Annotated in this window: 85 protein-coding genes, 5 pseudogenes, 1 riboswitch and 2 other annotated features (2 of these 93 only partly in view); of the genes and pseudogenes, 23 read left to right on the forward strand and 67 right to left on the reverse strand. The window is 34.0% G+C overall.

Annotated elements, in window-relative coordinates; translation table 11 throughout:
• Positions 1–499 carry the 5' portion of a CPBP family intramembrane glutamic endopeptidase gene (locus tag MHH71_RS03510; protein WP_006094887.1) on the reverse strand. The gene continues 398 nt to the left of window position 1, outside the view, so 499 of the gene's 897 nt are visible here — the first part of the coding sequence; the start codon lies at positions 497–499; the stop codon falls past the left edge of the window.
• Between the two features lie 503 nt (positions 500–1002).
• Here MHH71_RS03510 and cspD point away from each other — a divergent pair.
• Together cspD and MHH71_RS03520 are read left to right on the forward strand one after the other, a co-directional pair.
• Entirely contained in the window at positions 1003–1206 is a 204-nt protein-coding gene (gene cspD / locus MHH71_RS03515) for a cold-shock protein CspD (RefSeq protein ID WP_003203959.1), read from the forward strand.
• A gap of 87 nt (positions 1207–1293) precedes the next feature.
• Positions 1294–1479 carry a cold-shock protein gene (locus MHH71_RS03520; RefSeq protein WP_000286203.1) on the forward strand — a complete coding sequence of 62 codons (186 nt, stop codon included), beginning with the start codon at positions 1294–1296 and terminating at the stop codon, positions 1477–1479.
• An 84-nt stretch (positions 1480–1563) separates the two neighbouring features.
• Here MHH71_RS03520 and MHH71_RS03525 read toward each other — a convergent pair whose 3' ends face one another.
• Complete coding sequence (locus MHH71_RS03525) at positions 1564–2118, reverse strand: GNAT family N-acetyltransferase (RefSeq protein ID WP_006094891.1); 555 nt, start codon at positions 2116–2118, stop codon at positions 1564–1566.
• A 516-nt stretch (positions 2119–2634) separates the two neighbouring features.
• Here MHH71_RS03525 and MHH71_RS03530 point away from each other — a divergent pair.
• Complete coding sequence (locus MHH71_RS03530; RefSeq protein ID WP_006094892.1) at positions 2635–3195, forward strand: hypothetical protein; 561 nt, start codon at positions 2635–2637, stop codon at positions 3193–3195.
• Between the two features lie 85 nt (positions 3196–3280).
• Here the strand turns inward: MHH71_RS03530 and MHH71_RS03535 are convergent, their stop codons facing one another.
• From MHH71_RS03535 to MHH71_RS03545, 3 genes are all read right to left on the reverse strand, one after another.
• Positions 3281–4681: a protoporphyrinogen oxidase gene (locus MHH71_RS03535; protein WP_078211993.1), complete on the reverse strand. Its 1401-nt coding sequence runs from the start codon at positions 4679–4681 to the stop codon at positions 3281–3283.
• Between the two features lie 739 nt (positions 4682–5420).
• Positions 5421–5570: an aspartyl-phosphate phosphatase Spo0E family protein gene (locus MHH71_RS03540; RefSeq protein WP_003203953.1), complete on the reverse strand. Its 150-nt coding sequence runs from the start codon at positions 5568–5570 to the stop codon at positions 5421–5423.
• A gap of 169 nt (positions 5571–5739) precedes the next feature.
• Complete coding sequence (locus MHH71_RS03545) at positions 5740–6249, reverse strand: GNAT family N-acetyltransferase (protein WP_003204482.1); 510 nt, start codon at positions 6247–6249, stop codon at positions 5740–5742.
• 222 nt (positions 6250–6471) lie between these two features.
• Here MHH71_RS03545 and MHH71_RS03550 point away from each other — a divergent pair, with 222 nt between their 5' ends.
• Positions 6472–7047 (forward strand): histidine phosphatase family protein, encoded by a 576-nt coding sequence (locus MHH71_RS03550; protein ID WP_006097532.1) that lies wholly within the window; start codon positions 6472–6474, stop codon positions 7045–7047.
• 535 nt (positions 7048–7582) lie between these two features.
• Positions 7583–8962, forward strand: a complete 1380-nt coding sequence (locus MHH71_RS03555) for an aldehyde dehydrogenase (protein WP_006097531.1) — start codon at positions 7583–7585, stop codon at positions 8960–8962.
• Between the two features lie 218 nt (positions 8963–9180).
• Here MHH71_RS03555 and MHH71_RS03560 read toward each other — a convergent pair whose 3' ends face one another.
• From MHH71_RS03560 to MHH71_RS03575, 4 genes are all read right to left on the reverse strand, one after another.
• Positions 9181–9717, reverse strand: coding sequence for a histidine phosphatase family protein (locus MHH71_RS03560; protein WP_006097530.1), 537 nt, complete (start codon positions 9715–9717; stop codon positions 9181–9183).
• A gap of 295 nt (positions 9718–10012) precedes the next feature.
• Positions 10013–10855 (reverse strand): alpha/beta fold hydrolase, encoded by an 843-nt coding sequence (locus MHH71_RS03565; protein ID WP_018767014.1) that lies wholly within the window; start codon positions 10853–10855, stop codon positions 10013–10015.
• A 183-nt stretch (positions 10856–11038) separates the two neighbouring features.
• On the reverse strand, positions 11039–11200 hold the full coding sequence (locus MHH71_RS03570) for a hypothetical protein (RefSeq protein WP_003204467.1): 162 nt from the start codon (positions 11198–11200) through the stop codon (positions 11039–11041).
• Between the two features lie 118 nt (positions 11201–11318).
• The gene (locus MHH71_RS03575; protein WP_050774453.1) at positions 11319–12551 is read right to left on the reverse strand and encodes an MFS transporter; all 1233 of its coding nucleotides are present in this window, start codon (positions 12549–12551) and stop codon (positions 11319–11321) included.
• Positions 12552–13522: 971 nt separating this feature from the next.
• Between MHH71_RS03575 and MHH71_RS03580 the strand changes: the two genes are divergently transcribed.
• Both MHH71_RS03580 and MHH71_RS03585 read left to right on the forward strand, forming a co-directional pair.
• Complete coding sequence (locus tag MHH71_RS03580) at positions 13523–14260, forward strand: ZIP family metal transporter (RefSeq protein WP_018767013.1); 738 nt, start codon at positions 13523–13525, stop codon at positions 14258–14260.
• Between the two features lie 83 nt (positions 14261–14343).
• A complete protein-coding gene (locus MHH71_RS03585) occupies positions 14344–16044 on the forward strand; it encodes a pyruvate oxidase (RefSeq protein ID WP_006097527.1) in 1701 nt (566 codons plus the stop codon).
• A gap of 46 nt (positions 16045–16090) precedes the next feature.
• On the opposite strand, the pseudogene MHH71_RS03590 reads toward MHH71_RS03585, so the two are convergent.
• Positions 16091–16790: pseudogene (locus MHH71_RS03590) on the reverse strand (ABC transporter permease subunit); the annotation flags it as partial.
• A 381-nt stretch (positions 16791–17171) separates the two neighbouring features.
• Complete coding sequence (locus MHH71_RS03595; protein WP_006097524.1) at positions 17172–17855, reverse strand: DUF5105 domain-containing protein; 684 nt, start codon at positions 17853–17855, stop codon at positions 17172–17174.
• A 666-nt stretch (positions 17856–18521) separates the two neighbouring features.
• Here MHH71_RS03595 and MHH71_RS03600 point away from each other — a divergent pair.
• Positions 18522–18689, forward strand: a complete 168-nt coding sequence (locus MHH71_RS03600; protein ID WP_033799514.1) for a transposase — start codon at positions 18522–18524, stop codon at positions 18687–18689.
• A 483-nt stretch (positions 18690–19172) separates the two neighbouring features.
• On the opposite strand, the gene MHH71_RS03605 is transcribed toward MHH71_RS03600, so the two are convergent.
• The 5 genes from MHH71_RS03605 to MHH71_RS03625 form a co-directional block, all read right to left on the reverse strand.
• Complete coding sequence (locus MHH71_RS03605) at positions 19173–19805, reverse strand: sterol desaturase family protein (RefSeq protein ID WP_003204448.1); 633 nt, start codon at positions 19803–19805, stop codon at positions 19173–19175.
• 21 nt (positions 19806–19826) lie between these two features.
• Positions 19827–20510, reverse strand: a complete 684-nt coding sequence (locus MHH71_RS03610) for a GntR family transcriptional regulator (protein ID WP_006097522.1) — start codon at positions 20508–20510, stop codon at positions 19827–19829.
• Between the two features lie 734 nt (positions 20511–21244).
• Positions 21245–21511 carry a hypothetical protein gene (locus tag MHH71_RS03615; RefSeq protein WP_018780437.1) on the reverse strand — a complete coding sequence of 89 codons (267 nt, stop codon included), beginning with the start codon at positions 21509–21511 and terminating at the stop codon, positions 21245–21247.
• Positions 21512–21703: 192 nt separating this feature from the next.
• On the reverse strand, positions 21704–22018 hold the full coding sequence (locus MHH71_RS03620) for a DUF3895 domain-containing protein (protein ID WP_006097521.1): 315 nt from the start codon (positions 22016–22018) through the stop codon (positions 21704–21706).
• 401 nt (positions 22019–22419) lie between these two features.
• The gene (locus tag MHH71_RS03625; RefSeq protein WP_033799513.1) at positions 22420–24219 is read right to left on the reverse strand and encodes a DUF4365 domain-containing protein; all 1800 of its coding nucleotides are present in this window, start codon (positions 24217–24219) and stop codon (positions 22420–22422) included.
• 94 nt (positions 24220–24313) lie between these two features.
• On the opposite strand from MHH71_RS03625, the pseudogene MHH71_RS03630 reads away from it, so the two are divergent.
• The 3 genes and pseudogenes from MHH71_RS03630 to MHH71_RS03640 form a co-directional block, all read left to right on the forward strand.
• Positions 24314–24724 (forward strand): annotated as a pseudogene (locus MHH71_RS03630) (TGS domain-containing protein); the annotation flags it as partial.
• Between the two features lie 665 nt (positions 24725–25389).
• Positions 25390–26196 (forward strand): hypothetical protein, encoded by an 807-nt coding sequence (locus tag MHH71_RS03635; RefSeq protein WP_006097518.1) that lies wholly within the window; start codon positions 25390–25392, stop codon positions 26194–26196.
• Entirely contained in the window at positions 26183–26767 is a 585-nt protein-coding gene (locus MHH71_RS03640) for a hypothetical protein (protein WP_033799512.1), read from the forward strand. The genes MHH71_RS03635 and MHH71_RS03640 overlap by 14 nt, the downstream gene beginning before the upstream one ends.
• 546 nt (positions 26768–27313) lie before the next feature.
• Here MHH71_RS03640 and MHH71_RS03645 read toward each other — a convergent pair.
• Entirely contained in the window at positions 27314–27508 is a 195-nt protein-coding gene (locus MHH71_RS03645) for a hypothetical protein (RefSeq protein ID WP_078212172.1), read from the reverse strand.
• A 295-nt stretch (positions 27509–27803) separates the two neighbouring features.
• Here MHH71_RS03645 and MHH71_RS03650 point away from each other — a divergent pair, with 295 nt between their 5' ends.
• The gene (locus MHH71_RS03650; protein ID WP_033799511.1) at positions 27804–27995 is read left to right on the forward strand and encodes a hypothetical protein; all 192 of its coding nucleotides are present in this window, start codon (positions 27804–27806) and stop codon (positions 27993–27995) included.
• A gap of 770 nt (positions 27996–28765) precedes the next feature.
• On the opposite strand, the gene MHH71_RS03655 is transcribed toward MHH71_RS03650, so the two are convergent.
• The 3 genes and pseudogenes from MHH71_RS03655 to MHH71_RS03665 all read right to left on the reverse strand — a co-directional run.
• Entirely contained in the window at positions 28766–29017 is a 252-nt protein-coding gene (locus MHH71_RS03655; RefSeq protein WP_018780430.1) for a hypothetical protein, read from the reverse strand.
• 609 nt (positions 29018–29626) lie between these two features.
• Entirely contained in the window at positions 29627–30082 is a 456-nt protein-coding gene (locus MHH71_RS03660) for a hypothetical protein (protein WP_033799308.1), read from the reverse strand.
• 149 nt (positions 30083–30231) lie between these two features.
• Positions 30232–30735, reverse strand: a pseudogene (locus MHH71_RS03665) (Holliday junction resolvase RecU); the annotation flags it as partial.
• A 129-nt stretch (positions 30736–30864) separates the two neighbouring features.
• On the opposite strand from MHH71_RS03665, the gene MHH71_RS03670 reads away from it, so the two are divergent.
• The gene (locus MHH71_RS03670; protein WP_078212241.1) at positions 30865–31161 is read left to right on the forward strand and encodes a hypothetical protein; all 297 of its coding nucleotides are present in this window, start codon (positions 30865–30867) and stop codon (positions 31159–31161) included.
• Between the two features lie 306 nt (positions 31162–31467).
• Here the strand turns inward: MHH71_RS03670 and MHH71_RS03675 are convergent, their stop codons facing one another.
• The 5 genes and pseudogenes from MHH71_RS03675 to MHH71_RS03695 form a co-directional block, all read right to left on the reverse strand.
• Positions 31468–31662, reverse strand: coding sequence for a hypothetical protein (locus tag MHH71_RS03675; RefSeq protein WP_018780426.1), 195 nt, complete (start codon positions 31660–31662; stop codon positions 31468–31470).
• 417 nt (positions 31663–32079) lie between these two features.
• Positions 32080–32316 carry a hypothetical protein gene (locus MHH71_RS03680; protein WP_006096857.1) on the reverse strand — a complete coding sequence of 79 codons (237 nt, stop codon included), beginning with the start codon at positions 32314–32316 and terminating at the stop codon, positions 32080–32082.
• A gap of 207 nt (positions 32317–32523) precedes the next feature.
• Positions 32524–32808: pseudogene (locus MHH71_RS03685) on the reverse strand (IS4 family transposase); the annotation flags it as partial.
• Between the two features lie 1289 nt (positions 32809–34097).
• Positions 34098–34583: a WYL domain-containing protein gene (locus MHH71_RS03690; RefSeq protein ID WP_244268585.1), complete on the reverse strand. Its 486-nt coding sequence runs from the start codon at positions 34581–34583 to the stop codon at positions 34098–34100.
• A gap of 198 nt (positions 34584–34781) precedes the next feature.
• Positions 34782–34916, reverse strand: a complete 135-nt coding sequence (locus MHH71_RS03695; RefSeq protein ID WP_006096861.1) for a hypothetical protein — start codon at positions 34914–34916, stop codon at positions 34782–34784.
• Positions 34917–35367: 451 nt separating this feature from the next.
• Between MHH71_RS03695 and MHH71_RS03700 the strand changes: the two genes are divergently transcribed.
• Positions 35368–35640 carry a hypothetical protein gene (locus MHH71_RS03700; protein ID WP_018765174.1) on the forward strand — a complete coding sequence of 91 codons (273 nt, stop codon included), beginning with the start codon at positions 35368–35370 and terminating at the stop codon, positions 35638–35640.
• Between the two features lie 347 nt (positions 35641–35987).
• On the opposite strand, the gene MHH71_RS03705 is transcribed toward MHH71_RS03700, so the two are convergent.
• The 3 genes from MHH71_RS03705 to MHH71_RS03715 all read right to left on the reverse strand — a co-directional run bounded on the left by MHH71_RS03705 (position 35988) and on the right by MHH71_RS03715 (position 38443).
• Positions 35988–36485 carry a DinB family protein gene (locus tag MHH71_RS03705; RefSeq protein ID WP_006096862.1) on the reverse strand — a complete coding sequence of 166 codons (498 nt, stop codon included), beginning with the start codon at positions 36483–36485 and terminating at the stop codon, positions 35988–35990.
• A gap of 465 nt (positions 36486–36950) precedes the next feature.
• On the reverse strand, positions 36951–37142 hold the full coding sequence (locus MHH71_RS03710; RefSeq protein WP_244268554.1) for a hypothetical protein: 192 nt from the start codon (positions 37140–37142) through the stop codon (positions 36951–36953).
• A 539-nt stretch (positions 37143–37681) separates the two neighbouring features.
• On the reverse strand, positions 37682–38443 hold the full coding sequence (locus tag MHH71_RS03715; protein ID WP_006096864.1) for an SDR family NAD(P)-dependent oxidoreductase: 762 nt from the start codon (positions 38441–38443) through the stop codon (positions 37682–37684).
• Positions 38444–38556: 113 nt separating this feature from the next.
• On the opposite strand from MHH71_RS03715, the gene MHH71_RS03720 reads away from it, so the two are divergent.
• A complete protein-coding gene (locus MHH71_RS03720; protein ID WP_006096865.1) occupies positions 38557–38919 on the forward strand; it encodes a MerR family transcriptional regulator in 363 nt (120 codons plus the stop codon).
• Positions 38920–39075: 156 nt separating this feature from the next.
• Here the strand turns inward: MHH71_RS03720 and MHH71_RS30525 are convergent.
• The 7 genes and pseudogenes from MHH71_RS30525 to MHH71_RS03750 all read right to left on the reverse strand — a co-directional run.
• A pseudogene (locus MHH71_RS30525) lies at positions 39076–39150 on the reverse strand (IS6 family transposase); the annotation flags it as partial.
• Positions 39151–39423: 273 nt separating this feature from the next.
• Entirely contained in the window at positions 39424–41304 is a 1881-nt protein-coding gene (locus MHH71_RS03725; RefSeq protein WP_006096866.1) for an ABC transporter permease, read from the reverse strand.
• A gap of 11 nt (positions 41305–41315) precedes the next feature.
• Positions 41316–42083 carry an ABC transporter ATP-binding protein gene (locus MHH71_RS03730; protein WP_033797012.1) on the reverse strand — a complete coding sequence of 256 codons (768 nt, stop codon included), beginning with the start codon at positions 42081–42083 and terminating at the stop codon, positions 41316–41318.
• A gap of 548 nt (positions 42084–42631) precedes the next feature.
• The gene (gene thrS / locus MHH71_RS03735) at positions 42632–44557 is read right to left on the reverse strand and encodes a threonine--tRNA ligase (protein WP_006096868.1); all 1926 of its coding nucleotides are present in this window, start codon (positions 44555–44557) and stop codon (positions 42632–42634) included.
• A 46-nt stretch (positions 44558–44603) separates the two neighbouring features.
• Positions 44604–44831 (reverse strand) — a binding site (T-box leader).
• 36 nt (positions 44832–44867) lie between these two features.
• Positions 44868–45094 (reverse strand) — a binding site (T-box leader).
• 133 nt (positions 45095–45227) lie between these two features.
• Positions 45228–45935, reverse strand: a complete 708-nt coding sequence (gene rluF, locus MHH71_RS03740) for a 23S rRNA pseudouridine(2604) synthase RluF (RefSeq protein ID WP_003197651.1) — start codon at positions 45933–45935, stop codon at positions 45228–45230.
• A 282-nt stretch (positions 45936–46217) separates the two neighbouring features.
• The gene (locus MHH71_RS03745) at positions 46218–46838 is read right to left on the reverse strand and encodes a DUF4937 domain-containing protein (protein WP_006096869.1); all 621 of its coding nucleotides are present in this window, start codon (positions 46836–46838) and stop codon (positions 46218–46220) included.
• Between the two features lie 123 nt (positions 46839–46961).
• Positions 46962–47765 (reverse strand): hypothetical protein, encoded by an 804-nt coding sequence (locus MHH71_RS03750; RefSeq protein WP_018780401.1) that lies wholly within the window; start codon positions 47763–47765, stop codon positions 46962–46964.
• A 142-nt stretch (positions 47766–47907) separates the two neighbouring features.
• On the opposite strand from MHH71_RS03750, the gene MHH71_RS03755 reads away from it, so the two are divergent.
• Positions 47908–48069, forward strand: a complete 162-nt coding sequence (locus MHH71_RS03755; RefSeq protein WP_006096871.1) for a hypothetical protein — start codon at positions 47908–47910, stop codon at positions 48067–48069.
• Positions 48070–48132: 63 nt separating this feature from the next.
• Here the strand turns inward: MHH71_RS03755 and MHH71_RS03760 are convergent, their stop codons facing one another.
• Positions 48133–48441, reverse strand: coding sequence for a hypothetical protein (locus MHH71_RS03760; protein WP_033799310.1), 309 nt, complete (start codon positions 48439–48441; stop codon positions 48133–48135).
• A gap of 195 nt (positions 48442–48636) precedes the next feature.
• On the opposite strand from MHH71_RS03760, the gene MHH71_RS03765 reads away from it, so the two are divergent.
• Together MHH71_RS03765 and MHH71_RS03770 are read left to right on the forward strand one after the other, a co-directional pair.
• On the forward strand, positions 48637–49221 hold the full coding sequence (locus tag MHH71_RS03765; protein WP_006096873.1) for a hypothetical protein: 585 nt from the start codon (positions 48637–48639) through the stop codon (positions 49219–49221).
• 270 nt (positions 49222–49491) lie between these two features.
• A riboswitch (glycine riboswitch) is annotated at positions 49492–49614 on the forward strand.
• 106 nt (positions 49615–49720) lie between these two features.
• Positions 49721–51088: an alanine/glycine:cation symporter family protein gene (locus MHH71_RS03770; RefSeq protein ID WP_006096874.1), complete on the forward strand. Its 1368-nt coding sequence runs from the start codon at positions 49721–49723 to the stop codon at positions 51086–51088.
• Positions 51089–51151: 63 nt separating this feature from the next.
• On the opposite strand, the gene MHH71_RS03775 is transcribed toward MHH71_RS03770, so the two are convergent.
• Genes MHH71_RS03775 through MHH71_RS03785 form a run of 3 tightly spaced genes read right to left on the reverse strand, consistent with a single transcriptional unit; the run spans position 51152 to position 53473 of the window.
• Positions 51152–52099, reverse strand: a complete 948-nt coding sequence (locus MHH71_RS03775) for an MBL fold metallo-hydrolase (RefSeq protein ID WP_006096875.1) — start codon at positions 52097–52099, stop codon at positions 51152–51154.
• Positions 52100–52156: 57 nt separating this feature from the next.
• Positions 52157–52669, reverse strand: a complete 513-nt coding sequence (locus MHH71_RS03780; protein ID WP_006096876.1) for a DinB family protein — start codon at positions 52667–52669, stop codon at positions 52157–52159.
• Between the two features lie 39 nt (positions 52670–52708).
• Positions 52709–53473 carry a DUF3891 family protein gene (locus MHH71_RS03785; protein WP_006096877.1) on the reverse strand — a complete coding sequence of 255 codons (765 nt, stop codon included), beginning with the start codon at positions 53471–53473 and terminating at the stop codon, positions 52709–52711.
• A gap of 238 nt (positions 53474–53711) precedes the next feature.
• On the opposite strand from MHH71_RS03785, the gene MHH71_RS03790 reads away from it, so the two are divergent.
• Positions 53712–53984 (forward strand): HU family DNA-binding protein, encoded by a 273-nt coding sequence (locus tag MHH71_RS03790; RefSeq protein ID WP_033799311.1) that lies wholly within the window; start codon positions 53712–53714, stop codon positions 53982–53984.
• 464 nt (positions 53985–54448) lie between these two features.
• On the opposite strand, the gene blsG is transcribed toward MHH71_RS03790, so the two are convergent.
• The 12 genes from blsG to MHH71_RS03850 all read right to left on the reverse strand — a co-directional run bounded on the left by blsG (position 54449) and on the right by MHH71_RS03850 (position 84605).
• Positions 54449–55552: an arginine 2,3-aminomutase gene (gene blsG / locus MHH71_RS03795; RefSeq protein WP_006096879.1), complete on the reverse strand. Its 1104-nt coding sequence runs from the start codon at positions 55550–55552 to the stop codon at positions 54449–54451.
• A 126-nt stretch (positions 55553–55678) separates the two neighbouring features.
• Entirely contained in the window at positions 55679–56713 is a 1035-nt protein-coding gene (gene ltaE, locus MHH71_RS03800; protein WP_006096880.1) for a low-specificity L-threonine aldolase, read from the reverse strand.
• Between the two features lie 16 nt (positions 56714–56729).
• Positions 56730–57665: a GHMP family kinase ATP-binding protein gene (locus tag MHH71_RS03805; protein WP_006096881.1), complete on the reverse strand. Its 936-nt coding sequence runs from the start codon at positions 57663–57665 to the stop codon at positions 56730–56732.
• Between the two features lie 28 nt (positions 57666–57693).
• Entirely contained in the window at positions 57694–58965 is a 1272-nt protein-coding gene (locus tag MHH71_RS03810; RefSeq protein WP_006096882.1) for an MFS transporter, read from the reverse strand.
• 21 nt (positions 58966–58986) lie between these two features.
• Positions 58987–66177 carry an amino acid adenylation domain-containing protein gene (locus MHH71_RS03815; RefSeq protein ID WP_050774421.1) on the reverse strand — a complete coding sequence of 2397 codons (7191 nt, stop codon included), beginning with the start codon at positions 66175–66177 and terminating at the stop codon, positions 58987–58989.
• Positions 66178–66236: 59 nt separating this feature from the next.
• Positions 66237–72755 carry a non-ribosomal peptide synthetase gene (locus tag MHH71_RS03820; protein ID WP_006096884.1) on the reverse strand — a complete coding sequence of 2173 codons (6519 nt, stop codon included), beginning with the start codon at positions 72753–72755 and terminating at the stop codon, positions 66237–66239.
• A 22-nt stretch (positions 72756–72777) separates the two neighbouring features.
• A complete protein-coding gene (locus tag MHH71_RS03825) occupies positions 72778–77871 on the reverse strand; it encodes a non-ribosomal peptide synthetase (RefSeq protein ID WP_139358595.1) in 5094 nt (1697 codons plus the stop codon).
• Between the two features lie 55 nt (positions 77872–77926).
• Positions 77927–79168, reverse strand: a complete 1242-nt coding sequence (locus MHH71_RS03830; RefSeq protein WP_033799312.1) for an ATP-grasp domain-containing protein — start codon at positions 79166–79168, stop codon at positions 77927–77929.
• Positions 79140–80183: a cysteine synthase family protein gene (locus tag MHH71_RS03835; protein WP_006096887.1), complete on the reverse strand. Its 1044-nt coding sequence runs from the start codon at positions 80181–80183 to the stop codon at positions 79140–79142. The genes MHH71_RS03830 and MHH71_RS03835 overlap by 29 nt, the downstream gene beginning before the upstream one ends.
• A gap of 321 nt (positions 80184–80504) precedes the next feature.
• Positions 80505–81962, reverse strand: a complete 1458-nt coding sequence (locus tag MHH71_RS03840) for an argininosuccinate lyase (protein ID WP_139358596.1) — start codon at positions 81960–81962, stop codon at positions 80505–80507.
• Positions 81963–83143: 1181 nt separating this feature from the next.
• On the reverse strand, positions 83144–83692 hold the full coding sequence (locus MHH71_RS03845; protein WP_006096890.1) for a hypothetical protein: 549 nt from the start codon (positions 83690–83692) through the stop codon (positions 83144–83146).
• Positions 83693–83840: 148 nt separating this feature from the next.
• Positions 83841–84605 carry a 4'-phosphopantetheinyl transferase family protein gene (locus MHH71_RS03850; protein WP_006096891.1) on the reverse strand — a complete coding sequence of 255 codons (765 nt, stop codon included), beginning with the start codon at positions 84603–84605 and terminating at the stop codon, positions 83841–83843.
• Positions 84606–84969: 364 nt separating this feature from the next.
• On the opposite strand from MHH71_RS03850, the gene MHH71_RS03855 reads away from it, so the two are divergent.
• A complete protein-coding gene (locus MHH71_RS03855) occupies positions 84970–86199 on the forward strand; it encodes an IS110 family transposase (RefSeq protein ID WP_098019289.1) in 1230 nt (409 codons plus the stop codon).
• A gap of 303 nt (positions 86200–86502) precedes the next feature.
• Here the strand turns inward: MHH71_RS03855 and MHH71_RS03860 are convergent, their stop codons facing one another.
• The 11 genes from MHH71_RS03860 to MHH71_RS03910 form a co-directional block, all read right to left on the reverse strand.
• The gene (locus tag MHH71_RS03860; protein ID WP_006094821.1) at positions 86503–87957 is read right to left on the reverse strand and encodes an MDR family MFS transporter; all 1455 of its coding nucleotides are present in this window, start codon (positions 87955–87957) and stop codon (positions 86503–86505) included.
• Between the two features lie 2 nt (positions 87958–87959).
• A complete protein-coding gene (locus MHH71_RS03865) occupies positions 87960–88181 on the reverse strand; it encodes an MbtH family protein (protein WP_016114820.1) in 222 nt (73 codons plus the stop codon).
• A complete protein-coding gene (locus tag MHH71_RS03870) occupies positions 88178–95332 on the reverse strand; it encodes an amino acid adenylation domain-containing protein (RefSeq protein WP_006094822.1) in 7155 nt (2384 codons plus the stop codon). Before MHH71_RS03870 ends, MHH71_RS03865 begins: the two co-directional genes overlap by 4 nt.
• Positions 95333–95346: 14 nt before the next feature.
• Complete coding sequence (locus MHH71_RS03875) at positions 95347–96267, reverse strand: isochorismatase (protein ID WP_006094823.1); 921 nt, start codon at positions 96265–96267, stop codon at positions 95347–95349.
• 46 nt (positions 96268–96313) lie between these two features.
• Complete coding sequence (locus MHH71_RS03880; RefSeq protein WP_033798864.1) at positions 96314–97930, reverse strand: (2,3-dihydroxybenzoyl)adenylate synthase; 1617 nt, start codon at positions 97928–97930, stop codon at positions 96314–96316.
• An 18-nt stretch (positions 97931–97948) separates the two neighbouring features.
• A complete protein-coding gene (gene dhbC / locus MHH71_RS03885; RefSeq protein WP_006094825.1) occupies positions 97949–99166 on the reverse strand; it encodes an isochorismate synthase DhbC in 1218 nt (405 codons plus the stop codon).
• Between the two features lie 25 nt (positions 99167–99191).
• The gene (locus MHH71_RS03890; RefSeq protein ID WP_006094826.1) at positions 99192–99977 is read right to left on the reverse strand and encodes a 2,3-dihydro-2,3-dihydroxybenzoate dehydrogenase; all 786 of its coding nucleotides are present in this window, start codon (positions 99975–99977) and stop codon (positions 99192–99194) included.
• A 742-nt stretch (positions 99978–100719) separates the two neighbouring features.
• On the reverse strand, positions 100720–103809 hold the full coding sequence (locus MHH71_RS03895) for an AAA family ATPase (RefSeq protein WP_033798865.1): 3090 nt from the start codon (positions 103807–103809) through the stop codon (positions 100720–100722).
• Positions 103806–104963, reverse strand: a complete 1158-nt coding sequence (locus tag MHH71_RS03900; protein WP_006094828.1) for an exonuclease SbcCD subunit D — start codon at positions 104961–104963, stop codon at positions 103806–103808. The genes MHH71_RS03895 and MHH71_RS03900 overlap by 4 nt, the downstream gene beginning before the upstream one ends.
• A gap of 21 nt (positions 104964–104984) precedes the next feature.
• Entirely contained in the window at positions 104985–105224 is a 240-nt protein-coding gene (locus tag MHH71_RS03905) for a DUF2584 family protein (protein WP_016114814.1), read from the reverse strand.
• A 481-nt stretch (positions 105225–105705) separates the two neighbouring features.
• The gene (locus MHH71_RS03910) at positions 105706–105963 is read right to left on the reverse strand and encodes a hypothetical protein (RefSeq protein WP_003197605.1); all 258 of its coding nucleotides are present in this window, start codon (positions 105961–105963) and stop codon (positions 105706–105708) included.
• A 458-nt stretch (positions 105964–106421) separates the two neighbouring features.
• On the opposite strand from MHH71_RS03910, the gene MHH71_RS03915 reads away from it, so the two are divergent.
• Positions 106422–107474: an enoyl-CoA hydratase/isomerase family protein gene (locus MHH71_RS03915; RefSeq protein ID WP_006094830.1), complete on the forward strand. Its 1053-nt coding sequence runs from the start codon at positions 106422–106424 to the stop codon at positions 107472–107474.
• 83 nt (positions 107475–107557) lie between these two features.
• Here the strand turns inward: MHH71_RS03915 and MHH71_RS03920 are convergent, their stop codons facing one another.
• Positions 107558–108103, reverse strand: a complete 546-nt coding sequence (locus tag MHH71_RS03920; protein WP_003197601.1) for a helix-turn-helix domain-containing protein — start codon at positions 108101–108103, stop codon at positions 107558–107560.
• Positions 108104–108234: 131 nt separating this feature from the next.
• Between MHH71_RS03920 and MHH71_RS03925 the strand changes: the two genes are divergently transcribed.
• Entirely contained in the window at positions 108235–108867 is a 633-nt protein-coding gene (locus MHH71_RS03925) for a LysE family translocator (RefSeq protein ID WP_033799652.1), read from the forward strand.
• 111 nt (positions 108868–108978) lie between these two features.
• Positions 108979–110141 (forward strand): IS3 family transposase gene (locus MHH71_RS03930; RefSeq protein WP_098125495.1). Its coding sequence is split into 2 segments (ribosomal slippage): positions 108979–109246 and positions 109246–110141, totalling 1164 coding nucleotides; the frame shifts between segments, so codons are not numbered across the junction.
• A 96-nt stretch (positions 110142–110237) separates the two neighbouring features.
• Here MHH71_RS03930 and MHH71_RS03935 read toward each other — a convergent pair.
• The 4 genes from MHH71_RS03935 to MHH71_RS03950 form a co-directional block, all read right to left on the reverse strand.
• A complete protein-coding gene (locus tag MHH71_RS03935; RefSeq protein WP_006094820.1) occupies positions 110238–111698 on the reverse strand; it encodes a CoA-acylating methylmalonate-semialdehyde dehydrogenase in 1461 nt (486 codons plus the stop codon).
• A 75-nt stretch (positions 111699–111773) separates the two neighbouring features.
• A complete protein-coding gene (locus tag MHH71_RS03940) occupies positions 111774–112664 on the reverse strand; it encodes an NAD(P)-dependent oxidoreductase (protein WP_006094819.1) in 891 nt (296 codons plus the stop codon).
• Positions 112665–112680: 16 nt separating this feature from the next.
• Positions 112681–114396, reverse strand: coding sequence for an acyl-CoA dehydrogenase family protein (locus MHH71_RS03945; protein WP_006094818.1), 1716 nt, complete (start codon positions 114394–114396; stop codon positions 112681–112683).
• A gap of 140 nt (positions 114397–114536) precedes the next feature.
• On the reverse strand, positions 114537–115343 hold the end of the coding sequence (locus MHH71_RS03950; protein ID WP_006094817.1) for a sigma-54-dependent Fis family transcriptional regulator. Its footprint extends 954 nt past the window's final position; 807 of the gene's 1761 nt are visible here — the last part of the coding sequence; the start codon falls outside the window, past its right edge; it ends in the stop codon at positions 114537–114539.

Here is a 115343-nt window from a genome sequence, read left to right on the forward strand (position 1 = left end):
TAACTGAAATAACTGGAAATAACCAACCACGTACAACAATTTCTTCTGTGGCACCTTGTACTAAAAATGCTATTAAAGAACCTACCATTCCCAATATGACTGTACTTGAAATCTGTTGTATATGTAAGGTAACAGAACCACTTAAAACTAAAATTAAAACGGGTATTGTTATAAATGTAAGCCCAATGAATGCTCCGCGTAAGTATTTTTTTAAAGCTTTATCTTTCCAAAAACCAATTGATGAAAATGGACGTTTTTCCACAAAACGAACCCATAAAAATACAAATAAAATTGCTCCGCCAAATGTTAATAACATCCTTAAGTTATCATAAATCCCTTTCATCAATGTCGTTTCTGCTTTTGGTAAAAACAACATAAATAGCATGAATAACTCACCAAGTGTTAAAAATACAATCGATAATATTACTGCTAAAATTGGGTGTACTTTTTTTCGACCTTCCTTTGCTGCTTCAATTGTTTTAAATCGACTATTATTCAAAACTACTCCTCCCTTCCCTTCTATAACTTACAAATACTTCCTATTTTACACTAAATTTATTATTTTTTATACTTTTATATCCCCATTTAAAATTCATATCCATAAATTTAAAAATACAACAAGGAATGCCACTCGTAATCATTTGGAGTATTTTCACATATTTTCGAACCAGGAATAATACATAAAAGTGAATATTTTTAATCTTGTTAATAAAAAACTTAGATACATGAAATACAATCAAATCCCTATACCAATAGCATTATTGAAGCACTCGCTCTTAAAAATATCCTGTTTCCTTCCAACACTTGCTATTTCTCACCATTTGTTGTAAGATAGGTCTTAAGGTCAAATTTATAAAAGCTTAACTTTACATATTATCAAGCATCTATTAAGAATAATAAGTATTCCTAATGGTTTTTTGATAATATGTGAATTTTTATTTTCGTTGAAATAAGACGGATCATATTGTAATTTATTTTTCTTATTTTTAGGAGGCATTTACCATGACATTAACAGGTAAAGTAAAATGGTTTAACAGCGAAAAAGGTTTCGGTTTCATCGAAGTTGAAGACGGTAGCGATGTATTCGTTCACTTCTCAGCTATCACTGGCGAAGGTTTCAAATCTCTTGACGAAGGTCAAGAAGTTAGCTTCGAAGTTGAAGAAGGCAACCGCGGACCTCAAGCTAAAAACGTTGTAAAGCTATAATTTAAACAATAAAAAGGTTGTTACCATCGCACGGTTAACAACCTTTTTAATATATAATTAAAATTTTTACATAAAAGGAGTGGTCACATGTATCGCAATCGAAAGAACGATGTAGCAGAAGTACCACCAGAACAAACCCCTGTTTGGGAATGTGAATCAGAGGATTGTTTAGGATGGATGAGAAAGAACTTTTCATTTGAAGAAGAGCCAAAATGCCCTTTATGTAAAAGTAGCATGAAAAGCGGAGAACGTTTATTACCTAAATTAGGTTAATTTCTTCATTCCCCTCTTATCTTTTGATAAGAGGGGTTCGTTATTTTTCATTACTATCTAATTATAAAAGAAAAACCATGCGTACTATATCTCATGGTTCTTTTCTATATCTGTTCGTATAATAGAATATATATATACATCTCGTTGTTGATCTCCTTGATGAATATACCCTCTTAATAGTCCTTCTTTCTGAAATCCTATTTTGGACAACATCTTACAAGATGCTACATTTTCAGGATATGTAATTGCACCGATTCTGAATATCCCTAGCTCCTGAAAACTATAGGTAATGATTTTTTGCACAGCTTCCGTTGCATAGCCTTTTCTCCAGTAAGAAGGATGTAAATCATAACCAATCTCAGAACGTTTACTCCAAAGTTGTAAATTATTTAATCCAATCGTACCAATTAAAATACCTGTTTCCTTCAATACAATTCCCCATCGAATTGCACGTTTTTCAAAAAAATTTTTTGAAAAAGATTCAATCATACGCGAAGCCTGACCAAATTCTGTAAAGGAATTCATTCCATAATAGCGCGTTACTTCTTCAAGCGAAAAAATTTCATATATTTTTTGACAATAAGATTGATCAATTTCAACTAAACGTAACCGTTCTGTTTCTAAAACAGGAAATGCCATTGAAATCCTCCTAATGTTTTTCTTTTTACTGATTTATTATATCAGAAAAATCTTCTCCAATCGGAAGTTTCATCATAAATAAAAGCCTGTTTTCTAAATAGATGAAACAGGCTTCCCCCATGGTTTTCTTAATTTATTCGGTTTATACACAATATTTAATTCGTTTTAAATCTAACCGAATTAATACTCTAAATTATTATCTTTCAAGTATTTCTAACACTTACCGGAAAAGAAATTCAAAACCAAAATCTGATGTTTACTGATTTAATAGTAACTGCAATCATTATGATTACCATAATCGGATTCCTACTATTATTCGGAACACGGAAAATGGAATTAACAAATAAAAATAAGGATTAATGTTTCTTTAAAAATGAACTATATATATTTGTTTCTCGAAAGCTTCCCCATATCCAATATCAATTGGATATTTATGTTAAAATATTAGTGAACTATACATCACGTTATTATTCAACGCAGAGATAAGAGTTGTATTAACGGAGGTGACCGAAAATCATGTATATTTTTATAGGCATTGCCCTCTTGTTCATTTCACTTGTTTTTTTATTCGCACAGCGATTCGCACCAAACTCGGCGATGATGACAAGTTTCAAAGGAAACAGCTTGAAAAAATTTATAATTGGGCTTGTAATCGCCTCGGTATTATCACTTTCATATGGATTTTATCACGCAGCCACTTATCAACCTTCCTTGCTAGACATTAAACTAAACAATACACAATATATCGTTTCAGGTGATATTGGTGAATTTGGTTATTTCTCAGAACAAATAATCAAAAAAGAAAAAGAAACCGAACTTTATTTCGCTTCTTGGAAAACACTGAGTTTAGAAAAACCTCAAATTATCATAAACTACCCTTCTGGTAAAACAGAAACTTGGAAACCGAATATTTCCCTAATAAAAAATACATCCACAAAAGAAATAAAAGAAAAATATAACATAAAAGAGGTTTATCAACTCTCCCCTTATTCATTTAAAGAAGCTGGTAACGTCACATTAACAATTACAGAAAATAAAACGAAACGTGCAGAAACCCTAATCAAAATTAAAGAATAAACGATAGATACAATTTTTAGTAAAAAACAGACGAAATCCCACTCTTATACTAGAGAGGGATTTCGTCAAAAATATAAAGGTTACGTTATTCAAAGTGATTATTCAATACTTCAATAATCTTCTCTGCCGTTTTCTTTCCATTTCCTATACAAGCCCCAATGCCTACACCATAGTATGAAGCCCCCGCTAGATACATATTTGGAAAAACATCTAATAATTTCTCATTTAAAGATTGAACTGCATGGTTATGTTCTAAATGATAATTTGGCATTAAATCTTTCCAGTCCGTAACTTCAACAATTTGCGGTTCTCCCTGAATTCTAAGGCTTTTCTCAATATCAGATAAGGCAACTTGAATCAATTCTTCCTTACTTTTATGTTTCATTTTTTCATAAGCAGGATTCGAACTTTTATAAAACAATCTCACCAATAAATTTTGTTTATCTGATGTATGCTTCCATTTCCTGCTTGTCCACGTGCATGCATCACAAAGTAAATCACTATTTTCTGAAACAATGAAACCAGTTCCATCTACCGGTAATTGTTCATCAGCTATTTCAAACCCTAAATAAATGCTAATTAACGAAGAATTTTTTAGTTTATTGAAATCATCATCTAATTCATTAGAACTTAATAATGTTTGTGCAACATCATGTGGAGTAGCTATAACAACGTAATCCGCTTTTATTGTCTCTTGATTTGAAAAAGAAACTTCATATCCATCATCAACTCTATTTACCTTCGTCGTTGTTACTCCTTTTCGTATATCTGTCTCAGCTAATTCCTCTTCTAAACGATTAATAATCGTAGAAAGTCCATTTTTAAATGATAAAAACTTCTTATTCCCAGCAGCCTGAAATTGTTTTTTATTTACTTCAAAACCTTTTATAATACTGCCGTATGTATTTTTGTAATCAAGTAAATATGGTAGTGTAGAAGCCATTGTAAGCTCATTCAATTTACCAGAATACACTCCTGAAAGAACGGGGGAAATCTGTTTTTCAACCAACTCTTTTCCTAAAAAACTTTCTAAAAATACAGCGAGTGATGTATCTTTCGTAAAATCTTTATTCTTTGTAATAAAGTCTTTCAGCGCAATGATTTTCCCTTTCGTTGAAACTAACGTACTACTAAATAACGACTCTACACTCATCGGTATACCAAATACTGTGTCAGCAGGAATCGGATGTAACGTATCATTTGAGTAAATATAAGAAATACCTGTTTCGTTATATACCATTTCATCTTCTAATTGCAGTTCTTTTACAAATGGCATAACATTTTCATTTCGTGCAACGATTGAATCGGCTCCTGTTTCCAGGATGAAATCTTTTTCTTTCACACTGTGAATTTTCCCGCCCAAATATTCATTCTGTTCTACAAGGATTAATTCCAAATCTATATCGTAATCCTTTTTTAATCTTTCTAAATGATACATAGTAGAAAGTCCTGTAATACCGCCACCTATGACAACAACTGTTTTCATACCTGCTACGCTCCTAACCGATACTATAAATAAATTCCTTTATTATTATACCCAAAAATGAGCTTTCTCGACTAGCAACTTTCAAAGTTCTTGAAAAGGTATACAATGTATGTGAATACATTTCAGATTGATCATTATACACTAAATGATTAAGCCAAAGGAAACATAGCAATATGAATCTCCGAATTTAGTTATTTAAAAGATATAGCAGCTGAAGACTCATCCTCCGAACTCCCTCCAGCAATACATAATGCAGGCACTTAAAGATTAGAAACATCACTAGTTTCACAAAAAGGATAACGATTCGTTTCATTCCATAATTGAATGAAAGTTCTCCCAGCACTATTCTCATGAATTTCATTCATATACGAAACTACTTCTTCATTTTCAAACATTTTTTATGATGCACAGCTTCTTGTTATAAGGTTTCTTCTCAATTCTATGGTTGAACTGAAAAAAACATCAACAAAAGTTAATAATTTCATTTTACTTGGTGGTCTTTTCATAAACAAAAATATCGCTAATCTATTTACTTTCTTTCATTAAATTATTTAAATAAAACATACTTCATATTACAGTAGTGTTTATAACATGATGAGATTCTAAAATGAGGTTCGTAACGCTTAATGATGTTAGAAGATATATTTAAATAAGGAAATAATTATACTTTTTAATATTTACAGCTAATAAACTAACCAACTATCACTTAATCATTATTTCTGTATAAAGTGACCGCTCTTTATTTTAATAACATAAAATAATTTATTAACTTGTCTAATTCCTGGCTCATTTCAAGTACTTTTTGGTGTTGAAATCCATAATTTGAAACAAGTGCAAAAAGTTCTTCTTTTTTCACTTCAATGATATGTTCTAATTTTCTCAGCTCCATGTTTTATTTACTCGCTCCAATTTGAAAATATATGTACTCTAGTATAGACTACTTACATAATAAGTAAAAGTGTTATGTTTATGTAAATCTTACATCTTTAAGAAAAAGCTACTCCCCATTACAAGAAAAAGAATGCTTTACAAAAAAAGCATTCTTTTTCTTGTAATTTTTAATTATGTACAATTAAACCATTGGGCCGAAGACGACTCATCATAATTTCATCAATGAACTTACCATGAGCTTTTAGATTCCCCCTTTTTATACCTTCTTCCCTAAATCCAAATTTTTCATATAGTACTTTTGCACCAGGGTTTATTTCCAAAACACCAAGTTCTACTCTCTCTAGCATTAACCAATTATCTGTAAGATCCAGCATTTTCGTCATCAAACCTTTCCCAATGCCTTTATTATGATATTCACTATCTACACCGATAAATAAATCTCCCGAATGTGACCTTCGTCCTTGCCCTTGCGTTAAACCAATAAACCCAACGACTTTTCCATCATACTCAGCAACAAATTCAAATTGATTCGGCGCTAGATTTCGAATCCTATTTTCCATCGCATCCACTCGCATACTAGGCAAGAAAACCATATATGGTAAAACATCATTTTGTATGCATATACGATGAATTGCTCTAGCATCTTGTATTTCTACTGCACGAATCGTAACCTCCATCACTTTACCTCCTTTTCAACTAATACATTAAAGGTTCTTTATTTCTATACAAGAATCCTACTTGCATTTATCTTTAAATCTCCTAATTCATCTGTTTGCATAACAATATTCTTAAAACTTTTGTATAGAAAATATAAAATTTCCTTTTTTTATTTCCTGAATTGTCATATAATAACGGAATGATTTTTATTTTTCTAAAAACTATAGTTTGGAGGTTTTCATATGACTACACTCGGTATTATCCGGCATGGCAGCACACATTGGAATAAAGAAGGTAGAGCACAAGGAAATTCAAATATTCCACTTGATCAAGCTGGATTATCTGAAGCTTATAAACTTGCAGAACGTTTAGCTACAGAGAAGTGGGATGTAATCTACTCTAGCGATTTATTAAGAGCGAAACAAACTGCTGAGGCAATAGAAAAAAACATTGAAAATATACAAATCCATTTAGAGCCTAGACTTCGCGAAGTAAGCGGTGGACAAATTGAAGGAACAACCGAAGACGAACGAATTTCGAAGTGGGGAGATAATTGGAGAGAGCTTGATTTAGGAATCGAAAGTGCTGATAGCGTTAAAGCAAGAGCTATACCTTTTATTGAAGAAATTACATATAAATATCCTAACAAAAACATCTTAATCGTTAGTCATGGCTCATTCATTAAGCAGCTTCTCAAAGAATTAGTACCTCATTTGAGCATGATAGAATCTCCTAAAAATACATCAATAACTAAAATTATAAAAATAGAGAACGGATGGGATCCAGAATTATATAATTGCACGGTACATTTAGATTAAATGTTTAAAATTCTAACAAAAAAGAAGCTCTTAGTAGCAAGTCTTCTTTTTTGTTTTATAGTTTCCTACAAATATGAGATATTCGCTATTATATAGTGCTTAAATCTTTTCCCATAATAACATAAGGAACATCATCTTTCTGTATTAGTACGATATTCACCACAAATCCCCTCCTAATAAAAAAATCATAGCAGTTACTGTGTTTATAAAAAAATTAAAGAATATTGAAATAAAATATTCTATCTATAATTTCTTTCTTATTATTAATACAAAAACGTTCACGTGTAGCTTTAAAGTAAAGTTTGATTAAATTAACGGTTTTAACCTTGATATAAAAGCAAATATGAAGAGCATGTTTTGAAATACTATGTAATATTTATCGAATTTACCCAATTCTAAGATAACCACCCTTAGTTTAACAGTAGCTTTTTTCAGCAAACGGATGCATTAGTGAATAGAATATATGGAGCAAATACTCTCTATAATTGATATACATAGTATTTAAATATTTTCTTTCTATTGGAGGGATTTCCTAATGGTTGATAATATTCAACAACTTATTCAAGAGCATAGACAATTTTCCCATAATGATTATACAAAAAGTCTTCAATTCCGCCTTAAACAGTTAGAAAAATTAAAAATTTCTATTCAACAATATGAAAATCAAGTGCTGAGCGCATTATATCAAGATTTACACAAAAGCGAGTTTGAAGCTTATGCTGCAGAAATTGGTTTCACATTAAACAGTATCAACTTTATAATGAAATACCTAAAACAGTGGATGAAACCACAAAAAGTAAAAACACCTATTCACTTTTTACCTTCCAAAAGCTACATAATAAAAGAGCCATATGGTACAGTGCTAATTATTGGACCTTTTAATTATCCATTCCAATCATTAATTGAACCTCTTATTGGGGCAATTGCGGCAGGAAACTGTGTAGTTCTCAAACCTTCAGAAAATGCACCAAATGTTTCAACTGTAATTAACAAAATAATAAGTGAAACGTTTGATAAGCAATATATTCGTGTAATTGAAGGAGACAGAGAAACAACTTCTTTATTAATTCATGCACCATTTGACTATATCTTTTTTACTGGTAGCGTTCAAGTTGGAAAAATTGTCATGGAAGCCGCGGCAAAAAATCTTGTACCAGTAACATTAGAACTTGGTGGAAAAGGACCAGCTATTGTCGATGAAACAGCTAACCTCGATATAGCAGCCAAACGTATTATCTGGGGAAAATTCATAAACGCTGGGCAATCCTGTATTGCACCCGATTATGTTATTGCACACAAATCTGTTAAGGTAAAACTAATTTCGAAGATGAAAGAAATAATCACCCGCTTTTATGGATCGGATGTATCAAAAAGCAATGATTATGGTCGAATTGTCAATGAGAGACAATTTGATAGACTTATTTCTATATTAGAAAAAGACCAAAATCATATAATATTTGGTGGAAATTCATCTAGAAGTCATTTATATATTGAACCAACACTTCTTGAAGTAAAATCATGGGATGATGCAGCTATGAAAGAAGAAATTTTCGGACCAATTTTACCAATTATGGAGTACAACGATTTAGATGGGGTCATTCACATGGTTAACAACCATCCTAAACCGTTAGCCTTGTATGTGTTTACTGAAAATAAAAATGTTGAAAAACAGGTATTAGGACGAATTTCTTTTGGAGGAGGATGCGTCAATGATACAATGTCACATATGGCTAATCTCCACTTACCCTTTGGTGGAGTAGGAAATGCAGGGTTCGGTTCCTATCATGGCAAACATAGTTTTGATACTTTTACACATCGTAAAAGCATTTTAAAGAAAAGCTCAAGGATAGATTTAGGGTTTGTATTTCCACCGTATAGGAACAAAATTAAAATTTTGCGAAAGATTTTTAAGTAATAAGAAAGAAACTGTTTGCTGAACATAGGGTATGGCAATCAAAAGTAAAATAGGGGGTTAACTATTACCATTATTATTTATAAAATCTGCCCCCGCATTCTCAATACTAAAAAGGCATCCACTGGGAATCAGCAGATGCCTTTTTGCGTTTTAGTTTATTCAATTAACATTAACGTTAACATTAAACCCAAAAATACAATATTTCATAACCCTTTATATCACGAGTTACGATTAAATTTACATACTTTATATTCTCCATTATTGGATGAAAACTTTAAAATATTTCTGTCTTCTGGAATCCCCTCAAAATAAGCACCGATACAGCCAGTTGTACACCTGTGTCCAGATAACAAAATATTTAACTCTCTTTTTCTATATTTCACTTCAAGATCATGCATAAAGTTAAAAATTCTTTGCACATAGCTGTTACTATCCTCAACTCCATTATAAGCTCTAGAATCAGGAGCACCTCCAGCCATTTTTACTTCGTCTTTTCTTAATCCGTCTGCCTCTCCTAAATCAAAAACATCAAGTCTTTTATCGGTTATTGCTTTTATACCCGTTACGATTTCTGCTTTTTCAACTGCTCTTTCTTGCGGAGAAGAAAATACATAATCAAATTTTATATGTTTAAGCTTATCTCTTAAACATTCTGCTTGTTCTATACCATACTCATTTAATGGTAATCCTAATCTCCCTTGCAGTCTTCCTTCTTTGTTCAAATCTGTTTGCCCATGTCTAATTACATAAATCATGGCTATCCCCTCCCTGTTATTTTTATCCCCTTTAATTCAATAATTGCTTTTGATTACTATTCTAAATTCCTATGATACAGAATCAAATATATCTATCACTTTTTATTGATTTAATATTTATAATTTTAACATTTTCATTCACTAAATTAAGAGTTCTATTCTCATTTTCAATATGTAAAAAAGATATAACAAGTAATAATATCCTTATTGAATTCACACACCTAAAAAATCGATTCCCTGAACTTGAAAGGAATCGATTTTTCCTTTGACTTATTCAACTAAAACATCTATTTGTTTAATAAGAATGAGACCAGCACTTTCTTATTTCTTCCACTACAACCTCTGGTTTATCCCAATGTAGCATATGAGTAGTATTAGGAATTAATTTTACTGTTCCTCCTGTTTTCTGTTTAAATATGTTTGCTGTCTTACTTCTATATGCATCCCAGCTATTGGGTAATGTAGCCCTTAATAATAGGATGTTGGACGGCAAATTTTCATAAATATCTATTGTTTCATGTTTATGCATAGCTTTAATGATATGACCGACTGTTACACCTCTTGCATGCCAATACACTTTATTGTCATTTTCTAAACCCAGGCCTTTTACGGCCAGTTCTAACAAGGCAGACCATCTTGTATATGCTGCTTTTTCACTTTTGAAGAAAGATTTCCAATCATTAAATACATATTCTTCAAAATCTTTTTCATAGTAAGCTATTTCTTCTTCTACAGTTTCTTCTTTAAGTCTTTTTGTTTGATATCCTCCATCTATGAGAATACTACCTTTTACTCTTTCGGGGTATTCCATCAAATAAAACAAAGACACCAAACTTCCCCAAGAATGTGATAAGAAATAAAATTGTTCAATTTCAAGATGATTCAATAGGTCGTTTAACCATGTTGCCAAACGAGGCATTTCATATTCTTCAGCACTTTCAAACGGAGAAGTTTTACCGTGTCCAGGCACATCAATTGAAATCAATCTATACTCCGCTTTGAGCTGCTCAGCAATTTCTATAAAACTAAGACTCGTGCTTCCTAATCCATGTAAACAAAAAATTACGGGATTATTTTTACTCTCCCATTCTGTAATATGTACATCTATGTTCCCATTATTGATAAAATAGCGTTTCAAAATATTCCCCCAAAAAATTTCAATACAACTACTACTCATTTCGAATACATTTTTCATCTATGCGTCTTGACTATCATATACTTTTTTAGTAACAGGTTATTATTTTATCCCATATTAACAGGCAGTAGGACTCTCACCTCAAGATTGATAAAGAAACGAGGAAGAATTGGAGAATTGTACATTTTAATATAAAGATGTAGTATCTTTGATTTCTATGTCAAGTTTTCCATTTGCATCAACAAATTTTATCGTTATTACAGCATTTCCAGAATAACCTCTTTCAAAATATCCAATAACATATTCTGTATATAAATTCCCTTTGGTATCTTTACATTGAAGCTTCATTGCACTCTCACCAAAATTCTCAGTTGGATTTACGTTAGATTTATACTCTAGGTATCTTAATATCCGATTGAATATGCCCTTGACAACATTCTAATGGATTTTCATCTGAATCAAATACTCATAGTTTACGTATAGGACTCGTAAGTGCAATTATGACTTCAATGAACTTTGTAGCTGATGCTAGTATAAATATTGCAACTGGGTTAAAGTCAGAAATCACTCCACCCGCTAATGCTCCTAACGGCATAGCCAGACGGGTAAGCACTCTTGAGAATCCTAAAACTCTTCCTTGCATATCGGTAGGTACAGTTTCCTGTCGGACCGATGCTACAATGGTATTCCAAGCTATATTACAAATCATAGCAATACCAAATGCAATACCTGGTGCAAGCCAATATTTACTCCATATGGCATAGGTCAATCCAATCGCACCTATACCTAAAAGAACAGGAATAAGAATTCCACGTCTGAAACGTTGTTCGAGCGGAACAACAATGATACTTCCTAAAAGGCCACCTACTCCGATCAACGTATAATTAAGACCACTTTGTTCAGCAGATAAGTGTAATGTTGAAAGCAAGTAATACATAAGTGCTCCCAGTATGGCACTAGCGCCAAAGTTACCTACCATTGCTTGAAAAGATAAAGCAAGGTTAAGACGATCATTTAATAGCCATTTAAATCCCTCTTTCATATCGTTCCCTAGGTTCCCCAATAGATTTCCCGCTTTATCCATGGGTTTTCTTTTTTCGATTTTTGGTAATAGCAAGACTACAATTAAAGTAGCTACAAAAGAGAGGACATTTATCCAGAGAGCGTTAAGTCCTCCTATTACAGCAATTATAATGCCCGCTAATGCGGGTCCTGTTAAACTAGCAATTTGATTAACCATTTGGTATGCCGAATTGGCTCTTGTTAACGACTGACCTGCGATATGTGGAATTACTGTAACAGTAGCTACATCAAACAACATGGATAGTATTGCTAAAATAAAAGAAACAACGTATAGATGCCAGATTTGGAGAAGACCTAGCATATGAAGAATGGGAATGAATGCTACCAAAGCAATACATCCTAGATCAGCGGTCCACATTAATTTTCGTCGGTCACAACGATCTACCACTACTCCTACTATTGGACCAAATAAAACAATGGGTAGCACACCAATAGCAAAAAGAGAACTCATTATTACTGCTGAACCAGTCAACTCATAGGCAATCCAAGGAAGGGCAAACGTATAAAGGGAATCACCAACCCTGGAAATCAGTAAGCCAAAAACAAAAATCACGTATATACTAGGCAACTGTGTAATTGTTGAAAGCACATTTCCACTTGTTTCTTTGGATTGCAGCGGTGAATTAAGATTTGTCTCCTTTTTAATTGTCAAAACTATATCCCCCTTTAACAGGTGAATTTTGGTATGTATTTATGGGTAGTAAGCATCCTACTGATTATTAGCCTGACCAATCGGGCTTTTACAGGCAGTTGATCCCCCACCCAACTTCTTTGCTTTTGTTGAATTTTGAGGTAGGGGTCTGCCCACAAATAGCGGGATAAATGTTCTTCAAAAAGCTGATTAAGTGCTTGATAATTATAAAATTCTACAAAATATCCAAAAATCCTTACATTACTTAATACTTGCTCCTATCATTATAAGAATTACTTTTTTAAATAATGAACGTTTTATGTTTTATATAAGAGAAGTGTATACATCATGGATTGAATGAAAAGACAACATTAATGTGATTGAAGAACTGTCTTCAACTTCTTATAGAAAAAAGCAATCAACATATTATGTAAGTTTAATATATTTGCCCTTTTTAGTTTATTTTAATTCTGATCTCGATACATAATCCCTCGTCTGTAATATTAAAAGTAGATTCTTTTTAAACTTCTTCAAATCAAAAGTATTTTTGCTTTTTAACAAGCAAATAATAATTTATTTTTCACCTTATTCCCCCTTTTTTTCATATAAACCATGTATTCGAATAAATATCTCACAAGTTTGAAAGTCTATCATTTTGAAATTTTTTATACAAATTCTACTTACAGATATCAATCATTACATTTCATTAGAAAACTCTACAAGTTCAAGTTGATTCAATAGCTATCAATATATTCTGATTGGATTGTATATGAACAGACTCGCTTTTCTCTAAAACAAATACAATCTCCCGTTGTTTCAGACTAACGATTTTTTCACCATATTATTCGGATACTTCGAATCTCAATAATCTAGAATTACTTCCAAATAATTTGGACTAATCTCCCCTTTCACACAGTAAGCTGAAAATGAAGGCCATAAAAATGGAGTGTGATTCTATGGAACGATTATGGATTCCGATGATCGTTACGTTTTTTTCGTTTGGTGGATTACTATTAGGTGGCGCTGTCGGACTTGCCACACGTCAACTGATAGAAGAGAAAATGCATCGTTTATATGCGCTATGCGGCGGTATCTTACTCGGTCTATTATCACTAGAAATCATTCCAGAAACTTTTTCAAGCTATGAAATCATGGGTCCTATGCTCGGAATTGCCATTGGTTTATTAATTATGAGTTTACTAGATAATTATTGCCATCACCCTATCATACATAAAAAAGACCAGCAAGCATGGCAAACTTTTTTATTTCTCTCCTTCGCTATTTTTATTCACAATATGCCGAGCGGCTTTGCATTAGGCGCTGCTTTTACAAACCATAATGAAACTGCCATTCCCTTCTTATTTGCGATTGTTATACACCATATTCCAGAAGGATTAGCTTTAATCATTCCATTTTTATTTACACAGCATAAATATCTCTCATTTCTATTAACAATTCTGTTATTATCAATTATCCTCGGCACTGGCACAATCTTTGGGATGATGATGAACGGGAAAGCGATTCATTTACAAGGGATGATAATGGGAAGTGCAATCGGTTCTTTAGGATATGTCACAATACATGAAATGCTTTGGAAAGCGAAGAAACACCTCGCTTTACTTCCCTTCTTATCCTGGTCTATGAGCGGTTTTTTACTCATAACAGCCTTTACATTCTTCGCAGGACACCATTAGAACTGCACTTTTATTTATTATTTGTATATTTTACCTTTTTTTTCGAAACATAGTAGTATCACAGTATGTAAGGAGGATCTTTCATGTTTCGAAAAACAGCAGGTGAAGCGCTTGTTGATTTGCTTATCGAATGGGGCGTTGATCACATTTACGGTATGCCCGGTGATTCGATCAATTCTATTATTGAGCCACTTCGAAAAAAACAAGACCAAATTAAATTCATTCAAGTTCGCCATGAAGAAGCCGGTGCATTAGCGGCTGCATCTTATGCAAAATTAACAGGAAAATTAGGCGTTTGTATGGCTATCGCTGGGCCTGGTGCGATCCACTTACTAAATGGATTATATGATGCAAAACTAGATCAAGCACCCGTTCTCGCAATTACAGGTCAAGTTGAATCAGATTTACTCGGAACAGGATTTTTCCAAGAGGTAAACTTAGAAAGAATGTTTGATGATGTCGCTGTTTATAATCAACGAATTATGTCAGCAGAACAACTCCCTGCGGTTGTAAACCAAGCGATTCGTATGGCATATACAAAGAAAGGTGTATCTGTTCTTACCATACCAGATGATGTTCCGAAGTTTGAAGTAGAAGCTGGCGCACGTATAACAAGTTCTTCTTTTACATTACCCGAACTCTTTCCGCAAGAAGAGGATCTAAAGTTAGCAAAGCTAGCATTAAATAACGCAAAAAAACCTGTTATTTTAGCTGGAAAAGGAGCAAAACATGCGAAGGAATCTTTACTTGCATTCGCAGAACATATTGGCGCACCAATTGTTTTAACACTTCCAGCTAAAGGAATTATTCCTGATGAACATCCCCTTTGTATAGGCGGATTAGGGTTAATTGGAACAAAACCATCTTACGAAGCAATGAAGCATGCAGATACATTAATCATGATTGGTACTTCTTACCCTTTCACTGGTTTTTTACCCGAAAAAGCAAAAACGCTTCATATTGATACGGATCCTGCACAAATTGGGAAGCGTTATGCGACAGATATCGGATTAGCTGGTGATGCAGATAAAACATTGAAATGGTTTTTAGAAAATGTGGAGAAGCATGAGGATCATTCATTCCTAGAATATCATCAAGAACTGATGAAGAAATGGGAAGAAAAATTGCATAATCAAGAAGAGGACTCTTCTACTCCAATTAAACCACAAAGAGTTATGCATGCCTTGCAACATGTCGCTCATGATGATGCCATTTTATCAGTAGATGTTGGGAATGTAACAGTATGGGCTGCTCGTCATTTTCGGATGACGAATCAACAATTTATCATCTCTAGTTGGCTCGCTACACTCGGATGTGGTCTACCTGGAGCAATTGCTGGTCAAATCGCTTATCCAGATAAACAAGTCTTTGCAATTTGTGGTGATGGTGGATTTGGAATGACAATGAATGATTTTGTCACTGCAGTAAAATATAAATTACCAATTGTGATTGTTGTACTCAACAACCATAAGATTGCAATGATTAAATTCGAACAAGAAGTAATGGGAAATATTGAGTTTGGTACAGATTTAACAAACCCTAATTTTGCAAAATATGCTGAAGCATGCGGTGGAGTTGGCTACCGTGTAGAACACTTAGATGAACTTCTCCCTGCTTTTGAAAATGCAGTAAAACAAGATAAGCCATGTATTATTGATGTAGTAGTAGATGTAAATGAAGCACCAATGCCTGCAAAAATTACATTTGGGCAAGCTGCCGGATATACGAAACATATGCTAAAAGAGTTATTTGAAGAAGGAAAAATTGATTTACCACCTTTGTAAAATCGAAAAAAGATAGATGAAAACAGATTGTTCTCATCTATCTTTTTTATTTAGATACTTCTTGATGGAAGGAAAAATCTTCTCTTTCACTTTTCGCCTGTTTCTCAACTTTCTCTTCTTTCTCTCCTACTTTCCTTCTCCTCAGATTTCCTATTCCAATCGCCCTTTGTAGACTATTACTTATAAGATCCCCTTCCAAAATTGTCAGGATATGAAAAAAATCAGTACCAGAACGATCCAAGTATGTGTGGTCAAATGACGGAAATTTTGTCCAATCGGTCCTGTCCACTCCTTCGTCACACTATCTGTATCACCGCTATATGATATAGTTCCTCCAAAAAACCAATGGAGTAAACCAATATGTAAAAGTAGCAATAACATGCTAACAAATTGCTGCGCAACCAGTAAGAAAAAAGATGGCAAAAGATGTGGCCAAACATGTCGACATAATTGATGCCATTTACTTCCTCCAAGAACCATTGCTGCCATCATAAACTCTTCTCTTTTTACAGGACCTCTTGTGCCGTATACAGCATGACAGTCGGTACAGCCAAGCATGTGAGAATACTAATTTGAAACAGAACTCGCATTGTAAACGGAGCAGGGACTGTTCCACTTTGAAAGACTAAAACTTCCTTTAACATAAAATAAGAAATCATGATCATCGGAACAATACTAAATGGATCAAAAGATGAAGAAATAACCGGAAAAGAACGTTTACTATATATACCAAGAAGGAAACCTATTTTGAGTTTCCCCTCATCAAACCTTACATCCCATATTAAGGGATATAACTTACCAACATGTTATATCGTGAATTTCAAATACTGTTCTCTGGACATAGTTTTATTTAGCGAAAGCTGTCTGTGCTGTTGAATAAGGATTAGATAATGATCAAACTTTTTTTCAAAATGGATTCTTTTTATTATCGTACAATACGGGTTTGTGAGGTGTTTTTAATCAAACTTTTTTTCAAACCTACAATAGTTCCCACAATATGTTGTTTCTGCATAACTTCGCTCCAAGAAAAATTCTTACCTTTCACAATACAGAAAATTCGAAAATCGTTTGAGTAAACCTGTATATCGAATTAATAGTATCTTTTTTATAAAGAGTTTAATAATATATTATGGTTTATATAAAATCCTTGGAAGTTTCGTTATATCCTCTCCATTTATATGCCACTTATCGTCACCTTTATTATACATATCAACCCTTACCGATTCTTCCGTAGAAGATATATCTGCTTCAAGTAATATTGAAGATGAATAATCATGTAGTTGCTTTATTAATTTTGGGTTAGATATTGATGGGTTTTCACTTAATATTCTTTTTTGCTCATCTTCAACTTTTGTTCTCAAACTTGATATCAATATTGGCTTTGATTTTATTTCCACTCCTGCAGTTTTACCTTCTCCGTCTATATATACAACATTCGTTTCAAATTTCACTTTTTGCCGTATTGCTTCTTTAAAATTTTTGAAATAGTTATCTACTGATTCTTCTGTAATACTAGATACGCCTTCATAATTATATAGGATTGCTTTTCTAACCTTTTCCGCCATCGCTTCATTAAATTGTTTTCCATCTTCACCTGTTAATTTACTCATTTTGTCTATGTCTTTATCATAGAAGCCCGCATTCATGTAAGCTGTTAGAGCTTCAGCTGGTCTATTTGCATTATCACTCTTTTTAGATACACTTCCTTGCTTTACTTTCGATGAATCTACATATGTATTACAAGCACTTAGCCCACCTATCGTAAGTGATACTATCAAACTCATACCTACTAACTTTTTGGAATATAGCATATTCTATCCCTATCCTTTTCTGTATAAATTATGAATTACAGTAATATCATACCATTATATTTCGGTGCTCTATAGCATATTTTATTTATATACAATTATTAAAATGTAAAAACCACTAAACATCACACCCTATTTTATTTCAAGGTGCGCCGTTATCTATAGCACTGGGATAAAGTTTAATTAAAATGACCCTACTAAATCCCTATGCAATACACAAAAAGAAACCATCTTGATTAATCTATTTTCAAAATGATTTCTTTTTGATTCTCACTAAATAAGGATTTGCAAAACATTTTTGATCAAACTTTATTTAAACCAACACTAACTTCTCCAAATAACTAACTGTAGAGAAAGAAAATTTTCATTTTGGGGGTACTTCAAAATCTTAGCTTGATAGTGATGGGGTCCCGCCAATCAAATGATATAAAACCCACGCTAAGACATTTTTTTAATTAACTGTACTATGATTATACGAGGATAGTTAGTTCAATATAAGAGCTAATATCCTCTTTTTAATACATATTAGAATTATAAACTATATTTAAAAATTCTAGTTTAATATGTTTACTATATGATCTTATGTTTTAAGGTGGAGGATGTTATGAAAGTACAGGAAGTGTTACTTGATGGTAGTAAGAAAAGGTATTACTTTTTGATGAAGGAGGAATGCCTTTAGTTCCGGTGATGAAGTATTTGAAGTATTTAGATGCAGCAGAAAAAAGCAGCAATACACTAAAAACATACTGTTATGCCCTAAAGCAGTTTTTTGATTATTTTTGGGAAGTAACAAAAGATTATAAAGGTTTGTTGAACAAGTTATACATGGATGACTGAAGAGAAACAACAGCGTTTATTAGAATGGTGGGAAGCGACTGAGCAAGGGACAGTAGTGGTGAAGCGCTTAGTTTCGTATATTACGGAACTCAGGTTGCACCCTGAATCAAGCCGTGCTGACGGGATGATTTTGTTTTATCGGGCCGCATCGGAGATTTCCTATGGTTATGCAGGGATGAGGGGCTGTATTCGTCATGCTTTCACGCCTGAATATTCCGAGTTTCTCCGCAATAACATTGTCAGGTGCCATAGCTTTACGCGGAAATTTTCTGTTGATACAAAGATTCTTCTGGAACGAGTCGCTAAAGAAATCACTGGGGCAAACGCGATGCATTTTTCGGTAAGAAAAACTTTCAAACGAGTCTTATGCAATCTATTACCATACTTACTACTCAATAGGAAAAAATGCCTGTCACTCCCTGAGAAATGTCGAAGCTGCAAAATTCATTCGACATTTCCAGGATGATGACAATGGATTATTTTTTATAATTCTATTTTCTGGTCACCACGTTTTTCTAGATTTTTAGCAGTTTTACTTTGGGCAACATCCTTTTGGTCTTTAAAGGTGCCCATGAGAAAATCATAGGCTGGGTTCGTAACACCATACCAGTAATTTTCATTTTTGAAGTGATGCCATAAATGAACCTTTTTCATCCAGCGCCCCCATGGTGATATTGGTTGAAGGGGGCGATGCGCGATATAATGCTTCCACTCATAAAATAATAAAAAGAGCATAATACCTGCAATAAATGCGTTTGTCATGAAAAAGCTGGATGAAAGAAAATAAAAAATTGCTCCTGCAATTGCAATGTTGGGTACACTATACCATAAGGGTAAAAATAATAAATGTAATTCATTCGGATTTGTATGGTGGTCATAATGTAGGCGCTTAAGCATTTTTAATAAAAATGCATTCTTTGGTGGCTTTAGATGAAAAATAAACCTGTGAGTAGCGTACTCAGCTACGGAATACATAATCATTCCCAAAATAAAAGCACCCCAAATTCCGATAGAGATTAAATGTAGAATCATAAATCCAAAGCTAATGAGGAAAAAACAGCTCATGATCAATATATCAGGGTAGGAAAAATATTCTTTAAAATATTTTAGTTTCATTTATTACGCCTCCAGCTTTCTTTATTTTTTTCTATCTTTCCAGAGAGCCAAGCTTTTCTCCATTGTTGTCTTACACAATCTTTCCGCTTCAATTGCATCTCCCTTTAATGCAGCTTTTAATAAGTCGTGGTAATAGTTGAAGGACAACCCACGATGATCTTTTACAGAAAAATATCTTTTCCCCATATCTACATAAATGGAATCGAAGCTATTTAAAATGAGTAGAAAGATCGGATTGGCCGCAAGCCCAGCACACCTTTTTTGCAAATCCCAATCAAATGCTGCATAGCTTTCTGCACTATCTTCAAGCTGCTCAAGATTGGCAAGGAGAGCAACCACTTTAGGTTGATTAAACGTAACAGCATCACGAATATAAGTCGGAGTCAACGAACTTCTAAATTCTAATAAGTACATAATAAATTCATCTGTAATGGTATGATGATTCTCAACAATATTAATAAGTGTCGTTAGATTCCCATTGCTCCAATAATCATTAATACGCGCTGGCATTCCTTTTCTCCCTGTTATCCATCCACTCCTTCCTAAACGTTGAAGCGCCTCCCGAATAGTTGGGCGACCAACACCAAATTCTTTCGCAAGCTCTCTTTCCGGCGGTAAAGTACTTCCTACAGAATAAACACCAGCCAATATGGATCTAATTAATTCATTCTCAATTTTATCTGAGGAGCGTTCCTTTTCTTTCAAACCATCGTCCCCTTTATTTTATGGTAATACATGTTAAAGACATTGGTAATACCAAAAATTATATAATGAATTTGAATTTTCTGTCAATAAAAAAGGAGCGAATTTTTATAAATAGAATTATCGAACAAGCCCGTAAACTACTTAGTAGGATGGAAAATGATTGCTTAAATGCGTTGTTAGGATATTTATAAAAGAGAAAAAAACTCATTTAGATATACAACGGAGAACCGTATCATAAAGTAAATGAGGTTTTTATTCAACCTTATGAAAATTATTAGTTTTAGCAACTACATAATTTATAAGAATGAATGTTAGAATATCTGTTCAAAATAGATGATCAACCTTTTATATTTTAAAGTATGTGAAGAATTGTACTTAAAGTAACGGGTGCTATAGTGAAAGAAGAATTAATTGAATTTAAAGATTGAGACCATGTTTTATTTATTCCATTAAAGGGCGCGATTGTGGAACAAGAATTACAAGGGTGATACATATTATACATGACTAATATGTATAATATGTATCACCCTTTATTTTTTATGACTTTTTACGTTTTAGGTATTGATAATTTCAAAACGGTTGAACTTTATTTCAAATCAACAAATACACGATATTTTCAATAAAATTTAAAGATCTAGGACTATCCTTAAAATTAATTTTAAATTCGAAATGCAGATACGCATAATCAAGCTGCTTCTATGACTGAAAATTCCCTCTCTAACTTTTTTAACTTTTCATGTTAAACCCATGCCTTTTTTTATAAATTTAACTACCATTAAAATTTGTAAGATAGGTAAAATTAAAGCTAGATATATAATTAATTCCAACTTATCTATTAGCATGAATATAACATTAGGAATTATTAAAATGAGGCTGACAAGTGTCATTATCCAAGATTCTCGTTTTATAGCGACAATAAAAGTTATTAAAGAAATTAATAGTAACACCCAGAAAATAAAACCTACATACCAAAACATAAATATTTCATATTGATATCCCATTCTATTCTCCTGTCTATTTATTTTGAAAGCAAAAGGAGTCTTAGACTGCGTAAAGCATAATATAGAAAGAGTAAATTCGTAGAGTAAGTGGGTATAATTCTGTCATAAAAAATGACAGAATTATACCCACTTAAATAAAAAAACACGTTATTTTAAGCGTATTTAATCTGGGTATTATACGCTTTTGAAGCATTAAGAAACTTCTTCTTTCATTTTATATAATCTATCTCTTTTCTCATCATTTTTTATAAAAGTAAGCTTTCCTTCAATAACAAAACCTTCAAGAATTAAGCATACTTGTCCGTAAGCTTTAGGCTTATCGGTTGTGAATCTTTCATTAGGTATTTTTCCTGATAGTATTAATTTTTCACATAGCTGCATTGCACTTATTTCTTCAGAATTGAGTAATTCCAAGATATCTTTCTGCAGTGAAGATAAAGGTACTTCTATCTCGGTCGCCTCCACTACATTCTCATCAAATAAATCTTCAAATGAAATTTGATTCATCTCATCTATTCCTTTCTAACAATGACTTTGCAAAGTATAAATTGTTCGCTTATTCTATTAATACTTGCAAAGCTTAATTTCCATACTATTAAGCTTCTAGTAGCATGTTTTGATTATACCAAATATACGTTCTGGTATCTATTGAAGAGTTCATTATAAAAGGATGGACAGCGCTGGCAGAAGTTTTCCATTACCATATTTCTTTATTATTGTAGAAAGACAAGGATATGGATACTTTTTTAGAAAGAGATTTCTTACGTTATATATAATTTGAACTCATTAAAATAACATAAAAAATAGGATACATGAACAATTTCTAGATCAGAAATGTTTATGTATCCTATTTCAATTACTCTATTTCACACCTGCTACACATTGTGAGATGTAGTATAGTATAGATACTATACAGGTACTGTAGCACTCATATCATTAAAGAGTTTGTAAATTGGTAACTCCTTATAACGCTCCTGATCCGCCGTTTCAAATTGTTCGAATAATAATTTCGCTTCACGTGCACTTCCCAACAATACGTTGGCACAAAACTGCATTTCTAGATTTTCTGTATTTCTTTGTTTAAATTTAAATAGTTTCCTCATTTCTGCTTCTGTAATAACCCTTTCTCTTCGTAATTTGATTTGAAGTTGATTAATGAAAACAATAGCATCTGTTAAGTGCTCCCCTGAATATTTGCTATACAAATGTTCTGCTAAATGGAGCCATTCCGCATCTTCTGTAAGATCGAATACAGTCATGCACATCAAACAAAAATGATTTGTACAGTTTGCTAGTTCTGGGGTTTCATATGGATTAATGCGGTTAAACGACTCTTTAATTACTTTTTTCTTTACATTCACCCCATATGCCATTCCTGACGAATTTAATAATACATAGGGAGTATAGCATAATTGAACATCTTCATTGATAATATGAGTTCGCCCGTTTAACAACTCTTCTGAAAAAGCATTTATTAATTTTGGCGTTGATGATGGATTGTAGAATAAAATTATTTTGTTTGAGCCAATATTAAATACTACAAACTTAGCTTCATGCAGTTCATCTATTTTATAATTACTCATATCATCCTCAAGTATCATCTTATTAAACGCCTCGATTTGATCAACAAATCTACCAATATCTGTATCTTCATCTCCAAATACAGTTTCTTCATTTATCTCTAATTGTTGAAAGACTTCCTTCAAAGTTAGGAACGTAGTATGCAGTTTCACAATGGCTCCATAAATTTCTTCACGTTTACTCATAGCCCCAATATCAAACGTTAACTTTAACTCTTCGAATGAGATGATTTTTCCAGAAAAAATATGTAAAAGCAACGGTAATACTTTAAGCTGACTAGCCAAAGAGTGCAGCTTTATAATTTTGAAATTGAACTTTGTACTTCCTTTTTCATATGAAAATTCCAAAGAATTTTCAATTAACAGGACGACTTTCTTTTCCTCTTCCGCTATATTTACTTGTAATTCATATAAACATCCATCTATCGTCACCGTTTCCTGTATTTCAAGTAAAACCGCCTCTATTCGACCTTGATTAAGTGGAACGGATAATTCACCATGAACACCATACATAGTAAAATCATGCTCGAATATATTTCTTGTAGATGTTTTTGTAGGGTTATAAGTTAAGCTCGTTAATTCAAATGTATGATAATCCTCACGACTAAAGGGACTTTTTTCAATAAGAATGATTGGTTGTTTCTTTGATTCAGCCAAGAACTTGGTACATACACTAGTTAAATCCGTTTCACTAAGAGCTCTCAGTTCAATGCGTCTTTGTTTTTGTTCTTTTTCTTCCCCATATTTTTTAAGAACTTCGTTGATTTCAGTAGGTAGTAGTTGTTTGTAGAAAATCTCTGAGTCTCCATTTCTTTTTATTTCGACCACAAAAAACACTACACCCTGACTATTATAGTAATTTCGGTAATGATCCAAACCAATTGAAAACGTTCGAATTCCCCTCGTAAATTCTTTTACTTCCGTTCCTTTTACTTGCACTGGCACTTTGCCAAGCAATGAACCTACAGATTCTGAATCATCTTTAAAAACCTCAATATCACAATCAAATGATATTCCTTTATCTCCTACTGGAATATTCGATCTGAGAAAGGCATCTGGTTTATTCGCAAACGCAGTAATTGCTTCGACAGCTATCCTTTCTAATTTTGCACTAGACAACTTTGCCATTTCCATACCTCTGTTATTTGTTTATTTATATAATTATATCAAGTGTAATCTCCATAATCTAATTCAGCATACATAAAATTCCGAATAATTGCCCACAAAAAGTATAACTGATAAGGACATGCAAGATATTATTTATAAGTTGATGGACCAGTTTATTATAACTAATAATTTAGTCACTCAAGACGCTCTCGAATTTTATGATTTAGTATCATTTGAATTATTTCAAGACACCATCGTTGTATTTACACCTAAATTAGACCCTATTCATCTGCCACAAGGCGCTACTGTAATTGACTTTGCTTTTGCACTAAATCATGAGACGGCTAAGCATATGTCAGGTGCTAAAATTAATGGGGTAACAAAATCAATAACAACAAATGTTTCACATCTAGATATTGTAGAACTTTTGGTTACTGATAATAAAAGTAATGTGAGGAATGATTGGTTAAATTTCGCTAATAGCTCTAAAGCTCAACTTGAAATTTATAAAGAGTTAAAAAGATAAACTTCTGATAGCGGAATATATGTTAGCAAAAGGTGTTTTCACATATGGAAAACACCTTTATTATTCTACAACTATTTTTTAACAGTCTACCATTTTTTCCTATAGTCTAAAATAAATTTTTAAGGATATATATTAGTGAATAACTCACCCGTTTGTCTAGATAGCTGATTATTTTATTTAATCTATAATCGCTTGTTTAGTTAATTATTCTTATTTTCTTAGGTCCTCGATGCTACGCATCTGCGGATACGCCTCCCGCTATGGGCTTCTTCCTCTTCCAAAACCAATCAACCCTTTATACATAATTTTTCTGTTTTATACTCTTTCGCGTATAGTATGTAGTCTTTTATTTTCAACTAATTTATTATTAAAAGATTATAGAAACATCGTAACTTTATTTTAAATCCAGGTCTTTAAGTATGTTTAGAGAAAATACAAAAACACGATCGATGGTTCGCTGTAAAATGTTGATTGATACACATGTTAAAACGTTGATATAATAAGGTTTATCACCTGTATGTAGATAGGGGCTTTATCTGAACTATACGGAGGACTTAACTACTTTAAGTTGATGGTGAGAGGACAACTCCAGGGTAAGGTTGATGCAAGTAAACAGCCTTAATTTTCATTTATAACAACACATTACTCCTAAAAGGAGGGTTTTCATGTTACAGGCAGAGATTAATGCAAAGTTCTCTAGTACCAGTGAGGATTTACTTACCTCCTCGGTAATCGGCTCTTTACAGTTTCTATCCTCCCCTGCTTTTCTTGTAGCTGTTTTACAAAAAGCTATGAACACAGAGGGACAGCATCCTCAGCTTAATGAGGAGTTTCAGGATGCTCGATTCTATTTCTGGCCGCGGCTTCCGCTAAGTGAACCAGATGTCATTGTGTTATTAAAGACAGCTGCCGAAACCCTGTATGTCGTCTGTATAGAAGCTAAGTATTTCTCTAAGAAATCCAGCGAAGAAGATAAGACTGTAGCCATTGAGGAAAGAACTGTACAACAACGTGACCAATTGGCTAGAGAATATGAAGACATACATACACAAGAGTTTTACAGGACGTTTTCTATTAACCCTTCTGAAATAGCTGGAACCATCTTACTCTACCTAACTAATGATACAGCCCTGCCAGTTGAAGAGTTAAACCAAAGTTCCTCCAGCATTCAAATATCTAATGCTGGCCAAAAACATCATTTATACTGGTTGCCGTGGAAAGAATTTTATAGCGCAATCCATCAGAATTCTTCCACTATGATCAACAAAGATAGAAGGATACTGGACATTTTAAGACAATATCTAGAAAAGAAGGAGCTTGTTTGTTTTACACAGCCTACTCCTCTTCAATCGGTAACATTTAGCACCTGGGCATATGTTACCCACTCTAACAACGCCCTTGATTGGAGTTCCTTACAAACACATGAACCACTAGACTGGAAATATGGAGGAGATGCACATGAATGCAAATGAGATTTTAAAGATGTCTATTCAGAATGTAAGAGAGATGTATTCTAATAGTATATTAATACTACGGGATGTTGACACACAACTATCAGAGCTTAATTTGATGCCTTTGTTTGGAAACACTCTTGGCTCCGAAACCAGCAAAAGTATAACCCAAACGACGGAACAGTTTAACACGTTCTTTCCCCAGTTCATGTGCAGAGTGTATGTTAGGGTTGCAGAGCAACACCTTAAAGTTGTGTTTGTAAACGTACAGTTTTACCATACTAATTATCCGACTTTAGGACCTACTGTAAACGTAGGTGTATTCACTCTACCCGAACCTTACACATCTATAGAGTTAAAGAAAAAGCTTTACTATTGGTGGTTAAAGTACGCAATTTTTGAGACTAACACATCTGAACAAATAGATGTGACTGGAAACCACATAGAAACACAGCCATGGATAGAGAATGGAGATACTACAGTATGTCACTTCTGGTCCTATGAATTGGTGCACTTTCAACATCATGGTGACATTCAAAGCAAGGTTGTACAGAGTATCCTGCAATACTTTTCAACACCTAGGGACAATTAGGTTGGTTCGTATAATCATTTTGTCGGCCATGCCCCATCGCCACCAAGGTAAGATAAAATCATATTTCAAAAACGAAAAAAGTTTACCTTTAAAATTAAGTTTAATCAAAAACGTTCGTTCTTTTACAAATCAAATTACTTTGTCCCTGGTTACAGCAACGCTGGTACTGGGCCAAATAGTAAGTGTATCTATATATAATTCTACAAGAAACCCCTTCACCTTTAAACTGAAGGGGTTTCACTGGTATAATAAAGGTTATGTAAACTAGATTTCTGGGAAATATGCCGTCATATCAACGTTTGTTCCACTTTCGAGAAAGTTACCCTTCCGTACCCTTTATACATTGCTGATTTTACACTATTTTCAGCACCCAAACACCGTTATTTCCTACATAAACCTCACCTTGTTAACTATCTCTATTTTCGTTTGTTTTGTTATGCCTTAAATCGAATTGCAACTAGATTCTTCATATTTAATGAGTATTAATTCAGAAAACCCATAAACAAAAAAAGAGTGCTGTGAAGAAGCGCACTCATTCAAAGGACTTTACCAATCACGACGATTATCACGATCACAGTCATGATGATGGTTACGTCTGCGACGACATTCATCACAATCGCAATCACGGTCACGTCTACAACGACAGTCATCAAAATCTCTATGTCTGCGTCTGCAAAACATTAAATCATCCCAAAATCTATTACAATCACGGAAATGTCTGAAATTACCATTGCATCCCATAAATATGATTACCTTCTCTTAATAATAGAATTCATCATATTCTATTATTAAAAGTTAAAAACGGCTTGTTTACTAGTCTATATTCTGCATTTTAGAGTAATAATATTCGTATTTAATCTTCAAATTGTAAATCTAGTTCACCCTTAACAACAAATAAGACGCTGTACCGATCACGGCAGCGCCTAAGATAGTTATTGTTATATACATCTCATTACCTCTTTTAAATCCCCCCACATTCTAGCAGGATTTATATCACCAAAAGTCGAAGTATGTATTTTTGAAGGAGGTGAAATACATGTCTAAAGTAAAAACTCTAGAAATCCAATTTACTAATTGCAAAACTTGGTTTCCATCTCCTATCTTCTTCGGTGACATGAATTCACTTGATACTAGTATGCTAGCAGGTAATACAGTAAATTGTCCTTCATGCGGAAAATTTGTAGGTTGTAACAAAGAAAACATGCGCGTCAGATCAGAAGATGGTTGATTTAGCGGAAATGAAACAAAATAAACAAAAGTGGTGTAACTCATCTACAGTTGCACCTCTTTTATATACTTCTAAATGTATTGTGTTTAATAAGCATTCTGTTATCGGGTTTATTATTTATTTCCATTTCTCCGCTAACGTCCATATTCAACATAACAGAATCTTTACCTGCCAATACTTTAATCAACCAATGTTTCAGTTTCCACAATATTATCCATCCATTCAAATGTCCATTTGTCCAAAATAAAAAGAGCACCCGTTTCCGCGAGCGCCCTTTAAAGGATTATGAGAATCCCCATTAACGAAAGTTAATGTTACTAAAGTTAATGAGGTACAAGCAGTATATGCTTGTACTATTCGAATAGTGCATAAAAAGAGAGCATCCACATCAGTAGATGCCCAAATGTGTAGGAGTTTTCAATGAGTATTGAATAGGACCTGAGAGAGGTTGTCCCACACTATAATATATGCTTGTCCATCTCAAAAGGTGCAAATAAAAGAGCTCTATCCCTATTTATAGAGCTCTTTATGCGAGTAATGGTGTATTTATGTTGACCTAATATTGTATGCCAAGAACTTCCTTATGTGCAAACGAAAGAGAGCACTACCCCAGTAAGTGCTCTCTCGTGAAATATATGGAGTAACATGTTGAGGTCCGTTCTTTATCATTTTATGATTATCAATTCGTGTTATACCTAAATCATTCTTCAATTACGTTTATTGTGTAATTTCTATATAACAAAGAAAAAAGCAACCGTTTATGGATGCTTTTAAATCTTTTCTATAACATAAACCATTGTCTTTCTTGATGGTGCATGATAAGAGTAACCTTCATTTCTATGAACGTATATTTCATATTTACCCATCACTTGAAATCTTTCTGTTTCAGATTCACCGAATTTTGATACAGAATCGCATAAAATAGTTAATTCTTTTCTATTATTGCATAACAAATTAGAAATTTGTTTTTCGGTATATATTCCTCCAATCGCTAATTCTTTCAACATTTCTACATATTGCATAATTTCTCCACCTTTCCCATTCTATTTATTCAACAAAAACCATAATTATCCTTTTATTCAAATAAATAAGAACCTATCACCGAAGTGACAGCTTTCCAAAGGGATGGGAGAAACATTCACGAAAGGAGAATTTCGAAAATGAATCAATTCAAGGTCAAGATTACTCTCAATCTTCTCCAAGTCACCGCATCAATACTATATCTTGTCAGTGACTTGGAGAAGAACGAAAGTCTTCTCGTTTATAGTCCGTAAACTTCGAGAGGTATGGGTCCTCTCTTATAAAGGTCCTTTAACCTATATCAAGACGTATCATTTCTTCCGACGCCTTGCGTGAACCAACACATTTAGGCGGAGGGGATAACCACTGTATTGGCTCAAACAAAGAGCGGAAGCTCTCTGCTTATCAAAAATTCGTGAGTAATCGATAAAAGTGTAATGCCGTTCAAATCGACGAAGATTTTGTTCTTGTACTACAGTTTTTGAAATGTGCGATTCATTCAATCATGCGAACCACCCCATTCCATTTTCAAATGTAGAAAACATGAAACGGCATGACGCAAGACGGTGGTCGTGTGTACCTCTCACTACTAATAGTATATCAGTGATTAATCAAGAGCAGTGTTGCACGTTTGTAGCATGATTGTAGCACTTCTTCATGTTACTACTTACTCGTCTAATGTGTTGGTAGCTATATCCTGTCTCACTAGCAATCTCTTTCAATGTTAACCCTAATACATCACGCATATATACAATTTGTTGCTCTAACCCCTTCTTCTTATTCATAACAAAACGCAATTCTCCCATCACCGACTGTTTATCCGCAATACGCTGTTGTAAGTACTGTGACTTCTCCATAATGCGATCATGACGACCTTCAATCTCATCTAATGCTAAAGGCACTTGTCCCCCAGTAACACGTTCCGCACTATAATCCGTCACTCCATTAAACTTAGGAGCATTCATTTCCATGTTTTTCAACAGATATTTATGCTCAATCTTCAAATCTTTCAATTGAATCTTCATCATTTCGATTTCTTCGCCTAAGTCTTGGTAAATGCCTGTCATGTTAAATCCCCCTATTTCAATTTTAGTTTTTACAATCACATAAGGTATGTGAAATTTTAATACTTATCTTCTGAATAAGGGAACGATAACTACAATACAGCCCCCACCACACTGTTAGTCATGGTTCCGTTATCCATTTAAACCGCTAATTCATCAACATATCGTAAGTAATCAACTGGCGCTCTTTCCGTCTGATCCACTAAGTATCCATAAATATCGAAATCTGCTCTTGGTATAGACTTCTTCCCATTTGGCTGATGCGACATCTTTACATAAGATTGAATTACTGAAGATGATACAAGGAATACTGTCTGATCCTTACTGAATTCTATAAGGAAGAAACACACCGCTCCCATCTTCTCCGCTTTCTCCAAATAATCTAATTGGTGCTGTGCGATGTTACTTAAATCAAATCTTGTAAGACTTTGTGTTGATTTCGCTTCAAATGCAACAGCTTGTCCTTTATAAACACCGTCATAATCCACTGTACTTTTAGATTCATAGAATCCGTTTAACACCCGTCCACCTTTACTTTTTAACACCTTCACAGGAGTCGGACGCTTGTTTATAAGCGCTACTCCCTCACGTTGGTACATTTCATTCAATAGATTGATAAGCATCTCAAATGCCATTCCTCGGTTTCCTAAGCCCATTGTTATTCCTCACTTTCTTCTAAAAGGATTATTTTGTTAAAAACTTTATTCAAATTCATATCTAGTATCTTTTTCTTATATTTTCCATTAAAATTAAATGAAAATTACTTTGCCAACGAAGGAGAAAACATGAAACATAACATCAATCTATGGTCCTTTATTTGTTCATTAATTTGCATCGGTTTATTCCGCTTGTATTTTGAAGTTTCGCCTGAAATGTTTAAATCTTTTATGAATTTAATACATGTCCACCCTTTATTTTTTTTACTAGTTTTTACAATAGGAACCTTTTTTGCTGGCATTATAGGATTCTCTAAGATGAATAATTGGATAACAATGCTTAGAAGCATAGTAACAGTTCTACTAACATTTTTATTATCTGTGTTTTTAACGCTTACTTTGGTTGTTGGATATGCATTAAGTTAAAAAGCATTCCTTAAGTATCTCCCCCTGAATAAATCTCAAAATCCCGTCCATACTGTAAGTAGGCTGATAAACAGCTATAATCCAAATCTGTAGTTCCCTAATCTCTTTCTCCCTTTCCCCTAAGGGCTGAGCAGTTAGCTTTTGCTAGCTGCTTTGTTATACAATTGGTTACATTTACCTGATGCTTCTAACGTAATATTACGTTAGAATAAAAAAGAACAAATAAAGTGAGCTGTTATACCTTCTCCCTAGCACTGTATGTACAGAGCTAGGGTTTTTGTTTTAAAACAAAATGAAATTTTTATACTAATCTTCCTCAAGTTCCGTAACAGTTAAGTAATTCCTAGGATTCTTTCTTTCTGACAATCTTCTTTGATATGCTGGTGTCTTATAGAAGTGAATCGTCTTAGGAAGCACGCCCATATGTTGAGCGCATTCCTTTATGGTACCGATACATATGAGCGATTCACCTTTATAAACGGCATATTCCTTTCGGTTCACTTTTCAACTCCCCTTTTTCACATTTCCGTAACATTTGTATATTAATATATTATAAAATATATGATGTTATTTCTAATGTCGATTCATCTGATTAATTAATCATGATGTATAATATTTATCCAAAACCCTAACTCCCCCGTTAGGGTTTTGGCATTTAAATAACTATTTTGTTCAAATTTTAGATAGATGTTAATATTCTTAATAAAGGGGGTCTACTGATGAAAAATTTATGGATAAAGATTCCTTTAATTATTTTCATAGCAATTTTCCTTTTAATAATTTTATATTTTGTTGGTATGTCACTTTTTGGGAATCAGCCATAAATTAAGTACAGCAGTTAGCTTTTGCTAGCTGTTCTTTTTCTGTAAAATAACGCTTTGGTTTAATTCCCCCATCCTAATCTCTCGCTTTTTTGTATCATTTTGTTATATTTTTACATTTTTTTTGCAAGTGAAATAACCTCATGCCCTTCACATAGTCTTCCTTCGAATCTCTTAGCAACATAATTTCCTTTGGTCCCACTTCATGACCTAGCGAATCCACTTTCCTCGCATGAACCTCGCTATACATCGTCACACGCGTTACAGCGATATGCTGCCCAGTTTGTTTATGTGTCCAGAAACCTCTTAATCTGGCTTTCTCTTTAACTGTCATGGCTGTTCCCCCTTAGCTGATCTGTTTCTTCTTATATTTACGTGCTGGTTTCGTTGCCGCTTCGTAAGGGGGCATCCCATGCCCATCAACTTAAGAACGGAAACAAAATGAACTTTCGTTCAAATAAACTACAACACTCTTAAAACACTTTTTATTCATTAAAAATGAGCATGCTAAATAAACCTAGATAGGTATCATTTTTAAAGATTATGCAGCTTTCTTTTGTTTTCTAAGTTCACTATACTCATAGACAACACCCATAATATTAAAGACTGTTTTCTTCTCATATCGATGAGATTTCCGCCCATTTTTCTGTAGTAGGTGGAATAGACGGATTAGAATCTTTGTTATTTCTTGGGTGTCTTTCTGTATAGCTTGATACAAGAGATATAGATAATCTTGGTTCATTCCTATCGCTTTATATTCGCTTAATTCTCTTTTCTTCTTTTGCAAAAGAAGTTGGCGCATTTTAAACATAGTAGAGGAGCACATTTTAGTTTTAAAAAATGTATTAGACTCCAACTATATGCTATAACAACTTTTCATCTCCTAAAGATTGTTACTCTACACAAAAATAGTTGTAGACTATAAATTGTTACACTGGCTTCCACCTATAAAAAATAAAATAAAGTATTAGACTAAATAGCTAATATGTGATTTTCAAACGAGAAATAAGACCGTTCTAAGAACAGAAATTATATGAATAATTGATTTTAAATTCACAATAAATACACACCTATTTTGTGAAATATAACCATAATTAGAAAAGGGGGTCTTACTGGCTAAATACAAATCATATATTGTTATAGGTTGTGTTAGCATAGGGATCTTTGTTACAGGTATCATTGGATGGAATGGAACAACTGAGGCTGTACAAGAGAATAAAAATGTATCATCTTTTGAAGTTAGAGAACATGAACAAGGTATACATTGGATTTATGATTTGTATGGTATCGAAAACCAGATAGGTTTTATTAAGAAACCTATAGTTGTAAATAAAGGTGAAACATATGATTGATTTCTATGGGGAACTGAGAAACAAATAGCTAATGAACCACTTAAAATTACCGCTATTCATCCAAATACAAAACAAGAAATTCAAATTGCAGACATAAAGCATATGGGCCACTATGATCAATCTATCCACTCTTTCTATGAAAAAACTAACTTATCCATACTACCACTAAGTCATTCTGTTAAAAAAAACAATATAAAGCTTATTTCACATCAAGCAATAAGTATGAAATTTCCTGAGAGCGGTAAATGGAATTTGTATGTTGTAATTGGGGATAAGAAACTTCCTCCTATTTCTATTGAAGTAACAAACCAAGAAGAAAAATTACCCCCTTTGAAATAGATATTTAATCGTATATACACCACCTTCAACTTCAAAATGAAGGTGGTGTATATTGAACTCTATTTCAGTCTACAACTATTTTTTAATGTAGTGTAGTGCTTTAAGAAAAAACGACAAATCCTTTCCCCCCTACTTTCTAGGCCAAGAGTAGGGGGTTATGGCGTTTTAATAGACTTTAGAAGATAACTACAATTCATTGCTAACAAGAACATCATCCATTGTAGACTTGAAATACAGTTTGATTATTTTTAATCTATATTATGCCACAATCTTACCCTTTAGTTGAATAAATGAACAATCACCTAATGTAGCAATCATTTCTATTAGTATAAAATTAAATGCAAATTAAGCTACAAGTTATTATATTTCGTTATGACTGATTTAGCCCTTTCAATAAGCTTATTTTTTATAGAATAAGGTTCTATTATTTCCGCCTCATGTCCAATACTCCAAAGTAGGTCAACATAAAACCACTCTTCTGAAGGGGTAATATTTTTGTTATTTTTGCGGTTCCATCTGAATTGTATTCCATATTATCTCTTAACCATGACATGCTCTCAGCTTTTCTTTTTCCCTCTTTGTTTAAATTCACTTCGAGCTTTATGGGATTAGATTCATACTCAGAATACAACCATTCTTTAACGTTCAAATGGATATTTCTGGAATGATAGTTAGAATTGATAATCGTTTTTTTTATTCGATCTACTCTGAAAAGCCTTATGTCTCTTCTCATTCTACAGTAAGAGGGACAGTACCAGTATCCGTTATATACGTATAGGCCCATAGGTTCTATTTCCCTGTATATTTCATCTTCTGTTTCATATAAGATACTTACAGTTTTCTCTTCTACAGATGCATCATAAAGGTTTCTTAGCGTCCTTTCATCTACATTAATATTTGGTTGCCACATCAAGACTTTGTCTCTAGTATTCTCAATTACATCGGAAGTTTCCTGAGGAATCATATTGAATAGTTTATTTAAAATTACTTCATACGAAGAAGAAAAAGGTGTGGAGCCAACATACTCATCAAAATTAAAAATTGTTATTTACTGATAACCTGTATGACATCCGCATCCTGTCAGCCTAATAAACTCCCGTAAGTTTACTTAATCTACATTTCTTTTTGTAAATTTTAATACAGATTCTCTTGAACGTTCGATTTCATTTTTATTTTCATTATAGAACTTTGACACATACACATCTGTAGTAATTACGTCACTTACATAAATTTCATTTTCCATATCTAGTTCCTCCGAATCATTTATTTCTCTTACTTTATGTTTATATATGCAAAATGAAAAACGTAAATCAAACGAAGAAATTTTTAAAATTCATTTTTCCTAGGATTGGTTCCAGAAAAGTTATCTTTCTATTTTAAATAAGAAACATAACAAATTTGGAACATTAGATAAGTATATACGTAAGCATCAAACTGTCCCCACTTGCTGTAACTAGAAGACAATTATGTTGGATACTTGATATGGGTACCTTTTAACCAAAAACAAGGATATCAAGAAGTTCTTGCCCAAACAATCATATAACAGTGAAATTTTTGTCTAATAGTGAAGGTTTTTGGTTAGATATTACGAATATATATAATCATGAATACGACTATGAAAACTAACAATAGAAAGTTATTTACCACCCACTAAAGTATGAATAGTCATTATGGTCGAAAGGAATGGAATAGCTATGTTCGATAAAGGTAAGAATCAAACTAACGATATAATTTTTTCATATGATGTTAAGAAAGACGATAAGGTGCTTATTTATTGGTATGATAAGCTTATAAAAGTACTTTCAGGTGAAAATGCAAAGAAATTTTTATATAAAATCGAAGGTGCAGATGATGCAGAATCCCAGCTCATTATGGCTAAGCTTACCAGAAACCTTAAGCGTGGAAAGGACGAAAACACAAATACTATTGTAATAAGAGGAACTCATTATACTAGAAATAGGAATTAAGACTAATCGTAAATAGATTTTAAATAAAATTACAAAAGATGTTCAATCTCCTCATTAATTGAATATTAAAATGTGGGACGATTTGACGCTTACTTAAAATATCGCATTTGTGTTTCTCCTTACTCTTTTTTTCTAGAGTGTAGTCTCATTTAGAAAACTTTGCAACAGAACCCCTAAAAGAATATAGATCGAGAGCAAAAAACCACCTGTTTTAACAGGCGGTGTCTCTTCACATAATAGTGTTCAACTCTTCTTACAACTTTCCATCCCCCTCAAAATCCACTTAATATCCGCAATATAACTATATTGAATCAATTCAAAGGAAAGGGTTCCACTCATAACCTTGTTTAGACCGGATATCCGCCTGTTGGCGGTGGCCAAGCACTAAATAATCTGCGAATCAGCACAATTTCTCCTAAATGGTAGGAATTGTGAGATGCAATATTGCGTAGCACACCGCCCGGGGTTTCACCAGGCCATTTCTCCAATAGTTTGTCCAATTGAACAGTTTGGGCAATCGTGCATGCCTGTTCAATCCCTTGAAGAAAATAATGAATAATTTGTTTCCACTCTTCCTCACTGCCAGGACATTCTTCTTCAGGCCAGCTCTCTTTCACATGGGCAGGCAATGCAGGCTTCTCCCCCTGAGCGGATAATAAGAGAAAATCTTGCCAGTATGTCATATGTTTCACTAATTGATAAATAGAATAAGGCAGTTCCTCTCTGCGTTTTCCCGCAAGCGCCAAGTCTATATCCGACAAAGCATTCTTGATAGGAAGATGTCCTCGTTCTCCTCTTAACGATTTTACTAATGCCTCGCTAAACGCTTTATTTGATTGCTCCATAATAACCGACTCCCATCCTGTTTTATTTTCTAATTTGCTGATTTTATGGTTCCGTCTCTTTTATATGCACTAAATATATTATAGAAGATTTACGACCATTAAGAGAAAACAAAATAAGAAAAAAATAACAAGAATCACTGACTTCTTAACGTACAGGAAATCGGTGATTTTTATTTAAATAGTACCTTAACGTACAATTTTCTTTTTTTGTTCGTATCAAGCCTGTAGCCTTTTTCTTTTATCTATCATAAAAGAAAAAAGCTATATTTTAAATTATTCTACTGTTTGAAATGGCTTTGTCTGAATTGCTTTCATCATTTTCATACGAGTAAATCGCTCATCTAAATTATTTTCAAGTATCCCATTCATGATGTGTTTCCGCAATCATTGGCTTATTCACAGCAGACATACCTTCCCATTCAAAATCTACAGAAGCATTTATCGTGTTATTTACATTTTCTGTAACTAGAAATTTTCCGGATAATGTCCGCTTTGTTTTACTTGGTTAGAAATGGTTGCTAACCATTCATTAAACCCTTTTAATGTATTAACTTTAGAAGTCGTACTTAAATTTAACTCAATTTGATCTGTTAATAGTTCTTTGAATTTGTCACTGTTCACAGATGCTGTTTTCATTAAATATAACCAGTAATGCATAAATGATTTTGCTCTATTTTCTGCATAGGCAGATTTAAATTGTGGATTTTCTACAGTACCTGTTGGTTCTAAATGCACTTTTGTAAAAAGAGGTAATTCGTTATCTAGAAGTTTCGGAATTGTCGAATAATGAATCAGCTTTATCTACTATTATCTGGACGTATATTTTGATAAAGAATATTAGCTTCTAATGAAAGTACCTCATCGTTCAACTGATTGATGTGTTTTCAACATGATGCGCATTTTTCCATCCTTCAAACATTTTTAATCTGTCTACTAAACCAATTTTACCTTTCGAAGTTCCAGCTTGATAAAATTTCAATTTCATCCTCTAAAATGTCTAACTGATTTTCTAGACGAGCTTTGTTAAGCGAAACTTCATATACTTGATACCAACGATAATATTGTGTTAAAACTAAATGATTATTTTTAATATATCTATCGTAAATGCAAAAGATTTACTAGAATTACCGCCACATTTTAACGAAAATATACGCTAAGGAACTATCGGCTTTTTGTTATGTTTGGATTTTAAAAGACTAGTTTCTTGTCCGCGTCACATACGGATAAATCGGATCTCTTAATTCGAAGTCATACGTTTCTCCATTCACAATTCCTACCACCTTCTCACTGTCATATAAATCCAGTAAGAAACCGGCCATTTGTTCAGCTGTATGGAACTTTGGAACAATACCATCATATTCAAAATTATCAACATCATAGGAGCGTTTTGCAAATTCGGTCTCTGTTGCAGCAGGAGCCAAGACTTTTGCTTGCATGGCTGCCCCTTTTCCTTTCAATTCTTGTGCAAGCCCTTCTGTAAAGGCACTTACATAGAACTTTGTCGCGCAGTAGGTCACAGCATCGGCAACAATCAGATATCCTCCTCCTGAAGAAATATTGATGATTTGCGTTTCTTTAACATCTGCATAGTCACGCACATAAAGAGAGGACAACAAGGTTAAGGCTTCAATATTCAAATGAAGCATCGTCTCAATCTTATTTAAATTTTGTTCCCCAACGGAAGCAAAGTTTCCAAATCCAGCATTGTTGATCCAGGTCTCGATCTGATAGTCCTGAAGACTTTCGTAGAATGCATAAACATTTGTGGTAACAGATAAATCAACAGTTCGAATGACAACATCCAGGTCTGCGTTAACGTCAGCCACTTTTGATTTTAGCTTTTCCAATTCCTCCGTTCTGCGAGCTGCTATGATTAAGTTTTTTCCGCGAGCCGCAAAAGCAAGAGCCGTTTCATACCCAATTCCTGAACTGGCACCCGTAATAACTGTATATTTCATATAAATCCCTCCTGAATTTTATCCAATTGATTTTATTGTGAACGAACTATGAGTTGATTATAATGATTAGAGTTAACTCTAAGTCAAGAAAAAAATTAATCTGGAGGTTTCTTATGCACACCATTGGTGAAGTGGCTAAAATTTTAGGGATAAGTACACATACATTGCGGTATTACGAAAAGGAAAAAATTATAACTCCGGTTCGTGATGCCAGCGGAGACAGGCGATATAACGATTCACATATTAAATGGCTACAATTTGTTATCAAGTTAAAAGAAACACAAATGCCTATCGCGAAAATAAAGAAGTATGCTTCATTAGTTTTAGAAGGAGAACATACTACACTAGAGCGATTAAGCCTTTTAAAAGAACATAAAGACGCTATTAAGAAACAAATCAGAACATTAAAAGCTGCAGATGAGATGCTTGAATATAAAATTGCCGCTTATAAAGATTTCATCAGTAAACGAGATTAGATGCAGGCTCTATAAGGGTAATCACCACATCTCCATGGGGTAGAAGGAGCATCCATCGATTTTGGAGTAATCATCTGTCCAATAAATATAAAAATTGAGGGTTCTGTTGCAAAGTTTGAAAAAAGCATAAACAGGTTGGTAAATGAGGAACAATGTTTAGGAAGTAGCCAGTAATTGTTGAAGTTCATTGTACGTTGAAAAGACGGAGTCTCTTTGAAAACTTCGCATTTGTGTTTCTCCTTACTCTTTTTTTCTAGAGTGTGGTCTCATTTAGAAAACTTTGCAACAGAACCTGTTTCGGATATTGGGAATATTCCATTAGAAGCACATTGAAATAACTAAGCCTATGTGGAGCCTTAGTTTAAGGAGAAATAAGAGGTAAGTACATATTTAACATAACTAATATGTACTTACCTTTATTTTTTGAGGATTTTTAACTTTTAGGTCTTGATAATGAAAGTAAGCGTGTTTTTTCATTCTGCCAGTAAATTATCTCATTCATTATTACTTTGAAACTTGTTCTTTTGGCAAAACCATTCCTTTATATAGTTGCACCGTTATCCAGTAATATACAACATAAATAATAAGAAAAATTCCAATTGGCATCCACACTTTTACAAACGGATCAACTAAGAAGAGGCGGAACAAGTTAAGTCCTACTAAAATATGTGAAATACCAATGATAGCCGGGAAGATAAAGAGATATGAAATTTCTTTATAGATACTACGCGACAACATACTACGGCGTACTCCAATTTTTCGAAGCATTTCATAGCGACGTACATCACGAGAAGCTCCTGTTAAAATTTTAAACATAAGAGAGCTCGCCATCATAGCTAAGAATGCAACTCCAAGGAAGAACCCCATAAACATCGTACCGCTCATGAAACTATTCATAAATTGGTAAGTTGTCATTTTTGTATATAATTCTACTTTTCCGCCTTTTGCTTTTTCTACTAACTCTTTTTGTCGTTGATCAATATCTATTAACAACGGTTTATATTTTTGTAAGTCATCCACTTGCACTAGCGTGACACTATGTTCTGTTCCTTGAATGTTTTTATAATGGTCCTTATCTGCAATTCGAACAGGTTTCCCGTTGAATTGATTGTGTGTAACTTGAACTTCTCTTATGATTGCATCATTCCAATCACTTGGCATATGTGGAAGTTTACTTGCTGCCTCAGGTGCTTCCATAGATGTATAAAGAGGTTCCATTAATGGTTCTTTTACACGTTTACGTACAGGCTCTTTGACATTCTTTGTATCTTGATGATCAGAAATGAGTGGTGGCTTTGTAGTTAAATTTTCTCGTAAATAATAGACTGCTTCCCCGTCCACTTTATATTTATAAGTTCGTTGCTCTTCAATTTTCATTTGTTTTAATGCCGCTATATCTTTTTCATTCGGATCATGAATTGTCGCATCATAGACTCGAGAAAAATCCGTCATAATACCAACATTTTTTTGAAAAGCCATTCCAGCTGTCATCGCCCCTGCACCAAGTGCAATTAGCATCGCGACAGTCCCAAGTACCCGAGATAAACTATTTATTCGAAAACGAAGCTGAGCATATGTAAAACTATTTAAACCTGTTTCATTTCGTTTTTTGTTGCTTTTTAACTTTGTTACAAACAATGGTAACAATGAACTAAAAATAAAATATGTCCCTATCGTTGTAGCACCCGTTGCTAGTATAAATCCTATTTCACGTAACTTGTCTATATGCAGTATAGAATAGTATCCTGTTCCTAACAGTAACACTCCCATTACAGTAAAAATGATAACACGACGTTTACTCTTTTCTATTGTATCTTGTGTTTCATCTTCACGAAGTAGCTCAAGTTCAGTTTGACGCAATAACCGTATACTATTGATAAATCCAGTAATAATAAATAAGACCAAGAAGAATCCACATGTAACAAGAACTGCAGGTATATAAAATGGTGCATAGCCTTTCGCCGAAATTTCTAAACCATTCATTAAAAAATTCCCCGCTGCACTTGCTAGTAATATTCCTACAATAATCCCAATAATAATGCTGATAATTCCCATACCGAATGTTTCGATAAATAATAACTGAGCAACTTTTTTCTTCTTTGCACCGAGCATCATATACATACCAAGCTCTTTCCTGCGCAATGTAAGTAAAAAGGAATTCGCATATACGATATAAAAGACCGTAATGAAGGAAAGTAAGACAGCACCAACCCAAAATACAAGGCGAATACTATTAATCATACTATTATCTTTTGTAAATTGACTGTTAATCGCCATCGTTTGAAACATATAGAAAATACTGATACTAATGACAAGACCAACAAGCAAAACAAGATAGTCCTTTAACATTTTTTTCATACTATGACGTGATAATTTCAATAACATGATCTCGCCCCCTATTTGGATTCAGCCGCTGAGCCCATATGAGCAAGCACACCTAAAATATCTTGATAGAAATCCTCTCGTGTTCCTTGGCGTTTCAATTCTTTATAGAGTAGCCCATCTTGAATAAATAGAATCCGCTCACAATAACTTGCACTAAATGCATCATGCGTTACCATTAATATACTTACTCCATGATTTTCATGTAAGTCTTGCATCGCTTCTAATAAACTCTTCGCATTTTTGCTATCAAGTGCTCCTGTTGGTTCATCCGCTAATACAATGGCCGGATTATGTACTAAAGCTCGTGCTGCAGCTGTTCTTTGTTTTTGTCCACCAGAGACAGCTGATGGATATTTTGTTAAAATTTCAACAATATCTAATTTCTGTGCAACCTCATTTACTTTCCCGCTTATCTCACTTGAAGGCACTCCTTGTAGTGAAAGTGGCAAAGCAATATTCTCATAGATCGAGAGATTTTCAAGCAAATTAAAATCTTGAAAAATAAACCCCAGTTTTTGAGAACGGAAATCTGATAAAGCGTTCCCCTTCATTGAAGTAATATCTGTGCCTGCTATCGTCACACTTCCTCCTGTCGCATGATCAAGTGTACTAATTACATTTAGTAGTGTCGTTTTTCCAGATCCAGAAGGTCCCATAATCCCAACGAATTCCCCTTCTTGTATCGTAAGCGATACCCCTCTTAATGCTTTTGACTGGCTTTCATTTCTTTTGCCATATGTTTTCTCCACACTTTCTACTGTCACTACATTTGTTGCCATTCCTATCACTCCATCCCTTTTGTATATCATTACTTTGTCATACATTTCTTAGATTTCTCCTACATAAATTCTTAAGATTTTTTTAATTTTTCATTTTTTTATAACAAAATTGATAAAAAATCTTATATCCTTTACTTTCTTTTTTAATATTCTCACTTTTACTCACAATCTTCCTGCGATTTATCTTACATTCACCTTACATTTTTGTAAGGGGCAAAAATAACAACCTGAAATCCCCCACCTACACTTTGCTTAGAAGCGGGCGCTTCTAAATATATTAAGACAAACATAATTTAAAATAAGTAAAAATGGAGAGGAGAGCCGTCGACATATATTAAATCAGACCATGGTTATATCCTTTACAAGGAATCTAGTGGAATGAATATAGTTTTAGAGATTAAAAAGAAGAATGATGGATGGAAAGTAGAAAATAAACAGGTTAAAAATGATTTTTAACGACGAACAACTTCAAATAATTTCTTTATGATAGTAAAAAACACACTACTTACTTAAAGTAGTGTGTTTCAACCCGATTGATTTATGATTTATTACTTAGATCCTTTATTATAAACTTCCTTCCGTATACTTTCCATAAATGCAGATAGCGAAACCACTTCAGATTTTTCTTCACCATATTTACGCACATTTACAGATCCATTTTCCATTTCTTTATCCCCAATAACAAGAATGTATGGTATCTTTTGGAGCTGTGCCTCTCGTATTTTATACCCTAGCTTTTCACTACGAGCATCTCGTTCGGCTCGAAGGCCAACGCTCTTTAACTTTTCTTCAATTTCCTTTGTATATTGTTCATGTACTTGATTGGAAACAGGAATCACCTTTATTTGAACCGGAGCCAACCATGTTGGGAATGCCCCTCCGAAATGTTCAATTAGTATTCCTAGGAAACGATCAAAAGAGCCTAATACAGCACGGTGAATAACAACCGGTCTTCTTTTCTCATTTCTTTCATCAATATAATTCAAGTCAAATTTCTCTGGCATTTGGAAATCAAGCTGAACTGTTCCACATTGATGGCTTCTTTGTAAAGCATCTTTAATATGAAAATCAATTTTAGGTCCGTAAAATGCGCCATCTCCTTCGTTCACTCTATAGTTATAATTTAATGATTTCAGCACATTCTCGAGAGACGATTCAGCTTGGTTCCATAACTCATCATCACCCATTGAATCTTCAGGTCTTGTTGAAAGCTCCACTTCATATTCAAAACCGAATGTTCTATAGACATAGTCAATTTGTTTTAACACTGACTTTATTTCACTTTCTATTTGCTCAGGTGTCACAAATAAATGTGCATCATCCTGACAAAATGTACGAACTCTTAATAATCCATTTAATGCACCGCTGAATTCGTGGCGATGTACTTGACCAAATTCACACATTCGAATTGGTAAATCGCGATATGAATGTAGCTTATTTTTAAAGATAAGCATGTGTCCAGGGCAATTCATCGGTTTTAATGCAAAGCTTTTGTTGTCTACCTCTGAAAAATACATATTATCTTTATAATGATCCCAGTGCCCTGATTCTTCCCATAGCCCCTGATTCATCATAATGGGAGTACGCACTTCTTGGTAATCATAGTTTTGTTGTATTTCTCTTAAAAAAGACTCTAATTCATTTCGAACGATTTGTCCTTTCGGTAAATAAAAAGGCATTCCTGGTGCTTCTTCCGAGAACATAAATAATTCAAGTTCATTTCCTAACTTACGATGGTTTCTCTTTGCTGCTTCTTCTACAAAATGCAAATAGCTTTCTAATTCTTTTTGAGAAGAAAACGCAACGCCATATATACGCTGAAGCACTTGATTATTACTATCCCCGCGCCAATATGCACCGGAAACGTGAGTTAATTGAAATGCTTTCAGGTAGCCAGTTGACGGTAAATGTGGACCACGACATAAATCAACAAATTCTCCTTGTTTATAAATCGTTACAATCTCATTTTCAGGGATTGCTTCTAAAAGCTCCAACTTTAGGTGATCATTTACATCTTTGAAAAGCTTTTCTGCTTCTTTTCGAGTGATTTCAACTCGCTCTATTTTCAAATTTTCATTCACAATATTCTTCATTTCTTTTTCAAGTTTAGGTAAGTCTTCAACACCTATACTACTTGGAAGATCCATATCATAATAAAAACCATTTTCTATAACAGGTCCTACGCCAAGTTTTACATCACCGTATATTCTCTTTACAGCCTGCGCTAATATATGTGCAGAAGTATGTCTTGCAACTTCTATTCCTTCCTCTGAATCCATAGTTATAATTTGAATTTTGGCATCCTGTTCGATATTTCGACGTAAGTCAAATAATTGATCATTCACCTTTCCGGCTACTGCTTTCTTTTTTAAACTTGAACTAATTGAGGCTGCAATCTCTTCTAGAGTAATTCCTTTTACATAGTCTTTGGCACTACCATCTGGAAAAATAATGTTAATCATCTGTTCTCTCATTTTAATCGCTCCATTTCATAAATAAAAAAGCACACTCATCCCTAATAATAGGGACGAGCGTGCTTTTACCCGTGGTTCCACCCAGATTCCCATCATACTAAACATACAATGGCTTCTTTTGCGGTAACGTCGCTTACACGGCACTAGATACTTTTATTTTCCCCAGTGCAGCTCTAAGGTGGTAAGTTATTTCACTGCGTTAGGAAGTTCTCAGCACTCCTTCCCTCTCTGTATAACCGTTAAAAATAACTCGTGTCCTTTTCTTCGCTTATTATGAATTTAAAAATAAAAAAGCATACTCATCCCTAATAATAGGGACGAATATGCTTATATTCGTGGTTCCACCCAGATTCCCATCATATTAAACATACAATGGCTTCTTTTGCGGTAACGTCGCTTACACGGCACTAGATACTTTTATTTCCCCAGTGCAGCTCTAAGGTGGTAAGTTATTTCACTGCGTTAGGAAGTTCTCAGCGTTCCTTCCTTCTCTGTACAACCGTTAAAAATAACTCGTGTCCTTTTCTTTGCTTTTAATAACACATCCATTAATTGTTATTTACTATACCCTATTCATTTTATTTTTGCAAGTGTCAAAAAATATTTTTTGTTCAATAAAAAAAGGGAAACCAAAAACAATTTTCATGTTTTTTGATTTCCCCTATCTTTTTTACCAATCTTGTGGTTCGTAGTTTAAGTCTGCAAATAATCTTTTTTTCTCTTTCTTCGTTAAATCTCTCCACTGCCCAACTGGTAAATTATTCAACTGGATATTCATAATTCGCGTACGTTTTAATGTGTATACTTGATAACCTAAAGCTTCACACATACGACGAATTTGGCGATTTAATCCTTGTGTTAAAATAATTTGGAATTCATATTTTGATAACTGTGTTATTTCACAAGGAAGTGTTTTTGTTCCTAAAATTTTAACACCCGCTGCCATTTCTTTTAAAAATTCAGGCGTAATCGGTTTATCTACTGAAACAATATATTCTTTTTCATGTTTATTTTCAGCACGTAAAATTTCATTAATAATATCGCCATCATTCGTTAACAAAATTAAACCGTCTGAATCTTTATCAAGACGTCCAACGTGATTAATTCGTAAAGGATGATTCACTAAATCGATAATGTTACCTTTAACTGCCTTTTCACTTGTACATGTAATACCTACTGGTTTATTTAAAGCGATATACACATGGTCTCGAGCAATTCGAAGCTGCTCTCCATTTACTCGCACGTCATCACCTGGTTGTACTTGGTCACCTATTTTTGCAACCTTTCCGTTAATAATTACTCTTCTTTCATTAATTAACTTATCTGCTCCGCGTCTAGATGCTTTTCCAGATTCACTAATAAATTTATTTATACGCAAGTTAGGCACATCCTTTTTTCTAAAAATTTCAAGCTCACACTGCTTCTACCGTACAATAACAAAAGGGTAAGCCTCCTAATATAACTTAAATATATTAACACGAAAGGGTATCTGACGTCTTCTATAATTTTCATGTTTAAAAGAAAAGAGTTCGTCTTATTGAACTACATACCAATAATACATTCGCTGCATGCCTTCTACTTTTAAACTAATAATTCATACAACTATAACTACTAAAATCATTCATCCTAGATATACACCATTTATTCACTTTTTTTATAATTAATATACAGACCATTCTTTTATACACGCAACTTGCTTTCCATTTATATTTTCAACATACTTTTTTACATTAGCTAACTTATATAGCTCTGGGAAAATTTCTTTCGCATAACGTTGATGTGCCATTTCATCTTGCCAATAAGATAGAACTACATAACGATTTGAGTTTGTAATCGATCTTCCTACAACGCCACCTAACATTCCTTCTACATGTTCCATCCCTTTATTCCAAATCGTTTCTTGTACATGTAAAAAATGTTGCTCATTTCCACTCTTCACATCACAAATTGCGATTCTTACAAATGAACCTTTAGCAATTGCATCCATAAAAGGAATACTTGTTATGTCATATAACGTTTGAAATTTCTCTATTTCACATGAAACATATGTATCCTCTTGATTACTATTTAAAAAAATTGTATCGTGTACTCCATTCATGAATGCTTGATACGTACTCATACTTTCCCAAACAGAAAATACACAAGCTTCATCTTCATCCCAGCCTCCGAATTGTCCATAAAATCCCTCTAGATTTTGTAAACCTCTCCATTTCTCTTGTGCCTCTGAAAACAAACCCTTTTTCTCTTTTTCTACCTGACAAAATATCGTTTTTAATAACATATAGATCCCCCCTAATTATATATTCCGTATTCCTTTTGCAATGATTGCTATTTCTTCACCTACTATTTAAAAAATCAAACACTTTTATTTACATAATAAAATTACAATCTATTCAATTGTTTTTTAAAAATACTGATTCGCTTCTTTTATCATCCAATCTCCCAGTAACTCTAAAAAAGACAAAATCTCTGTTATGTCGTCTATAGGATTAACTGCATATTGCAGCGCTTTCCTCATATTTTGTTCTTGCTCTGGAAAATGCTTACTAAACAACTCATACGCTGGATGAAGGTCTCTCGAATAAAGTCCTTCTTTATCAATTGTTAATGCTAATCCTGCTCTAACTATGATTTTCATAATCCAGCGGCAACAATCTAATATATCTTCCCTACCTTTATTATGAATTAATTCTTTACATGCTTGTTCAATTTGTGGCTGTAAATGTATAAGATGTTCACGTGCTAATTCTCGACTTACTTTACATTTAGGTAGCTGTGATCTTATATCTTCACCGAGTATACATACTCCATGTGTTTGAATCATAAAACTTATAAACGACAAACGACTGGAATGTAACACTTCTTCAACATCATAAAAACTTAATTCCACCCCAGATATACAATCAAATTTTTGGAGCACTTGTTGTTCTATACTTTCGATCCATTCCAAGTCTAGTGCCTTCGGATCTTTTCGAACTAATATAATTGTATCTATATCTGCAATCCCCTCTATTCCAATCCCTCTTGGAACAGACCCCCTAATGTAAATGCTATGGAGGTCATCCTGCAGCATATGAAAACATATATCCTGTACTTCTTGTATAACTTTGAGAAAGACTGGTTGAATATTATTCATATGTGAATCATTAATAATGTATCCTTTGTCATCTACAGGACAAAACCGACCTATTTTCTTAATAATTGACAATCAATCAGCCCATTTCTATATAAAGTGTTATATACAAATTAATTATAAATCAAAAAATTAAGAATAAAAACAAAAATACATCTTATCGTAGTATGATTATAATGCATTTACTAAATAACCCAATAAAAGGAGTATGTTGACAATGAAACTCGCATTCTCAGTAACTGATTCAACTCATATTCAAAAGATTGAAGCAGAAGGTTTGAAACTACTAAACGAATTACAAAGCTTCATACCTTTATTGCGTGAAAGGGTTACATTTCTCTTACGATTACATGCAAAAGAGTTCGGATTGTTATCTTAAATAATAATAGGACACAAACAAAGTAATCATCCTGTTTATGTCCTATTCCCCTGATATCTTAATCTACTCTTCAAACAAGTAATACATATTTTCCCCTGGATAATGTAATACAATTACCTTCCTATCTCCTTTTTGAAATACTACAGTATGCCCATCTTCTCCAAGGTTTTCCCATCCTTTTGCTTTTGATATAGGCATTAGACTTATATATTGATAATGTGCTTGATTTTCATCTTCAATATGAATAGCTGACATAGAAACTGGAAAATCTTTAATCTTTGATTCTTTCGTCATAAATATTAGCGCTAATAGCCCTCCTAAAACTCCTACCATAATAATATTGGAGTATATTTTCCGTCTCTTTTTCTCCATCAAAATCTCATCCTTATATGTTAATAAAAGTAAAATCCTTTAATGTTTTATCGATTTTTACCATACAATGCCATTTATTATTGGACATTTATTTCACAAATCTTTTTTTCGACAAAATATAACAATTTTCAAACGTATAACTTGTTATTATAGATTGAAACATCTCATGTTTTGCATATTAGGAGGAATTACTAAATGAAAAAATTGTTTCATAAAAAATGGTGGCTTTGTCTTTTTAGCACGCTGATAATTGCCAGCATTGGAGTCATTGTTTTTTTGAACTACACGAAAGAGAAAAAAATTCAAACTACTAAAGAGCCTATCGATAAAAAAATCTATCAACAAGAATTAAAATCCCAAATTGATTTACTTACTACAAACTACGATACTATCGTGGAACAGGAATGGTTACCAACATGGACTGAACTAAATTCAAAATCAGGTAACATAAATACAACTGAATTACTGGATAAAATGAATAATATAGCGAACCAATTCAACGAGATTTCTAAAAAAACGGAAACATTTAAGGCTGAAGAAAAAATGAAAGACCCTGCACTGAAGCAGAAAATAAATCATTTTAAAACCGCGTTTATAGCCGCTTCAAATTGTATGGAAAATGCCGCATTATCTATTACGCAAGGCTTAAACAATGAGAAACCCTTAAAAGATAGTTTAGAAAATGCTACGCAATCTTTAGGTCTTGCTGATCAAAATATTGTCATGGCTTTATCTACGTTAGCTGAACTAGAAGGCATATTAGGGATAACCAAAAAATAAATTGACGACATCATTCCCTTCCATTTTAAAAGATAAAAATTTTGTTCAAAATTATTTTCCAATAAAAAATGATTGCAATTCATTTATAAGGAACCTATAATGTTGTTTATTGATTATGTATAAACCATTTCATATCAATATAATTAAGTTTTTAATCACATAATTCGGATGAACCATTCAGGAGAAGATCAATTGATCTACCGACGGGGCAAAAAGTTGATGACTCAACTTTGAAACTCTCAGGTCTTGGTTACAAGTAGAACTGCATGGGGACGAATCTCTGGAGAGACTCCCTCTCGCCTATCATATAGTGCAGAGGAAACAGAGCACCGAAGGAGCAAATCCGCTTATATTAGCGGATAATCTCTCAGGTAAAAGGACAGAGACAAGCGAAAGAAAACGCCGATTTGTATCGGTTTATTTTTCTATTCCTTGTTTCTCCAGAGACCATTTCATTTATGTGAAGTGGTTTTTTATTTTTTCTAAAAGGAGAATAAAGATGGAGACAGTAAGTAAAGTATTAGAACAAATCAATCACTACGTATGGGGATTACCGACCTTATTCCTTCTAATCGGAACTGGAATCATTCTCACAGTGCGCCTAAAAGGTTTACAGTTTAGTAGACTATTATACGCTCACAAACTAGCATTTCGAAAATCAGAAGACACATCTTCTTTGGGAGATATTAGTCATTTCCAAGCACTCATGACAGCAATGGCCGCAACTATTGGGATGGGAAATATAGCCGGTGTCGCAACAGCTGTTACAATCGGTGGGCCAGGGGCAATATTTTGGATGTGGATCACTGCCTTGTTCGGTATGGCCACGAAATATGCAGAAGCAATCCTCGCGGTAAAATATCGTGTAAGTAATGAAAACGGCGAATATTCCGGTGGTCCAATGTATTACTTAGAACGTGGTTTAGGGAAAAAATGGCTTGCTATTTTATTTGCCATTTTCGGAACAACCGCTTCTTTTGGAATCGGAAATATGGTGCAATCGAATTCCGTTGCAGAAGCTATGAGAATAAACTTTTCGTTTCCCCCTGCTTTAACTGGTATATTAATGGCTTTCTTAATTGCGATTGTTATTTTAGGTGGCGTAAAAAAAATCGGGAAAGTCACTGGATTTTTCGTTCCACTTAAAGCTTTCTTTTATGTAATTTCTGGTCTCATTATTATTTTTTATCACTTTGATCAAGTCCCCGAAGCATTTTCACTTATTTTTTCTGGTGCATTTCAAGGTACTGCAGCGGCTGGTGGTTTTATCGGTGCAACCGTTGCTTCTGCTATTCAAATTGGGATGGCACGCGGAGTATTTGCCAATGAAGCAGGCTTAGGAAGCGCTCCAATTGCTGCTGCTGCTGCAAAAACAGATTCACCTGCCAAACAAGCGCTTGTGTCAATGACAGGAACTTTCCTCGATACCTTTATTGTTTGTACAATTACTGGTTTAGTATTAATTACAACAGGTGCTTGGAAATCTGGAAAAACTGGTGTTGAAGCAACAACGCTCGCTTTCCAATCTGTATTTGGCGATACTGGTAGTATGATACTTGGTATTGCAATCATATTATTTGCCTACTCCACTATTTTAGGATGGTCTTATTATGGTGAAAAATGTGTAGCTTATTTATTCGGACAAGGTGCTGTGAAATACTATAAAGCCATCTTCATTGTAATGATTGCAATTGGTGCCAACTTAAAACTCGGAATCGTTTGGACATTTGCTGATATCGCAAACGGACTTATGGCTATTCCAAACTTAATCGGTCTAATTGGATTAAGTGGTGTTGTGGTAGCAGAAACAAATCGTTTCTTACAAGCTGAAAAACTCAAAACATCAAATAAAAAAATAGCAAGTTAATCAACATTTAATGCGAAGGGTATCCCATATAGAAATAGGATACCCTTTATTTGTATTATTTCTTTATTTCGTAACATTACTTTGCAAAATTGATAATTCCATTACTTTTTTTAAATACTTTAAGTTTGATGTGAAAACCTCAGGAGCATACCAATTTTTATAAGCATTCGGACATTCGATCTCATCAATACTTGTATTCTCTCTAACTAATAACGTTAATTTCTCCATGTACTCTATCACTTTTCTCAAGTCTGTTTTTACACCTACAGGGCCATGTCCTGGTACTACCTTTTCAATTTCAAATTCCTCAATCATTTCTAACATACCCTTCCATTCTTGAAGATTAGATTCTTCAAAAAAAGTAGGATGTGATTTCACAAATAACAAATCACCCATAAAACAAACCTTCTCTTTAGGTAAGTAAAGAATCGTATCACAAACGGAATGCCCTCCGCCTAACGTAATTAATTTTGCAGTTCTCTCAGAACCATGTATAGTAAATTCATTTTGGAAAGAATATTGGGGTAATACAAGTTGCAATGTAGGTAATGAAATCGCTAACTGATTTAAGAGTGAAATCTGTTTTTGTAAGCCTTCATCATTGGTTTGAATGAATTGATCTTGTAGGGATTGTATATATGTATGTAAACCTTCTATGTCTTGTTTCTGCTTATCAATTCTGGAAGGATGAATTTCTGCCATTTGCTCGTATGTTTTATGACTAGATATGATATTACAATTTTTAAAAACTTGATTTCCACGAATATGGTCTCCATGCCAATGACTGTTAATAACCCATGATATAGATTGACCTGTTATTTTTTCTGCTAGCTCTTTTAAATCTGCAGCTGCTTGTTGTGTGTTAAACGTATCAAAAATAATCGTTTGATCTCCTATATCAACAAAACCGGCATTGGCTAAGGAGCCTCCTTCTTCTTTTGCAATTGCCGCGTAAATACCATCATTTAATTTCTCAATCGTAAAATGTTCGCTACTACATTCTTTATACATTTCTTTCCTCTCCTTCTATTCTCAGTGTATTTGAATACTAAGCTATTATTTTCTCCATTAAGATTTTTGTTCTGCATGTAAATAAAATACAAAGTCCGTCATAGTAGATGGATAACCTAGCTGCCGCAACATAGCTGTTATATTTCCTCTATGATATGTTCCATGATTTACAACATGCTGCACTAATTCAGATACAGAGGTTTTTAATCTTCCAGCGTATGGATTATCAAGTAGAATTACCTGATTCATATCCTTTTGTTTATCCAAAAACACTTTATACTGCTGCGTTACTTTGTGGAACAGACTTTTCAATTCATCCATTGTTTTGTTTTCGGCTTGCTCTTGTAACTCCTTTCCTACCTGTAACGCTTCAGCCATACTTTTACCATTTAAAATATGTAACCATACACAATCCACTACATAAATATGAATCAGTACCTTTTCTATAGAAGGAAATACACTTTGAACTTCTTGATAATACACCTCTTTAGGGAGCTCCCTTAGATGCTCAAGTATTCTTTTATTTGCCCATGTATGATAATCAAATTGTTTTATCATATATTGTTTCATATTCTATTCTCCTTTCCTTATTTTCACGTAACTACATTCTTACCTCACAAAATATAAATCTAATTTCTGAGATTCTACCTCCTTATCCGCCTTAACAATACCAATCTCCTCTATTCTATTCGTTAGCACAGATTTATATTTTACATACGTTTTAAACTCGCCTTCAAAAGGGAACGGTGTAATACGAATCGTTTCTTTATCTAACCACTCTGCCTTTAATCGTTCATTTGTGTTCTTATTAAAAGTTTCAGTTCCTTCAAATCCCTCTTTAAATAAATCAATTTCTTTTTCTTTTTTTACACCAGGTTCATTCATACAAGCATATAACGATAGCTCATCACAAAACTTTAAAAGTTTATAGTGTATATCGAACATATCATACTGCTCTGTTGTTAACGTTTTCAAAAATTTCTTTTGACGATCCAATTCCTGTTTATAAAACTTTATCATTTCATCGTCTTCTTGATTAAGAGGAAATGATATGAAATGTTTACTACAAAGTATAGCACCATAAGGATTTGTATGTTCAATCTCATTCAACCCTAAGGTATAAAAAACAAATCTCAATGAACTTGGACAATCCATAAACGTATAAGGTGAATTTTTAGCATCATTCCAAATTGGCGTTGTATCTAAGCCAATCCATCCCCTATCATGTTCATAAATCGCATCAATACACTCTTTTAAATATGTTTTATCTTCAAATACATCTTTTCTAAATTTTTTTGCAAATTCTCCTGCCAAAAAACCATGATCATGCTGCCGAATTACTATTAATTCTTCTAGCTTTGTGCGAATAATCATTATAGAATCCTCCTTACTTCTATTTTATATATCGATTGTACTATAATCTATATATATCCTCTTTTTTCAAGAAACAATTCAAATAAATTCCTTCATACTTTGCAGGGATTCCTCCTCTTTCACCGAAATTAAGATAACAATGCAATCCTATCAATATTTTACATTAACAAAAATTTCTCTATCATATCACTCATTCCAAAAATAGACTTAGACAAAAAATTAATATGAGGTGAAAAAAATGAACAAAACTGAATTAATTAAAAGTGTAGCCCAAACTGCCGATATCTCCCAAAAGGAAGCTTCAGCAGCTGTCCAATCTGTATTTGATACAATTGCGAATGCTTTACAAACTGGTGACAAAGTGCAACTTATTGGTTTTGGCACATTCGAAGTACGGGAAAGAGCTGCACGTACTGGCCGAAACCCACAAACAGGTGAAGAAATTCAAATTGCAGCTGGTAAAGTTCCTGCCTTTAAGGCAGGAAAAGAATTAAAAGAAGCTGTAAAATAATACCCAACTATAATCTGTGTTATTAAAAATAGGATACCACTTATATAAAATGTATCCTTTGTAAAGGGAATTTTTTAAAAAAGGCTATGCTACATCAAGAAAATGATTTCTGTATTGTGATCTTATCCTTGTCAAGTAGACAGTAAAAGATTAGGTGTCTTTTCATTAAGCAGCCTTAGTTCCAAATTCAGTAGGACTAAGGTTGTTTAATTTTTTGGGGAATCGTTTGTTATTGTAATACCTCATACATCTTCCTCACTTCGCTCTGAACCCTGAGCTGGGGATGCGGGATAAATTGGAATTGTTGGATTAGTTTTTCCGCCAAGCAAAAGAGGAAGGAAACCTATTACGTTTCCTTCCTCTAATAAAATTATATTTTAGTATATTTCAACTAAACTTGGATTCTAAAAAAATCAATATTAATTAAACAATACAATAATGGTGAAATTTTCAATTAACAATTATCAAACTTTTTTAGTTTCTGCTTTTAAATAAGGTATAACAGTTTCTTTATCTTCATAACTCTTCAAAATTAATCCCTCGTCTGAATGTTCTAATACGGTTTCTAAAGGAATAGGAATCTTTCCATTTATTGTTGTAATAATGTAGTTTGGTGTCGCAAATCCAGTAGTATGTCCTACTAATCCACGCATAATTTCTACACCTTTTTCAAGAGACGTCATAAAATGAGAAACACCTGTTACGTTATCACAATGGTATAAATAATAAGGTCTAACTCGGATTTTTAGTAAAGCCTGTACTAATTGCTTCATAGTATCCAAATCATCATTAATCCCCTTTAGAAGAACACTTTGATTTTGTACAGGCACACCATGTTTTAAAAGTAAATTTACAGCATGTGCTGACTCTTTTGTTACTTCTTTCGGGTGATTAAAATGTGTATTTAGCCAAATCGGATGATATTTCTCTAACATTTCACAGAATTCTTTCGTTATTCTTTGAGGTAATAATACTGGATAACGAGACCCAAATCTTATAATTTCTACATGCGGTATACTGCGTAATCTTTTTAAAATACTTTCAAGCCTTCTATCTGAATAAGTTAAAGGATCGCCTCCCGTTAACAATACATCTCGAATTTCGGGATGGTTTTCTATATATTCAAAATCAATTTCATATCCTTCGGCCTCACTTCTTTCAAAATATGTTCCATCTAAGTCAGTAGTATGATATTTCCTTGTACAATGACGGCAATATACTGGACATTGATCTGTAATTAACATAATAATCCTATCTGGATATTTGTGAACAATTCTGTTTGTTACACGGTACTTAGTATCTCCAACAGGATCCACATCGGAATATTCATTTATCATAAATTCTCCGCTCGATGGAATTGCTTGTTTTCGGATTGGACACGATGGATCATCTTTATCCATTAATGATGCATAATAGGGAGTTACTGCCCATCTATAAATTCCTTCACATCTTTTGATTGCCTGTTCTTCCTCAGGTGTCACATTAATATATTGTTTAAGTTCCTCAATTTTTTGTATTCTATTACGAAATTGTAAACGCCAATCATTCCAATCCCAATCTGTTTTCATGTATTAAATACCTCCTCAAAATTATTCAGTTCATATAAAAATTTTTTCAATTTTCATTTCCTAAACTTATCTACAGTTACTCTTTAAAATCACCCCCCAAACAAAATACAATTCCCACACATTTCATCATTTAAGTATTTCTCTAATAATTTTTAGGGTTTTTTCAATATCATTAGATGTAACGCCTAAATGTGTAACCGCTCTAATTCTTCCATGTCCGAGTTCAGCTATATTTAGTTTGTAACTGCGAGCTTTTTCAACAAATTCTTGCCAAGTAAAACGCGGATCGACAACTCGAAAAAAAACTATATTAGTTTCCACCGCTTCTAATTCACATTCTATTCCGTCAATTCGAGATAGACCTTGGGCTAGTTGACGTGCATTAAAGTGATCCTCAGACAATCTATCTACCATTTTAGTTAATGCGATAATACCAGGTTTAGCTATAATACCAGCTTGTCTCATTCCTCCACCTAGCATCTTACGAAGACGATATACTTTATTAATGAAATTATTATCACCGACCACAATTGATCCTATAGGAGCTGCTAAACCTTTTGATAAGCAAAATTGTAATGAATCTGTATATTGCGCAATTTCTGCCGGCGAAATATCTAATGCGACTGCAGCATTAAATATTCTTGCTCCGTCCATATGAACCGGTAAGTTATTACTCTTTGCAAATTCTTTTAGTTCATTTAGATATTCTAAAGGCAAAACACGCCCCCCCATACGATTATGAGGATTTTCGACACATATTAGCGATGGTAAAGCAAACTGAGGATCTTCCTTATCTATTGGAATCGCGTTTTCTAAATCAGCTATTTCTAATCGACCATCCGGTTGAGTTTTAATTTTTTCGTACATAATTCCACCACAAACAGATGCACCAGCTGCTTCATATATGTATATGTCTGATTCATCTCCAACTAAAACTTTTGAACCTCTTGGACAATGTGCCATTATTGATGTCAGATTAGCCATTGTTCCACTTGGAACAAATATAGCTGATTCTTTTCCGAATATTTTTGCAGCAATTGATTCCAATTCTTTAACAGTTGGATCTTCTCCGTATACATCATCTCCAAGATCATTTATGGAGACACCTTGTAGCATCTCAAGTGTCGGTAAAGTAAATGTATCACTACGTAATTCAATCATTTGTTGTCCCCCCTATTTAAACATTTATATCTCGCGGATAATTTTGTATAGTGTTTACTGAATAACTTTCTGAGTCCCATGAATAATAAATAGAGAGCTCTCCCCTCAATTGATACAAGTAATTCTTAGCCAAGTGTAATTTCTCTTCATAATCTGGTAGAAAAGGAGACAACATTATTCCTAGACAAGTTCCACTGTGAGCTATAATTACCCCCATACCATCAATTTGTTTATTTATGTAAATCAACTTATCAAGTGTCTTTTTAGGCTGTAATCTTTGATTCATCTCAGCACTTTTTGTAGCAATTCTTCCAATTGTTATGTAATCAAGACTTTTAATAGCATGAGATAACTCATCTAACAAGAATCCATACTCTATTTTCTCTGCTTGATTAAAATGTTTCTCCCTTTTATTAAATTTAATAGTGTCAACTATCCCTCCTTCATCTATACCCACAACAGTAATCCCTGGTACACAACCTAAAAATTCTTTCTTTTCTACTTTTTTATGAAAATATGAGGTTATCCCAGGATACATAACCCCATCAGAGGGTTCTATTTGACGCAAAATCTCTTCAATTTCTCTTATATCTAATTTAATACCGTAGTAATCACTAACAGCTCTTGCGCAGGAAACTAAATCAGCTGTTGAACTAGCTAATCCCTTTCCAACAGGAATTTCACTATAAATATTTACAAATCCACCAGTAGAAATACCTAGATATTTTAATAACTTTACTACAAAAGCTTGTGCTTTCTTTTTTTCATGGGGGAAAACTTTTATTTCTCCCCCATTTACATTTGGCACGTATGTTGCATAAGAATATTTAGTAATGGGGAAAGTTACTAAAAAATCTAATCCCTCTTCCCCATAAGCACCTTGTAAGAGTTCTCCAAATGTACCAAAAGAACAACCTTTACCAACTATTTTTTCTTGAGATATCTGCTTCACCAAATAACCTCATTTCGACTAAATTCTATTAAACATTTACTTCCTCACCCAAATCACTTTTAGGTATTTCTTCCAGTTCATGAATTGAAGTAAACGCAACAAAAACAGAAGAAAAAATAATACCTACACTACCTATAATTAAGGTTGGTAATACCCCAATAATTCCCGCTATAAATCCACCAGCTAAAGCTGCTACTGGAACAATTCCCATAACACACAATCTAATTGAAGAATTCATACGCCCTAATAGATTATCAGGCGTAATGGAAGTTCTTAAACTTCTCTGATTAATGTTATAGACTACTATCATAATGGCATCAATGAGCTGCATTACCATAAGTAAAATTACTGCGGGTATTGTTGGTAAAAATGTTGCTACAGGAATAAGTAATGAAGAAAGTCCTGCTAAAAATAATGCAACTACCATACAGCGTCCAAGTCCTAATTTCCTAGTCATTGGCCCTACAAGAAGTGCCCCTAATAAAGCTCCAGCTCCAGCCATTCCAAATATCATTCCTATAAATACAGGAGCAAGTTTTAATCCTCTTGATACAAATAAGAGATATATTGGCTCTATCAATATCGTAAAGAAATTAAAAATCATTGTTGTAATTACAAGATTTCTAATAATTTTATTTTTAATAACATAACTGATTCCTTCTTTAATCATCTCCATCATGTTGCTTTCTTCATTTTCAACCTTTTGAACTTCTTCTTTTTTCTTAATTCTAAATAAGAATAGAGAAGAAAATAGTAAGGCCAAAGACTGTATTAAGATAGCAAATGGCGCAGTAAATATTTGTATTAATACTCCACCAAGACCTTGACCTACAATGGAAGCAGTTGAATAACTAAATTCTAATTTACTATTCCCTTCAATTAAGTCTTCTTTTTTTACAATAACCGGCAAATAAGACATCTGTCCAATATCAGAAAAAACAGTGTTAATTCCTACAAGAAAAGCTACCACATACAAGATCTCTAAATTTAATACTCCAAAATACATTGAAATAGGTATAGCTAACAATAAAATAGCTCTAACTATATCAGTTGTAATAAGTATTGGTCTAATTGGTCTACGGTCTATCCAGACTCCAGCAACCAAGCTTATTAATAAAACCGGTAAATATTCTATTGCTTGCAAAATCCCCATTTGCAAAGGAGATGCCCCAAGGGTAATAGCTGCTACTAATGGAAGCGCAATTAATGCGATCTGTGTTCCAAACATTGAAATTGTTTGCCCAACCCATAAATTTCTGTAATCCCTATGCTTCCATAATCCTTTATATAATCGTTTCATAAGAATACCCCTTAAATTTTATTAATACATGAATAATTTTATTGTTTGAGCTATAACCTCTGAATGAGGAGAGTGTAATAATTGATAATGATTTGACCGGATATCTTGAATTTCAAAATTACCATTCACCAATCTTTTCCACTCATTAATATTTAGCCTTGTATCACTTTTGGAATCTTCTGCCCTAAAATACATTATGTTGCCATCATAAACTTTCGGTTGATAACTAGAGAGTGCCTGTAAATTTATTTTATACGCATTGAAGTATGTTACAAATTGAGAAAATTCTAGCCCCTGCAAAAAGCCTTTTTCTTCCAGCTTAATGAATAAATGTTCTAGATAATCTTCTCTTATAATAAATTGTTTTATCTGTTCCTCTATCTCTTTTGATTCAACGTCCCCTAAAGAATTTAATAAATCATCTAGAAATGACAGAAGGTAAAATTTTTCGTCTTCAAACTGTTCTTTCGGGATTTTTAAGAGGTAACTATCCAATAATGTTAAAGTTTTTATTTTATCACCATTACTTTTCAACTTTCGTGCTATTTCAAACCCAACTACTCCACCAAAAGACCACCCAACAATACAATATGGCCCCTGCTGTTGTACCTTTTTTATTTCCTTAATATAAAAATCTGTTATTTTATCTAGTGTATTTAAATTATTTAATCCACCGCTAATACTCGGTGACTGAATTCCATAGATTGTAAAGTTATCACCTAAAGATTCAATCAATGATTTATAGCAAAATATGTTTCCTCCCACTGGATGAATTAAAAAAAGTGGAAGTGTAGATGTAGATTTACCTGATTGAATCTTAACGATTGAAGATTCTGTGTCACATTCATATTCTTTCCTTAAAACTGAAGCCATTTTTTCCACTGTATCGTTTTTCATAAGTAGCGGGAGAGTTACTTGTTTAAATAACTTCTTCTTAATTAAAGTCATTAATCTAACAGCTAATAGGGAATGTCCACCTAATTCTACAAAAGTATTTCTCACTCCAATTGGTTTCACATGAAGTATTTCTTCCCAGATACGAACTAGTTTCCATTCTAATAAGTCTCGTGCTGGAACATATTCCCCTTGTATGTTTAACATAAAATCAGGGGCCGGTAATTGTTTTCGATCAGCCTTTCCACTTGATGTTAGAGGCATGTTATCTAATATCGTCCAACTGGTCGGAACCATATAATACGGTAAAATCTGTCGAATATACTCCTGCAATTCTTTTATTTCTATATTATCGTTTTGATTTGTCACTAGATACGCCGCTAAATGTCCCATACCCGTTACCATCTCTGTATATAAAACTACACAATCTCGAATAATAGGATGACTACTTATAACAGATTCTATTTCACCCAGTTCAACACGAAATCCACGAATTTTTATTTGGTAATCTGTTCTCCCTTTATACTCGATATTCCCATTCAGTGAATATGCGGCTAAATCTCCAGTACGATATAACCTCTCTTTAGAATTCGTACTAAATGGAGAAGCAATGAATCTTTCCTCCGTAATAGCTGGTTGTTGATGATATCCTTCTGCTAAACCTACACCACCTATAAATAATTCTCCTGTTACACCAATTGGTACAGGTTGTAACTCATTATTCAAAATATATAATTGAATATTAGAAATTGGTTTTCCAATAGAGACTATTTTATTTTTATCATCTCGTATGCATTTCCAACAGCTTACATCAATAGCAGCCTCGGTTGGACCATATAAATTAAATAGATCGCTTTCTGATTTGGCAAAAAAACGCTGTTGCAAATCAAAAGGTAAAGCTTCGCCACTACATAAAACTCTTTTCAAACTAGTACAATTCCCTATATCTTCTTCTATAAACTCTTGTAACATTGATGGAACGAAATGAACTGTACTTATATTTTCCTCTTGAATAATGTTTACTAGATAATTTGGATCCTTGTGCCCATTCGGTTTAGCAATAACCAAACACGCTCCCGTTATTAAAGGCCAGAAAAATTCCCATATCGATACATCAAATGTATAAGGTGTCTTTTGTAACACTCTATCGTTATTACTCAATTTAAAATAATCTTGTTTCCATAATAACCTGTTACAAATGGCACGATGGGATACAATAACTCCTTTAGGTTTCCCAGTTGACCCAGAAGTATACAGCATATATGCCATGTCTTTTTCTGATACTTCAACATTAGGATTCTTTATAAAACGATATGCAGCCATCTCACCTTTTTCCTCAATACACTTTATTCTTTGAGTAGAGGAAGAAATTTTCTCTTTTAGCCTCTGATTAGTAATTAACATAGATATTCCTGAATCTTTTATTAAATCCGCTATTCTATTAACCGGATTTTCAGGATCCATCGGTACATAAGCTGCACCAACTTTAAGAATTCCAATTAAACTAATTACCATTTCAATAGACCTGTCTAAACAAATTCCAATAAAGTCACCTGGTTTTACGCCAGATTCAATTAATTCATTTGCAAAATTATTTATCCTGTTGTTCATCTCTCGATACGTCAAAGTTTCTTTTTCAAACTTAAGTGCTATTTGTTCTGGGCTTTTTTCTACTTGGAATTCAATTAACCTGTGAAGTATATGATCTTCCTCATATAATACTTGAGTATCATTCCATTCTTTCATCAATTTCATTTCTTTTTCAGATAAGAAATGCTTACTTTCATGATTTCCCTTTGGATTATCTACCATTGAATTTAGTACTTTTAAATAATAATCACCTATTAATTCAATTTGCTCCTTACTAAACTCTGCCATATCCCATCTTAAATCCATTCTAATATCCGACGTAGATAAATCTTGTCCAAATTCTACACCAAATGGGAAGCTAGTATTTGCTATTCCATCTTCTTGTAATATCTCAATATCTTTCAAATCAGAAACAGACTTGTACACATGAAAATTGGTAAAGTTAAAAAATGTTTCAAACAGCATATCTCCACCACAATCTTGTTGAATTTGAGAAACTGGATAGCGACGGAAATCTAAAGTTTCTTGCTCTTCTTTAAATGTTGTTTTTATTAAATCTATCCAAGTACCTCCTGAAACATTAATTCTTATTGGCAAAGTATTTAAAAATAGCCCTAATACTTTCTCACCATCTTTTTCTTCACTTCTACCATTGGATACTACCCCTGTAACAATATCTTGATTCCCACTTAGTATAGAAATTACTTTAAAATGAGCAGCAAGTAATATACTTTTAACATGTACTTTTATATTCATAGCTAAAGATTTGATAGCATTAGATAATTCTTTTGGAATATTAAACTCTACTAATTCCATCTTGGATTCCATCTCGACGTTATTCCAACGAGGCATCTTCGAAAATGTCATATTAGTTAGCTTATTTATCCAGAATTCTTTCTGTTTCTGATCATGTAATGCCTTTCTCTCTAATTCCAAATAATGTTTGAATAATACTTTGGGTTTACTGTTTTTATCTGTTCGTTCTTTTTTAATTTTAGATTGATATAAACTAAATAATTCAGTTTGCATAGAAGCAACACTCCAGCCATCTAAGATAGCATGATGCTCTATAATCGACATCTGTATAACATCGTCAGAAAGTTTATAAATCCTGACTCTCAAAAGAGGTGCTTTCATCCAGTCAAAAGAAGTAATTGTCTCGTATTCAAATTCTTTATTTAATTCTACATCCTGATCTTTTTTGTTCAAATGAGTCAAATCAACAAACTTTATAGGCAGTTCAACTTTATGATGAACTATTTGCATAGGTTCACTAAAATTTATAAAGTCAAATGATGTTCGTAAAATTGGATGTCGTGATAACAATTCTTCAAATGCAAAAGTCCATGCTTCTTCCTCATAAGGCGCTCTGATCCTAAAAGTTGAAATGTTGTGATATATAGGTGTTATGCTTGACAGTTCGCTATGGTACAACATTCCTTCTTGAAGTTTTGTTAATGGGTAAATATCTTCTACATTGTTACTTATTTTTTGCATATCTTTTTTAGAGATTACTGGTAAAGACTCAATTAATTGTGTCGAAAAATTACTTTTCTTTCTAATATTTGGTGCTAATTTACGAATAGTTTGATGCATAAATATATCTGCCATGTCAACAGTGTAACCTTTTTCTTTTATTAATGATAAGATCTGAATACTTTTAATTGAATCTCCACCTAACTCAAAGTAATTATCATCAATTCCTATAAGTTTTTGTTCTAAGACATTTGACCATATTTCTGTTATTATCTCTTCTACTTCATTTCTCGGCCCTATATAATCTTCTTTATTAACCGTAACTTCACTAATACTGTTTAACAATTGTCTTCTATCGATCTTACCGTTACTCGTGAGTGGAATTTGCTCCAAAATCATAAATTGCGAAGGTACCATATAATCTGGAAGCGTTTCTCTCAAGAAGTCTCTTAATTCTTTACTTTTGATATCGTTTGAAGAAGTAACATATGCTAATAGTTTTTTATTTACGTCACTATCTTCATTTACCACCACAACAGCCTCTCTTACTTTTGGATGTGAAACCAGCTTTGATTCAATTTCCCCTAACTCAATACGAAACCCCCGTATTTTCACTTGATTATCTATACGTCCACAATACTCAATTTCACCGTTTAATAATATTTTCCCCAAATCACCTGTTCGATATAATTTTTCTGGCTCTTGACTAAAAGGATTATCTATAAATCTAGTAGCAGTTAATTCTGGTTTATTTAGATACCCTCTTGCCAATCCTGCTCCTCCTACAAAAAGTTCACCCTGTACACCAACCGGTACGGGTTGCATATATGCATCTAAAACTAAAACATATAAATCTGGAATTGTGATACCTATCATGCTTTTGATATTTTTCTCTATATCTTCATATGTTATTGGCCTATAAGTAACATGAACAGTAGTTTCTGTAATTCCATACATATTTACCAACTGTGGCACTTTATCTCCATACTTTTGAATCCAAGGACGTAACAATCTATATTCCAGTGCTTCACCTCCAAAGACAACTTTTCTTAAACTTAGCTGAGTAGGCGATAATAACCTCTTTTCATCTATCTTAATTAACTGATAAAAAGCTGAAGGCGTTTGATTCAAGATGGTAACTTTTTCTTTAATAAGTAAATCGTAAAACTTCTCAGTATCTCTACTAACCCAATAAGGTACAATAACTAATTTACCACCATAGAGTAATGCTCCCCATATTTCCCAAACTGAAAAATCAAAAGCATATGAGTGAAATAAAGTCCACGTATCATTTTCATTAAACTGAAACCACTTGCTTGTTGATGCAAATAATCTAGTAATATTTTCATGTGGTATTAGCGTACCTTTTGGATCACCCGTAGAACCCGATGTGTAAATGACATAAGCCAAATTTCCTGGATGTACGTCACTATTCAAGTTTTCTTTACTTTCTTTACTTATTTTTAACCAATCCTTATCTAACAAAATCTTATCTATATTTTGTGTGCAATACTCATTGCTCAAATCATCTTGAGTTAATAGAAGGTTTATTCCTGAATCCTGGATAAAATAGTCTAATCTCGCCTTAGGAATTGTTGGATCTATTGGTACATAAGCTCCACCAGCCTTTAATATCCCTAATATCCCAATGATAAGGTCAATTGATCGATCTATACATAACCCTACCATTATTTCCGGACCTACTCCCTTTTTTCGAAGATAATGAGCTAGTTGATTAGCTTGTTGATTTAACTCTTCATAAGTTATAGTCTGATCTTCAAAGATAATGGCTATAGCATCAGGAGTTTTCTCGGCTTGCTTTGCAAATATTTCATGACTACATAAAGATGTATCTTGTTTTTCTATAGATCTATATAGTAACTCTCTTCTCTCACTTTCTATTATGAATTGTAATTCATTTATAGGTTGATCTGGATTTTGGACAATATTGGCTAGTAATGTCTGAAAATGAGCAGACATTCTATCAATAATTTCTTGATTAAATAAATCTGTTTGATATTCCAATACCCCTACCAAACCATCAACTGTATTTTCCATATCTAATGTCAATTCAAATTTCGCTGTTCCTGTATCTATCTTAATAGGTTGAATTTCTAATTCAGTTAAATTCCACTGTATGTCGGGTGTATTTTGCAATACAAACATTGCTTGAAATATCGGAGAATGATTCAAACTTCGAGTAGGATTTAACTCCTCTACAATTTTCTCAAAAGGAATATCCTGATTATCATATGCCTCGATAGTTACATTGCGTACTCTTTTTAATAATTCTCTAAAAGTAGGATTGTTAGAAAGATCTGTTCTAATAGCAATTGTATTTGCAAACAAACCAAGCGTTTCTTCAAATTCAATTCTGTTTCTATTTGCAATCGTAGTTCCAATTATTATATCTTCCTGTTGTGAATATTTACTTAAAAGTATATTAAACGCTGTAAGTACACCAATAAATAACGTACTATTCTCTGTCTGGCATAATTGACTGATACCTTTTGATACATCAAGAGGTATTGTAAATTGAGTGAAACTCCCTCTATTACTTACAATTTTTGACCTAGATTTTTCTGTAGGCAATTGCAATACCGGCAAATCATTACCAAGTTTTTCTTTCCAATACGCTAATTGTTTTTGCCAATGACTTTTTTCAAATTGTTCTTCCTGCCATCCAGAATAATCGGCATACTGAAATTCTGGCTCCGATAAAGGGAGTTCTTCATCTACTGCAAATGATTGATACAACCTGAATGTTTCATTAAACAAAATGCTTACAGACCATCCATCGGAGATAATATGATGCATATTAATTAATAAAAAATGAGTTTCTTTTTCATCTGTTAATAATGTAGCTTCAAAAAGTGGTCCTTTGTTTAAATCAAACTGTTTTCTTGCTTCTACTTCCATATAAGCATTAGCTTCTAACTCACTTCGGACTAATTTTATTTCTAATTTAAATTGAGAATAAGGTCTAATTATTTGCATGACTTCATTTTGAATCATACTAAAATGTGTTCTCAACGCTTCATGTAAGTTCACCAAAGTATTTAAGGCTCTTTCTAATGCATCTTTATTCAAATTCCCCTTCAAAGATACAAACATCGGCATGTTATATACAGAAGAATCAGATAAAAGTTCATTTAAAAAATATAATCTTTTTTGAGCAAAAGATGCTGGAAATGTATAGTACTCCTCAGTGGTTACTACTTCATTCGATTTATCTGTCTCTTTTTGAAACACCTTATTTTTCTCCTTCCACATTATAATTAGTGAACATTGGATCTTTGATTATAACTTCTCTATTGTAATCGATGTAAATCCCTTCTTCTCTTCACAATTTTTCCCTCATTTTTTTCTAGTCCCATGTTTTTAATGACTTTTTCTAATTGAGATATTGTTGGATACTCAAAAATATTTTTCAATGGTACATCTATTCCAAATAATGTTCTAATTCGCGATATAACTTGAGTCGCTAAAAGAGAATGACCTCCTAAATGAAAGAAGTTATCATTCATACTAATCGATCTAAGATTAAGAACATCCATCCAAATATTTGCCAACTTCACTTCAATTTCATTCCTAGGTGAAATTTGTACATCTATTTTAATTGTTTCTTCTTTTGGCTTTGGTAATGATTTTCGATCTATTTTTCCATTAGGGCTTTTTGGCATCTCTTTTACTAATACAAAATAAGACGGAATCATATAGTTCGGGACTCTCTTCTCCATATACTCCTTTAATTTATAGGAATTTATTTCCTCCGTTATCTCTCTTGTTTGAATATAGGCAACTAATTGTTTTTGCCCCTCAATTACATCATCCCTTAAAATCACTATTGCCTTTTGTATATATGAATGCTGTTCTAGTGTTTTTTCAATTTCCCCAAGTTCAATACGGAATCCCCTTAATTTAATTTGATTGTCATATCGATCTAAGAAGACTAATTGTCCATTTGATAATAACTTTACTTTATCTCCAGTTTTATACAAACGTTTCCCTTCTTTAAATGGATGTTTAACAAAATGTTTTTCATTCTTTTCATGAAGGTTTAAATAACCAGGCGATAATCCAACTCCACCAATATACAGCTCACCCGGCACTCCAATAGGTACTGGTTGCATGTTTGAATTCAGGACATAGACTTCCGTATTTGCAATAGGCCGTCCAATTGGCAATTCAGTTACAACTTCATGGTTCCATTGATTTTCGGGCTTGTACACAGTTGAAGCACACGTTGTTTCTGCAGGACCATAGATAATTAAACAAGGTATTTCCCCAGAAATTTCATACCATTCCTTATACGTTGCTAATGAAACTTTTTCTCCTCCGACTAAAATCATGCGTAAAGATGAAGGCAATAGCACTTTTTCATTAGATATTTCTCTAACCCAAAAATCCCAATAAGCCGTTGGAATACAGATACTAGAAATTTTATTTCCTTCAATCCAATCCGAAAATTCATTAGCAGATAATACATTATTCGGACTTAAAACTAAGGTACTTCCTTTTACAAGCGTCATAAAAATATCCATAACTGAAAGATCAAAACTAATACTTGTATATTGCCCTACTCTATCATCTTTTGTAAATTCACAAAAATCAGTCATGTAATGAATGAAGTTTACTATAGATTGATGTTTAATTGGAACTCCTTTTGGTTTCCCCGTAGAACCAGAAGTATAAATAATAAAAGCCAAATGTTCAGAGTGATCTTGTTCTTCTAATTTTTTTTGAACTGACTCAGTTAAATCAACTTGATCTGGTACATTTTCAAAAGTAATTACCTCTTGCTTATGTTGTAAGAAAATATTCTCATATTTTAATGAAGTTAAGATTACCGATGCTTGAGAATCCTTAATCATATAAGATAACCTATCTTGCGGATAACTAGGATCTAGTGGGACATAAGCACCGCCTGCTTTTAAAATCCCTAAAATTGAAACAATAAAGTCGATAGAACGATCCATACAAAGTATTACTGGAGTATTAGGTCCAACATGTTTTCCTTTTAAAAATCGGGCCATTTGCTCCGCTTTTTCATTTAGTTCCCAATAAGTGATAGATTTATTTTGATACATTATTGCTGTATGATTTGGTAACCTTTTTACGACTTCTTCAATTAACTTATGCACACACATCTTTTCAGGAAATGGATATTCAGTTCGATTCCAATCCACTATTACTTTTTGCATTTCCTCAGTACTTAGCATTTGAGTTTCAAGAACCTTCTGATTAACGTTCCACACGATTTCTTCTAATAAAATTAAATAATGATTAATAAACCTTTGAATTGTATCTCGCTTAAATAGATCTGAGCAATAATCAACCACACCTATTATTTGCTCTCCTTTTTCTTCTAATGACATACTTATATCAAAAAGTGATGTATTTCCCTCTATATTAATAGATTGGATACTTAACTCTGTAATTTTATCAACGGTCGTAATTGGCTTATTTTGAAAAGCAAACATTACTTGAAATATGGGCGATTTACTTAAATCTCTCTTAGGTTGTATTTCATTAACTAGCTTCTCAAATGGTATATCCTGTCCTTCATAAGCTTCTAAAGTTACTTGTTTTATATTATTTAATAGCTCTTTCCAGCTCATTGACGAATTTAATTTTGTACGTAGCGGTAATGTATTCACAAAGAAACCAATTAAGTTTTCAATATCTTTGTGATTTCGATTAGCTATAGGAGTCCCAACTATAAGATCCTCTTGTTCTGTATACCGAAACAATAATCCTTTAAAACCAGTTATTAGAGTCATAAAAAGTGAGACACCATGTTCTTGACTAAACGTTTTTAATTTCGCAGCTAAATTTTCCTCGATTGCAAAAGAGAGCTGATCTCCTTTAAAGGATCTTGTTTGAGATCTCATATAATCGCTTGGCATATTTAATATAGGAAGTTCACCACTTAATTTCTCCTTCCAATATGCTAATTGTTTCTGTAAATTACCCCTTTTTTGTTTTCTTTGCCAGTATGCAAAATCTTTATATTGAATAGGTAATTTAGGTACATGAGAAATCGTATTTTTACCATAAGATTTATAATAACTAAATAACTCTTCCCCAAATAGTTTCATAGACCAACCATCTGTCACAATATGATGCATACTAACAACTAAAATATATCTGTTTAAATCTAATTGATATACTTTTGCTCTAATTAAAGGACCTTCTGCTAGATTAAAAGGCTGATTTACTTCTTCTGCAGCTAACTGTCTAGCATATTCAAAAACCCTATCGTTAGATATATACCGTAAATCAACATATGAAACTGGTATATATGATTCTAAAGCAATCACTTGAACGGGGGTTCCATCAACTTCTTGAAAAGTTGTTCTTAATATTTCATGTCGATTAACAACAAAATTCAAGCTCGCTTCTAGTAAGGAAATATCTACTTCCCCTGTAATTTCAATTGAATAGTCTAAATTATATACAGAATTTCCAGGCTCCATTTGATCAAAAAACCAAATACGCTCTTGTGAGAAAGATAAAGGGCATTCCTTTTCCTTCTCTATTGATAGGATTTCATTATTTAATATAAAACGTTCTTTTAAAAGTTCTTTATCTAGTTGCTTACAGTAATATTTCAAAACCGGATATTCAAATATTCCACGAAGAGGTATTTCAATATTAAATTTTTTTCGGATACGTGATATAACTTGGGTCGCTATAAGAGAATGACCCCCTAGGTGGAAAAAGTTATCTTCTCTACCAATATGTTCGTAACCAAGTACCTCACTCCAGATTAGAGCCATTTGTTTTTCAGTTTCTGTTTCAAGTATATTTGCTTCAGAATAATTAAGCTTTTTCAAATTAGGATCTGGTAAGATAAGACGATTGATTTTCCCACTAGGAGTTAAAGGTATCGCATCCAATTGTACATAAAATCTAGGAATCATATAATCTGGTAACTTATCAACTAAAAATGATTCTATTTCTTCATTTTTAATTTGTTTCATTCCATCTGTAACATAATAAGCAATAAGATAAGGATAGCCTGATGCATTATTTTTCGATTCAACTACTACTTCTTTTATGCCTAGAAATTGATTTATTATCGATTCAATCTCACTAGGTTCAATTCTGTATCCCCTAATTTTTAATTGGCTATCAATTCTACCCAAAAATTGAATATTACCATCAGATTTATAACGTACTAAATCACCAGTTTTATACATCTTTTCATCTGATTCTAAACAAAAAGGATTTTCAATAAATTTCTCTTTCGTTAATTCTGGTCGATTTAAATATTCCCTGGCTAAGCAATCCCCAGATATATATAATTCCCCCACAACACCTAGGGGAACCAATTTCAAGTTTTTATCCAGCACATATAGCTTAGTATTACTTATTGGTCTACCAATTGGTGGCAGATTATCCTCTTTATCAACATCCAGTATAGTATATGATGTAACAACATGAGTTTCCGATGGACCATAATGATTATGTAATACACAATCTTTAATACCTTTTATCCAACTACGAATCTTAGGAGTAAGTTTTAACTGTTCACCTGTAACAATAATTTCTCTCAAGTTAAATTCTAACGGGTCAACATTATTAGAGACTTCACATAATTGTTGAAATCCAACATAAGGGAAACTCGCTCTTTCTATTTTTTGTTTTAAGATTAGTTGCAACAACAAATATGGATCCCTTATACATGATTCATTAGGAATAACTAATGTTCCGCCTGAATTAAATGTTGAAAAAATCTCTAAACAGGACATATCAAAATTCAGGCTAGAAAATTGTAGTGAATTAACTTTACCGGGATAAATCCATTTCTTATCCTGCCACTCAATTAGATTAACTATAGCTTGATGGGTCATTCCAATGCCTTTTGGTTTACCAGTAGATCCTGATGTATAAATTAGATAAATTAGATTTTGAGGATTAACATCGTTTTTTACATTTTGATCTGTTAAAGTCAATTGATCCCAGATTTTATCCAAATAAATTTTATTTACAGCATGAAAATTTGAATATCCATCCAGTTCGCTATGCATCAATATATGGAATAGATTAGATTCTTTACTAATATATTCTAAACGTTCAACCGGATAATTTGGATCTAAAGGTACATACATTCCTCCCGCTTTTAAAATTCCAATAACTGCAATTACCATATCTATAGACCTTCTCATATAAATGCCCACACCCATATCAGGGCTTACACCTTGTTGTTTTAAATACATAGCAAGAGCATTTGCACGTCGATTCAATTCTCTATATGTGATTTTTTGATCCTCATAAATAATTGCCACATCGTCAGGATACTGGTTCACCTTTTCTTCAAATAACTGGTGTAGACATTTCTCATCTGAGTATGTGGATGTTGTTTCATTCCATTCATCTAGTAAAAGATTCCTTTCTTCTTCTAAAAGAAAAGAAATATCTTTGATGCTTAAGTCTGGGTTCCTCACAATTACTTCGGTTAGCTTCTGATAGTGTCCTATCATTCTATCTATCGTTTCCTTATGAAATAAATCTGTATTATATTCGAGTATCCCGTATAACCCCTCATCCTTTTCTACAAATTCCATCTGAAGGTCAAATTTTGCCGTTTTATTATCAAAATCTATAAAATTAGTTTGTAATCCCTTAAAAGCTATTTGATCTGGTGCCTCATAAAAATTAAACATAACTTGAAATAACGGGTTTTTATTCAGATCTCGCTCGGGTGCTAACTCTTCAACAATTTTTTCAAATGGTAAATCTTGATGGGAATACGCATCTAAACAAACCTTTTGTATGCGTTCTAGCAATTCACGGAAGGTTAATTCCCAAGATACATCTGTTCTTAAAATAAGGGTATTAGCAAAAAATCCAATAATACCTTCTAATTCCTTATGGCTACGATTGGCAATAGGAGTTCCTACCAGAATGTCATTCTGATTAGAGTACCGAGATAATAGCAATTTAAAAATTGCTAAAAGGGTCATAAAAATAGAAGCTCCTTCTTTATTACTCAAGCTTTTTATCTCTTGATACACATCCGAATTTATATAGAACGGAACAATTGCTCCATTAAAGCTCTGTTCTTTTTTTAATTTGTCATAAGGTAATGTAATCGGATGAATATCACCGTTTAACTTGTCTTCCCAATATCTTAGTTGACGATCATATTCTCCACCTTCCAATAATTCTTTCTGCCAAAAAGTATAATCCGCATATTGAATCGATAATTTAGATAAGTTATTTAAACTTTTGTCTATATTACTTTCATAAAGAGACGAAAGTTCTTTAAAGAAAACCCCTGCAGACCATCCGTCAAAACAAATATGATGAACATTAAAAATAAAATAATGATTTTCATTATCTAAAGAAATAATTTGAGCACGAACATTAGGTCCCTTTTGAATATCAAAAGGAGTTTTTATGTCCTTTTCAATTATTTCCAAAGCCACTTTCTCACGTTGTTCTAATGACAAATGATTAAGATTTATGTCTGGAATATCAATTTGATACTCTTCTTGAATAACCTGAACTGGAGTTCCATCAATTTCTTGAAATGTAGTTCTCAAACTTTCATGCCTTTTGATTAGCATCAAAGTACTTTTCTTTAAATTTTCAATATGAAGATTACCTTTGAAATGAATAACATAAGGAACATTATAAAAATGATTGTTAGGATATAATTGGCTTAAAAACCATAGACGTTTTTGAGCATATGACAATGGAATCGTTCCTTCTCTCGGATATGGTCTTATCTTTTCGCTAGAATCATTACTGGTTCCTTGAAGCAACTTTCGAAGTAAATTTTTTTTTACTTCGGATAATTTATTTTCACTTGATTTCACTACTATCTCCTCCTCATTAGACTCAAATGTTTTTATTTAGCAACTCATGCGCTTCTTCATCAGTCATATTTTCAATTTCCTTAATTATTTTAATTTCTAATTCTTCTGATAATTGTCTAATTGTTGGTTTAGTAAATATTTCTCGTAATGGGATTTCAATTTTATATTGTCTACGAATACGTGATACTACTTGTGTAGCTAATAAGGAGTGACCTCCCAAATTAAAAAAGTTATCATCTACACCTACATCATCTAATTTTAAAAGCTCTTTCCAGATATCCGCTATTACTTTTTCTACCATTGTCTCCGGTGGAGCAAATATTACATCATGAACATACATTTGTCGTTCTACAGCAGGTAGCTTTTTACGATCAAGTTTTCCATTTGCATTCAGAGGAAATGCATCAAGAAATAATAAGAATGAAGGAACCATGTATTCAGGCAATTCATTCTTCAGATAATTCCTTATTTCTTCTGTCTCTAAATTTTGAGGTGACAATTGTTTGCTTGGAATAACATAAGCTATAAGCCTTTGTAACTCCTCAGTTTCTTTTTGTAAGACAACTACTGTGTCTTTGACTAAGAAATGTTTAAGTAGTGTTGCTTCAATTTCTCCTAATTCTACACGCATCCCACGAATTTTAACTTGATTATCATCTCTTCCAATAAACTTAATTGAACCATCTTGAAGAAAATATCCACGATCTCCAGTCTTGTACATTTTTTCATCTTCTACAAATGGATTTTGTATAAATACTTTCTTTGTTTTCTCTTCGTCCTTTAAATATTCTCTCGCTAATCCAACTCCTGCTAGATATAAATCGCCCGTTACACCAATAGGAACCGGCTGAAGGTATTCATCAAGTATATATACCTCGTTATTATCAAATGGTTTTCCCACACAGACAGCTCCATGATCTTGACTATCCTTAAAATTACACGTGTAAATAGTTGAATCAATTGAAACCTCTGTTGCCCCCCATGTATTATGTAAATTTCCCGGCATCTTTTGATAGAATTTTTCTACTGTTTTTGGGGATAATGCTTCTCCACTCGATATACAATTTCTCAAAGAACTAAGATACTTTCGATCCTCAAGATGTAGTTCATCAAGTACCATATTTAACATACTTGGAACAAATTGAAGATGAACAGTATTATAAAGAATAGCTGCATTAATTATTTCCTTTGGATCTCTATGCATTCCTGGATTCATCAATGCAATTCTTCCTCCAGTAGTTAAAGGCCAAAAAAATTCAACTGCCGAATCATCAAAAGTTAAAGTAGTTTTTTGGAGCACTGTTTCCCCAAACTTCAAATTAAACTTATTCTGCATCCAATTAATACGATTTACCCAACCTTTGTGAATATTAGCAACACCTTTTGGCTGACCTGTTGATCCGGAAGTGTAATAAACAGAGACCAAGTGTTCCGGAGTAACAGCTACTTGAGGTTTCTCATTGGATACCTCATTCATATCATTCCATTCAGAATCAAGAAAAATAATTTCAGCTTCTTCTATTGAGAGATTTTTTTGTAAAGATTTTTGTGATAAACAAATATCACATCCAGCATTACTTATAATTTGCCTTAACCGGGCATTTGGTGCCTCCGGATCAAGCGGTAAATATGCACCTCCAGCCTTTAAAATACCGACTAATCCAATTACCAATTCAATTGACCTTTCAATACAAATTCCGACCACCTTATCTGGTCCAACTCCTTTTTTCATAAGAAGTTGTGCTAACTGATTAGCTTTCATATCTAGTTCTTTATATGTTAATTCTTTTGTACCAAAAACTACGGCGCTTAAATTAGGAGTTTTCTGAACTTGTTCTTCAAAAAGTTCATGCAGACATTTATTTTTCGGAAATGAAACTTTTGTTTGATTCCACATTTTTAACTGTTGGTGTTCTTCTTCTGCTAGCATTTCCAATCTAGAGATTTCTTTTGTCGGATTAGATAGAATATCTTTTAGTAACACTTTAAAATTATCTATAAAACGCTGAATTGTTACTGAATTAAATAAATCTGTATTATATTCAAATACTCCATCGTATTCTCCATTACTTTTTTCAGTTAAAAAGAGTGTTAGTTCATACCTTGAAGTTTTATTATTTATTGGAATTGGTGATACAGACATCCCTTGTAAATTTAAATTTTCTTCTAATTTATTTTGGAAAGAGAACATAACTTGAACTAAAGGAGCATGTTTCAAATCTCTCTTAGGTTGAAGTTCCCTCACTAATATTTCAAAGGGTACGTCTTGATTACTATAAATCTCTAAACAACGTTCTTTCATTTTGTGTAAGAAACTTACAAATGTTTCATCTTTTTTATAGTGACTTCTTACAATCATTGAATTTACAAAGAAACCTATAATATTACTTAAATTAGGATAATGACGATTTGCAATTGGAGACCCTACTAGGATATCTTCTTGACCAGAATATCGATGTAACATAAGATTGAACACTGCCATCATAAACATGTAGTCAGAGACTTCATATTTTTTTGTTAATTCTTTTACTTTTTTTACTAAATCAGACTCTAAAGTAAAATATAATTTATCTCCATTATATGTTTGCTCTACTTTTCTAGGATAATTTATTGGCAGCTGTAATACAGGTAGTTCGCCCGACAGTTCACTTTTCCAGAAAGAAAGTTGTTTTTCTAAAACACCATTTTCTAGCCACACTCGTTGCCAGTTAGAAAAATCAGAATATCCAACAGGCAACTCTTCAAGGTCACAAACTTTATTCTTAGAGTAAGCATCGTATAAAACTGCTAGCTCTTCAAGGAAAACTACAGTTGACCAGCCATCTGTAATAATATGATGCATATTCAGATAAAAAATCCATTCATTATCCTTTATTTTAAAAATCTTTACTCTTAATAATGGAGGAATTTTAAGACTAAATGGTTTCTGAGCATCTTCTAATATAACTTTTTGAGCTGTACTCTCTTTTTCTATTTCATTACTCAAATCTATAAAATCTATATTAAGGCGGATTGAATCCTCAATATTCTGAACGGGCTGCTCATTACATACTACAAAATATGTTCTTAAAGATTCTTGTCTTGCAATAATTTTATTTAAAGCTAACTCTAGTGCTTTAACGTTTAATTCCCCATGTAAACGAAAAGCTATTGGTTCATTATAAGCTGCCTGATTTAAATCCATTTCTTGTAGTAACCACATTCTTTCTTGAGCATAAGACATTGGTAGCTGTTTATTACCACTTTGAGGTGTTATACTTTCTTTGTTTTTTATACTATACGAATTATGTTGAAAATAATTAGCTAAATTAGATACACACTTTAATTCAAATAATAATTTTAAAGGAACATCCTGATTTATCGAGACACGAATCATACTCATTACTTGTGTTGCAGATATAGAATCTCCTCCAAGATCAAAGAAATTATCTCTAGTCCCTATTTTTTCTACATTCAACACTTGAGAAAAAATACTGGTTAATTCCTTCTCTAAATCTGTTTGAGGAGCGACATAATCCGTTTCTAATATAGGCCGAATAGTATCTGGAATAGGTAATGCCTGTTTATCAATTTTGTCATTTTGATTTAAAGGAAATCTGTCTAATATATAGATATAATGCGGACACATATACTCGGGTAAATAATTTTTTAAATGTCCTTTTATTTCATTAGTAGTAACTGATTTACCTTCATGTAAAACTACATAAGCAACTAGTCTCTTTACACCCGGTATATCTTCACGTAAAAGGACTATCGATTCTTTTACATTTGATTCTCTTCTCATTACGCTTTCAATTTCTTCTAACTCGATTCGAATACCTCTTATTTTAATTTGATTATCTACTCGACCAGCAAATTTAATCGATCCATCTTCTCTGTAATATCCTTTATCTCCTGTTTTATACATTTTTTCTCCTAGAAAAAACGGATCATCTATAAACATTTGTTCCGTACGTTCATGATCATTTAGATACCCTTTCGACACTCCAACTCCACTCACATAAAGGTCACCTACTTCTCCTTTACATACAGGTTGATATTTTTCATCTAAGATATATACACGTACATTATCAAATGGTTTTCCTATACTAATAGTACCCTCTTCATTTCTATCTTCTTCTGAACAAGCATGTATCGTAGCATCAATTGAAACCTCTGTAGCGCCCCAGGTATTGTATAGTATGCCAGGCATCTTTTCCATATAACGTCTTACAATACTAGGAGTAAGAGGATCAGCACCAGCAAAGACCCCTTTTAAATTCGATAATTTTAATCTATCATTCTCCTCGACTACATCCACTATTCTGCTTAACATACTTGATACAATGTACATATATTTTACTTTATATTGAATTAATGCATTTACAATTTCTCTAGGATCACGATGTAATCCAGGTTCCATTAATGCAACTGTCCCCCCAAAAGCAAGCGGCCAAAAGATTTCTATAGACGAATCGTCGAATGCTATTGTTGCTTTTTGTAAAACGGTTTCTCCTAATTGTAGGGGGTAGGCTCTTTGCATAGAATTAATTTTATTAACATAGCCTCTATGTATATTTCCTACACATTTTGGTTTTCCTGTTGTACCGGAAGTGTAATAAACTGATACAAGTTGCTCTGGTGTCATAACTATACTAACTTTTTCAATAGACATTGTGTTTAGAATATCCATAATTTCATCCATAAAAATATAGTCAGTTTCAAGGGTAAGAGGGAGACTAGGTTTCAATTCTGATTCAGAAAAACATAATGGAGCCTGTACTTCACTTAAAATTTGTTTGATTCTAGCTTTTGGCGCATCTGGGTCAATAGGTAAATATGCACCTCCTGCTTTCAATATTCCCATAAGTACTACAACTAAATTAATAGAACGATTCATACATAAGCCTATTGGTGTATCTTTACTAATGTTGTATCTTTGTAAGTATTGTGCAATTTGATTTGATCGCTCTTCTAATTCTCTATATGTAATGCTTTCTTGTTGTTTTACAACAGCTATTTGGTCAGGTGTTTTTTGAGCCTGATTTTCAAATAATTGATGCATACATACTAAAGGATAATCTGCTTTTGTTTTTTGCCATTCCATTATGTTTTTATAATCTATATAATCTTTCAAGAATTCTCCCCCGTTCCTTCTTTAAAATTCTGAATAAATCTACCTAACATAAGTTCTATATGCGTTCTTTCAAAGGATTAATTTGAATCCCTCTAATAGCTTTTACCATTCTTTTTTTAGTTTCATCATGTGTTAAACCAGTTACCATAACAAACCCTAATCTATCAGAAAATGATTTTGGTCTATGAATTTGCATACCTACTTCTACATCTAATGTCACGTTCTCAACACCATCACTGGCGCTAACTTCTTCAATCCCTATTATCTCTTTTATAATTTCATCCTTTTCACTTAAGATAAATTGAATACCTGCATATCTTTTGATGTCTAAATCGAAATGAGAAGGACCAGTTGTAAAGCATCTTACTTGTTCCTCAATCATATCAATATCAGTTACAAGACGTATTAACTCCGGAATCATACCACCTGCAAGCCTTGCATTAATCTCAATAATTTTACAACCGTCTTTTGTCCATTTAACCTCAGTATGTGTTGCTCCATTTTTCACCCCAACAACTGACAATGCATTTTTTACGGTTTCAAAAATCACCTTTTTTATTTTGTTCGATATTAAAGCTGGAAAAATATGTCCCTCTTCAACAAAATAAGGTCGACCTGTTACAAATTTTTCAGTAATACCAATCACTGTATGTTTCCCTTTCCAGGAAATCATTTCAACACTAAATTCAGGAGCATCTATAAATTCTTCAACAAGAACCATTGAAGCTGTTTTTTGCCCCCTGCCATTTTTAGTTTTTTGTAAAATTAATTTTACTTGTTCAACTGCCTCAGCAAAAGAATTACATAATAGTACATTATTAGAACCGCTTTCATCTACGGGTTTAATAATACAAGGTAAACCAATTTCCGTAATAGCTTCCTGAAGCTGTGCTTGTCCATCAATAATTTTAAAATGGGGTTGACCAATACTGTTTTGGTTTAAGCATTTTCGAGTGAGAGATTTATCTCTACATATCTGCATGCTTTCTATAGAATTCCCTGGTAAATTATATATAGTAGCAAGTTTTGCAACCGTTTCAAGATAATATTCACTTGTTGTTAAAATACCAGCCAATTCCTGATGTCGAATTTCAAAATTTATAGAATTTTGTATATCACATATCTTATTTGTATCGCAAACAATGATTTTACATCCTGTATCTTCAAGTCCCAAATAGCGATCCGGTTTATTAGTCATTAATATTGGGATGAAGTTCATAGAGTAAGCCTTCTTTATGGCCATCATTCCAGTTCCAGTTGTATTCGACTCAATGAATAATAACTTTTTTTTTGTCATTACTCTTCACTTCCTTTAAATTTGAATAAGACCAAGAGGATACTGTTGTTCCATATGAAACAAATTTCGGATCAAGCGGGAGACCAATATTTTGTATTCCGTTTTTTTCACGATAATCTTCGTTAAAAATCGTATGTACATAACGATCCCCTCTATCTGGAAAAACTGCTAAGATGTTTACTCGATTATCCGTTTGTTTACTTATCCATCGTGCAACTGCATACACAGATCCAGAACTATTACCTGCAAAAATTTGTTCACTATTAGCTAACTGTAAAGTCGCTGAAAAAGCCTCTTTATCACTAAGCCAATGAACCTCGTCTATTATACTGAAATCCACATTTGGTGCTACTAAGCTATTTCCTAACCCTCCTTGTAATCTACGAGGATAATCTGGTTGACCAAAAATCACACTTCCAACAGCATCCACAGCTACAACTTTTAAGTTCTTATTTTTTACTTTTAGTCCTCTGGCTATACCAGATATTGAACCTCCACTTCCTACCGAACATACCAATATATCTATTTTCCCTATATCATGTACTACTTCTTGCACCAATTCATCATAAGCCAATGGATTATCAGGATTCTCATACTGTCTAGGCCAGAATGCATTAGGGTATCGTTCTAATAAAGAATTAAGTTTTGTTAATCTGGCTCCTTGCCAACCTTTATTGTCCATTTTTTCCACAATATGTAATTTACAGCCGAGTGAAATTAACTTTGCTTTTGTAATAATATCAATACGTGGATCGGTTACAATATGCACCTCGTGATTTAATGCCTTACCAACTAAAGCAACCCCACAGGCCATTGTTCCAGATGAACTTTCTATAATAGGGGCATTGGGTTTTAATATTCCTGTTTCTTTGGCTTTCAAAATAATTCGTTTTGCAACTCTATCCTTCATACCAAACGGATTTAACATTTCTAATTTTCCAAAAACATTACCTTCATCCATTTTATTATTTACTTTTAATTTTACTAATGGTGTATTTCCGATAGCGCTTATCATTTGATTAACACCTCATTGTGTATATTATCAGTACTCTAAAATTTATAATATGCCAAAAATACTCTTTTGAACGACGATAGCGAAAAATCAACTGTCGACTAACATAGTTTATACAATATCTGTACAAACTCTTAAAAGGATGTAAATGTAATTAATCAAATTCATTTGTTTTATCTAACATACAAGATAAAAGATATATATTTAGACACAATAGTGATAATTTATTAAACAATTGCCGGCAATTAAGTTGAAAAACCCTAACCATTAAAACTGAAGTTATAATTAGAATATTGGTTTTATCCCATTGATTAAATTTATTTATCATATTTGTGATACTGATTTTTTAATATACTCTTCTCTTTTATCCCATTGTTTCTCAATATCTTTATAACGTTTTTCTTGTTCATCCATAAGTATTTTTATATCGTTTGGGTTGGTCGAACCAATGGTTTTTTTATTTTCAATGTTATGTGTAACATCAAAAGCACTCTTTAATTGCTCGCTTGTGAGTTTAATTTGAAGTCCGTGTTCTAAGCCGATTCCCTTAAGTACACCTATATCTATATGTTCTGGTCTAAAACCAGTTTCCATCATTTTCAATATATATTGCCCAGCAATAACTTGAGCACGACGGTATGGTATTCCACTAGATAAAGTAAGCTTATTAGCTAAACTAAAACCACCAAAGAATTCCTCAGTACAAACATCTAACATTCTTTTTTCATTAAATGATAGATTATCTACAGTAGTTTTAAGCAAACGAATTGTCGATTTAAAAGTCTCAAACATTGTAATAACATGAGTACCCGCCTCTTTAGAAGTTTCTACCAAATTAGAGTAAGCTGTATTGCGTTGTCCTAACACAAAGTCAGAATAAAATGCGTGAAGATGCGCTGTTTTCCCCCTTATTCTCTCAAAGATAGGAAAATTTTTCTTTTGGGGCATTGCAGATGATATTCCTGACAATTGATCTGGTAAATCAATAAATTTATATTCACTACTCCCCCATTGTATTAAATCTGTAACAAATCGACTTAAAAAAACACCGAAATTGGATAGTTCTGATGAGATTTGTAAAGTCCAATCACGTGAGGCTACTGCAATTAAAGCATGGTTACGAGGTTCTGAAAAACCTAAAAGCATAGCCATTCTATTCCTATCCCATTCAAACTCTCCACCAGCCATAGCACCGGCACCAAGTGGACATTTATTCATTTCATCATAAACACCTAATAACTTTTCCATAACTAACAATATTTGTTCATTTACTGCAGTTAGATAGAAACCTAGTGTAATAATTTGTGCAGCTTGATAGTGTGTGTATCCAGGCATAGGTAAATATACTGTTTTTTTTGCTAGTTTATAAACAGAGTTTGAAAGGTCCCTCATTTCCTTTATTACTTGTAATAATTGTTCTCTCCCAAACATAATCTGTGCACAGGATTGAAAATCATTTCTACTACGATCAATATGCCATGCTGGTACCTCTCCTTCTAGATTTTGTTCTACAAATCTCTCTATTGCAAAAGCAATATCTGACATATTAGCCGTAGGATCTGGGTTAATACTTTCTTTTGTTACTTTATCTAAAATTTTCATTATCATTTCTTTATTCTCATTAGTAATTAATTCAAGACGTTTATATTCCGTAAGCAATACTTTTTCTATAGCGACATAATACAAAAGATAATACTCTAATTCATAAATAAATTGTGGCTCTAATACTTCTTGATGTAGTACCTCACTAGGACCTATTTTTATTCTTCCTGTTAAATTCACTACCTTCACCTCAGATTCCCTAAATTATCTTATTTAGCATTTATCCTATTCAGTTTTATTATCACGTCTAGCTCTTTTTTATTTAAAAAGTAATTTATTTAAAAATATATTATGTTGAAACAAGCTATGGATGCTTTTAAAAATCAATAAAACACATTAGTAAAATATATTTCACTTCTATTCAAATTAACATAACTAAGCCTTTCTTAAGGCTATTTAAATAACAATGTCAAAATCAAAAAATATGTACTTATCTAAAACTATTTGTCTTTTTTCATTTTTTTCAAAAAATGGATTTTTCATCTATATATACTCTTTGTAAATCATTCTAGTAAATCAAGCAATACTATTTTCGTTTTATCAATAATATTCAAACTTTTCAGTTTTAACTTTCGATACTCATAAATCAAACTCTTCTCTGCATTATCAATATCGACTATTACCAAAACATACATTGTGTTATAGGGAGAATTATTAATTCTGAAATTAGTAATTAAAAGTTCATTTGCACTTTATAGAATTTAATGGTATCAAATTAAACTAATCACGCGTTAGAAACAATAGAAAGGCTATCTCTTGTCAAGATAGCTTTTCTATTGTTTCTGATTTTTTTGTTTAACTACATAAAAAGAATAAGGACACTGATTTGTTAATTTATAAAAATGTCCCAACAAACAAACCCTATTGAGACATTTTATTGGACCTAATATAAAGGTACTTTATAGCACCCACGTATGACTTGTTTCAAAACAAAATATTAGAATAAAAAAATTGGTTATATACGATTCAGTTCTTTTTCATCAGTGCGTTTTCAACCTTTTAAAGAAAAAACATTATTAAAATTAAATATTTAAAGCCAGATCATCCATCTATTTTTATTTTCTCAATACCTAAATAACAATATAAAAAAATAGACAAGGATTATGGTTTTGATACTGGTATTGGTACTACAAAAAATTTTAAAAATGCTTTTGGACGCTTCGGGACATTGCTAAAAAAAGTAAGAAAAAAGAAATAAAATTGTTAGTTGCATGACATACAATAATTGTACTATAGTGAAATTTAAAATTCGTGGTAGCAAATGAGGTCATATGTAGTACAAAAAGGATAGATAAGGTATATATTTTCTACTTATCTATCCTTCTCTTTTAATAAAATGAATTAAGCTAGTTCATTATGACTCACTTCATTACCTCATATATACTCTCGGCATGATATGCTTCACAAATATAAAATACACATTTACAATCACTTATAATTTGATATTTTCTCGTTGGATATATACTAGATTGTAATAAGCAGCCATCAAACAATTCAATAATATTTCCAGAAGGCTGATATCCTTGATATAGCATATTCTTTCTTACTTCCATCTGCTTTACTAGTTTTTCAATAGGGACGTTTCCATCTTCTAATTCTTTCACAATTTCATTTGGTAAAAGTGAGGTATCAGCAAAAATTAAATTCTCAGATAACACCTTTTCTTTATAACTAACGGAAGAAACTCGGTACAGGAATGCTCCCTTTTTATCAAAAAAGGGTTTTACTTCTTTTGGAATATATTCCCTATCTATTATTTCTTGTTCAACAACATTGAACTGAACTGTATCTTTCACAATATTTTCTAACGATGTAATTGATGATGTTTCTTCAGAAAACAATAAACCTTTAACCACTTTAACTGCTGTAGCATCAGCCAATTCTCTTCTTCTATTTTCCATTACTAACATGACTAACACCTCTTCTATATTTATATAATCTAGCAGCCACTCAAGCGAACATATTCCTAAACTTACTTCATACGAAAAATATCAGTAGGTAACTGTTCTATTATCGATTATTGATACACACCTTCGTCAATTGAAGAATTACTATCCATTAACGAAGGAGAAGTCTAGTACTCTGTAAAAGTGTTCCTGCATCAAACTGCCTCATTTCTATTACATCTTTGTTTAATAAAGCTATTGAAGCAACATAGCCTGAGCCAGGTTGCAAATTCATCAAAGTTGTAGTCTCAACAAGCTGTGACTTATCCTGAAAAACAAGGAGTTCCGGTAAATGATCTGGAGTTGATACAGTAAGATTAGAAGGTGACATCATTAACCCTTCTCCAGTAGCCTTAAGTATCGCTTCCTTCCGCGTCCAATATGTTAAAAACCCTTCAATTCGCCTTTCAATTGGCAGTTGCATTAACTGAGCAATTTCTATATCTGTTAATACTCCTACTGCCATCTTAAGTACATCAATATTAGAATTTATTTGTTCTACATCTATACCAATAGGTGTAGATGTTGTAAACGCAACAGCAACTCGTTCTCCTGAATGTGACACAGATAGCTGCGGCATGCCTACAGGTAATTGCGGACGTCCATGCGCTAGCTTACAAACTGAACAGGTTCGATCGATTGGTACTTGAAGCGGAGACATTGCGAGTTGTTTTCCTAGTACCAATCGACTAATTGCACATCCAATCATAAATCTTGCTCGGTCCTCAGAATGACGGAACAAATTTGCTTTTTCACGCTCCGTTTCATTTAATAAACTATAGTGCCAAGATTGCAAGTCTGAAATTCGCGCCCACCATACTTGACAGTGATGACTTCTTAACTCTGGTACTGAATCTACAATCTCCCAATCTTTCATAAAAATTCTCCCCTCGTATATTATTTTTTAGTTACTCTTTCAAGCGACGATTTAACACAATGTTCTCTTGGACGTCCGAGGATATTCCTAGACAATGAAAGTAAGGATCATTTGGGACAATTCTCCCTCTCCCTGTAGGCTTTAACTACATTAAAAGACTGTTTCCCAGTGTTCGCTTTATTCTTCCTACTCACAGGCTGTTCTCCTTGATTCAAACCTAGCTGTTAGTAGCGCTAGGGCGGCTTTTGAAGCAAGGGTAAATTCTTATACACGAGGATGTTGGTCAGCGTTCACACTAGGGATATCCCCAGACGTCCAAGAAAGAGATTTTCCAATGATTCTAAAAGAAAGGAGGAACTCTCTCATGAAACTATTTGTTGGTTTAGATGTGAGCTCTCAAGATGCAAAAGTTTGTTTTTTAAATGGTGAAGGTGATCGATTAGAATCGTTCACCATTACAAATGACTTACCTGGAGCCATAATATTAAAAGAAAAAATTCTGAACACAGCTTCCAAATTAACCTGTGAAGTGATTAAGATTGGCTTAGAATCTACGTCGATTTATAGCTACCATCCAGCTATGTTTCTTCACAATGATAAGGAGCTAAGAACCTACGGTTCTCAAGTGTTTATGATTAATCCAAAACAAATTGCAAACTTTAAGAAAAGTTATCCAGAGATGGATAAAACAGATGCCATTGATGCATTTGTCATTGCAGACTATGTTCGTTTTGGACGTCATACGATGTCGATTGTGAAGGAAGAGCAATACATTGCCTTACAACAGTTAACTCGTTCTCGTTATCAACTCGTACATGCCTTAACAAAAGAAAAACAACATTTTCTTCAACACTTAGGATTAAAGTGTAGTCAATTTACACAAGACGTTGGGTCCTCTGTCTTCGGAAATGCCATGATGGAATTATTCTTAGAACGATTCAGCTTAGAAGAACTCGCTCAAATGCCCTTACAAGATCTCGCTCTTTTTCTTCAGGAAAAAGGAAAAAATCGTTTTGGTAATCCAGAAGAAATAGCAAAATCCATTCAAAAAGCTGTCAGAGGATCCTATCGTTTAAGTAAAGTGGTAGAAGATTCTATTGACCTTCTACTAAGCACCTCCATCCAGATTATGCGCACGTATCAAGCTCAAATTAAAGAGATTGAGAAAGGTATAGAAAGTTTGATGTCATCGCTACCTCAAACGCTTGAAAGCATTCCAGGTATAGGTCCTGTATTCGCAGCCGGTATTGTGGCTGAAATTGGTCAAATTGAACGCTTTACCGATGAAACACGAATCGCCAAATACGCAGGTCTATTCTGGAAGAAATATCAGTCTGGTCGCTTTACTGCAGAAAACACGTCATTAACACGATCAGGGAATCAGTATCTACGTTATTACTTAGTTGAAGCCGCCAACTCTGTAAGGCGTCATGTCCCTGAATATCGTGACTATTATGCGAAAAAATCTGCCGAAGTACCTAAGCATAAGCACAAACGAGCCCTCGCATTAACCGCAAGAAAATTTGTTCGTTTGGTGGATGCGCTACTACGCAACAACCAAATTTACACGCCCGGAAGGAGCGTTGATAGATGATGTCTACTGACATTCTTCCTTCTTCTATATTCCATTAATTTACAAATCATTAATGGTCTAGTTTCGTATTGCCTTTTTTAAGCTGAAATAACAAATTAAGTGTTTAAATTACTAGAATCATTACTTGACATCACACCACAGGTCTTTTTATATCCAATATTCATACTAAGAAAAGTATGGAACCTATTCCATCCTTCAGCAAATATCCCTACTAACATTTCCCCTTCTCACTTTTCATCATTGCTATTGTAATAGAGAAACCTACCCAGATTTATTATTACACCTGGGCAGATTCTTCCTCCTTTATTCACCTGCAACTGCTTTTGAATGAGCTTCATTTGATTGGACTGACGTTTTTTTCTTTGATGTATCTATTACTTCCGCATCACGAATACGTAATGCAAATAATAATGCTATGAATAGGAATACAGCTGCACCAAGCAGGGCCATTTGATACGCTACAATACTAGCACTCTCATTTCCTGCTCCACTTACATCATGATTTCCAAAAACCGCTAAAAGACTTGCAAGAATTGCAACACCGATGGCGGAACCTAATCGATTTTGCACATTAAAAATAGTTGTCGCCCTCCCCATTGAAGACGGATGAATATTATTAAAAGCTGAAAATTGTACAGCTCCTACAGAATGACCTAGGAAAAATCCTATGCCAAACAATAGAATACGGACCAGCCAAGGGTTTGTTTCCTGATTCACGAAGCTTAAAACAACAAATATAATCGCTGCACATAGCAAACCGGTAGAAATCAACTTACGTGGCCCAAGTCTTTTGTAAGACAAAGGCACAATTTGCGAAGCAATCATTAACCCGATTGCTTCTGGAAATGTTGTAAGACCTGTTTCTAGTGCCGACGCATGTAATACATTTTGATACATAAGTGGGAATATAAATAACATGCCCAGTAATCCAGCAGCCGAAAATAACGAAATGAGACTCATATTCCGAAATAAACGATCTTGCAGCAAACATAAGTCTAGCATCGGCTGCTTCACACGAAGTTCAACAAATACAAAGAGAATAATAAGCAAAAGTCCACCTAATCCTGTCCCTATTATTTCTGAGGAACCCCATCCTTTTGATGGCCCTTGACTCATTGCATATATCAACATTGCAAATCCTGGTGCGGAAAGCATAAAACCAGGTAAATCTAACCGCCCAGCAGTTTTTTCAATATGCTCTACTAAAAATAACGCACCAATTAGTAAAGCTACTATTCCAAACGGTAAATTAATATAAAATGCCCAGCGCCAAGACATATGATCCACAAAAAACCCGCTAACAATTGGTCCTATTGCAGGCGCAACAGCAATAGGCAAGACGATGAACCTAGAAATCTTCGGTCTTTCTTGTGGTGAAAATGTTCGAAATAACATTGCCATTCCTACTGGCGTCAATAATCCTCCGCCAGCACCTTGTATGATACGGAATATATTTAAGGCAGTAATATTATCAGCAATTCCGCATAGCGCGGAAGCAGCTGTAAATACAGAAAGAGCAATTAGGAATACTCGCTTTGTACCAAACCGATCTCCAAGCCACCCAGAAATAGGTAAAAACACAGCCAAACTTACTAAATATCCAACATTGACTGTCCCCATTGCTGAAGGTGGAACTTGTAGTTCATGACTAATCGTTTGCAGAGCTACATTTACAATCGTTGCATCCATAGCAGCCATAAACATAGCCGTTACATATACAACACTAACAACAATTTTCGGATTCAGCTTCAAATTCATTACTACTCCCCTACTGAAACGCACTCAAGTGAGTGAAGACTCTTTGGCTGCATATCACTCCAGTGTAATTCGATATACGCAAGACAAGCTTGTCTACTATCTTGTTCATGAACAACATCCCACCCGGCTGGTACATCGAGAAAGGCTGGCCAGACAGAATGCTGGCCTTCCTTATTTACTAACACTTTATACATAAAGTTATCGTTTTCAAATGGATTCGTCATACTTTATTTACCCCTTTCATCGCTTGCTGTCTACTAGCTAATACTTGTCCGATTTCTGTAAGTGGTCCTGGCTGACATAAATCTTTATGTCGGCAATCAATATCATATTGTTCAATTTCCCCATCTATATAACTAAGCCATGTATCTGGAGAAATCGGATCAAACCATTCTGGTATGATTGTTGATCTAAAGAATACAAGGTTTCCATGAAATTGTTTTGGAACATACTTTCCTAAAAGACCAACAGAATTTACGTATGTTTCTTTCAAGTTCAAAATTGTTTCCTCTTCCAGACTCGCTAATGCACTGCCATCCCTGCGAAGTATATCAATAGCGTTTGCCATATCAAGTGGTTTTCCATCCATGTTATCTGGGTCGTATCCTCCTAATGCAAGTAGGGCAATAAGCGCTTCTTCCTCACTAGGCGCTTCTGTATTTGGTAAAAAGTGACCGGGATAAGAATCCAACATAACAAGCAGTTCAACTTCTTCTCCTTGATTTTGCAAATGAGTTGCCATTGCATGAACAACGTTTCCTCCGAGAGACCAACCTAACAACCTGTACGGCCCATGTGGCTGTATCTCACGAATGTGCTCAAGATAGTCAGCAGCCATTTCGTCTAATGATTTTGGAAGTTCTTCACTTTTTGCAATGCCGCGTGCCTGTACACCATAAATTGGATGATCGCTTCCTAAAGACTTCATTAATCCTGCATAACACCAGCTAAGTCCACCTGCTGGATGTACACAGAACATAGGTAACTCTTCACCGCTTGTTCTTAATGGCAAGATTACATCTAGCGCACTTTGGCTCGTCCCCATCTCAAGTATTTCAGCAAGCCCTGCAACTGTCGGTACCGCAAATAAGCTACCAATACTTAACTCTACTCCTAGCGCTTCCCTGATCCGGCTCATTAACTGCACAGCAAGTAAGGAATGACCGCCAAGATCAAAGAAACCATCATCAATGCCAATTCGAGGTAAATTCAAAACCTCTGTAAATAAATCACATAAAATTTCCTCTTTTGGTGTTCTTGGTCCTCGGCTTATCGTAGATACCATGAATTCAGGTGCTGGTAATGCTTTACGATCTAACTTACCATTTGGAGTTAAAGGTAATTCACTTATCATAACGAAAGCATATGGTACCATATAATCAGGTAGACTAAGTCCTACATATTGGCGCATTTCAGCTGTATCAATGTTTACATGTTCTGACGAAACAATATAGGAAACTAATCGCTTATCACCAGGCTGATCTTCACGTACAATGACAGCTACTTGTTCAACATGAGAGTGCTGCATAATAACGGCTTCAATTTCGCCAAGTTCAATTCGGAAACCTCGAATCTTAATTTGATGGTCTGCACGACCGATATAGTCTAATGTGCCATCTTGACACCAACGCGCCAAATCTCCTGTACGATACATTCGAGTACCAGGTTTCCCGTATGGATCTGCTATAAATCGTTCCGCAGTTAACCCTGCACGACCTAAATACCCACGAGCAAGCCCTGCTCCTGCAACATACATTTCTCCTACCACTCCTGGTGGTACAGGTTGTAAGTAATTATCTAATACGTATACTTTAAGATCTGGTATACTACATCCTATTAAGCTGTTTGCTCGTAAAGATACAATATTTTGATCCAGCTCGATATAGCTTACATGTACAGTTGTTTCTGTAATACCATACATATTAATAAGCTTAGGCGAATTTTCTGGATGACGACTATACCAATCTTCTAGACGACTTAATTCCAGTGCTTCTCCGCCAAAAACGACATATCGTAAAGAAAGCTTTTGCCCTAATTCAACATTTTCGCGATCTGCTTGCATAAGTTGATAAAATGCTGATGGTGTCTGATTTAAAACTGTTACCTTTTCCTGGACAAGCAGATTTAAAAATTCTCTAGGTGAACGACTCACAGTGTGTGGTACGACAACAAGACGTCCCCCATACAATAGCGGCCCCCAAATTTCCCAAACTGAAAAATCAAAAGCATAAGAATGGAACATTGTCCAAACATCTTCCGAATCAAATTGGAACCAATGGTCAGTTGCCCCAAGTAGCCTTATAACATTCTGATGAGGAATCATTACACCTTTTGGTCTTCCTGTTGAACCTGATGTATAAATTACATAAGCGATGTGTAAAGGTGATAGTGGCTGTATTCGTTCCACATTTTCTATATTCTCTTCACCATATTTGTTTAATGTCTCCATTATTTTGAAATCGTCTACTACAATCGTTACGGTCTCTGCACTCTCTATTGTCACTTGTGTGTTCGTAATCATACAGACAGGCCTAGCATCACTTAGCATGAATGAAATTCGATCCGATGGATAATCAGGATCTAGAGGTAAATATCCTGCCCCCGCTTTCAAAACTGCTAACAAACTCACAACCATATCAACAGATCTTGGTATCGCTAAAGCAACCATTTGCTCTGGACCTACTCCTTTTTCAATTAACAGACGTGCAAGTTTATTCGATCTCTTATTTAACTCTTCATAAGTTAGCGTAGTGTCCTCAAATACGACAGCGGTTGCATCTGGCGTTAAGCGAACTTGTTTCTCAAATAATTCCGGTAAGGTCATTTCAGGCGCAATTTGAAAGCCGCCATTCCATTTTTCAAGTACTGTTTGACGCTCTTCTTCGTCCAAAATTTCCAAACGCCCAATAGGTTGTTCTGGATCTTCTACTGCGTCTTCTAATAAATGAATGAAACGACTCACAAGTTTCTGAGCTGTCTCACGCTTAAATAAATCTGTACTAAATTCAAGTAAACCATGTAATCCATTTGGCTGACCTTCAGACGTACTACGTTCACTTATTTCTATCGTCATATCAAACTTCGAAGAACCAACACTCTTAATCTCAAGATGCGTTTCTAGATTCGGTATATCAAGTGTAGCCTCTGGTGTATTTTGAAAAGCTAACATAATTTGGAATAGTGGATGACTATTTCTCAAACGCACAGGGTTCAACACTTCAACAAGTCTTTCAAATGGAACATCTTGATGTTCATATGCTGAAAGGTTAACTTTACGCACCCTGCTTAACAGTTCACTAAAGCTAGGATCTCCAGACGTATCTGTACGTAAAACGAGTGTATTTACGAACAATCCGACAATATCTCCAAGCGCATCATCACTACGCCCAGCAATTGGACTACCTATTGGAATATCCGTTCCAGCCCCTAATCGTGTAAGTAATGCAGCAAGTCCGGATTGTAGGATCATAAACAAACTAACACCATTTTTACGAGCAAGCTCTAATAATCGTTCATGTAACTCTGGATTCACATGAAAATCTATCGTTTCTCCGCAATAGCTCGTTTCCACAGGACGTTGATAATCTGTAGGTAACTCAAGTTGGGCTGGTAACCCCTTCAATTCTTCTTTCCAAAACTCAATTTGTTGTGAAATGAGACTACCTTGTGCACTCTCATTTCCTAATAGTTCTTGTTGCCAAAGGGCATAATCGGCATACTGTACTGGCAGTGACTTCCACTGAACTGATTCACCTTTACAATGTGCTTGATACGCAGTTGCTATGTCTCTTGACAATGGGTTTAATGACCATCCATCCCCTACAATATGATGCAATAATACAAGTAACACATGTTCATCCGGATTTATTTCAAAAAGCTCCATACGGATAGCTGGCTCTTCTGCAAGATTAAAGCTATATCTTACAGCTTCAGCAAGTACTTTAGGTAATTCTGAATCAGTAGTCTGCGTAACAATTAAAGTAGGATTTGCCTCATTTGTCTCCAAAATTTGCTGATGTGACGTACCAAGCGTGTTAGGAAAAATAGTTCGAAGTGTCTCATGTCGATCGACGATATCATAAAATGCAGCTTGTAAAGCTTCTCGATTTAATTCACCAGACATTCGAATGACTACTGGAATATTGTAAGTTGGGCTTGGACCTTCTAAACAATTCAAGAACCATAAACGACGCTGTGCAAAAGAAAGAGGAACTTCTCTTGGACGCTCTACTTTCTGAATAGCTGGCCTTGCACTCTGCGTGCTATCTAATTGTTTAACTAGTTCAGCGACTGTAGGTGATTCAAATAGTTTTCCAATGCCTAATTCCACACCTAATGTTTCACGAATACGTCCCATTAACCGGGAAGCTAACAGAGAATGTCCGCCTATTTCAAAGAAGTTATCATCGATTCCAATCCGCGCTATACTAAGCACTTCCGCAAATAAATCACATAAAATTTCTTCTTGTGGATTTCTAGCTACGCGTTCACTAACAAGTAAATTGAAGTCAGGTGCTGGTAACACTTTCCGATTAATCTTTCCGTTCGGTGTCAATGGCAATTCAGACATCATCATAATTGCTGACGGTATCATATAACCTGGTAGGCTCCCTCCTGCATATGTTCGAATTTCTGCAAGGTCAAGATTTCCATCAGCATCAGGTACAATGTAAGCAACCAAACGTTTATCGCCAGGTCGATCTTCTCGAACGATTACAACGACTTGCTCAACATGAGGGTGCTGAGATAATACAGTTTCCACTTCAGATAACTCGATACGGAATCCATGAATCTTAATTTGATGATCTGCACGACTCACATAATCTAACGAACCATCCTTACGCCATTTAACAAGATCGCCCGTACGGTACATTCGTGTACCAGGTTTCCCGTATGGATTAGCAACAAATCGTTCAGCTGTTAATTCTGGCCTTCCTAAATATCCATTGGCAAGCCCCGTACCAGCAATATATAATTCTCCCACCACTCCTGGTGGTACAGGTTGTAAACCTGCATCTAGTACATATACTTCAGTATTCCAAATTGGTCTTCCAATAGAAGGTGTACCACTCTCTTCTTCATTCATATCCATGAAAGTTGACCAAATTGTTGTTTCAGTTGGTCCATAAAGATTTGTAACATGACAATTTAATTCTTTTAACCGAGACGCTAGATTCGATGGAAGCGCCTCACCACCAACAAGAACTTTAAGTCCTATTAATCTTTCTGGATAATCTGTTACAAGCGCATGCCAAAGTGTTGGTGTAGCTTGCATAATTGTGATGTTTTCCTTTTGAATGATTTCTGTTAATGCTGAAGAATCTTGAACTGCTTCTTTTTGGGCAATTTGAACGCTTGCTCCACTAATAAGTGGTAAATAAATTTCTAAAGCTGAAATATCAAACGCAAAGGTTGTAACAGCCAACAAACGATCATTTACATGTAATGAGAATTGATCTTGCATCGCCAATAAAAAGTTGCTTAAGCTTTGCATCGGCACAACGACACCTTTTGGCTTACCTGTTGACCCCGAAGTATAAATTGTATACGCAGGATTTAAGGGTGCTGCTCCATCAAATGAATCTAGGTTATTTTTCTGGTATCCTCTTAACTCTTCTTTTGTATCCTGATTATCAAGCACAACTCTTGTTATATGATCCCCATTCGGTAAATCACCTAAAACAGAAGAATGTGTTAGGATACAAGCAGGCTTAGCATCGCTTAATATATACGTAATTCGATCCTCTGGATATTCTGGGTCGATTGGTAAATATGCTGCTCCCGTCTTAAGAACTGCTAACATTCCGATAACCATCTCTACAGATCTTGGAAATGCTAACGCTACAAATTCCTTAGATTGAACTCCTCGTTCTAACAAGAAATGAGCAAGTTGATTTACTTGTTCATTTAATTCTTTATAAGTAAGTTCTATTCCATCACATATGACAGCAATAGAATCAGGAGATTTACTTACTTGTTTTTCAATGAGAGCAGGTACACTTACGAATGAACTTTCTTTCATAGTTTGATTCCACTCTACTAAATGCTTGCGTTCCTCATGAAGTAAGAGTTCCAGTTTTCCAATCGGTGAATCTACCTGAAGATCCGATATATCTTCCAGAAGATTCACAAATCTTTTTTTATGATTTATTAACTCTTCTAATCTATATACTTCAGGGTTTGCATCAAAATGAATCCTTAAGCCATTTCCGTCAAACTCGTTTGACACATTTATTGAAAGATCATCAACCGGTCCTGCCGAAAGATTATGTTTAACCCCATGATTTCCTGCAAAACTCAAGGCATAGTCAAATGGCATCACATTAATCATTGGACCAAATAACCTTTGATTTTCTCCCAATAATTTAAGATCTCGGCGTAATTCTTCATGACGATACTTATGATGAAAACGAATATCAAGAACCTCATTAGAAACCTGCCCGACAACCTCAGCAAGACTCATATTAGAGCTTATAGACAAGCGGAGCGGGACTACATTCATGACCATACCAGGGATATTGATCGATGCTGATCCTAAACGTCCCATCATCGGTAAACCTAGAACTATATCCTGTGTACTTGTTAATTTATGTATATAAATCGCAGTTGCAGCTATGATAAGATCCGGCCAATTCGCATTACAATCATGTGCAACCTTCCGCAAAGATTCTGTACTTAAACGAGACAAATGTGCTGGTTGGCGAAGAAATGTCTTCGATGTTCTAGGAGCACGTTCCGCTAAACTTACTACTTCTGGTTGATCTTGGAACCGTTCTAACCAAAAGCTATGATCTTTCTCAAATTGCTCCGATGCACGATACGCAGTATCCTCCTCTAAAATGGTATATAAAGAACCAAATGATCTCTCATCATACGATTGATTATTCATGAATGCCGTATATACTCTTGCTACTCTTTGCGCAAGTAAAGAAAATCCGTATCCATCCATCACAATGTGATGGATGCGCTGATACCAGAAGAAACGATTGGAAGCGACTTTAAAAAGCGCCTCCGTATACAGCTTGTCCTTTTTCAGATTCACTGGCGTAGATAAATCCACTTGCATCCACGCTTCAGCGGCTTTTTGGGGATTTTCTTCAGTACTAACATCAATAATATGCATATGAAATTCAGGTGAATCATCGATAACTTGCCATGGCCCTTTCGCATCTTCTTCAAAGTGAACATGTAAAGATTCAGCTTCCATTACAACTTTACGCACAGCTAATTCAAATGTTTTCACATCAACTGAACCATGTATTTCTATGTATTCACCCGTATTATAAATTGGATTTTTTGGATCAAGTTGCTGCGCAAACCACATACCCGTTTGCGCACCTGACAATGAATGACGAACCTTTTGACAATGAGACATTCGTATTTACCCCTTTATCTATCTGTATTTGATAGCACCTTTTCCTCTTGAGAGGACACCAAATTAAACCAGTCATAAATTGTTGGACGCTCAGCCAAATCTGCGAATGTAACTTCTACACCTATTTGGCGCCATTTCTCTACTAAACTCATAATTCTAACTGAGTCAAGCCCTCTATTTAATAAATCTTCGTTATCTCCAATATCTGCTGGTAATTCACGAAGCAATTCAGCAACTTGTTCACGTACCGATTGTAATGTGAATCCTGTATTTTCTTCTGCTGCAGACGTTTCTTTTAAACTTTGTAAATCTTTTAATAATAAATTCGTTATTATAGTTACTGCACATCGATCAGATGCGTACTGCAAAGCTTGTTTATGATGTTCTTGTGAAAAATCAGCAACCGCATCAGCGACGAAGAATGGTTGTATCCCATCCATAAATGCTTCGCATGCCGTTAAAAGACATCCAATATGTGCATAAACCCCACAAATAATAAGCTGATCACGCCCTTGTTCACGTAAAATCTCTAGAAGATTTGTTTTCTTAAAAGCACTATATCTCCATTTTGTAAGGAAAATATCATCCTCATCAGGAGTGAGCTCATCTACAATTTTCTTCTTGTGAGGCCCATCAGGAATACCCGCCCCCCAAAAATCTTGCAATAATCCTCTTTGCTCTAGCGTTTGTCCACCTGGTTGTGCAGTATAAACGACAGGAACACCAATTTCCTTACATGTTTTTCTGATAGATTGAATATTTGAAATCAGTTCTACTCTTGGTGATTCCTCTGCATGATATGCATCAAGAAAATACTCTTGCATGTCATGAATAAGAAGAACAGCACGTTTCGGATCTGGCTTCCACGTTACTTTATTATTTGGTAAATCTGACTCTAATGGCATTGGGTATACTGAGATAGCTGGAATAGCCATCTAATCACTTCCTTTCGAATTGTTAAGAATATTTATTTGTCATTTATTACTTCGTGATAGATTTAAGTTTTTCAGCAATTGCCTTCCGTAATTCTTTCTTACTCACTTTTCCGACACCAGTCTGTGGAAACGAGTCTATAAATTCAATTCGATCTGGAATTTTATATGCCGCAATTCCTCGATCTCTTAAAAACATTTTCAAATGCCCTACAGTCGGTGTTTCCCCGCGAGCTATAACGAAAGCACAAGTACGTTCACCTAAATAATCGTCTGGCATAGATACTATTGCAACATCGTGTACCGCTGCATGCGCTAACAGATGATTTTCAACTTCTTCAGCCGCAACTTTCTCTCCACCACGATTAATCTGATCCTTATCGCGTCCTTCAACCACTAAATAACCTTGCTCATTTATTTTGACAAGATCGCCTGTGCGGTAAAAACCATCCGAAGTAAAGGATTTAGCGTTATGCTCTTCAGCTTTATAGTATCCACGAATTGTATATGGTCCACGAGTTAATAAACTCCCCACTTGACCTGGCTCTACGTCATTATCATATTCATCAACTACACGAACTTCATCAAACTCTGACATTGGTCTTCCTTGCGTATGAATAATGATATCTTCTGCATCATCAAGTCTCGTATAATTCACTAACCCTTCGGCCATACCAAAAACTTGTTGCAATGTACAACCGAATGCCGGGCGTATACGCTTGGCCACTTCCGCGCTAAACTTTGCGCCGCCTACCTGTAAAACTTGCAGGCTAGATAAATCATTATTGCGTGAAGCTATTGCGTCAAGCCATACCATTGCAAGGGGTGGCACAAGTGCTGTAATCGTGACACGTTCCTTCTCAATAAGAGAGAACGCTTCATCTGGACTTCCCCCAGAAGCTAGAACAATCCGCCCACCTGCATATAACGTCCCAAGAGTTCCCGGCGAACTAAGCGGATAGTTATGTGCAACTGGAAGCACAGCAAGATACACACTATCTTGATCCAATTTACAAATTTGAGCACTCACTCTTAAACTATAAATATAGTCATCATGTGTTCTGGGAATTAATTTAGATAATCCTGTTGTTCCGCCTGATAGTTGCAAGAAAGCTACATCGCTAGATTTTACTTCTGGCAGATTGACCGGATTCATATAAAGATCACGAATTCCTACAAATTCCTCCGCCTCTCCTACAACAATTACATGTTGCAACGTTGGAACTTTTTCTTTTATTTCTCTTGCAAGTTTTCGATAGTCGAATCCAAGCTGTTTATCAGAAATAATATAAGCAGTTGCTTTAGCAAATTCACAAAAATAGCTTATTTCACTACTTCGGTGTGACGGCAAAGCAAAAACTGGAACTGCACCAATGCGAAAAAGCGCAAAGCAGACTTCGAAAAATTCCGTAATATTTGGTAAATGAAGAACCACTCGATCCGTTTGTTTAATTCCTAAATTTAGAAATCCTGCAGCTAATTGATCTACTCTTTTATCCAGTTCACTATAGCTTAAGTGTTTTTCGCCACTTGTCACTGCAATCTGGTCACCATGTTTCATCGCACGTTCTCGCAGCATCTCTCCAAAGGTCTCTCCGCGCCAGCACCCCTCTTCTTTATATCGATCTGCAAATTCCTTTGGCCACTCCTGGCATCCTGTTAACATCATTTATCCCCCTAACTTCTATTTCAAAGATTCATCATTTAATCCCATAGCCCGAAGCATTGTACGAAACTTAGCTGATGTTTCAGCTAGCTCATCTTCAGGTTTTGACTCCGCAACAATACCAGCTCCTGCGAATAAACGAAGGGAATTCTCTTCAACTTCCGCACAACGAATCGTAACAATCCATTCACCGTCACCATTCAGATCACTCCAACCAAGCATTCCCGTGAAAAATTCTCGATCAAACGGTTCAATTTCGTTAATAGCCTCTCGAGCTTTTTCTGTCGGAGTTCCACAAACTGCTGGTGTAGGATGAAGCGCAAGTGCTAATTCTAATGCAGACACTGATACGTCTAGTAATTCTCCTTTTACTTCAGTAGATAAATGCCACATTGCTTCACTATTTATTAATGATGGTTTTTCCGGAACATGCAATGTACGACAGTACGGACGAAGCGCCGCAGCTACTGCTTCAACAACAACAGCATGTTCATGTAAATCTTTAGCTGAAGAAAGCAACTCATCTGCTCGTCTCTTATCTTCTTCAGGGTCTTTACTTCGAGGTCTAGAGCCTGCAAGCGGATTAGAAATGATTTGCATTCCACTCCGTGAGACAAGTAACTCTGGACTCGCTCCTATGAGTGTATGACTACGCTTTGGTGAAGCATCACAATTCTCTATTTCTTCACTCTTCGGTAAATCTACCGCAAACGTATACCCCTGTTTATTGTGCTGCGCTAAATCACAAAGTAGTTTTTGAATGTCAACCTTTTCTGGAGATTTCAAATCCAACGATCTAGATAGAACGATTTTCTTTAGGTCACCGCTCTTTATTTTAGCTACTCCTTGCTCTACACCACGCATATATTCTGAAGATGACGGAATAGGATTCATTTCATATGTAAGTGCAGGTGATTGCTGGATTCGATCTGTAAAATCAAATTGCAGACGATCTGCTAGCCTGCTCTCCCGAGGTACAACGAGCTGTACCGATTTTGTACGATCAAAAGGCAGCGCTCCTACAACAATTGGATTAGGATGGCCAGCTTGTTTCGCATTGCTTAATACAGCACGAACTAGCTCAGGAAAATTTTCTGCCTGACTATGTTTCACCGTTGCAAATGTTCCTTCGGCAAGTATTGTACGATACGGTGAAGCAAAAAAGAATGAAGATCCAGCTCTATAGTCATCTAGTAATTTTGTCGCTAACTCCTTTAAAGCAGTTGTATGATTCATTATTTTAAAGCCCCCTATATGTAATTTAGATTCCTAAAGTAGCGCCGCCATCAATGCATAGATTATGCATCGTAATATGGCTTGCTTTATCTGACGCTAAAAATAGAACTGCTTCAGCAATCTCTGAAGGCGTTGCTATTTTTTTTAATGGAATTCCTAATCTATATGTATCTTGTGAGCCTGCAATAATTTTTTCAGCCCCATTTTCATCTATCCAAAGTAACCTCTGCATCTCTGTCTCAGTTGAACCAGGAGAAACTAAATTACAGCGAATATTATATTCTGCAAGCTCAAGACCAAGACATTTTGTAAACATCGTTGCAGCAGCTTTGGATGCTACATATGCAGCCATTTCCATTCTAGGTACACTCGCAGCATTTGACCCTACAGTCACAATTGCACCAGACTGCCGTGACATCATACGTCTACTCACAGATCGTGATACATAAAACACACCTGTAGCATTTACTGAAAAAGTCTTGTCCCAATCTTCATCACTTAAATAGTGAATGGCACCCATCTTTAAAATACCGGCAACATTAACTAAAATATCAATTTGCCCCATTGTATCCTCAATCTGATTTACTGTATTTTCCACTGCGGAACTATCACTCACATCTAAAGCGAATACTTTCAAAGAGCTGCCTCTTGTTGCATGATAATCTGAAAGCTTATTGAGTTCTAAAATATTCTTATCAACCGCTGCAACCTTTGCTCCTCTTTCCGCAAGCATGTTCGCTACAGTCTCTCCAATTCCTTGTGCTGCACCAGTAACTAATGCAATCTTCCCATCAAATTCCCCAAAATCCATATTCTCAATTCCTTTCCTTACAACGAATCGATCTAGTTTATCTTGTATATTCTCAATTGCAGATTAATAAAGTTAACCTAATTAATCTGTGCAAAGAAAATATTTAAACAAACATCACCAACTAATAATGATATTGATAATCATTATCATTATATTTACGAAAATCATACACATATTAAACTTATCAGTCAAGTACAATTTAATCTTAATTTCAGTCTCAATAAACTAGGTAATACTCACTTAGTATTAATTGATAATGATTTTCATTTTCTTTTGTACACCGAAATGATAATGTTTCTCAACAGTCTTGTCAATCTTTTTTTATTTTTCAGATAAAATATTTTATTATGTCCCCATACTTATCTGCATAAAAATCTCTGCTTTTATTGTAAATATAAACTTTTTTCATCCTATTTTCTGTGAAAATAATAGATTTAAAAAATTAAATTGAAACTTTCAAATTTCCTAATTAATAATCATGCATTTTATCATTAATTACATAAAAATCTTTATTTTATAATAAAAACCATCATATTGAACATTTAATTTCTCAATAAATTTCTGAAAAAATTTTATTAAGAAATTTATTTAAAAATAACTATTTACATCTTTTTCTCTAAACAACACTTCCTTCAAACATAAATCATACCGATATAACTATATGAAAAAAGGACATATGCCCACTATTAAGCATATGTCCTCTCATAATTAAAATTTACTATTAACCTTTTTATTAGTTTTATTATTTCACCACAAACCGAGTCTCACTACAACCATTCTTCTGCTTCGTTACCTCTAAAACTGCTGGCATTGCGTTTTTCAACTCTTGAACGTGTGAAATAACGCCAATAAATCGTCCTGATTTTTGTAAATCAATCAATGCATCGATCGCTTTTGTTAATGACTCTTCATCTAGCGAGCCAAATCCTTCATCGATAAACATGGTTTCGATAGAAATACCGCCTTCATATGCCTGGATCACATCTGCCATACCAAGTGCTAGACAAAGCGATGCATTAAATTTTTCCCCGCCAGACAATGTTTTTACGTCACGTGTTTGACCTGTATATGCGTCATATACATCTAATCCTAGTCCACTTTGACGATTTCGTTTTTCAACTCTTTCACTTCGTTTTAAATAGAACTGGCCGTTTGATAGTTTACGAAGTCTTTCGTTAGCAATTTGAACAATTTGTTCTAAATACTCAATTAAAATGTAACGTTCAAACGAAATACGACTTTCGTTATCCCCTTTCATGACTTCATATAAATCAACAAGTTCTTGGAAAGCTTTTTCTTCTTCATGAATTTGTTCATCAATTCGTCTAATGTTTTCATGCAAATCGGTAATGTATGCAACTGCACTTTGGGCACGCTGGCGCTTTTCTTTTGTAATATCAAGCTGAATTCCTAACTCTTTCATTTGTTCTTCTAGAGCTGTAATGTCCGTCCATTCTTTCCCGCTTAATTCATTTACTAGTTCCTCAATTTGTTTAGCCAATACTTCTAAGGATGAATAGTACTCTTGAATTTGCTCATGCAAATGCTTCATTTCTACATCTGTTAATTTTGCTTCTTTATAAGCTTGTTGGTCGATAAATCCACCTTCTTCAAGCTCTGTCGTAAAGCGAAGTAAAGTCTCTTCTTGCTTTTCCTTTGCATGACTTACTTGCTTTAGAGCACCATCATACTCAGCTTGTATGCGTATATTTTCATTTTGCCAATATTGATAAGCTTCTTGTACTTTCTTCCACTCCTCTTCCATAAAGCGAAGTGTGCTAACAGCTTGATCAAATTGTTTTTTCCAGGCTTCTAACGTTTGTAAGTCCTCATGGGTTTTTTGCTGATCATGTTCATAGGACGTACGAAGTTGCATGCACTCCATTTCAGTACGGTGCTGCATCACTTCAGCTTCGCGTTTTTGCTTCTGTAATTCTTCTACTTTTTCTTCTAATCCTTTTACACTTAACGCTAGCTGTTTACGTTTTTCTTCACTTTCCTTTAATGTGTTTACCTCAGCTGCTAGTTGTTTTCCGTTTTGCACTAGCGTACGGTATGTTTCAACTAACTCTTCTGAACGGTATCCTCGTTTTACGACTTCATCTATTACTTGCTCATATTGTAATCTGTAGAAATTCCATTTCTCTTCTACTTGAACATGTAATTTTTCAGCAACTGTTTTCTTTTCGCGCAGTTCATTTAGCTGTTTTTCATCAATGGAATCTCCACGTTCTGTAGCTTTCTTTGGATGATCTATGCTACCACATACAGGACAAGATTCACCTTCATGAAGATGAAGAGCTAACATTCCTGCTTGTTCATTTAACCAACGATGCTCCATCTCTTCATATGCTTTAACTGCAACTTCCATCTTTTGATTTGCAACTTCTTTTTCTTGTTCATATTTTTGCTTTTCTTGCCAAACGTCATATGCTTGCTTTAGTACTTTTGCATCTTCCCGCATATTTGTTAGCTCTTCTACTTTTGCTACATATTGCTCAAGTGCAACCTCTAGCTGTTGTAATTCTCCGGCAATTTGTTGTTTTTGAGAAATCTGTCCTTCTAGCTGTTTCTCAAACTTCTGAATACCTTCCTTCAATTTCCCACTTTGAAGTTCTGCCTGTTGCAATTTTGATTTTTTCTCTGCTAATGAAGCAATAATTGGCTGTAACTCTTCTAATCTTTGTACAGTTTTCTTACCTTCTTCACGAACAGACTCTTTACCCTTTAATTCTTCATATTTCTCATAAGCAAGTTCAAACGCCTTAACCGTCTTTTCTTTTTTTACAGATATTTGTTTCAATAATTGTTCAGCATTTTGTTCACTCTGTACCGCTTCTTCATACCATTGTTCAAATGGTAATAATCGTTTCGCTTGTTCAGCAAGTTTAAAGCGTTGTTCTTCTGTTTCTATTTGTTCTCGATTTGCTTGTAAAACTGCTTGTTTCTCTTGTTTTTGCTGTAAATCTTTGAACTTTTCATTAATAGACTTAGCTGTATGAAAACGATCTTCGGCTTTTTTTAATTGCTGCGTTTGCAATGTTTGCTGCGCTTGTAATTGTTCAACTTCCGCCTCATAGCAATTTTTTTCTTGTTCAAGCGCTTCGACTACTTGGTGCGTATTTACATGTTCCTGTTGAACTAATGTCTCTAATAATGAATCATCTCGAACCGGTAATTTAAAAACATTACGGAAGTACAGTTCTCTTTCTTTTTGCTTTTCTTGTAAGACGTCTTTCCACTGTTTACGTTTTTGATCTAACAATTCACGCATTAATTTATAACGATCTGTTTTAAAAATACGACGTAAAATTTCTTCTTTATTTTCTGTTTCAGACGTTAATAGTTTTCGGAATTCTCCTTGCGGAAGCATAACAATTTGACTAAATTGATGTTTGCTAAGTCCGATTAAATCTTCAACCTTTTTGTTCACATCTGTCACATGAAAACGATCCACACATGGAACCTTCTCATCACCTATTACTTCATATAGCTCAACAGCATGCCCTGTAACTGTTTTATTCCCTTGTTTTTTATGACCGAGCTGTCTTTTTATTTCGTATTGCTTTCCTTTCAACTGGAAGGTTAATTCTACACTTGTGTATATATTATCATCAGCAAATTGGCTACGTAGCATACTCGTATCACTACGTTCTTCTCCGCTCGCTTCCCCATATAATACATAACAAATCGCATCAAATATCGTTGTTTTCCCAGCTCCCGTATTTCCTGAAATAGCAAAAATACGGTGATCGCCAAGATCGCTGAAATCGATAACTTCTCGCTGTTTATACGGACCAAATGCGGTCATAATAAGCTGAAGTGGTCTCATCCTCGTTCACCTTCCCGTTCCTGCACTGTTTGTAATACGTCTAAGAAAAGACGTTCTTTCTCTTCTGATAAATCTGAGCCCTTCATTTCTCTATAAAAAGCTTTCAAAAGGGATAGATCATCTGTTTTATGTCTAGAAACAGTAACTTCATTGGTTTCTGTAAATTCTCGTCTTTGCATAGAACGTTCAACATGCATAGCATTTGGATATACAGAACGAATTTTTTCCATTGGCTGCAGTACAGGATTTTCATCTAATAACTTTACGAAGACATAATCTTCACTTGTTGGATACTTTAATAAATCATCTATTTTCGCTTCTACTGTTCGCATTTGGCGACGAGGTGTAAATAAACGCTTTTCTATTTCCACTTGACCTGTTTCGTCTAATTCCACAATATAATACCCTTTTTTATGCCGCTCTTCAGAAATAGAATACGCAAGTGGTGAACCAGAATAACGAATCGTTTCATTACGTACAAAGTGCGCTTGGTGCAAATGCCCAAGTGCTGTGTAATGAAACTTATCAAAATAATGACTATTTACGTATTCAGCACCGCCGATGGAAAGCGGACGCTCTGCATCACTCGTATTTTCTTCTGCTTCACCTGAAGAAGTGACAAATGCATGGCCTACAAATACGTGTCTTGCTTCTTGATTCATCGTTTCTGAAAGTTCATTCATGAAAATACGCATCGCATCATCATGCGACCGAATATCTTCATTTTTCATCACATGTCTTACAATACTTGGATCTACATATGGGATTAAATGGAAATGAACTTCCCCATACTTATCATGTAAAACAACTGGTTCATACGGAAATTGAAATTGGCCAACAATATGTAACCCTTGTTTTTTCATTAAACTGCTGCCAAAATGAATACGGTCTGGACTATCATGATTCCCTGCTACTGCAATTACTGGCGTTTGTAAATCAATCACTATCTTTTTTAATACATCATTTAGTAAATCTACTGCTTCTGTTGGAGGAATCGCTCGGTCATACAAATCACCTGCAATAATTACGGCATCTGGTTTTTCTTCTTCCACAGCTTGAACGAACTGATCTAATACAATTCGTTGATCTTCGGTCATATACACACCGTGAACAAGTTTTCCTAAATGCCAATCCGCTGTATGAAAAAACTTCATCTTTTCCTTCCTTTCTCTCTTTTAATTTACTGATTGTAATGAAACCAGTTGGTAGTTAAGTGTTGTCTTCCCATCTTCCCACTCTAACTTTTGAACGATTGCACTACCGATTCTTTCTTGATCAGATTTATATAAAGGTAACATTTCATCCACAGCAAATAAATGATAACCGTCTAATATTAATTGAAATATATTTTCTTCTATATGTAATCTCATTTCTTTTTCATTTGAAATAATCTTTGTATGCATCTCAAATTTCATATAAATACAACCCCTTTTCCAGTTCTCTATACTTTAATAGTATAGCGGCTATTCACGATTGACAAGTGAATACATGATGAAGAATTCACTTTCACTTTCACATTCATTTTATTTTTTTATGCTATAAGTATTTTTTAAATTATAATACGGTATGTGAAATTAACAATGTTTCATGTGGATTTGAAATTAAGTCACGATGTTTAAAATAGAATCGCTGATGTCGCGTGACCGTTTGGAAAAGAAGAATGAGCTGAATGTTCTACAAGTTGAATGATTTTATATGATACAAAAAACAGTCCCAATAAAAATATGATTCAATAAGTTTATTAATATCCTAAAGTCAAAGCAATAATAGCTTAAAAAACAAGTATACAGAAAGCAATTTTAGAAAAGCAGGTAAACAGTAATATGAATTCACATCTTCAAATTCCGGTATAAATTGTTTAATTTCATAAAAATAAAGATGCCTTTTCAGGCATCTTTATTTTTGCAAATACTCTTTCATTATATAGTACAATACAGTTATTAAAACAATTGCTATAAAAAATGAGAATGATGCCACGATATATCCATCTTTATTTAACACATAACATAGTGAGATAGATAATATAAAAACCGGAAATACGAGACGTACTTTATCTTTAATTTCTTCTGTCGTATCTGTACGATGAAAATACTGTGTAATTCCTACCATGAGAGAAGACAAAATAATAACCGATAATAGCAAAGGCCCTGGCATTCCGATCTCCCCTTTCTCTACTCCTATTATATACAAACTCTCACTTCGTTAAAAGCAAGACAATTCAGTAAATAAAACAAAGTGAAGTTGCTATCCATATTGAATTCATTCCAATTACTCATTTTCTTTCAAATTAAATATGGTATATAGTATTCCCTTCATTTTCAAGTTACAAACAATACCCCTACATTTTAAATGACTGATGTTGTAATATTCATTTTCATATGTTGAAATCCTGCAAATATAACTCGTCAAAATATGCACCATTCTAAAAAGTATCTAGTCCGACGTCTAAATGTCCATTTGTTTAGACAGTTAGACACTTTATTACTGGCATTTCTTCTTAATTAAGGACATTAAAACTGGCACGCTACTTGCAATATCAAATAAATTATAAAGGACATTTTAGCTTGTATCGAGAAATAAGAATGAGAAGATATATAAGAGGAGGATTCAAAATGACTGAAAATGTTTTATTTTCCATTCACGAAAATGGCGTCGCGTCAATCACTTTAAATCGCCCAAAAGCACTTAACTCTTTATCTTATGATATGTTACATCCGATTGGTCAGAAACTAAAAGAATGGGAAAAAGATGATCGTATTGCCGTAGTAATCTTGAAAGGTGCTGGCACGAAAGGATTTTGCGCTGGCGGTGATATAAAAACATTATACGAAGCACGTTCAAATGAAGTTGCATTACAGCATGCTGAACATTTTTTTGAAGAAGAATACGAAATAGATACTTATATATATCATTATCCAAAACCAATTATTGCTTGTTTAGATGGAATTGTAATGGGTGGTGGCGTCGGTCTTACGAATGGGGCAAAATATAGAATTGTAACAGATCGTACAAAATGGGCCATGCCTGAGATGAACATTGGTTTTTTCCCAGACGTTGGAGCTGCTTATTTCTTAAACAAGGCTCCTGGGCAGACTGGTCGGTATGTTGCGTTAACAGCATCTGTTTTAAAAGCTGCTGATGTATTATATATAAAAGCTGCTGATCATTATATGCCATCGGAAACTTTACCTACTTTCCTAGATGCAATCGAAAAGGTAAATTGGCATGATCAAAATATACATATCACTTTAAAAGAACTCATTAATAAATATGAAACAGCTCCTAGTGTAGAAAGTGAACTTGTTTCCTTATTAGAAGAAATTGATCAACATTTTTCATTCCATACAGTTGAAGATATCATCCATTCATTAGATAATGCTGACGGATCCTTCGCTTCAAAAACGAAAGAAACATTACTATCAAAATCTCCGTTCTCATTAAAAGTAACATTAAAACAACTTATTGACGGAAAGGAAAAATCGATAGAAGAATGCTTTGCAACAGATCTCGTGCTCGCTAAAAATTTCATGAGGCACGAAGATTTCTTTGAAGGAGTACGTTCAGTCGTTGTCGACAAAGATCAAAATCCAAAGTATAAATATAAACAATTAAGTGATGTTTCAGATGAAGATGTCAATCGCTTCTTCAATCTGCTTAATGCCTAATCAAAAAGCTAGATGAAAGCAACCTATTTGCTGCTTCATCTAGCTTTTTTCTTTCTAGACATATGTATTATGTATCTTCATTATCAGAACGATGGAGGCGTTACAGCGAATAAAATAACGGCATCTTGATCAAATAGATTCTCCCATTTATGTTTCATGTAAGAAGGGATTTTCACACTATCCCCGGGGTATAAAGTGTATATATCTTGCTGTAAATACAAGATAATCTGTCCTTCTAAAACATGAGCAATTTCCTCTCCTTTATGCTCTAAAAGTTTTTCGGAGGAAACAGAATTAGGTGGCAAAGTCATTAAAGATACTGCCAAAGCACCCGTTAAATCTGGTGATAATAATTCATAGGATAAATTTCCTACGATCATTTTTTTACGTGCATTCGCTCTTATAACTAGATCATCCGTGTTCGTATCTTCAATGAGAAAACTAAAAGTTGGAACTTCTAAAGCCTTGGCTAGCAATTTCAATGTTTGAATCGAAGGATTAGCTAATCCTCGTTCAATTTGACTTAACATAGAAGGTGTTATTTCTGCCATTTTAGCTAACTCTCGCATACTCAGCTCCTTATATTCCCGAAGCTCTTTCACCTTTTTTCCGATATTTATATTTTCCATACCTCATGCTCCTTCAAACAATATGATAGATATATTTTAACATACTTAAATTTTATTTATCATATCACTTAAATTGTGTTAAACTATTTTTAATTAAATTTTCTGAAAAACAAGCACAGAAAGGTGGAGTGATTGTGGAGAACTATCTTCTTTTTATTATCATGTCTATTTGTCTTATTATTTTACCCGGGCCTGATACTGCAATGGCTACAAAAAACACTCTTACTTCAGGAAAAATAGGAGGTGTAAAAACGGTTTTCGGCACATGTATCGCCCTTTTAATTCATACTTTAGCTGCTGTAATTGGGCTTTCCGCTATCATTGTTAAATCTGCTCTCTTATTTTCTATTTTTAAATATGTTGGTGCCATTTATCTAGTCTATTTAGGAATAAAAGCACTTTTATCTTTAAAAAGCAAAAACAGCATAGATACAAATGAGTTACCTATGAAACGTGCAGATGAAAACAGCTCTTGTTTTCGCCAAGGGTTTCTTACTAATCTTTTAAATCCTAAAGTCGCTGTATTCTTTTTGACCTTTTTACCACAATTTTTAAATCCTAACCATAATACATTCATTCAATTTCTAACCATGGGTCTTACCTATCTCGTTTTAACCGTGATATGGTTTGCCTTTTATATCTTCTTAATTGATAAAATCAGTGTTTTCATGAAAAAACCAGCTACTCAAATATACATCCAAGGACTTACTGGTATTGTATTAATTGGATTTGGTATCAAATTAGCTTTTGAAAAGAATAGTTAATGATGAAAAGTACCCCCCTCTCTAATGGAGTGAACCCTGAGAATGAGACGATAAAAAACACCTCTCTAAATCGTAAGTATCAGTTATGATTTTAATGGAGGTGTTTTTCGTATGGGGAAAAAGACGCATTATCCCGCCGAAATAAAGTGGAAAGTAGTTGAAATGAAACACCAAGGATTCAAAAATAAAGAAATTATGGATGCCTTAGGAATTAAACATGTGGCTCAAATTAAAACTTGGATGAAATGGTATCGTGAAGGCGAAACCTATCGGTTTGAACAATCTATTGGAAGACAATCTGTACATGGAAAAGGCTTAAAAAAGTTAACAGAACTTGAACAAAAAGAATTAGAAATACGTTATTTAAAGGCAAAGATTATATTGCTGGAAAAGTGCCAAGAAATTTTAAGGAGGTGGGAGGAAAAGAAGAAATAATGAAAATGATAAAGGAATGGCAATCAATTTTTACAATTGCAGAACTGTGTTCCATATTTGATATTTCACGTGCTACTTATTATCGTTGGAAAAAGCAGGAGAAAACAGTAACTAATCATGAAGAAAAAACCGTAATAGAAATATGTCAACATCATAAATATCGGTATGGATATCGTCGGGTTACAGCTTGTCTACGTAATCAATTTAACATCGTAATCAATCATAAAAAAGTATTACGTATCATGAGAAAATACAACGTATTATCTCGGGTTAGAAAAAAGAAAAAGACATTTGTACTCGGTCATGAACCAGTGGTAGCTAAAAATAGAATACAACGAAGATTTAAAGCTACCAAGCCTAATGAAAAATGGTTCACGGATATCACGTATTTGATGTTCGGCAATAAGACTCTTTATTTTTCATCTATTATAGATGGGTTTAACAATGAAATTATAAGTTATAAAATAGGTGAGACACAGGATGTTTCTCTTGTATTAGATACTCTAAAAGAAGCTTTAAGAAAGCGAAATGTGATTGATACGATTTTACATTCGGATCAAGGAAAAGTGTATACATCAAAACAATTTCAAACATATGCCAAAGAAAAAGGCATTATCACAAGCATGTCTCGTACAGGAAACTGCCATGATAATGCCCTCATAGAATCCTTTCATTCTCACTTGAAATCCGAAGGATTCTATGCGCAAAATATAAAACAATCGAATAATGCTAGTATAATACAAACTGTGGATGAATACATCCACTACTATAATAATGAACGGATTCAGAGAAAATTAGATAACATGTCACCTATAGCTTATAGGAAACATGTTGTCTAGGTGTTTTTTCTTTGTCTCACCAAATGGGGTCAGACCACTAATGAGGGGGGTACTTTTTGTACATGTAACAAGTTACATGTATATGCTATTCATCTATTAAAACCAGCGCTCTGTCACAACTTTTTTACGTGTATAGAATTGAACACCGTCTGTTCCATTTGTTCCAAGATCACCATAGAAGGATGCTTTATTTCCAGCAAATGCGAAGAATGCCATCGGTGCTGGAACGTTAACGTTTACGCCAATCATTCCTGCATCGATATTATCACGGAATGTTTGCGCATGTTTACCGCTTGATGTATAAATAACTGCACCATTTGCAAATTTGGATTGATTTGTAAGTTTAATGCCTTCTTCTAAATCTTTTACTCTCACAATACTTAAAACTGGAGCAAAAATTTCATCTTGCCAGATTTTCATATCTTGATTCACACCATCAAAGATTGTTGCTCCAACAAAATATCCTTCACGGGCTTCTCCATTAATTTTACGACCATCTACTAATAAAGTAGCCCCATCTGCTACACCACTATTAATATAGCCTAGTACACGCTCTTTATGAGATTCACGAATTAATGGACCTACATAATTATCTTCATGGAAACCATCGCCAACTTTTAATTTACGTGTTTCCGCTACTAGTACATCAATAAACTCATCAGCAATTTCATCCACAACAGCTACAACAGAACATGCCATGCAGCGCTCTCCACTGCTCGCAAATGCAGAACCAATAACACCTTGTACTGTTTTTTCAAGATTGCAATCTGGCATAACAATCGCATGATTTTTCGCTCCTGCGAGTGCTTGTACTCGTTTTCCATATTTTGTTCCTGTTTCGTATACATAACGTGCAACTGGCTCAGATCCAACGAATGAAACCGCTTGAATGTCCTTATTTTCTAGAATGCTATTTACAACGTCTTTTCCGCCTTGCACTAAATTTAAAACTCCTTTTGGGAAACCTGCTTCATAGAATAACTCTACCAGTCTCTCAGCTAAAAGTGGTGTTCTTTCAGATGTTTTTAATACGAATGTGTTACCGCAAGCAATTGCTAATGGGAACATCCATAATGGAATCATCATTGGGAAGTTAAACGGTGTAATACCAGCAACAACTCCAATTGGGTAACGCCAAATCGAACCATCAATTCCACCTGCAATGTTCGGGAGTGCTTGGCCCATCATTAAATTTGGTGTTGATGTTGCCAATTCTACAGCCTCAATACCACGCTGTACTTCACCACTCGCATCTTTTAATGTTTTTCCATTTTCTAATGTGATAATTTTCGCAAGCTCATCTTTATTTTCTTGCAAAAGTTGTAAATATTTGTATAGCTGTCTTGAACGATTTGGAACCGGCACTTTAGACCATGTTTCATAAGCTGTTTTTGCAGCTTCAACAGCACGCTCCACATCTTCTTTTGGAGAAAGCGGAACATAAGCGATTATTTTCCCAGTTGCAGGATTTGGAACAGCTTCAACTTCCGTACCAGTAGATTCTACCCATTCACCATTAATATGATTTTTCACTCGTTTAATTTCTGTTGTAATCATTGTATTCGCTCCTTTTTTATTGTTATAAGTTCGAATTGTTTCTCACAATTTATAATTCGACGCTATAACCATTCATTATTCATGACTAGAGATTACTTGTTCACTTATCTTCTTATATAAAGCAGCCATGTCTTTTTCCCCATACCCCGCTTTACCCGCTTCATCATACAAGTTCAACAGCATTTCACTTACTGGTAAGTGAAGTTCACTTTCTTTTGCTAAATCAACCGCAAATCCTAAATCTTTCTTTAATAGATTTACAGTAAAACCTGGCTCATAGTTTTCTGGTGCAATAAAGCTTTTATAGTTGCGCTCATAAATTCTACTTTGTCCGTAACTCACATTTAGAATATCAAACATTTTCTCTAAATCCATATTGTTTTTCTTCGCTAAAGTCAAAGCTTCACTTACACCCGCTGTGTAGAAACCTATCAATAAGTTATTAATAAGCTTTACAGTCGTGCCACTATCAATTTGTTCACTTACATGAAACACATTTGCCCCTAATACTTCCATCACTGGTAAACCTTTTTCATATACTTCTTTTGATCCACCGACCATAAAAGTTAATGTGCGATTTTCTGCTCCAATCACCCCACCACTAACCGGTGCTGCTAAGAAATCTACTTTTTTATCATTAGCAGCTTCTGCTAATCTTTTATTCAATTGCGGTGCTACTGTACTGGTATCAATTAGAACAACATTCGGATGACTATTCTCAATTAATCCCTCTTCTCCAAAATAAACCGCTTCCACAGCTCGCGGAGATGGTAAACTTGTAAAAATCAAATCACATGTTTCTGCCAATTTTGCAATTGATAAGCCGATGATTCCTCCATCTTTCTCAAAAGAAGCCTCAGCATCTTTATTTAAATCGACGCCATATACAGTGTAATTTGATTTAACTAAATTTTTAGACATTGGAAGGCCCATATTACCTAAACCAATAAAACCAATCTTTTTCATATTGTTCTCCTCCTATTTAAACAATATATTTTCCGCGATTTATAATGGCTTTTGCAATTTCTCTCTTTTTCATAAATATGTTCGTATATAGAGGTATTGACAGTTGACGAATTTCATCTAGAATAGCGTTTCTATTTTGCTCTTCTTGTACTGCTGCAGAAAGAAGAACCATTGCCGCTGATTCTACTTTACGATATCCTTCCTCACAAAGAACATCTGTTACGAACTGTTTTGTACGTTCTTTTTCTTCACCATTTTTACTCACTGCTTTCTTCGTACGTAAAAATGCTGATTCCATTACATACACATCTTTCAACATGTCTGCTAATACGCGTGAATATTCTTGTTCTTGCTCGATTTTTAATTCAGGAGTTTGAGATAGCGTTTTCAAAGATTGCTTCAATAACTGTTTCGATAATAAAATATAACGATGGTTTCGTTCTATATTTTCAAATGTGCCTTCGTCTACTTGATCTCCTATTTGCTTCGTTTGTTTCATTAACATTTTCGCAACTGTTAAGCGGTTAATTTCATTCGTTCCTTCAAATATACGGCTAATTCTAGCATCACGATATAATCGTTCTACTTCATATTCTTGCATATAACCGTAGCCACCATGAATTTGTACAGCTTCATCCACAATATTTCCTAGTGTTTCCGAAGCATTCACTTTATTAATGGCACACTCCATTGCAAATTGAGACATTTTCCGCATGATGCTTCCATCCCCATTTGTCTCATGAATTGCCTCGTCAATTACGCCTGCTGTTCGATAAGCTGCACTCTCTGCACCGTATGTAGCGATAATCATATTTGCAATTTTCTCTTGAATCATCGTGAAATCAACTAATTCTGTTTGAAACTGTTTTCGTTCTTTTCCGTATTGAACAGATAAACCAATTGCTTGTTTTGCTGTTCCAATATTTCCAAAAGCGAGTTTCAATCTAGCGAAATTGAGGATATTAAGGGCTACGTAATGACCCTTTCCAACTTCCCCTAATACATTTTCAACTGGAATTACAACATCCTCTAAAATGAGTGTCGCAGTCGAAGATCCTTTAATGCCCATTTTCTTTTCTTCTAAGCCAATTGAAACACCTTCACATGTTCTTTCGACAATAAATGCTGTCATTCCTTTATTTGTCTTTGCAAAAACAACATATACATCAGCCATATGAGCATTTGTAATCCACTGCTTTTCCCCATTTAATTTCCAAGTTGTTCCTTCTTCATTTAATACAGCGCTTGTTTTTGCACTTAATGCATCTGATCCAGCATTAGGTTCTGTTAATGCATACGCTCCAATCCATTCGCCTGATGCAATTTTAGGTAAGTATTTTTCCTTCTGCTCGTTTGTGCCATAGTATATATATGGCAATGTTCCTACACCAACATGAATATTAAAGGAAACACTAAATGCTCCTGCATATCCCATCTTTTCTGCTACAAGGCCAGAAACTGCCTTTCCTAATTCGAACCCACCATATTCTTCTGGTACCTCTATACTTAACAACCCAAGTTCTCCGGCCTTTTCAAACAACCCGCGAGAAACTTGATAATTGTGCTGCTCGATATTTTCAATTTGAGGAACAATTTCCTGTTTAACAAACTGTTCTGTTGTTTTTGCGATTAAATCTTCATCACCTGAAAAATCTTCCGGTGTAAAAAAAGTTGTATTAAGATTCTTATTCAGCGAAAAAAATTCGTCCCATTGCAACTTTGTTTTCTCCATCTGTATCCCCCTATCATTTCGGTCTTCATTTTCTTTATATGCAAAATCTATGCCAAACTAAAAACTTGATAGAACCTGGGCTAAATAAATAGAAAACGTAAAACTGTCTAGACAGTTTTACACTGTTTATAACAATTTGTCTAGATTTTGAATCGTGATAATTTGTTATAAAGAGTCGCCCTAGAAATCCCTAACAATGCTGCTGCCTTTGACTTATTCCCTTTTGCTTCTTTTAAAACGCGTTCAATTAATCCTCGCTCTTCCTCTTCACGTACCACTTTCATCGCTTCTTGCTTTGCTGGTAAAGACTGAATCATAGGTACTAATTTCTTCTGTTCCATATCCCGATAATAGAATTCTTCTGGTAAATCCTTAGCTCGTATATGTACATCATCCGATAGTGCAAATAGTCTTTCTAACACATTGATTAATTCCCGAACATTTCCTGGCCAATTGTAATGGAACATAAGGCGTAATACTTCTTTATCAAGTGTCTTTTCTTTAGCACCATACATTTGACATAACTTTTGTAAATGTTCTTCGACAATGAGTGGGATGTCTTGCTTTCGAAAACGAAGTGGTGGAATATGAATCGGAATAACATGAAGACGATGATATAAATCTTCTCTAAATGTACCTTCTCTAACCATTTGTTTTAAATCTTTATTTGTCGCTGCAATTAGCCTAAAATCAACTGGAATTGGATGTGTACCACCAATTCTTTCTATCTCCCTTTCTTGTAAAACACGTAAAATTTTCACCTGTGTTAATAGAGACATATCACCGATTTCGTCTAAAAATAACGTGCCATGATTCGCAAGTTCAAACTTCCCTGCTTTCCCGTTCTTTTTCGCACCTGTAAAAGCACCTTCTGCATAACCAAACAGTTCGGATTCTAGTAAATTATCAGGAATAGCAGCACAGTTCACACTGATAAATGGACCGTT

Source organism: Bacillus sp. FSL H8-0534, assembly GCF_038005885.1.
GTDB classification, from domain to species: domain Bacteria; phylum Bacillota; class Bacilli; order Bacillales; family Bacillaceae_G; genus Bacillus_A; species Bacillus_A pseudomycoides.

Excerpts from the sequence above, each read along its gene's own strand:
- cspD (WP_003203959.1), top strand. The coding sequence starts at position 1,003 with ATGACATTAACAGGTAAAGTAAAATGGTTTAACAGCGAAAAAGGTTTC.
- MHH71_RS03520 (WP_000286203.1), top strand. The coding sequence starts at position 1,294 with ATGTATCGCAATCGAAAGAACGATGTAGCAGAAGTACCACCAGAACAA.
- MHH71_RS03525 (WP_006094891.1), bottom strand. The coding sequence starts at position 2,118 with ATGGCATTTCCTGTTTTAGAAACAGAACGGTTACGTTTAGTTGAAATT.
- MHH71_RS03530 (WP_006094892.1), top strand. The coding sequence starts at position 2,635 with ATGTATATTTTTATAGGCATTGCCCTCTTGTTCATTTCACTTGTTTTT.
- MHH71_RS03535 (WP_078211993.1), bottom strand. The coding sequence starts at position 4,681 with ATGAAAACAGTTGTTGTCATAGGTGGCGGTATTACAGGACTTTCTACT.
- MHH71_RS03540 (WP_003203953.1), bottom strand. The coding sequence starts at position 5,570 with ATGGAGCTGAGAAAATTAGAACATATCATTGAAGTGAAAAAAGAAGAA.
- MHH71_RS03545 (WP_003204482.1), bottom strand. The coding sequence starts at position 6,249 with ATGGAGGTTACGATTCGTGCAGTAGAAATACAAGATGCTAGAGCAATT.
- MHH71_RS03550 (WP_006097532.1), top strand. The coding sequence starts at position 6,472 with ATGACTACACTCGGTATTATCCGGCATGGCAGCACACATTGGAATAAA.
- MHH71_RS03555 (WP_006097531.1), top strand. The coding sequence starts at position 7,583 with ATGGTTGATAATATTCAACAACTTATTCAAGAGCATAGACAATTTTCC.
- MHH71_RS03560 (WP_006097530.1), bottom strand. The coding sequence starts at position 9,717 with ATGATTTATGTAATTAGACATGGGCAAACAGATTTGAACAAAGAAGGA.
- MHH71_RS03570 (WP_003204467.1), bottom strand. The coding sequence starts at position 11,200 with ATGAAGCTTCAATGTAAAGATACCAAAGGGAATTTATATACAGAATAT.
- MHH71_RS03580 (WP_018767013.1), top strand. The coding sequence starts at position 13,523 with ATGGAACGATTATGGATTCCGATGATCGTTACGTTTTTTTCGTTTGGT.
- MHH71_RS03585 (WP_006097527.1), top strand. The coding sequence starts at position 14,344 with ATGTTTCGAAAAACAGCAGGTGAAGCGCTTGTTGATTTGCTTATCGAA.
- MHH71_RS03595 (WP_006097524.1), bottom strand. The coding sequence starts at position 17,855 with ATGCTATATTCCAAAAAGTTAGTAGGTATGAGTTTGATAGTATCACTT.
- MHH71_RS03600 (WP_033799514.1), top strand. The coding sequence starts at position 18,522 with ATGCCTTTAGTTCCGGTGATGAAGTATTTGAAGTATTTAGATGCAGCA.
- MHH71_RS03605 (WP_003204448.1), bottom strand. The coding sequence starts at position 19,805 with ATGAAACTAAAATATTTTAAAGAATATTTTTCCTACCCTGATATATTG.
- MHH71_RS03615 (WP_018780437.1), bottom strand. The coding sequence starts at position 21,511 with ATGGGATATCAATATGAAATATTTATGTTTTGGTATGTAGGTTTTATT.
- MHH71_RS03620 (WP_006097521.1), bottom strand. The coding sequence starts at position 22,018 with ATGAATCAAATTTCATTTGAAGATTTATTTGATGAGAATGTAGTGGAG.
- MHH71_RS03625 (WP_033799513.1), bottom strand. The coding sequence starts at position 24,219 with ATGGCAAAGTTGTCTAGTGCAAAATTAGAAAGGATAGCTGTCGAAGCA.
- MHH71_RS03635 (WP_006097518.1), top strand. The coding sequence starts at position 25,390 with ATGTTACAGGCAGAGATTAATGCAAAGTTCTCTAGTACCAGTGAGGAT.
- MHH71_RS03640 (WP_033799512.1), top strand. The coding sequence starts at position 26,183 with ATGAATGCAAATGAGATTTTAAAGATGTCTATTCAGAATGTAAGAGAG.
- MHH71_RS03645 (WP_078212172.1), bottom strand. The coding sequence starts at position 27,508 with ATGGGATGCAATGGTAATTTCAGACATTTCCGTGATTGTAATAGATTT.
- MHH71_RS03650 (WP_033799511.1), top strand. The coding sequence starts at position 27,804 with ATGTCTAAAGTAAAAACTCTAGAAATCCAATTTACTAATTGCAAAACT.
- MHH71_RS03655 (WP_018780430.1), bottom strand. The coding sequence starts at position 29,017 with ATGCAATATGTAGAAATGTTGAAAGAATTAGCGATTGGAGGAATATAT.
- MHH71_RS03660 (WP_033799308.1), bottom strand. The coding sequence starts at position 30,082 with ATGACAGGCATTTACCAAGACTTAGGCGAAGAAATCGAAATGATGAAG.
- MHH71_RS03670 (WP_078212241.1), top strand. The coding sequence starts at position 30,865 with ATGAAACATAACATCAATCTATGGTCCTTTATTTGTTCATTAATTTGC.
- MHH71_RS03680 (WP_006096857.1), bottom strand. The coding sequence starts at position 32,316 with ATGACAGTTAAAGAGAAAGCCAGATTAAGAGGTTTCTGGACACATAAA.
- MHH71_RS03690 (WP_244268585.1), bottom strand. The coding sequence starts at position 34,583 with ATGTGGCAACCAAATATTAATGTAGATGAAAGGACGCTAAGAAACCTT.
- MHH71_RS03695 (WP_006096861.1), bottom strand. The coding sequence starts at position 34,916 with ATGGAAAATGAAATTTATGTAAGTGACGTAATTACTACAGATGTGTAT.
- MHH71_RS03700 (WP_018765174.1), top strand. The coding sequence starts at position 35,368 with ATGTTCGATAAAGGTAAGAATCAAACTAACGATATAATTTTTTCATAT.
- MHH71_RS03705 (WP_006096862.1), bottom strand. The coding sequence starts at position 36,485 with ATGGAGCAATCAAATAAAGCGTTTAGCGAGGCATTAGTAAAATCGTTA.
- MHH71_RS03710 (WP_244268554.1), bottom strand. The coding sequence starts at position 37,142 with ATGCATTACTGGTTATATTTAATGAAAACAGCATCTGTGAACAGTGAC.
- MHH71_RS03715 (WP_006096864.1), bottom strand. The coding sequence starts at position 38,443 with ATGAAATATACAGTTATTACGGGTGCCAGTTCAGGAATTGGGTATGAA.
- MHH71_RS03720 (WP_006096865.1), top strand. The coding sequence starts at position 38,557 with ATGCACACCATTGGTGAAGTGGCTAAAATTTTAGGGATAAGTACACAT.
- MHH71_RS03725 (WP_006096866.1), bottom strand. The coding sequence starts at position 41,304 with ATGTTATTGAAATTATCACGTCATAGTATGAAAAAAATGTTAAAGGAC.
- MHH71_RS03730 (WP_033797012.1), bottom strand. The coding sequence starts at position 42,083 with ATGGCAACAAATGTAGTGACAGTAGAAAGTGTGGAGAAAACATATGGC.
- thrS (WP_006096868.1), bottom strand. The coding sequence starts at position 44,557 with ATGAGAGAACAGATGATTAACATTATTTTTCCAGATGGTAGTGCCAAA.
- MHH71_RS03745 (WP_006096869.1), bottom strand. The coding sequence starts at position 46,838 with ATGTTATTAAAAACGATATTTTGTCAGGTAGAAAAAGAGAAAAAGGGT.
- MHH71_RS03755 (WP_006096871.1), top strand. The coding sequence starts at position 47,908 with ATGAAACTCGCATTCTCAGTAACTGATTCAACTCATATTCAAAAGATT.
- MHH71_RS03760 (WP_033799310.1), bottom strand. The coding sequence starts at position 48,441 with ATGGAGAAAAAGAGACGGAAAATATACTCCAATATTATTATGGTAGGA.
- MHH71_RS03765 (WP_006096873.1), top strand. The coding sequence starts at position 48,637 with ATGAAAAAATTGTTTCATAAAAAATGGTGGCTTTGTCTTTTTAGCACG.
- MHH71_RS03770 (WP_006096874.1), top strand. The coding sequence starts at position 49,721 with ATGGAGACAGTAAGTAAAGTATTAGAACAAATCAATCACTACGTATGG.
- MHH71_RS03775 (WP_006096875.1), bottom strand. The coding sequence starts at position 52,099 with ATGTATAAAGAATGTAGTAGCGAACATTTTACGATTGAGAAATTAAAT.
- MHH71_RS03780 (WP_006096876.1), bottom strand. The coding sequence starts at position 52,669 with ATGAAACAATATATGATAAAACAATTTGATTATCATACATGGGCAAAT.
- MHH71_RS03785 (WP_006096877.1), bottom strand. The coding sequence starts at position 53,473 with ATGATTATTCGCACAAAGCTAGAAGAATTAATAGTAATTCGGCAGCAT.
- MHH71_RS03790 (WP_033799311.1), top strand. The coding sequence starts at position 53,712 with ATGAACAAAACTGAATTAATTAAAAGTGTAGCCCAAACTGCCGATATC.
- blsG (WP_006096879.1), bottom strand. The coding sequence starts at position 55,552 with ATGAAAACAGATTGGGATTGGAATGATTGGCGTTTACAATTTCGTAAT.
- ltaE (WP_006096880.1), bottom strand. The coding sequence starts at position 56,713 with ATGATTGAATTACGTAGTGATACATTTACTTTACCGACACTTGAGATG.
- MHH71_RS03810 (WP_006096882.1), bottom strand. The coding sequence starts at position 58,965 with ATGAAACGATTATATAAAGGATTATGGAAGCATAGGGATTACAGAAAT.
- MHH71_RS03830 (WP_033799312.1), bottom strand. The coding sequence starts at position 79,168 with ATGACAAAAAAAAAGTTATTATTCATTGAGTCGAATACAACTGGAACT.
- MHH71_RS03835 (WP_006096887.1), bottom strand. The coding sequence starts at position 80,183 with ATGATAAGCGCTATCGGAAATACACCATTAGTAAAATTAAAAGTAAAT.
- MHH71_RS03845 (WP_006096890.1), bottom strand. The coding sequence starts at position 83,692 with ATGTTAGTAATGGAAAATAGAAGAAGAGAATTGGCTGATGCTACAGCA.
- MHH71_RS03850 (WP_006096891.1), bottom strand. The coding sequence starts at position 84,605 with ATGAAAGATTGGGAGATTGTAGATTCAGTACCAGAGTTAAGAAGTCAT.
- MHH71_RS03855 (WP_098019289.1), top strand. The coding sequence starts at position 84,970 with ATGAAACTATTTGTTGGTTTAGATGTGAGCTCTCAAGATGCAAAAGTT.
- MHH71_RS03860 (WP_006094821.1), bottom strand. The coding sequence starts at position 87,957 with ATGAATTTGAAGCTGAATCCGAAAATTGTTGTTAGTGTTGTATATGTA.
- MHH71_RS03865 (WP_016114820.1), bottom strand. The coding sequence starts at position 88,181 with ATGACGAATCCATTTGAAAACGATAACTTTATGTATAAAGTGTTAGTA.
- MHH71_RS03870 (WP_006094822.1), bottom strand. The coding sequence starts at position 95,332 with ATGTCTCATTGTCAAAAGGTTCGTCATTCATTGTCAGGTGCGCAAACG.
- MHH71_RS03875 (WP_006094823.1), bottom strand. The coding sequence starts at position 96,267 with ATGGCTATTCCAGCTATCTCAGTATACCCAATGCCATTAGAGTCAGAT.
- MHH71_RS03880 (WP_033798864.1), bottom strand. The coding sequence starts at position 97,930 with ATGTTAACAGGATGCCAGGAGTGGCCAAAGGAATTTGCAGATCGATAT.
- dhbC (WP_006094825.1), bottom strand. The coding sequence starts at position 99,166 with ATGAATCATACAACTGCTTTAAAGGAGTTAGCGACAAAATTACTAGAT.
- MHH71_RS03890 (WP_006094826.1), bottom strand. The coding sequence starts at position 99,977 with ATGGATTTTGGGGAATTTGATGGGAAGATTGCATTAGTTACTGGTGCA.
- MHH71_RS03895 (WP_033798865.1), bottom strand. The coding sequence starts at position 103,809 with ATGAGACCACTTCAGCTTATTATGACCGCATTTGGTCCGTATAAACAG.
- MHH71_RS03900 (WP_006094828.1), bottom strand. The coding sequence starts at position 104,963 with ATGAAGTTTTTTCATACAGCGGATTGGCATTTAGGAAAACTTGTTCAC.
- MHH71_RS03905 (WP_016114814.1), bottom strand. The coding sequence starts at position 105,224 with ATGAAATTTGAGATGCATACAAAGATTATTTCAAATGAAAAAGAAATG.
- MHH71_RS03910 (WP_003197605.1), bottom strand. The coding sequence starts at position 105,963 with ATGCCAGGGCCTTTGCTATTATCGGTTATTATTTTGTCTTCTCTCATG.
- MHH71_RS03915 (WP_006094830.1), top strand. The coding sequence starts at position 106,422 with ATGACTGAAAATGTTTTATTTTCCATTCACGAAAATGGCGTCGCGTCA.
- MHH71_RS03920 (WP_003197601.1), bottom strand. The coding sequence starts at position 108,103 with ATGGAAAATATAAATATCGGAAAAAAGGTGAAAGAGCTTCGGGAATAT.
- MHH71_RS03935 (WP_006094820.1), bottom strand. The coding sequence starts at position 111,698 with ATGATTACAACAGAAATTAAACGAGTGAAAAATCATATTAATGGTGAA.
- MHH71_RS03940 (WP_006094819.1), bottom strand. The coding sequence starts at position 112,664 with ATGAAAAAGATTGGTTTTATTGGTTTAGGTAATATGGGCCTTCCAATG.
- MHH71_RS03945 (WP_006094818.1), bottom strand. The coding sequence starts at position 114,396 with ATGGAGAAAACAAAGTTGCAATGGGACGAATTTTTTTCGCTGAATAAG.